This is a genomic window from Gryllotalpicola daejeonensis, assembly GCF_039538145.1.
Classification (GTDB): Bacteria; Actinomycetota; Actinomycetes; order Actinomycetales; family Microbacteriaceae; genus Gryllotalpicola; species Gryllotalpicola daejeonensis.
Genome location: NZ_BAABBV010000001.1, coordinates 168853 through 280831, shown reverse-complemented (window position 1 = coordinate 280831; position 111979 = coordinate 168853). Strand labels below are relative to the sequence as shown.

Annotated in this window: 113 protein-coding genes, 1 tRNA gene and 1 pseudogene (2 of these 115 running past the window's edge); 53 read left to right on the top strand and 62 right to left on the bottom strand. The window is 69.5% G+C overall.

Annotated features, from left to right (window positions below; all coding sequences use genetic code 11):
• Nucleotides 1-654, bottom strand: partial view of a Sir2 family NAD-dependent protein deacetylase gene (locus ABD736_RS01445; RefSeq protein WP_344789963.1) — the 5' portion only. 177 nt of this gene lie to the left of the window's left edge; only the first 654 of its 831 coding nucleotides appear in the window; its start codon is at nucleotides 652-654; its stop codon lies beyond the left edge, outside the window.
• 49 nt (nucleotides 655-703) lie between these two features.
• On the opposite strand from ABD736_RS01445, the gene ABD736_RS01440 reads away from it, so the two are divergent.
• Complete coding sequence (locus ABD736_RS01440; RefSeq protein ID WP_344789962.1) at nucleotides 704-1516, top strand: TrmH family RNA methyltransferase; 813 nt, start codon at nucleotides 704-706, stop codon at nucleotides 1514-1516.
• Between the two features lie 105 nt (nucleotides 1517-1621).
• Nucleotides 1622-2995: a D-alanyl-D-alanine carboxypeptidase family protein gene (locus ABD736_RS01435; RefSeq protein WP_344789961.1), complete on the top strand. Its 1374-nt coding sequence runs from the start codon at nucleotides 1622-1624 to the stop codon at nucleotides 2993-2995.
• Here ABD736_RS01435 and ABD736_RS01430 read toward each other — a convergent pair.
• The gene (locus tag ABD736_RS01430; protein WP_344789960.1) at nucleotides 2992-3819 is read right to left on the bottom strand and encodes an SGNH/GDSL hydrolase family protein; all 828 of its coding nucleotides are present in this window, start codon (nucleotides 3817-3819) and stop codon (nucleotides 2992-2994) included. The two genes, ABD736_RS01435 and ABD736_RS01430, sit on opposite strands and share 4 nt — an antisense overlap.
• Nucleotides 3820-3920: 101 nt before the next feature.
• Here ABD736_RS01430 and ABD736_RS01425 point away from each other — a divergent pair, with 101 nt between their 5' ends.
• The 4 genes from ABD736_RS01425 to ABD736_RS01410 are packed head-to-tail and all read left to right on the top strand — an operon-like array spanning nucleotide 3921 to nucleotide 7465.
• Entirely contained in the window at nucleotides 3921-5783 is a 1863-nt protein-coding gene (locus ABD736_RS01425; protein WP_344789959.1) for a DEAD/DEAH box helicase, read from the top strand.
• A 42-nt stretch (nucleotides 5784-5825) separates the two neighbouring features.
• The gene (locus tag ABD736_RS01420) at nucleotides 5826-6335 is read left to right on the top strand and encodes a hypothetical protein (RefSeq protein WP_344789958.1); all 510 of its coding nucleotides are present in this window, start codon (nucleotides 5826-5828) and stop codon (nucleotides 6333-6335) included.
• Between the two features lie 9 nt (nucleotides 6336-6344).
• Nucleotides 6345-6845, top strand: a complete 501-nt coding sequence (locus ABD736_RS01415) for a DUF6328 family protein (protein WP_344789957.1) — start codon at nucleotides 6345-6347, stop codon at nucleotides 6843-6845.
• Nucleotides 6845-7465: a nucleoside/nucleotide kinase family protein gene (locus ABD736_RS01410; protein WP_344789956.1), complete on the top strand. Its 621-nt coding sequence runs from the start codon at nucleotides 6845-6847 to the stop codon at nucleotides 7463-7465. Before ABD736_RS01415 ends, ABD736_RS01410 begins: the two co-directional genes overlap by 1 nt.
• Nucleotides 7466-7519: 54 nt before the next feature.
• Here the strand turns inward: ABD736_RS01410 and ABD736_RS01405 are convergent, their stop codons facing one another.
• Together ABD736_RS01405 and ABD736_RS01400 are read right to left on the bottom strand one after the other, a co-directional pair.
• Nucleotides 7520-8206: a hypothetical protein gene (locus ABD736_RS01405; RefSeq protein WP_344789955.1), complete on the bottom strand. Its 687-nt coding sequence runs from the start codon at nucleotides 8204-8206 to the stop codon at nucleotides 7520-7522.
• A gap of 49 nt (nucleotides 8207-8255) precedes the next feature.
• The gene (locus ABD736_RS01400) at nucleotides 8256-9158 is read right to left on the bottom strand and encodes a helix-turn-helix transcriptional regulator (protein WP_344789954.1); all 903 of its coding nucleotides are present in this window, start codon (nucleotides 9156-9158) and stop codon (nucleotides 8256-8258) included.
• A gap of 57 nt (nucleotides 9159-9215) precedes the next feature.
• On the opposite strand from ABD736_RS01400, the gene ABD736_RS01395 reads away from it, so the two are divergent.
• Nucleotides 9216-10661 (top strand): MFS transporter, encoded by a 1446-nt coding sequence (locus ABD736_RS01395; RefSeq protein WP_344789953.1) that lies wholly within the window; start codon nucleotides 9216-9218, stop codon nucleotides 10659-10661.
• 50 nt (nucleotides 10662-10711) lie between these two features.
• Here ABD736_RS01395 and ABD736_RS01390 read toward each other — a convergent pair whose 3' ends face one another.
• The 3 genes from ABD736_RS01390 to ABD736_RS01380 are packed head-to-tail and all read right to left on the bottom strand — an operon-like array spanning nucleotide 10712 to nucleotide 16551.
• Nucleotides 10712-14182, bottom strand: a complete 3471-nt coding sequence (locus tag ABD736_RS01390) for an error-prone DNA polymerase (RefSeq protein ID WP_344789952.1) — start codon at nucleotides 14180-14182, stop codon at nucleotides 10712-10714.
• Between the two features lie 9 nt (nucleotides 14183-14191).
• Nucleotides 14192-15823, bottom strand: coding sequence for a DNA polymerase Y family protein (locus ABD736_RS01385; RefSeq protein ID WP_344789951.1), 1632 nt, complete (start codon nucleotides 15821-15823; stop codon nucleotides 14192-14194).
• Nucleotides 15820-16551: a hypothetical protein gene (locus ABD736_RS01380; RefSeq protein WP_344789950.1), complete on the bottom strand. Its 732-nt coding sequence runs from the start codon at nucleotides 16549-16551 to the stop codon at nucleotides 15820-15822. The genes ABD736_RS01385 and ABD736_RS01380 overlap by 4 nt, the downstream gene beginning before the upstream one ends.
• 149 nt (nucleotides 16552-16700) lie before the next feature.
• Here ABD736_RS01380 and ABD736_RS01375 point away from each other — a divergent pair, with 149 nt between their 5' ends.
• The 4 genes from ABD736_RS01375 to treZ all read left to right on the top strand — a co-directional run bounded on the left by ABD736_RS01375 (nucleotide 16701) and on the right by treZ (nucleotide 23141).
• Entirely contained in the window at nucleotides 16701-18332 is a 1632-nt protein-coding gene (locus tag ABD736_RS01375) for a SulP family inorganic anion transporter (RefSeq protein WP_344789949.1), read from the top strand.
• An 80-nt stretch (nucleotides 18333-18412) separates the two neighbouring features.
• Nucleotides 18413-19246 carry an undecaprenyl-diphosphate phosphatase gene (locus tag ABD736_RS01370; protein WP_344789948.1) on the top strand — a complete coding sequence of 278 codons (834 nt, stop codon included), beginning with the start codon at nucleotides 18413-18415 and terminating at the stop codon, nucleotides 19244-19246.
• Nucleotides 19247-19296: 50 nt separating this feature from the next.
• Nucleotides 19297-21405 (top strand): malto-oligosyltrehalose synthase, encoded by a 2109-nt coding sequence (treY, locus tag ABD736_RS01365; RefSeq protein ID WP_344789947.1) that lies wholly within the window; start codon nucleotides 19297-19299, stop codon nucleotides 21403-21405.
• Nucleotides 21402-23141 carry a malto-oligosyltrehalose trehalohydrolase gene (gene treZ / locus ABD736_RS01360; protein ID WP_344789946.1) on the top strand — a complete coding sequence of 580 codons (1740 nt, stop codon included), beginning with the start codon at nucleotides 21402-21404 and terminating at the stop codon, nucleotides 23139-23141. Before treY ends, treZ begins: the two co-directional genes overlap by 4 nt.
• 108 nt (nucleotides 23142-23249) lie before the next feature.
• On the opposite strand, the gene ABD736_RS01355 is transcribed toward treZ, so the two are convergent.
• Nucleotides 23250-23633, bottom strand: a complete 384-nt coding sequence (locus ABD736_RS01355) for a hypothetical protein (RefSeq protein WP_344789945.1) — start codon at nucleotides 23631-23633, stop codon at nucleotides 23250-23252.
• 107 nt (nucleotides 23634-23740) lie between these two features.
• Nucleotides 23741-23825, bottom strand: a tRNA-Leu gene (locus ABD736_RS01350).
• A 167-nt stretch (nucleotides 23826-23992) separates the two neighbouring features.
• Here ABD736_RS01350 and ABD736_RS01345 point away from each other — a divergent pair.
• Nucleotides 23993-25303, top strand: a complete 1311-nt coding sequence (locus tag ABD736_RS01345) for a M20/M25/M40 family metallo-hydrolase (protein ID WP_344789944.1) — start codon at nucleotides 23993-23995, stop codon at nucleotides 25301-25303.
• Complete coding sequence (mshC, locus tag ABD736_RS01340; protein ID WP_344789943.1) at nucleotides 25303-26553, top strand: cysteine--1-D-myo-inosityl 2-amino-2-deoxy-alpha-D-glucopyranoside ligase; 1251 nt, start codon at nucleotides 25303-25305, stop codon at nucleotides 26551-26553. The genes ABD736_RS01345 and mshC overlap by 1 nt, the downstream gene beginning before the upstream one ends.
• A gap of 167 nt (nucleotides 26554-26720) precedes the next feature.
• Here mshC and ABD736_RS01335 read toward each other — a convergent pair whose 3' ends face one another.
• Nucleotides 26721-27695, bottom strand: coding sequence for a PAC2 family protein (locus tag ABD736_RS01335; RefSeq protein WP_344789942.1), 975 nt, complete (start codon nucleotides 27693-27695; stop codon nucleotides 26721-26723).
• A gap of 106 nt (nucleotides 27696-27801) precedes the next feature.
• Here ABD736_RS01335 and ABD736_RS01330 point away from each other — a divergent pair, with 106 nt between their 5' ends.
• The 9 genes from ABD736_RS01330 (at nucleotide 27802) to lnt (ending at nucleotide 37671) form a co-directional block, all read left to right on the top strand.
• On the top strand, nucleotides 27802-28482 hold the full coding sequence (locus ABD736_RS01330) for an HAD family hydrolase (RefSeq protein WP_344789941.1): 681 nt from the start codon (nucleotides 27802-27804) through the stop codon (nucleotides 28480-28482).
• The gene (locus tag ABD736_RS01325) at nucleotides 28479-29555 is read left to right on the top strand and encodes a tRNA (adenine-N1)-methyltransferase (protein ID WP_344789940.1); all 1077 of its coding nucleotides are present in this window, start codon (nucleotides 28479-28481) and stop codon (nucleotides 29553-29555) included. Before ABD736_RS01330 ends, ABD736_RS01325 begins: the two co-directional genes overlap by 4 nt.
• A 53-nt stretch (nucleotides 29556-29608) precedes the next feature.
• Nucleotides 29609-30484 carry a GreA/GreB family elongation factor gene (locus ABD736_RS01320; protein WP_344789939.1) on the top strand — a complete coding sequence of 292 codons (876 nt, stop codon included), beginning with the start codon at nucleotides 29609-29611 and terminating at the stop codon, nucleotides 30482-30484.
• Between the two features lie 29 nt (nucleotides 30485-30513).
• Nucleotides 30514-31506, top strand: coding sequence for a helix-turn-helix transcriptional regulator (locus tag ABD736_RS01315; protein WP_344789938.1), 993 nt, complete (start codon nucleotides 30514-30516; stop codon nucleotides 31504-31506).
• Nucleotides 31503-32498, top strand: a complete 996-nt coding sequence (locus tag ABD736_RS01310; protein ID WP_344789937.1) for a helix-turn-helix transcriptional regulator — start codon at nucleotides 31503-31505, stop codon at nucleotides 32496-32498. Before ABD736_RS01315 ends, ABD736_RS01310 begins: the two co-directional genes overlap by 4 nt.
• Nucleotides 32499-32554: 56 nt before the next feature.
• The gene (gene tatA / locus ABD736_RS01305; RefSeq protein ID WP_344789936.1) at nucleotides 32555-32782 is read left to right on the top strand and encodes a twin-arginine translocase TatA/TatE family subunit; all 228 of its coding nucleotides are present in this window, start codon (nucleotides 32555-32557) and stop codon (nucleotides 32780-32782) included.
• Between the two features lie 3 nt (nucleotides 32783-32785).
• On the top strand, nucleotides 32786-33583 hold the full coding sequence (tatC, locus tag ABD736_RS01300; protein WP_344789935.1) for a twin-arginine translocase subunit TatC: 798 nt from the start codon (nucleotides 32786-32788) through the stop codon (nucleotides 33581-33583).
• A 90-nt stretch (nucleotides 33584-33673) separates the two neighbouring features.
• Complete coding sequence (locus ABD736_RS01295) at nucleotides 33674-36106, top strand: DEAD/DEAH box helicase (protein WP_344789934.1); 2433 nt, start codon at nucleotides 33674-33676, stop codon at nucleotides 36104-36106.
• Nucleotides 36103-37671, top strand: coding sequence for an apolipoprotein N-acyltransferase (gene lnt / locus ABD736_RS01290; protein WP_344789933.1), 1569 nt, complete (start codon nucleotides 36103-36105; stop codon nucleotides 37669-37671). The genes ABD736_RS01295 and lnt overlap by 4 nt, the downstream gene beginning before the upstream one ends.
• Before the next feature lie 35 nt (nucleotides 37672-37706).
• On the opposite strand, the pseudogene ABD736_RS01285 reads toward lnt, so the two are convergent.
• Nucleotides 37707-38888 (bottom strand): annotated as a pseudogene (locus ABD736_RS01285) (MFS transporter); the annotation flags it as partial.
• A gap of 54 nt (nucleotides 38889-38942) precedes the next feature.
• Here ABD736_RS01285 and ABD736_RS01280 point away from each other — a divergent pair.
• From ABD736_RS01280 to ABD736_RS01255, 6 genes are all read left to right on the top strand, one after another.
• Complete coding sequence (locus ABD736_RS01280; RefSeq protein WP_344789932.1) at nucleotides 38943-39599, top strand: GntR family transcriptional regulator; 657 nt, start codon at nucleotides 38943-38945, stop codon at nucleotides 39597-39599.
• Between the two features lie 141 nt (nucleotides 39600-39740).
• Nucleotides 39741-40442 carry an isochorismatase family protein gene (locus ABD736_RS01275; protein ID WP_344789931.1) on the top strand — a complete coding sequence of 234 codons (702 nt, stop codon included), beginning with the start codon at nucleotides 39741-39743 and terminating at the stop codon, nucleotides 40440-40442.
• A gap of 251 nt (nucleotides 40443-40693) precedes the next feature.
• Nucleotides 40694-41437 carry an isochorismatase family protein gene (locus ABD736_RS01270; RefSeq protein ID WP_344789930.1) on the top strand — a complete coding sequence of 248 codons (744 nt, stop codon included), beginning with the start codon at nucleotides 40694-40696 and terminating at the stop codon, nucleotides 41435-41437.
• A gap of 9 nt (nucleotides 41438-41446) precedes the next feature.
• The gene (locus ABD736_RS01265) at nucleotides 41447-42286 is read left to right on the top strand and encodes an ABC transporter ATP-binding protein (protein ID WP_344789929.1); all 840 of its coding nucleotides are present in this window, start codon (nucleotides 41447-41449) and stop codon (nucleotides 42284-42286) included.
• A gap of 2 nt (nucleotides 42287-42288) precedes the next feature.
• Nucleotides 42289-43188: an ABC transporter permease gene (locus ABD736_RS01260; protein WP_344789928.1), complete on the top strand. Its 900-nt coding sequence runs from the start codon at nucleotides 42289-42291 to the stop codon at nucleotides 43186-43188.
• A gap of 30 nt (nucleotides 43189-43218) precedes the next feature.
• Nucleotides 43219-44289 (top strand): ABC transporter substrate-binding protein, encoded by a 1071-nt coding sequence (locus ABD736_RS01255; protein ID WP_344789927.1) that lies wholly within the window; start codon nucleotides 43219-43221, stop codon nucleotides 44287-44289.
• A gap of 72 nt (nucleotides 44290-44361) precedes the next feature.
• On the opposite strand, the gene ABD736_RS01250 is transcribed toward ABD736_RS01255, so the two are convergent.
• The 6 genes from ABD736_RS01250 to ABD736_RS01225 form a co-directional block, all read right to left on the bottom strand.
• Complete coding sequence (locus ABD736_RS01250; protein WP_344789926.1) at nucleotides 44362-45078, bottom strand: GntR family transcriptional regulator; 717 nt, start codon at nucleotides 45076-45078, stop codon at nucleotides 44362-44364.
• 43 nt (nucleotides 45079-45121) lie between these two features.
• Entirely contained in the window at nucleotides 45122-45844 is a 723-nt protein-coding gene (locus tag ABD736_RS01245; protein ID WP_344789925.1) for an isochorismatase family protein, read from the bottom strand.
• A 226-nt stretch (nucleotides 45845-46070) separates the two neighbouring features.
• Nucleotides 46071-46433: an RNA polymerase-binding protein RbpA gene (locus tag ABD736_RS01240; RefSeq protein WP_344789924.1), complete on the bottom strand. Its 363-nt coding sequence runs from the start codon at nucleotides 46431-46433 to the stop codon at nucleotides 46071-46073.
• A gap of 94 nt (nucleotides 46434-46527) precedes the next feature.
• Nucleotides 46528-47262: a glycerophosphodiester phosphodiesterase family protein gene (locus ABD736_RS01235; protein ID WP_344789923.1), complete on the bottom strand. Its 735-nt coding sequence runs from the start codon at nucleotides 47260-47262 to the stop codon at nucleotides 46528-46530.
• 55 nt (nucleotides 47263-47317) lie between these two features.
• Nucleotides 47318-48295 carry an SPFH domain-containing protein gene (locus tag ABD736_RS01230; protein ID WP_344789922.1) on the bottom strand — a complete coding sequence of 326 codons (978 nt, stop codon included), beginning with the start codon at nucleotides 48293-48295 and terminating at the stop codon, nucleotides 47318-47320.
• A gap of 38 nt (nucleotides 48296-48333) precedes the next feature.
• Nucleotides 48334-48798 carry an NfeD family protein gene (locus tag ABD736_RS01225; protein ID WP_344789921.1) on the bottom strand — a complete coding sequence of 155 codons (465 nt, stop codon included), beginning with the start codon at nucleotides 48796-48798 and terminating at the stop codon, nucleotides 48334-48336.
• 79 nt (nucleotides 48799-48877) lie between these two features.
• Here ABD736_RS01225 and ABD736_RS01220 point away from each other — a divergent pair, with 79 nt between their 5' ends.
• Genes ABD736_RS01220 through ABD736_RS01210 form a run of 3 tightly spaced genes read left to right on the top strand, consistent with a single transcriptional unit; the run spans nucleotide 48878 to nucleotide 52308 of the window.
• Nucleotides 48878-49642: an SDR family oxidoreductase gene (locus tag ABD736_RS01220; RefSeq protein WP_344789920.1), complete on the top strand. Its 765-nt coding sequence runs from the start codon at nucleotides 48878-48880 to the stop codon at nucleotides 49640-49642.
• Nucleotides 49643-49649: 7 nt separating this feature from the next.
• Nucleotides 49650-51647, top strand: coding sequence for a S9 family peptidase (locus ABD736_RS01215; RefSeq protein WP_344789919.1), 1998 nt, complete (start codon nucleotides 49650-49652; stop codon nucleotides 51645-51647).
• A gap of 58 nt (nucleotides 51648-51705) precedes the next feature.
• On the top strand, nucleotides 51706-52308 hold the full coding sequence (locus ABD736_RS01210) for a TetR/AcrR family transcriptional regulator (RefSeq protein ID WP_344789918.1): 603 nt from the start codon (nucleotides 51706-51708) through the stop codon (nucleotides 52306-52308).
• Nucleotides 52309-52310: 2 nt separating this feature from the next.
• Here ABD736_RS01210 and ABD736_RS01205 read toward each other — a convergent pair whose 3' ends face one another.
• Complete coding sequence (locus tag ABD736_RS01205) at nucleotides 52311-52979, bottom strand: VOC family protein (RefSeq protein ID WP_344789917.1); 669 nt, start codon at nucleotides 52977-52979, stop codon at nucleotides 52311-52313.
• Nucleotides 52980-53025: 46 nt separating this feature from the next.
• Between ABD736_RS01205 and ABD736_RS01200 the strand changes: the two genes are divergently transcribed.
• Nucleotides 53026-53895, top strand: coding sequence for an LLM class flavin-dependent oxidoreductase (locus ABD736_RS01200; protein WP_344789916.1), 870 nt, complete (start codon nucleotides 53026-53028; stop codon nucleotides 53893-53895).
• A gap of 3 nt (nucleotides 53896-53898) precedes the next feature.
• Here the strand turns inward: ABD736_RS01200 and ABD736_RS01195 are convergent, their stop codons facing one another.
• The 5 genes from ABD736_RS01195 to ABD736_RS01175 form a co-directional block, all read right to left on the bottom strand.
• Entirely contained in the window at nucleotides 53899-54522 is a 624-nt protein-coding gene (locus tag ABD736_RS01195) for a dihydrofolate reductase family protein (protein ID WP_344789915.1), read from the bottom strand.
• A gap of 13 nt (nucleotides 54523-54535) precedes the next feature.
• Nucleotides 54536-55210, bottom strand: a complete 675-nt coding sequence (locus ABD736_RS01190) for a TetR/AcrR family transcriptional regulator (protein ID WP_344789914.1) — start codon at nucleotides 55208-55210, stop codon at nucleotides 54536-54538.
• 34 nt (nucleotides 55211-55244) lie between these two features.
• The gene (locus ABD736_RS01185) at nucleotides 55245-56768 is read right to left on the bottom strand and encodes an MFS transporter (RefSeq protein ID WP_344789913.1); all 1524 of its coding nucleotides are present in this window, start codon (nucleotides 56766-56768) and stop codon (nucleotides 55245-55247) included.
• Nucleotides 56769-56902: 134 nt separating this feature from the next.
• Nucleotides 56903-57277: a VOC family protein gene (locus tag ABD736_RS01180; RefSeq protein ID WP_344789912.1), complete on the bottom strand. Its 375-nt coding sequence runs from the start codon at nucleotides 57275-57277 to the stop codon at nucleotides 56903-56905.
• A 38-nt stretch (nucleotides 57278-57315) separates the two neighbouring features.
• Nucleotides 57316-57906, bottom strand: coding sequence for a DJ-1/PfpI family protein (locus ABD736_RS01175; protein ID WP_344789911.1), 591 nt, complete (start codon nucleotides 57904-57906; stop codon nucleotides 57316-57318).
• A 73-nt stretch (nucleotides 57907-57979) separates the two neighbouring features.
• Here ABD736_RS01175 and ABD736_RS01170 point away from each other — a divergent pair, with 73 nt between their 5' ends.
• On the top strand, nucleotides 57980-58660 hold the full coding sequence (locus ABD736_RS01170; protein WP_344789910.1) for a nucleoside/nucleotide kinase family protein: 681 nt from the start codon (nucleotides 57980-57982) through the stop codon (nucleotides 58658-58660).
• 5 nt (nucleotides 58661-58665) lie between these two features.
• On the opposite strand, the gene ABD736_RS01165 is transcribed toward ABD736_RS01170, so the two are convergent.
• Nucleotides 58666-59127, bottom strand: coding sequence for a hypothetical protein (locus ABD736_RS01165; RefSeq protein ID WP_344789909.1), 462 nt, complete (start codon nucleotides 59125-59127; stop codon nucleotides 58666-58668).
• A gap of 451 nt (nucleotides 59128-59578) precedes the next feature.
• On the opposite strand from ABD736_RS01165, the gene ABD736_RS01160 reads away from it, so the two are divergent.
• Nucleotides 59579-60001: a Type 1 glutamine amidotransferase-like domain-containing protein gene (locus ABD736_RS01160; RefSeq protein WP_344792182.1), complete on the top strand. Its 423-nt coding sequence runs from the start codon at nucleotides 59579-59581 to the stop codon at nucleotides 59999-60001.
• A 61-nt stretch (nucleotides 60002-60062) separates the two neighbouring features.
• Here ABD736_RS01160 and ABD736_RS01155 read toward each other — a convergent pair whose 3' ends face one another.
• Nucleotides 60063-61154 (bottom strand): aldo/keto reductase, encoded by a 1092-nt coding sequence (locus ABD736_RS01155; protein ID WP_344789908.1) that lies wholly within the window; start codon nucleotides 61152-61154, stop codon nucleotides 60063-60065.
• Nucleotides 61155-61276: 122 nt separating this feature from the next.
• Here ABD736_RS01155 and ABD736_RS01150 point away from each other — a divergent pair, with 122 nt between their 5' ends.
• Together ABD736_RS01150 and ABD736_RS01145 are read left to right on the top strand one after the other, a co-directional pair.
• On the top strand, nucleotides 61277-61843 hold the full coding sequence (locus tag ABD736_RS01150) for a TetR/AcrR family transcriptional regulator (protein ID WP_344789907.1): 567 nt from the start codon (nucleotides 61277-61279) through the stop codon (nucleotides 61841-61843).
• A 31-nt stretch (nucleotides 61844-61874) separates the two neighbouring features.
• Nucleotides 61875-62792 (top strand): cation efflux transmembrane domain-containing protein, encoded by a 918-nt coding sequence (locus tag ABD736_RS01145; RefSeq protein WP_344789906.1) that lies wholly within the window; start codon nucleotides 61875-61877, stop codon nucleotides 62790-62792.
• A 13-nt stretch (nucleotides 62793-62805) separates the two neighbouring features.
• Here ABD736_RS01145 and ABD736_RS01140 read toward each other — a convergent pair whose 3' ends face one another.
• On the bottom strand, nucleotides 62806-63537 hold the full coding sequence (locus ABD736_RS01140) for an SDR family NAD(P)-dependent oxidoreductase (RefSeq protein WP_344789905.1): 732 nt from the start codon (nucleotides 63535-63537) through the stop codon (nucleotides 62806-62808).
• Nucleotides 63538-63690: 153 nt separating this feature from the next.
• Here ABD736_RS01140 and ABD736_RS01135 point away from each other — a divergent pair, with 153 nt between their 5' ends.
• Nucleotides 63691-64389, top strand: coding sequence for an SDR family oxidoreductase (locus ABD736_RS01135; RefSeq protein WP_344789904.1), 699 nt, complete (start codon nucleotides 63691-63693; stop codon nucleotides 64387-64389).
• Between the two features lie 56 nt (nucleotides 64390-64445).
• Nucleotides 64446-64964 (top strand): GNAT family N-acetyltransferase, encoded by a 519-nt coding sequence (locus ABD736_RS01130; RefSeq protein WP_344789903.1) that lies wholly within the window; start codon nucleotides 64446-64448, stop codon nucleotides 64962-64964.
• Nucleotides 64965-64978: 14 nt separating this feature from the next.
• On the opposite strand, the gene ABD736_RS01125 is transcribed toward ABD736_RS01130, so the two are convergent.
• Nucleotides 64979-66667: a cation:proton antiporter gene (locus ABD736_RS01125; protein ID WP_344789902.1), complete on the bottom strand. Its 1689-nt coding sequence runs from the start codon at nucleotides 66665-66667 to the stop codon at nucleotides 64979-64981.
• 26 nt (nucleotides 66668-66693) lie between these two features.
• Between ABD736_RS01125 and ABD736_RS01120 the strand changes: the two genes are divergently transcribed.
• Entirely contained in the window at nucleotides 66694-67476 is a 783-nt protein-coding gene (locus ABD736_RS01120; protein WP_344789901.1) for an alpha/beta fold hydrolase, read from the top strand.
• Between the two features lie 19 nt (nucleotides 67477-67495).
• Here the strand turns inward: ABD736_RS01120 and ABD736_RS01115 are convergent, their stop codons facing one another.
• The 4 genes from ABD736_RS01115 to ABD736_RS01100 all read right to left on the bottom strand — a co-directional run bounded on the left by ABD736_RS01115 (nucleotide 67496) and on the right by ABD736_RS01100 (nucleotide 70557).
• Entirely contained in the window at nucleotides 67496-68209 is a 714-nt protein-coding gene (locus ABD736_RS01115; protein WP_344789900.1) for a sulfite exporter TauE/SafE family protein, read from the bottom strand.
• Nucleotides 68210-68270: 61 nt separating this feature from the next.
• Nucleotides 68271-69281, bottom strand: coding sequence for a hypothetical protein (locus ABD736_RS01110; protein ID WP_344789899.1), 1011 nt, complete (start codon nucleotides 69279-69281; stop codon nucleotides 68271-68273).
• Nucleotides 69281-69883 (bottom strand): sigma-70 family RNA polymerase sigma factor, encoded by a 603-nt coding sequence (locus ABD736_RS01105; protein ID WP_344789898.1) that lies wholly within the window; start codon nucleotides 69881-69883, stop codon nucleotides 69281-69283. The genes ABD736_RS01110 and ABD736_RS01105 overlap by 1 nt, the downstream gene beginning before the upstream one ends.
• 89 nt (nucleotides 69884-69972) lie before the next feature.
• Nucleotides 69973-70557 (bottom strand): hypothetical protein, encoded by a 585-nt coding sequence (locus ABD736_RS01100; protein WP_344789897.1) that lies wholly within the window; start codon nucleotides 70555-70557, stop codon nucleotides 69973-69975.
• Nucleotides 70558-70684: 127 nt separating this feature from the next.
• Between ABD736_RS01100 and ABD736_RS01095 the strand changes: the two genes are divergently transcribed.
• On the top strand, nucleotides 70685-71380 hold the full coding sequence (locus tag ABD736_RS01095) for a sirohydrochlorin chelatase (RefSeq protein ID WP_344789896.1): 696 nt from the start codon (nucleotides 70685-70687) through the stop codon (nucleotides 71378-71380).
• Here ABD736_RS01095 and ABD736_RS01090 read toward each other — a convergent pair.
• Entirely contained in the window at nucleotides 71377-71793 is a 417-nt protein-coding gene (locus ABD736_RS01090) for an NUDIX hydrolase (RefSeq protein ID WP_344789895.1), read from the bottom strand. The two genes, ABD736_RS01095 and ABD736_RS01090, sit on opposite strands and share 4 nt — an antisense overlap.
• A gap of 68 nt (nucleotides 71794-71861) precedes the next feature.
• On the opposite strand from ABD736_RS01090, the gene ABD736_RS01085 reads away from it, so the two are divergent.
• Nucleotides 71862-72407, top strand: coding sequence for an MOSC domain-containing protein (locus tag ABD736_RS01085; RefSeq protein ID WP_344789894.1), 546 nt, complete (start codon nucleotides 71862-71864; stop codon nucleotides 72405-72407).
• Nucleotide 72408: 1 nt separating this feature from the next.
• Nucleotides 72409-72900 (top strand): 2'-5' RNA ligase family protein, encoded by a 492-nt coding sequence (locus tag ABD736_RS01080; RefSeq protein WP_344789893.1) that lies wholly within the window; start codon nucleotides 72409-72411, stop codon nucleotides 72898-72900.
• Between the two features lie 88 nt (nucleotides 72901-72988).
• On the opposite strand, the gene ABD736_RS01075 is transcribed toward ABD736_RS01080, so the two are convergent.
• Nucleotides 72989-73321: an ArsR/SmtB family transcription factor gene (locus ABD736_RS01075; RefSeq protein ID WP_344789892.1), complete on the bottom strand. Its 333-nt coding sequence runs from the start codon at nucleotides 73319-73321 to the stop codon at nucleotides 72989-72991.
• Nucleotides 73318-73788, bottom strand: a complete 471-nt coding sequence (locus tag ABD736_RS01070) for an SRPBCC domain-containing protein (RefSeq protein WP_344789891.1) — start codon at nucleotides 73786-73788, stop codon at nucleotides 73318-73320. Before ABD736_RS01070 ends, ABD736_RS01075 begins: the two co-directional genes overlap by 4 nt.
• A 142-nt stretch (nucleotides 73789-73930) precedes the next feature.
• On the opposite strand from ABD736_RS01070, the gene ABD736_RS01065 reads away from it, so the two are divergent.
• The gene (locus ABD736_RS01065; protein ID WP_344789890.1) at nucleotides 73931-75319 is read left to right on the top strand and encodes a histidine-type phosphatase; all 1389 of its coding nucleotides are present in this window, start codon (nucleotides 73931-73933) and stop codon (nucleotides 75317-75319) included.
• 120 nt (nucleotides 75320-75439) lie between these two features.
• On the opposite strand, the gene ABD736_RS01060 is transcribed toward ABD736_RS01065, so the two are convergent.
• From ABD736_RS01060 to trpD, 5 genes are all read right to left on the bottom strand, one after another.
• On the bottom strand, nucleotides 75440-75919 hold the full coding sequence (locus ABD736_RS01060; RefSeq protein ID WP_344789889.1) for a GNAT family N-acetyltransferase: 480 nt from the start codon (nucleotides 75917-75919) through the stop codon (nucleotides 75440-75442).
• Between the two features lie 103 nt (nucleotides 75920-76022).
• Complete coding sequence (locus tag ABD736_RS01055; RefSeq protein WP_344789888.1) at nucleotides 76023-77084, bottom strand: LLM class F420-dependent oxidoreductase; 1062 nt, start codon at nucleotides 77082-77084, stop codon at nucleotides 76023-76025.
• A 53-nt stretch (nucleotides 77085-77137) separates the two neighbouring features.
• A complete protein-coding gene (locus ABD736_RS01050) occupies nucleotides 77138-77971 on the bottom strand; it encodes a shikimate 5-dehydrogenase (protein WP_344789887.1) in 834 nt (277 codons plus the stop codon).
• Nucleotides 77971-78666, bottom strand: coding sequence for a dihydroxyacetone kinase phosphoryl donor subunit DhaM (gene dhaM / locus ABD736_RS01045; RefSeq protein ID WP_344789886.1), 696 nt, complete (start codon nucleotides 78664-78666; stop codon nucleotides 77971-77973). Before dhaM ends, ABD736_RS01050 begins: the two co-directional genes overlap by 1 nt.
• On the bottom strand, nucleotides 78663-79712 hold the full coding sequence (gene trpD, locus ABD736_RS01040) for an anthranilate phosphoribosyltransferase (RefSeq protein WP_344789885.1): 1050 nt from the start codon (nucleotides 79710-79712) through the stop codon (nucleotides 78663-78665). Before trpD ends, dhaM begins: the two co-directional genes overlap by 4 nt.
• Before the next feature lie 45 nt (nucleotides 79713-79757).
• On the opposite strand from trpD, the gene ctaE reads away from it, so the two are divergent.
• The 5 genes from ctaE to ABD736_RS01015 are packed head-to-tail and all read left to right on the top strand — an operon-like array spanning nucleotide 79758 to nucleotide 84900.
• Nucleotides 79758-80399, top strand: coding sequence for an aa3-type cytochrome oxidase subunit III (gene ctaE, locus ABD736_RS01035; protein WP_344789884.1), 642 nt, complete (start codon nucleotides 79758-79760; stop codon nucleotides 80397-80399).
• Nucleotides 80400-80423: 24 nt separating this feature from the next.
• Nucleotides 80424-81251: a cytochrome bc1 complex diheme cytochrome c subunit gene (gene qcrC / locus ABD736_RS01030; protein ID WP_344789883.1), complete on the top strand. Its 828-nt coding sequence runs from the start codon at nucleotides 80424-80426 to the stop codon at nucleotides 81249-81251.
• Nucleotides 81252-81292: 41 nt separating this feature from the next.
• Nucleotides 81293-82381 (top strand): cytochrome bc1 complex Rieske iron-sulfur subunit, encoded by a 1089-nt coding sequence (gene qcrA, locus ABD736_RS01025; protein WP_344789882.1) that lies wholly within the window; start codon nucleotides 81293-81295, stop codon nucleotides 82379-82381.
• Nucleotides 82378-84015 carry a cytochrome bc1 complex cytochrome b subunit gene (qcrB, locus tag ABD736_RS01020; RefSeq protein WP_344789881.1) on the top strand — a complete coding sequence of 546 codons (1638 nt, stop codon included), beginning with the start codon at nucleotides 82378-82380 and terminating at the stop codon, nucleotides 84013-84015. The genes qcrA and qcrB overlap by 4 nt, the downstream gene beginning before the upstream one ends.
• A gap of 27 nt (nucleotides 84016-84042) precedes the next feature.
• Nucleotides 84043-84900 (top strand): putative RNA methyltransferase, encoded by an 858-nt coding sequence (locus ABD736_RS01015; protein ID WP_344789880.1) that lies wholly within the window; start codon nucleotides 84043-84045, stop codon nucleotides 84898-84900.
• On the opposite strand, the gene ABD736_RS01010 is transcribed toward ABD736_RS01015, so the two are convergent.
• The 6 genes from ABD736_RS01010 to ABD736_RS00985 all read right to left on the bottom strand — a co-directional run bounded on the left by ABD736_RS01010 (nucleotide 84897) and on the right by ABD736_RS00985 (nucleotide 90491).
• Nucleotides 84897-85250 carry an SH3 domain-containing protein gene (locus tag ABD736_RS01010; RefSeq protein ID WP_344789879.1) on the bottom strand — a complete coding sequence of 118 codons (354 nt, stop codon included), beginning with the start codon at nucleotides 85248-85250 and terminating at the stop codon, nucleotides 84897-84899. The two genes, ABD736_RS01015 and ABD736_RS01010, sit on opposite strands and share 4 nt — an antisense overlap.
• A 188-nt stretch (nucleotides 85251-85438) precedes the next feature.
• Nucleotides 85439-85858: a cytochrome c oxidase subunit 4 gene (locus ABD736_RS01005; RefSeq protein ID WP_344789878.1), complete on the bottom strand. Its 420-nt coding sequence runs from the start codon at nucleotides 85856-85858 to the stop codon at nucleotides 85439-85441.
• Nucleotides 85848-87551: an aa3-type cytochrome oxidase subunit I gene (gene ctaD, locus ABD736_RS01000; protein ID WP_344789877.1), complete on the bottom strand. Its 1704-nt coding sequence runs from the start codon at nucleotides 87549-87551 to the stop codon at nucleotides 85848-85850. Before ctaD ends, ABD736_RS01005 begins: the two co-directional genes overlap by 11 nt.
• A 14-nt stretch (nucleotides 87552-87565) precedes the next feature.
• Complete coding sequence (gene ctaC / locus ABD736_RS00995; RefSeq protein WP_344789876.1) at nucleotides 87566-88474, bottom strand: aa3-type cytochrome oxidase subunit II; 909 nt, start codon at nucleotides 88472-88474, stop codon at nucleotides 87566-87568.
• Nucleotides 88475-88642: 168 nt separating this feature from the next.
• Nucleotides 88643-89011 carry a HesB/IscA family protein gene (locus ABD736_RS00990; RefSeq protein ID WP_344789875.1) on the bottom strand — a complete coding sequence of 123 codons (369 nt, stop codon included), beginning with the start codon at nucleotides 89009-89011 and terminating at the stop codon, nucleotides 88643-88645.
• A gap of 58 nt (nucleotides 89012-89069) precedes the next feature.
• Entirely contained in the window at nucleotides 89070-90491 is a 1422-nt protein-coding gene (locus ABD736_RS00985) for a dipeptidase (RefSeq protein ID WP_344789874.1), read from the bottom strand.
• Nucleotides 90492-90531: 40 nt separating this feature from the next.
• Here ABD736_RS00985 and ABD736_RS00980 point away from each other — a divergent pair, with 40 nt between their 5' ends.
• Genes ABD736_RS00980 through ABD736_RS00965 form a run of 4 tightly spaced genes read left to right on the top strand, consistent with a single transcriptional unit; the run spans nucleotide 90532 to nucleotide 93012 of the window.
• A complete protein-coding gene (locus ABD736_RS00980; RefSeq protein ID WP_344789873.1) occupies nucleotides 90532-91143 on the top strand; it encodes a DUF3043 domain-containing protein in 612 nt (203 codons plus the stop codon).
• Between the two features lie 16 nt (nucleotides 91144-91159).
• Nucleotides 91160-92119: an RNase H family protein gene (locus ABD736_RS00975; RefSeq protein WP_344789872.1), complete on the top strand. Its 960-nt coding sequence runs from the start codon at nucleotides 91160-91162 to the stop codon at nucleotides 92117-92119.
• A gap of 57 nt (nucleotides 92120-92176) precedes the next feature.
• Nucleotides 92177-92446, top strand: coding sequence for a hypothetical protein (locus tag ABD736_RS00970; RefSeq protein WP_344789871.1), 270 nt, complete (start codon nucleotides 92177-92179; stop codon nucleotides 92444-92446).
• On the top strand, nucleotides 92443-93012 hold the full coding sequence (locus ABD736_RS00965) for a hypothetical protein (RefSeq protein ID WP_344789870.1): 570 nt from the start codon (nucleotides 92443-92445) through the stop codon (nucleotides 93010-93012). Before ABD736_RS00970 ends, ABD736_RS00965 begins: the two co-directional genes overlap by 4 nt.
• Before the next feature lie 19 nt (nucleotides 93013-93031).
• Here ABD736_RS00965 and ABD736_RS00960 read toward each other — a convergent pair whose 3' ends face one another.
• The 4 genes from ABD736_RS00960 to dnaE form a co-directional block, all read right to left on the bottom strand.
• Nucleotides 93032-94081: a quinone-dependent dihydroorotate dehydrogenase gene (locus ABD736_RS00960; protein ID WP_344789869.1), complete on the bottom strand. Its 1050-nt coding sequence runs from the start codon at nucleotides 94079-94081 to the stop codon at nucleotides 93032-93034.
• A gap of 30 nt (nucleotides 94082-94111) precedes the next feature.
• Nucleotides 94112-94573, bottom strand: coding sequence for a transcriptional regulator NrdR (nrdR, locus tag ABD736_RS00955; protein WP_344789868.1), 462 nt, complete (start codon nucleotides 94571-94573; stop codon nucleotides 94112-94114).
• 10 nt (nucleotides 94574-94583) lie between these two features.
• Nucleotides 94584-95891 (bottom strand): histidinol dehydrogenase, encoded by a 1308-nt coding sequence (gene hisD, locus ABD736_RS00950; protein ID WP_344789867.1) that lies wholly within the window; start codon nucleotides 95889-95891, stop codon nucleotides 94584-94586.
• A gap of 131 nt (nucleotides 95892-96022) precedes the next feature.
• Nucleotides 96023-99556 carry a DNA polymerase III subunit alpha gene (gene dnaE, locus ABD736_RS00945; RefSeq protein WP_344789866.1) on the bottom strand — a complete coding sequence of 1178 codons (3534 nt, stop codon included), beginning with the start codon at nucleotides 99554-99556 and terminating at the stop codon, nucleotides 96023-96025.
• Between the two features lie 261 nt (nucleotides 99557-99817).
• Between dnaE and ABD736_RS00940 the strand changes: the two genes are divergently transcribed.
• Complete coding sequence (locus tag ABD736_RS00940) at nucleotides 99818-100651, top strand: phosphotransferase (RefSeq protein ID WP_344789865.1); 834 nt, start codon at nucleotides 99818-99820, stop codon at nucleotides 100649-100651.
• A 14-nt stretch (nucleotides 100652-100665) separates the two neighbouring features.
• Here ABD736_RS00940 and ABD736_RS00935 read toward each other — a convergent pair whose 3' ends face one another.
• The 13 genes from ABD736_RS00935 to murD form a co-directional block, all read right to left on the bottom strand.
• A complete protein-coding gene (locus ABD736_RS00935; protein WP_344789864.1) occupies nucleotides 100666-101583 on the bottom strand; it encodes an RluA family pseudouridine synthase in 918 nt (305 codons plus the stop codon).
• Nucleotides 101570-102202 carry a signal peptidase II gene (lspA, locus tag ABD736_RS00930; RefSeq protein WP_344789863.1) on the bottom strand — a complete coding sequence of 211 codons (633 nt, stop codon included), beginning with the start codon at nucleotides 102200-102202 and terminating at the stop codon, nucleotides 101570-101572. The genes ABD736_RS00935 and lspA overlap by 14 nt, the downstream gene beginning before the upstream one ends.
• The gene (locus ABD736_RS00925; RefSeq protein ID WP_344789862.1) at nucleotides 102192-102860 is read right to left on the bottom strand and encodes a DivIVA domain-containing protein; all 669 of its coding nucleotides are present in this window, start codon (nucleotides 102858-102860) and stop codon (nucleotides 102192-102194) included. Before ABD736_RS00925 ends, lspA begins: the two co-directional genes overlap by 11 nt.
• Before the next feature lie 104 nt (nucleotides 102861-102964).
• Nucleotides 102965-103270 carry a YggT family protein gene (locus ABD736_RS00920; RefSeq protein ID WP_344789861.1) on the bottom strand — a complete coding sequence of 102 codons (306 nt, stop codon included), beginning with the start codon at nucleotides 103268-103270 and terminating at the stop codon, nucleotides 102965-102967.
• A 42-nt stretch (nucleotides 103271-103312) separates the two neighbouring features.
• The gene (locus ABD736_RS00915) at nucleotides 103313-103822 is read right to left on the bottom strand and encodes a cell division protein SepF (protein WP_344789860.1); all 510 of its coding nucleotides are present in this window, start codon (nucleotides 103820-103822) and stop codon (nucleotides 103313-103315) included.
• Between the two features lie 58 nt (nucleotides 103823-103880).
• Nucleotides 103881-104570, bottom strand: a complete 690-nt coding sequence (locus ABD736_RS00910; RefSeq protein WP_344789859.1) for a YggS family pyridoxal phosphate-dependent enzyme — start codon at nucleotides 104568-104570, stop codon at nucleotides 103881-103883.
• Nucleotides 104571-104612: 42 nt separating this feature from the next.
• Nucleotides 104613-105782, bottom strand: coding sequence for a cell division protein FtsZ (ftsZ, locus tag ABD736_RS00905; protein WP_344789858.1), 1170 nt, complete (start codon nucleotides 105780-105782; stop codon nucleotides 104613-104615).
• A 149-nt stretch (nucleotides 105783-105931) separates the two neighbouring features.
• Nucleotides 105932-106936, bottom strand: a complete 1005-nt coding sequence (locus ABD736_RS00900) for a cell division protein FtsQ/DivIB (protein WP_344789857.1) — start codon at nucleotides 106934-106936, stop codon at nucleotides 105932-105934.
• A 4-nt stretch (nucleotides 106937-106940) separates the two neighbouring features.
• A complete protein-coding gene (gene murC, locus ABD736_RS00895) occupies nucleotides 106941-108338 on the bottom strand; it encodes a UDP-N-acetylmuramate--L-alanine ligase (protein WP_344789856.1) in 1398 nt (465 codons plus the stop codon).
• A gap of 36 nt (nucleotides 108339-108374) precedes the next feature.
• Nucleotides 108375-109484 (bottom strand): UDP-N-acetylglucosamine--N-acetylmuramyl-(pentapeptide) pyrophosphoryl-undecaprenol N-acetylglucosamine transferase, encoded by a 1110-nt coding sequence (locus ABD736_RS00890; protein WP_344789855.1) that lies wholly within the window; start codon nucleotides 109482-109484, stop codon nucleotides 108375-108377.
• Nucleotides 109481-110779: a putative lipid II flippase FtsW gene (ftsW, locus tag ABD736_RS00885; protein WP_344789854.1), complete on the bottom strand. Its 1299-nt coding sequence runs from the start codon at nucleotides 110777-110779 to the stop codon at nucleotides 109481-109483. Before ftsW ends, ABD736_RS00890 begins: the two co-directional genes overlap by 4 nt.
• Before the next feature lie 191 nt (nucleotides 110780-110970).
• Nucleotides 110971-111504, bottom strand: a complete 534-nt coding sequence (locus ABD736_RS00880) for a GNAT family N-acetyltransferase (RefSeq protein ID WP_344789853.1) — start codon at nucleotides 111502-111504, stop codon at nucleotides 110971-110973.
• A 210-nt stretch (nucleotides 111505-111714) separates the two neighbouring features.
• Nucleotides 111715-111979, bottom strand: the final stretch of a protein-coding gene (gene murD / locus ABD736_RS00875) for a UDP-N-acetylmuramoyl-L-alanine--D-glutamate ligase (protein ID WP_344789852.1). 1313 nt of this gene lie beyond the right edge of the window; 265 of the gene's 1578 nt are visible here — the last part of the coding sequence; the start codon falls outside the window, past its right edge; it ends in the stop codon at nucleotides 111715-111717.

Below are 111979 nucleotides of genomic sequence, written 5' to 3'. Positions count from 1 at the left end.
GACGAGCAGCGCGTCGGACGAGGCGATGAGCGCCTTCGCCTCGTCGAAGCGGTCGACGGGCACGAATTCGCCGAAGAAGACCACGTCGGGCTTGAGCGGACCGCCGCAGACCGTGCAGTCGGGCACCACGAAGTCGTCGACGTCGGCGACCTCTGCGTCGCCGTCAGGGTTGATGGTGACGGCCTCCGGCCTCGCGAGCCACGGGTTCGCCGCGTCGATGCGGGCCGCGATGTCGGGGCGGGCGAACACCTGGCCGCAGGCGAGGCACACGACGCGGTCCATCGCGCCGTGCAGCGGCACGACCCTGCGCGAGCCGGCGCGCACGTGCAGCCCGTCGACGTTCTGGGTGACGACGCCGGCGACGATGCCGCGGGCCTCGAGGTCGGCGAGCGCGCGGTGGCCGGCGTTCGGCTGCGCGGCGTTGAACAGGCCGTAGCCAAGGTGCGAGCCGGCCCAGTAGCGCTGGCGGGCGCGCGGCGAGGCGAGGAACTGCTCGATGGTCATCGGCGTGCGCTTCGGTGCGCCTGCGCCGCGGTAGTCCGGGATTCCCGAGTCGGTGCTGACCCCGGCACCCGTCAGCGCAGTGATCGTGCGGCCCGCGAGCGCGTCGACCGCGGCGTCGAGCAGGGCGTCGGTCGCCTGAGCCTCAAGCATGCGCACCTCCTCAGCCGTTCAAGAAAAGCGTACGGGCAAGATGTTTCATATGGATGTCCGCCGCATCGACGACCTCGATGACCCCGCCCTCGCCGACTACTCGAGACTCACCGATGTCGCACTGCGCCGCGTCACCGAGCCGGCGGGCGGCCTGTACCTCGCCGAGTCGACGAAGGTCATCGCGCGGGCGCTGGAGGCAGGGCACCGCCCGCGCTCTGTACTCGTGCAGGAGCAGTGGCTCGATGACGTCGCGCCGCTGCTTTCGGGATTCCCCGACGTGCCCGTCTTCGTGGGAGAGGCGCCGCTGCTCGAGCAGCTCACCGGCTACCACCTGCACCGAGGTGCGCTCGCGAGCATGCACCGGCCTGTCCTTCCGTCGGTGCCCGAGGTGGTCAAGGATGCCCGCCGCGTCGTCATCCTCGACGGGCTGGTCGATCACACCAATGTCGGCGCGATCTTCCGCTCGGTCGCCGGTCTCGGCGCCGACGCCGTGCTCGTCACGCCCACCTGCGCGGACCCGCTGTACCGCCGCAGCGTGCGCGTCTCGATGGGGACGGTGCTGCAGGTGCCGTGGACGCGCCTGCCGGAGTGGAAGGACGGCGCCGCAGAGCTCTTGCACGACAGCGGATTCCACATCGCCGCGCTCGCCCTCGCCGACGACGCCGTCACGCTCGACCGCTTCGCCGCCGACGCGCCCGAGCGCGTCGCGATCGTCATGGGTGCAGAGGGCGACGGTCTCGGGCGCCGCGCACTGGCCGCCGCAGACACCATCGTGACGATCCCGATGCTGCACGGGGTGGACTCGCTGAATGTAGCCTCAGCAAGCGCGGTAGCGCTGTGGGCGCTGCGCCCACAGCAATGAAAACTGCGTCGGCGAGCGCGGTGGCGCTGTGGGCGCTGCGCGTGTGACCCGTCACGCTCTGAGCCGTCGAGCGGATTCCCTGATGGCACGGCCTAATATCGCCTGGTGAACTCCGCGACCGACTTCGACGACGTGATCGAGGCCGACGACGCGCCCGAAGCGCAGACTGCGAAGCCGGCGCAATCCGAGACCCCGAGGAAACCCCGGGGACGCCGCGGCCTGTGGATCAGCGTGTCGGTCGTGGCCGCGGTGCTCGTGGGACTGATCGCCTACTCGGGTGTCGCGTTCACGCATCCGTTGCCCGCCACGGCGGCCGTCGTGCCCGCTGACGCCGTCAAGACGGTCGAGACCGCGCCCGTCGCGCCCGCGTGGCCGGCGCAGGGCGGCGCCGCGGTCGGCCTCGTCGGCCAGCCGGGGCTGCTCGGCAGCAGCGGAAGCGACTCCAGCGTGCCGATTGCGAGCATGACGAAGACGATCACCGCTCTCGTGCTGCTGCAGAAGTACCCGCTCACCAGCGGCGAGCAGGGGCCGACGATCACCTTCACGCAGAAGGACGTCGACCTGCTGAACCAGGTGTGGACGGAGGACGGCTCGTGGGCACCTGTCGCCGCGGGGGAGAAGCTGACCCTCACGCAGGCGATCACCGTCATGATGCTGAAGAGCGCGAACAACTACGCGCGCTCGCTCGCCCAATGGTCCTACGGCTCGCAGGGCGCCTTTGTGAAGGCGGCGAACTCGTGGCTCGCGAAGAACGGCTTCACCCACACGCACCTGACCGACCCATCGGGGTACGACCCGGGCAGCGTGAGCAACATGACCGACCTCGTGGGCATCGGCGAGCTCGCGATCTCGAACCCCGTGCTCGCGAAGATCGTGAACACGACGTCGGCCACCATGCCGAGCCCGGTCGGAAAGATCGCGAACACCGACCCGCTGATCGGCACGCACGGCATCGAGGGCGTCAAGACCGGCTACACGAAGCAGGCGGGGCACTGCCTGCTGTTCGCGGCAAAGGTCGACATCAACGGCACGAGCCGCACGCTGATCGGTGTGATGCTGGGCCAGCCGACTTACACCGCGCTGTGGACCGGCGTTCCCAAGCTGCTCGCGAGCTACGAGGCTGCGTTCCATGAGGTCGATCTCACGGATGCCGGGAAGACGGTCTACGGAACGTACACGACGCCGTGGGGGTCGACGGTGAATCTCGTCGCGGCCACGCAGCCGAGCGTCGAGATCTACTCGGCGAGCTCGGTCACGGTGAAGGTCTCGGCGAGCAAGCTGGCCGCTGCGGCCGCTCACGAGATCGCCGGCACGGTCACCTTCAGCTACGGCGACAAGAAGGTCGTCGCCGACCTGCGCACCGACGGCGAGCTCACGGAGCCCAGCATCGGCTGGCGCTTCACGCACCCCGCGGTGCTGTTCCAGTGGCGCCCCGTGCTCGACTGGGAGCGCGCGGTGCTCGGGAAGGTCGCGTTCTAGCCGCGCTCGTCGACGGCCGCGGCACCGGCTGCCGCCTCGGACTGCGCGAGCGGGGCGAGCGGCGCGAGCGACGGACGCTTCGGCGGCAGCCCGTCACCGCTCGAGACGTGCTTGATGCGGCGCACGACCCACGGCCATGCGTACTCCTTCGCCCACTGCAGGTCCTGCGCCCGGGCCTCGCGCCAGGTGCGCGGCGGCACGGGTGCCGGCTCGAGCACGGGCAGGTCGTTCGGCACGTCGAGGGTGCGCAGCACCATGCGGGCCACGGCCTGGTGGCCCAGCGGCGACATGTGCAGGCGGTCGATCGACCACATCCGCGGGTCCTGGATCTCCCTGAGGGACCACTGGTCGGCCACGAGGCAGCCGTACTTCGCGGCGACTGCACGAACGTCCTCGTTGTAGATCGCGACCTTGCCGCGGATCGCCTTGAAGGTGCCCGACCAGCCGACGTCGACGCCCGTGAACACGACGATCGTCGCCCCTGTTGTCGAGAGACGCGCGATGGCCTGCTCGAAGATGCCGGCGATCTCGTCGGGGTCGGTGCCGGGGCGGATCACATCGTTGCCGCCGGCCGAGATCGTGATGAGGTCGGGCTGCAGCGCAACCGCGGGCTCGACCTGGTCGGCGAGGATCTGGCGCACCAGCTTGCCGCGCACGGCGAGGTTCGCATAGGCGAAATCTGATGTCTGCGCCGACAGCACCTCGGCGACGCGGTCCGCCCAGCCGCGGAACCCGTCGGCGGCGTCGGGGTAGGGGTCGCCCAGGCCCTCGGTGAAGCTGTCGCCGAGCGCCACGTATCGGGTGAAAGTAGATAGTTCGGGCATATAAACCATTTTGCCACCGTGTGCGCGATCCGTGCGGCCACCGACGCGCCCGCGAGGACACGCCCGGGGGTGTCGGTGCCTCTTGTTAGCATCGCATCCGCATGTCTGATTCGGCCATCCTCCAGCTCCCCGACGATCGCTCAGGCGAACCCGAGAGCCACCGCGAATCCGCCTCGCACACCCCGGGAACCTTCGCCGCAGAGCACCTGTCGCCGGCGTTCCCCGCTCGCGCCCCGTGGGGAACCGCCACCCGCCTGCGCGCCTGGCAGCAGGAAGCACTCGACGAGTACTTCCGCACAGAGCCGCGCGACTTCCTCGCCTCAGCGACGCCGGGCGCAGGGAAGACGACCTTCGCTCTGCGGCTCGCGACCGAGCTGCTCGGGCGCCGCACCGTCGACCGTATCGTCGTCGTCGCGCCGACCGATCACCTGAAGCGCCAATGGGCAGAGGCGGCCGCGCGCGTCGGCATCCACCTCGACGCAGAGTTCAAGAACGCGCACAGGCGGGTCGCCCGCCACTATCGCGGCATTGCCGTCACCTACGCGCAGGTCGCCGCGAAGGCATCCGTGCACAAAGAGATCGTCGAAGACGCGCGGACGCTCGTGATCCTCGACGAGGTGCACCACGGCGGCGACGCGCTCTCGTGGGGTGACGCCGTGCGCGAGGCGTTCGAGCGCGCCACCCGGCGGCTGTCGCTGACGGGAACGCCGTTCCGCAGCGACACCGCGCCGATTCCGTTCGTCACCTATCTGCCCGACTCCAAAGGCATCCGCACCTCGCTCACCGACTACAACTACGGCTACGGGCGCGCGCTCGCAGACGGCGTCGTGCGCCCGGTGCTCTTCATGGTCTACGCCGGGCACATGCGCTGGCGCACCCGCGCCGGGGAAGAGATGGAGGCGCGCCTCGGCGAGGGCAACACGAAAGACGTGACGTCGCAGGCGTGGCGCACGGCGCTCGACCCGGAAGGCGACTGGATTCCCGCCGTGTTCTCAGCAGCCACGCGCCGCCTCGACGAGGTGCGGCAGCAGATTCCCGACGCGGGCGGGCTGGTCATCGCGACCGACAAGGAGCAGGCGCGGGCGTATGCCGCGATCCTCGACAAGATGACGGGTGAGAAGACCACCGTCGTGCTGTCGGACGAGAAAGAGGCTTCTGACCGCATCAGCGCCTTCGCGGCATCCGATTCGAAATGGATGGTCGCTGTGCGCATGGTGTCTGAGGGCGTCGACGTGCCACGGCTCGCGGTCGGCGTGTACGCCACCAACTCGTCGACGCCGTTGTTCTTCGCGCAGGCGATCGGCCGCTTCGTGCGCGCCAGGCGCCGCGGCGAGACCGCCTCGGTGTTCCTGCCCGACGTCGAGCCGCTGATGGCGCTCGCAGGGGCACTCGAGCTCGAGCGCGACCACGCCCTCGACCGCGACATGTCCGCGGAGGAAGGCGACCTCTACAACCCCGAAGACGCGATGATGCAGGCGGCCGAGAAGGACGACAAGGCGTCGGATGCCTTGGAGGGCGAATTCTCGTATCAGGCGCTCGGCTCGCACGCAGCCTTCGACCGCGTCGTCTTCAACGGCGAGGACTACGGCGGCTACGCAGAGCCCGAGACGGACGAGGAGCTGGACTTCATCGGCATCCCCGGCCTCTTGGAACCCGAGCAGGTGCACGAACTCTTGATGACCCGCCAGGCTCGGCAGTCGCGGCGCGCGGCGTCGCGGCCCGCACCGCCGCCCGACGCCGAGCCCTCGCCCGCGAAGCCGCTGCCCCTCTACCGCACGCTCAAAGAGCAGCGCTCGCTGCTGAACTCGCTGGTCGGGCTGTACGCCAAGTCGAAGGATCAGCCGCACGGGCTGGTCCACGCCGAACTGCGGCGCATCTGCGGCGGCCCACCGGTGGCGAAGGCGTCGATGACGCAGCTCGAGGCGCGCATCCAGCTGCTGCGGAAGCGGCTCGGGCACGCGTAGCCGCTACTCTTTCGTCAACCCGACGGAAGGAACCCGTACACGATGCCTGCCTATGAGCCCGATGCCTGGCACGAGTTCTTCATCGGCTCGGCCGGCGGCGTTGCCGCCCTCAGCGGCCTGATCTTCGTGGCGGTGAGCGTGAACCTGCGCGAGATCTTTGCCGCCGAGAAGGAGGAGGGCGGCCGGTTCCTCACGGGGCGTGCCATCGAAGCCCTCGTCGCGCTGCTGCTTGCGCTCGTGATCAGCATGGTCGGGCTCGCGCCCGAGATCGCGCCGTGGGTGCTCGGCACGTTCGTGCTGCTCGCCGCCGCCGCCAGTGCGATCTCGCCGCTGCGCATGATCGTCACGGCCCGCTCTGCCCGCTCCCGGCAGAAGGGTGGCGCATCGCGGCTGGTCATGGCGACGGCGTTCTTCGTCGTGCTGCTCGTCGCCGGCATCTCAATCATCGTGCAGGCGGGCGGCGGCCTGTATTGGCTGCCGGTCGCCTTCGTGATCGGCGTCATGGTCGCCGCGGTGAATGCGTGGGTGCTTTTGGTTGAGGTGCTTCGCTAGCCTCGCCTCATGAGCGAGGACGCCCGCCCCGACAGTCTGAACCGCCCCGGCGAATCGGACGCCCAGCGCTACGACCGCAACTGGCAGGACATCCTGCAGGAGCTTCGCGTCACCCAGACCGGCAACCAGATCCTGACGGGCTTCCTGCTCGCACTCGCGTTCCAGCAGCGCTTCACGCAGCTGCCGACCCTCGGTGTCGTGATCTACCTGATCCTGGTCGGGCTCGCCTGCACCTCGACGCTGCTCGCGCTCGCGCCGGTGTCGCTGCACCGCTGGCTGTTCCAGCACCACGCCAAGAGGGAGGCCGTGCTGATCGGCAACCGCATCCTGCGGGTGACGTTGATCTCGATCGCGCTGCTGATCGTCGGCGTGGCGCTGTTCCTGTTCTACTTCGTGATCTCGCTGACGGCCGGCATCATCGCGGCGGGCATTGCTGCGGTGCTCATCATCTGCCTCTGGGTGTGGCTGCCGCTTGACGTGCTGCGGCGTGAGGCCGGCGAGCAAGCCTGATGATGCGAGCGGTGGCGGATGCCGCGGCCGCGGTCGCCGCGCAGGTGCCGCTCGCGCCCGACCGGGTCGCGCTGATCGCGGTCGACGGCGTCGACGGCAGCGGGAAGACGACGTTCGCCGCGACGCTCAGGGGTGCGCTTCTTGCGCGGACCCAATTCGTACAAATCGTGCATCTCGATGACTTCCACAACCTGCGAGAGGTCCGCTACCGACTCGGTCGCGATTCACCCGAGGGATTCTTCCTCGACAGCTACGACTACGGCGCGTTCGTCGAGCGGGTGATCCGCCCGTTGCGCGACGGCACGCGCCGCATCCAGCCTGCCGCGACCGACCTCACGCGGAACGAGTACATCGATCCGGCGTCTGTTGACGTCCCCGTCGGCGGGGTGGTCGTCGTCGAGGGCATCTTCGCGCACCGTGACGAGCTGTACCGGCTGTGGGACTGGTCCGTCTTCCTCGACGTGCCGTTCGAGACCTCCGTCGCGCGCATGGCCGAGCGCGATGGGTCAGCCGACGACCCAGGCCACCCGTCGATCCGCCGCTATGTCGAGGGGCAGCGCATCTACCTCGAGCGGTGCGACCCGAAGTCGCGCGCGTCGCTGGTACTCGACTACTCCTGACTCGTTTTCCTCTCAGCGTGACAATGTCGCATGCGGAGGAAAACTGCGCGACAGTCAGAGTCGCCGCGTCGCAAAGGCGAGCTCGATGAAGCGCAGCTCGTCGCGGGGCAGCACCGCGGTGACGGACGAACCGTTGTCGAGCACCACACCGACGCCGTAGACGTCGGGGTCGGTATCGATGCGGGCGCCCTCGCGTTCGTAGCCGTTCACGAGCAGCGCGATCCCGTGCTCAACGTGGCGTTCGTCGACGGGGCTGTCGAGGTCGCCCGGCAGCTTGCCGCGTACCCGCGTCGCGCGAAAGCGATTCTCCAGGATGTGGTTCACATGCGAGACGAGCCGAGCCTCAACCGAGTCATACTCGTGCGGCTCCGCACCCCAGTGGGTCTTGACGCACTCCCACAGCGTCCGATAGCGCATCCGGCGAACCCGCTCGAACAGCCACTGCGGCCGCTCCCACGGCACCTCGAGTTCGAGGTCCGCCCGCTGCTCCTCGTCGAGCTCGGCGAAATTCGCCGGGTCGTCGAGGTTGGCGGGGTTCCGCCACAGGGTGTAGCTGATCGAGACCTCGCATGAGTCGAGCACACCGTTGTGTGTGCCGGCATTGATGCCGAACGCGTCCCAATCCTCGAGGTGGCGTTGCGGCACGAGGCCTAACACGGGCACGGGCATCCGTCTCACCCTCTTGATGAGATCGAGCGCCGGATCGGGCGCGTCAGCTTCGAGTCGCCCGCGGAAGTGCACGGGCTCAGTCTGAGCGGTTGACTTCAGCCGCGCCAGCCCTGCCGACCAATCAGGCCGCGAGGACCGGCAGCTGTGCTGCTACCGACGGCCTGGTCGTCACGACCGGCTCATCGGCGACGAGCTCGGCGAGGCGCGCCAGCCTCCGGGCGTCCGCTGCGGTGACGGGCTGCATGGAGATGAGCCGCACGGAGGGTGTGTTCTCGAGCCAGAGCCGGATGAAGTGCACCCGGACCGTGCCCACCCGGCGGCTGCGGAAGACCTGCTGAGGAGCCGTCGAGGTGACGACCTCGCGCTGCTGCCAAAGCTTGCGGAACCGCGGCGACTCGGTGCGCATCCGCTCGACGAGGGCGGTCCACGACGGGTCATCGAGGTGGCGGGGAAGCGCCGAGCGCAATCGCGCCACCATGCGCGCCGTGGCTTCCTCGTAGTCGGGGTAGGCGGCCGCCCAGACCGGGTCGAGGAAGGCGCGCACCATGCAGTTGCGATCGGCGACGGATCCTTTGTCGAGGTCGTCGATCAGGAACCGATACGAGGCGTTGCTCGCCAAGATGTCGAACTTATCGGTCTGGATGCACGCGGGGGTCGGCATCAGCCCTGCGAGCAGGGCGAGGTGCCCCTCGGTCACGACCCCTCCGCTCGGGTCTGGCTCGCCCGCTCCACGACCGACCGCGAGCAACCATAGGTGCTCGCGTTCATCGGAGTCCAGCCGCAGCGCGCGGGCGATCGCGTCGAGCACCCCGGGGGATGGAGAGATGTCGCGGCCTTGCTCTAGCCAGGTGTACCAGGTGACGCCGACTCCGGCGAGCATGGCGACTTCCTCGCGGCGCAGCCCAGGGGTGCGGCGTCTGCCGCCCGCAGGAAGGCCGACTTGATCGGGTGTGATGCGCTCGCGCCGGCTGCGCAGGAATGAGCCGAGCTCGTTGCGTGCGGCGGTCTTCTGCCCAGGTGCCATGACTACCAGGATAAGCACGCACTGGATACCTGGATAGCTCGGCATTCGGATGGAGTCATGAACGAAACCTCTGCGATCGCCGACGACAACGCCGAGCGCGCCTCCACGCTGTCCACGTCCGGAGCCATCGTGCTGCTGCTGGGCGGCATGCTGGGGAACTTCGTCTTCGGCGCCTCCACGATCGCGTTGCCCGAGATCGCGGCACGGCTGCACCTGGACGCCGGTACCGCGGGCCTGGTCGTCAGTCTCTTCGCGCTCGGCTTCGCGTCCTCACTGGTGTTCGGGGGCCGGCTGGGCGATCGCGTGGGACGTCGGATGCTGTTCCGGCTCGGTCTCGTCGCTCTCGCGGCGACGTCTCTCGCCGCCGCTGCCGCACCGGGAGGATTCGCGCTGCTCGTTGCCCGAGTGTTGCAGGGCGTCGCCGCGGGGCTGATGCTGCCGCAGGTGCTCTCGACCATCCAGCACGCTGCGACCGGAGTGGATCGCGCGCGATGGTTGGCGGGTTACGCCTTCGCGGTGGCGGCGGGGGCGACCGCCGGCCTGCTCGTGGCCGGCGCACTGGCATCCTTCTCACCCGAGGGGTGGCGTGCCCTGTTCGTCGTCATCGCTGCGATCAGCATCCTCGTGGTGGTGTGCACGCGCTCGGTGCCCGTCACCCGTTCGGCGCATACCGCGGGACTCGACCCGGTCGGCTCGGTGCTGTTCGCAATCGGAATCGCGACGATCCTGCTGCCGCTCTCACTCGGCCCGCAGCATGGCTGGCCGTGGTGGACAATCGCCCTGTTCGGCGTGTCCGCCGCAACGCTCATCGCCTTCGCGCTTTGGGAACGGCGCATCGATGAGAGCCGCGCCCTCGTGCCAGCCGCCGCCCTGCGCGAGCCCGTCCTGCTCGCCGGCCTCGCGATGACGACGATCTTCTTCAGCGGCTATGGTGCGTTCTTCTACCTGTTCTCGCTCAGCGCCGAGAACGGCATGGGCTTCTCGGCGCTCGGGGCCGCCGTCGCGCTCGTGCCGTTCGCTGTGGGATTCCTCATCGCTGCAACGCTCGCGCCACGCCTTGCCGCGGTGTGGCGGCCGGTGGCCAGGATGCGCTTCGGCGCGGCTGTGCAGGTGGCGATGCTGGTGCTCATCGCGATCATCCTCCTTGTGCAGTGGCCGACTCCGAACGAAGCGCTGCTGCAACCGGCGCTCTTCGTCTTCGGGGCAGCGCAGGCTGTCATGTTCACGCCGCTCATCTCGACGGTGATGAGCTCGGTCTCTCACCACATCGCCGGACTTGCGAGCGGGCTGTTCATGACAGCCCAGCAGCTGGCCACCGCGCTCAGCGTCGCGGTGCTCGGCGCGCTCTACACCGCCCTCGGATCGGGTGGCGTCGCGTTCGCGAGCTGCCTGTTTGTGGACGCGGCTCTCGGCGTGCTGTTCTTCGCGCTCGCCGGTCGAACTCAGTCAGGCTCGTCGACCGCGTCCACCGCGTCGACCGCCAGCGCGCTCGAGCCGCGGTAGCCCGATCTGCGGCCATGGGCGAGACGGGCCCACGGGATCGATGACCGTCACTACCCGAAGTCGCGGGACTTCGTCTTCGCCGCGAGCGGCAGCCGCTCGAGCTTGTCGGCGACGATGCTGATCACGCCCTCCGGGCTGCGCTCGAGGATGCCGCGTACGACCATCGCCGGGGCCTCGCGCGCGACCCGGCGATATTTCTGCCACACGCCGACCGAGACGATCACGTTCATGAGGCCGGTCTCGTCTTCGAGATTCAAGAAGGTGATGCCGGATGCCGTCGCCGGCCGCTGCCGATGCGTGACGACGCCCCCGACCTGCACTCGGCGGCCAGGCTCTGCCGTCATCAGGTCGACGGCCGAGAGCACGCCCCCGCCCCGGAGCACCTCGCGCACGTGCCGGATGGGGTGGTCGCCGGGTGCGACCCCCGTCGCCCAGAGGTCGTAGACGACCTGCTCCGCGGGGCTCAGCACCGGCAGCAGCGGGGGCTGCACGACGACCGCGGTACCCGGCAGATAGTCGCGGCGCTCGCGCGCGGCAGAGCCAGCCTGCCAGACCGCCTCTCGGCGGCTGAGGCCCAGCGACTCAAACGCCCCGGCGGCCGCGAGCGACTCGAGCTGCGTCGCATTCAGCCCCACCCGGCGGGCGAGATCGTGCAGATCGGCGAACGGCGCGAGTGATCGCTCGGCGACGATGCGCTCTGCGATGGCCTCGCCGATCGAGTTGACCTCGGCGAGGCCGAGCCTGACGGCGAAGTTCCCGTCGCGGCGGTGCGCCGCCGACTCGTCGGGGGCGCTGGGGTCGAAGGGCGTCGTCTCGTCGAGCACGTCGGGGTCGCCTGAGCCCGTCGCACGCCAGTGCAGGCACTCGTCCATTCCTGTGGGGGGCGCCGCGGCGCCGGCATCCGTCAGCGCCTCCAAATCGGCGTGCACGTTCGAGCGCATCAGATCGACGTTCAGCACGCGCACCCCGTGGCGAACCGCATCGCCCGTGAGCGACTGCGCGGAGTAGAAGCCCATCGGCTGGGCGCGCAGCAGGCCGGCGAGGAACGCCGCGGGGTAGTGCAGCTTGAGCCACGAGCTCGCATAGACGAGCAGTGCGAAGCTCAACGAGTGGCTCTCGGCGAAGCCGAAGCCCGCGAAGGCCTCGATCTTCTCGTAGATGCTCTCGGCGTCAGCGCCCGTGATGCCGTTGCTCGCCATGCCCTCGAAGAGCTTCGCGCGCAGCGTGTCGATCTTCTCGACGCCGCGCTTCGAACCCATCGCGCGCCGCAGCTGGTCGGCGTCGGCGGCCGAGCAGCCGCCGACGGCCATCGCCATCTGCATGATCTGCTCTTGGAAGAGCGGAATGCCGAGGGTGCGCCGCAGCACCGGCTCGAGCTTCGGGTGAAGATAGGTGACCGGCTCGACGCCCGTGCGGCGCCGGATGTAGGGGTGCACCGCCCCGCCCTGGATCGGCCCGGGCCGGATCAGCGCCACCTCGATCACGAGGTCGTAGAACCGCCGGGGCTTGAGCCGCGGCAGCGTGCCGAGCTGCGCGCGCGACTCGACCTGGAACACCCCGATGGCGTCGGCGCGGCAGAGCATGTCGTAGACGGCGGGCTCTTCCTTGGGCAGCGTCGCGAGATCCCACGCCTCGCCGACGCGGTCGCGCACGAGGTCGAACATGTACTGGATCGCCTCGAGCATGCCGAGCCCCAGCAGGTCGAACTTCACGAGCCCCATCCACTCGATGTCGTTCTTGTCCCATTGCAGCACCGTGCGCCCGTCCATGCGGGCGTGCTCGATCGGCACGACCTCGCCGATGGGCCGCTCGGTGAGCACCATGCCGCCCGAGTGGATGCCGAGGTGCCGCGGCGCGTGCATCAGCTGCATGGCGAGATCGATGACGGGCTGGGGGATGTCGTGGCCGGTGTCCGTCGAGATGTGAGCGCCCCAGCCCTCGACCTGCTTCGTCCACGCGTCCTGCTGGCCGGGGGAGTGCCCGAGCGCCTTCGCCATGTCGCGCACCGCCGCCTTGGGCCGGTAGCTGATGACGTTCGCGACCTGGGCGGCGTTGCGGCGGCCGTACTTCTCGAAGACGTGCTGGATGACCTCTTCCCGCCGCTTCGAGTCGAAGTCGACGTCGATGTCGGGCTCCTCTTCGCGCAGTGACGAGAGGAAGCGCTCGAACGGCAGGCGGTAGAAGATCGCGTCGACCGCCGTGATGCCGAGCACGTAGCAGACCGCGGAGTTCGCCGCCGAGCCGCGGCCCTGACAGAGGATTCCGCGCTGCTTCGCGAATTGCACGATGTCGTGCACGATCAGGAAGTAGCCGGGGAAGTCCTTGTCTTCGATGACCTTCAGCTCGTGGTCGAGCCGCTTCTTGATGTCTTCGAGCGGCGCCGGCCGGCTGCCCTCGGGGTAGCGCTCGGCGATGCCGGCCTCCACGAGCTTTCGCAGATGGCTCATCGGGGTCTCGCCGGGCGGCACGTTCTGCTGAGGCAGGCGCGGCTTCGCGGTGCGCAGTTCGAAGGCGAGATCGGATGCCACGTCGACGGTCGTCTCGACCGCCCCGGGGTACCTCGCGAACAGCCGGGCCATCTCGGCCCCGCTGCGCAGATGCGCCGCCCCCGCCGCCGGTAGCCAGCCGTCGAGCTCGTCGAGACTGCGGCGCGCCCGCACCGCGGCGATGGCGGTGGCGAGGGGCCGGTCGGCTGGCTTCGCGTAGTGCACGTTCCCGGTGGCGACCACGGGCAGCTTCCGCCGCTGCGCCAGCTCGTAGAGGGCGTCGTTGTGCACGCTCGCGAGCGGGTCGCCGTGGTCGAACAGTTCGACCAGCACGCTGTCTCGGCCGAAGAGCTCGATCAGGCGGTCGAGCTCGCGCCCTGCGGCATCCGTATTCAGTCCTGAGCCGTCGCCCGACGCGAGCGCCTGCCGGACCGCGCCCTTCCGGCACCCGGTCAGCACCAGCCATGCGCCCCGCGCGATGCCCGGCAGCGCGGCGAGGTCGTAGATCGGCCGCCCCTTCTCAGCGCCGCCCGCGAGCTGCGCGTCGGTGATGGCCGCGGCGAGGCGGTGGTAGCCCTCCTGCTTCCGCGCGAGCACGAGCAGGTGCGACCCCTCAGGGTCCGCGACGCCGTTCTGCGGCTCGGTGAGCCCGAGCGAGAGCTCGGCGCCGAACACCGTCGCGACCTGGCCCGTGTACGCCTCGGCCGCCTCTGCCATGCGCACCACGCCGTAGAGCCCGTCGTGGTCGGTGATCGCCAGCGCCGACAGGCGCAGCCGCGCCGCCTCTTCGAGTAGCGCCTCTGGATCGCTTGCACCGTCGAGGAAGCTGAAGTCGGAGTGCGCGTGCAGCTCGGCGTACGGCACGTACGGCCCGGTCTCGTAGTCGAGCCGGCGCGGAGTGACCGGCAGCCGCACCCTGGTCCAGGCGGGGGAGTCACCCCCGTCGGCATCCAGATCGGGCCCTGCCTTCCCGCGGCGGCCCGACAGCTTGCGCTCGAATTCCGACCACGGGATCGGCGGGTTGTTGAAGCCCATTACCGCCCCCTAGTCATAGCGCGCCTCTGCGAGCCACTGGCTGCCGTCGAACAGCAGCAGCCACGCGGTGCCGTCGGCGTCGATGACGCTGAAGCGGTGCACCCGGCGCGCGGTCGCCGCGTCCCACCAGCGCTCATCGACGGTCCACGGGCCGGCCCAGCCGCCGATCGGCCGGGCGAGCCGGAGCGCCTCGGCGTGCGATCCGACCGGCCGCGCCCCGGGGGCGGCGGCGAACAGGGCGGGCTCGCCCTCGACGAGCCCGCGGTCGGACACCGACACCGGCTCGCCGCCCTCGGTCAGCAGCGCGACGGCCACCCGCGGCAGGAAGACCGTCGCGGGCAGCGGGTCGGGCAGCGACCCCGGCCACGGCTGGCCGGCGCGCTCGGCCGTTCCGGCGGGGGAGCGGTCGCCCCACGGCACCATCACCTGCCGGTCGTCGAGCAGTCGGCCACCGCCGAGCGCGGGGGTCACGACGGCGTCGTGCCCGAGCATGCTCTGCACGCGCGAGAGCGCATGGTGCACGCGCTCGTCGGGGGCGTCGCCCCATAGGCCCTGTTCGTGGTGGTGCGCCGCATCGACGCTCTCCGGCGCGAACACGAGCTGCACCACAGGCGCCTCGAGCGCCCCGGTGCCCGGCCCGACCCCCTGCAGCTGCCAGCGCAGCCGGTCGACGAGGTCTGCCGCCGTGAACCAGCGCGGGTGCAGCCAGGTGCGCGAGTTCTCCGCGCCGTCTTCGGTCTGGATCGTCACCGTCACCGCGGTCGCCACCAGCTTCGCCTCGGTCAACCCCGCGATGACGTCGTCGGCGGTCTGCCGGGCGGCGAAGGCGAGCTGGTCGACGCGGTCGAGCCCCTCGTCGAAGATCAGTCGCCGCTCGAGCGCCCGCTGCGGCGCCCGCGGCACGACGACCTGCCCATCGCGGCCGGTCACGAGGGCGTGCACCCGCGCACCCGTCACGCCGAAGCGCTCGACGAGCTCGTCGGCCGCCATGCCCGCGAGCGCCCCGAGCGTCGGCAACCCGAGCCGGCGGCACAGCGCCGTGAACCCGTCGTCGCCCATGACCTGCACGGGCAGCCCGGCGAGGAAAGCGGGGGAGCCGCCCTCTGGCACGATGAGCACGGCCGGCCCAGAGCCATGAGCTGCCGACGGATGCCTGGCCGCCTGCTCTGCCGCGAAGGGGCCGTCTGCGACCCCCGCCTGCGCGTCGGGCACCCCGTGGTCGGCGAGCACGCCGAGCAGCACCTCGGCCGCCTCTGCCTCGCCGCCGTAGTAGCGCGCAGGGCCGCGCGACCGCAGCGCGCACATGCCGGGGCGGATCGGCTGCACGCCGGGCACCGTCTGCTCGATGGCCGCCAGCAGCGGCTCGAAGAACCGCGCATCGGCCTGCGGATCGTACGGAAGCACCATGAGCCCTGGGCAGCGCGCCTGCGCCTCGCGCACCCGCAGGCCGCGGCGCACCCCTGCCGCGCGCGCCTCTGCCGAGCAGGCGAAGACGAGCCCCTTCTCGATCAGCGCGATGCGGCTCTCGGCGATCGAGGGGTATTTGAGCAGCGCCGCCCTGATCGGCCAGTCGGGGCACCACAGCACGATCGAGCGCGTGAGCGACCCCTGGCCTGCGTCGCCCGACAGAGCAGAGCTCATGACACGCGCTCCCAATGCAGGGCGGGCACGGATGCCGCAGGCCGAGCCTCGCGACTGTAGTCACCCGGCAGCCGCAGCTGCGCGACCCGCGGCCGCCCGCCCCGCACCTCGGAGCGCACCGTCACGAGCCGCTCGCGCGGGTAGCCGTGCCCGCGCCCGATGCCGACCCAGCGACTCTCGGTCACGCTCAGCGTCGTCTCGGAGCCCGGCCACGCCGGCGCCCCCTCCGGCAGCAACGAGATCAGCACGGCGCCACGCTGCCTGAGCCGGGCGGCGAGCTTCGCGGCATCCGTATCGCTCACCCGGTCACCGGGGCGCACGACGACGATCGTGAGCGCATCGGCGAGGGCGGCCGTGACCGGCAGCCACGCGCGACCGGGCTCGCGCACGAGCACGAGGCGCCCGAGCTCGATGCCGAAGTGCGCGGCGGCCTCTGCGCCGAACTCGGGCACACCGACGACCCCGCACCATGCGCCGTCGGCGCTCGCGGCGGCCAGCAGCCCCATCATCAGCGTCATCGACCCCGCGACCGAATAGGCGGAGCCCGCCTGCAGCGCACCGCCGGGCAGCAGCGACAGGAAGGCAGGCAACGTGGGCAGCGCGCGGGTGTCGAGCTTGGTGCGCTCCATTCCCGAGATGCGCGCCTTGAGCTCGCGGATGCGCTCGAGATCGGCCTGCGCCTTCTCGAGGGCGCCACCACCCATCTCGACCGTGTTCCGCTGAGCCATCCCCACCCATCCATATTCGAATCAGCATTCGAATATGTCAAGGCGAGAAAATCGGATCACATCGAACCTGCCTCGAACACCCAGCAAGCCCACACGAGTCTCGCATGTGCCTCCGACACCGGCGCCGCCGCCCCAGCAGAATGGGCACCATGGCACTGCTCGCGGGCACGACCAGGCGCGGCTGGCGCGGTGAGGCGCTCATGGGCATCCCGCTCGCCGCCACCTCGGCACCGGTCGCGATGGCCTTCGCCCAGTTCGCCGGACTGCCGCCGGTCGCGGGTCTCTACGCCCTCATCGTTCCGGGCGTCGTCTTCGCCGTCTTCGCCACCACCGGGCGCCTCACCGCGGCGCCCGACGCCGTGGTGGTGGCCCTCATCGCGGCGACCCTCACGCCGCTCGCGCACCCCGCGACGGGCACCTACCTCGAGCTGGCCGCAGCACAGGCGCTGGCCGCAGGCGGCGCCTACGTGCTCACCACGATCTTCGGCCTCAGCCGCCTCACCCTGCTGCTGCCGCGCCCCGTGCTGCTCGGCGTCACCACCGCGGTCGTCCTCGATTTCCTGGTGCGCGAGATCGCGGCGATGTTCGGCATCAGGCTGGCCACGAGCGTGACGGCGGCCTCAGCCGACGGCTTCCTGCAGCACGCCGGTGCGCTCATCGCCCGGCTCGGCGCGGCGGATGTCTGGGCGATCGCCGTCGCCGCGGGGTCGCTGCTCATCCTGCTGATCGGCCGGCGCATCGCCCGGCGCCTGCCGTGGGAGCTCGCGGTCGCACTCGCCGCCTACGCGAGCTACCGCGTCTTCGATCTCGGCGCGCGCGGGGTGACGACCCTCGGAACGGTCGCGCGCGGCCGGCCGCCGCTCGGAGTGCCGGACCTCGACGCGGGGCAGTGGCTCGCCGTCACCCCCGGCGCCCTCATCATCGCCCTCGCCGCGCTCGCCCTGCATCAGGACGGCGACCCCGACTACGCGCGCGCCGGTGCACGTGACAGCTTCGCCTACGGGATCGCGAGTGCCGCGAGCGGGATCTCGGGCGGCTTCGCGCTCGGCCCGTCACCCGCCCGGCGCGCCCGCCTCGATGAGCTGCGGTCGAACGCGCAGCTGCCGACGCTGGTGGCCGCCGTGCTGGTGCTGCTGCTGGTCGTCTTCGGCGGCGACCTGCTCGGCGAGCTGCCCAGCCCCGTGCTCGCCGCGATCGCCGCCGTGGCCACCTGGCCGCTGCTGCGCCTGCGCGACGCGCGCGCCCTGTGGCGCGCCTCGAAGGGCGAGTTCCTGCTCGCGCTCATTACCTTCGCGGTGACACTCGCCGTCGGGCCGCTGTGGGGGCTCGCGGCGGCCGCAGCCATCGGGCTGCTGAAGCTGTTGCGCGGGGCATCCGTGCCGCCCATCGACGTCCTCGACGGCGACGGGCGCGCGATCGCCACGCTGCGCCCCGGTGCCCCGCCGCCGCGCCCCAGCGCCCCGGGAATCGTCATCGTGCGCCTCGCTGCGCCCGTCGATGCGGCGAGCGCCGCGACGCTCGCGCGCGGCATCCGTCTCGCCACCGCGGGCGACAGCCCCAGCATCCGCCACCTCGTCCTCGACGGCGAAGCGATCTCGGGAATCGATGCGACGGGCGCGGACGTGCTGCGCCGCGTGCTCGCAGACGTCGCCGCACGCGGCATCACCATCGACTACTGCCGGGCGCGCGCCGTGCTGCGTGTCGACCTCGAGCACCACGGCCTGCTCGGCGGCAGCCGCATCTTCCGCACCTGCCGCGAAGCGCTCGACGAGCTCGCCTGACGCCCCGCGGCCTGCGCGCCCGGTAGCCTGGGCCCGGCCGCCTGTGACCTTTCTCACAGGGCGCCCGAAAGGATTACCGCGTGAACCTGCTGCAAGCGATCATCCTCGGCGTCGTCGAGGGCATCACCGAGTTCCTGCCCGTCTCGAGCACCGGCCATCTCACGATCGCCGAGAAGCTGCTCGGTCTGCACGTCAACGACAAGGGGGTGACCGCGTTCACCGCGATCATCCAGGTCGGCGCCATCATCGCGGTCATCGTGTACTTCTGGCGCGATATCGTGCGCCTCATCGCCGCCTGGTTCCGCGGGCTCGCGAACCGCAATGCGCGCGGCGCCGACTACCGCCTGGCGTGGTTCGTGATCATCGGCACGATCCCGGTGGGCATCGTCGGCTTTCTCGGCCGCCACTTCATCTCGGGCCCGCTGCGCAACCTGTGGGTCGTCGTCGTCGCGCTCGTCGTGTGGAGCGCGGTCATGTGGTTCGCCGAGCGCGTGGCGCTCAAGCAGCGCAACGAGACCAAGATGAACCTGACGGATGCCGTCTTCATCGGCATCGTGCAGTGCTTCAGCCTCGTGCCGGGCGTCTCACGCTCGGGCGCCACGATCAGCGCCGGCCTGCTGCGCGGCCTCGACCGTGTCGCGGCGACCCGTATCTCGTTCTTCCTCTCGATCCCGGCGCTGGTCGCCGCGGGCGGCTTCGAGGCGCTCACCTCGGCGAGCGACATCTCGGCCTCGGTCGGTTGGGGTGCGACGATCGTCGGCACCATCGTCAGCCTCGTCATCGCGTACGTCTCGATCGCGTGGCTGCTGCGCCTCGTGCAGCGCCACCCGATCAGCGTCTTCATCTGGTACCGCGTCGCGCTCGCGATCGTCGTCGCCGCTCTGCTCGCCTTCGGGGTCATCAGCGCGACGTAGCCCTGTCAACGGTCTGCCGCTGAGATCGGCGCTTCCGTAACGTCGAGAAGGTGCCGGCCAACAGCTACCGACTGCAGCTCTCCTCAGAATTCACCCTGCGCGACGCCGCGGCCCAGGTGCCGTATCTTGCGCGACTGGGCGTCGACTGGCTCTATCTCTCGCCCCTGCTCGAAGCGGCCAGCGGGTCGTCTCACGGCTACGACGTGGTCGATCACGGACGGGTGGATGCCTCGCGAGGCGGCGCCGAGGGGCTGCGGCTCCTCGCTGAGACCGCGCACGCCGCCGGTCTGGGGGTGCTCGTCGACATCGTGCCCAACCACATGGGCGTCGCCGACCCCGAGGCCAACCTGTGGTGGCGCGACGTGCTCGAGCACGGGCAGGCCTCGCCGTTCGCTGCCTTCTTCGACGTCGACTGGGAGGCGGGCGACGGGCGTGTGAGGACCTGGCCCGACGAGGTGAATTACCGGCGCTTCTTCGCCGTCAACGACCTCGCCGCGCTGCGCGTCGAGGACCGGCGCGTCTTCGACGCCACCCACGGCGAGATCGTGCGCTGGGTCGAGGACGGGCTCGTCGACGGCCTGCGCGTCGACCACCCGGACGGGCTGCGCGACCCGGGCCAGTACCTCGAGCGTCTCGCCGACGCCGCCCACGGCGTACCGATCTGGGTCGAGAAGATCCTCGAGGGCGACGAGCAGCTGCCGCCGCAATGGCCGGCCCTGGGCACGACCGGCTACGACGCCCTGCGGCTGATCGACCGCGTGTTCATCGACGCCCGCGGCGAGGCAGAGCTGACCCGCGTCGCCGACGAATCGGCCGGCGCACCGCTCGACTGGCGCGCGATCGCCGCGGATCAGAAGCGCGAGGTCGCCCGCGGCATGCTGCACCCCGACGTGGCGCGCATCGCCCGCGAGCTCGGGGCGACGCCGGACGACGGCACCGAAGACGCGATCGTCGAACTCGCGGCGGCCCTGGGCGTCTACCGCACCTACCTGCCGTTCGGGGCCGAGCACCTCGAGCGCGCCGCGGCTGCGGCATCCGCTCACCGCTCTGATCTCGGCGACGCGATCGCGCGCGTCGCGCGCGCGCTCGGCGACCCTGCGAACCCGGGCGCCGCCCGATTCCAGCAGACGAGCGGCATGATCATGGCCAAGGGCGTCGAGGATTCCGCGTTCTACCGCTACCCGCGGCTCACCGGCCTCAACGAGGTCGGCGGCGACCCTTCCTGGTTCGCGGTCGGCGTCGACCAGTTCCATGAGCTGCAGGCGCAGCGGCTCGAGCGGCTGCCCGAGTCCATGACGACGCTGACGACCCACGACACGAAGCGCAGCGAGGACACCCGGGCGCGAATCGCGACGATCGCCGAGATCCCGGGGAAGTGGGCCGCGCTCGTGCGCAGCCTGCGCTCCCTCGTCGACACGGGCGACGCCCCGCTCGAAGAGCTCGTCTGGCAGGCGGTGCTCGGCGCGTGGCCGGCGACCCCCGAGCGTCTCGTCGACTACGCCCTGAAGGCGGCGCGCGAGGAGGGCGACGTGACGTCGTGGCTGCACCGCGACGAGGCCTTCGAAGCCCGGCTCGTCGAGCTGGTGCACGCAGCGTTCGACGACGAGCGCGTGCACCGGCTCATCGAGGACTTCTCGACGCGCATCACCCCGGCCGGCTGGAGCAACGGGCTCGGCATGAAACTGCTGCAGCTGCTCGGCCCCGGCATGCCCGACGTCTACCAGGGCACGGAGCGGTGGGACCGCTCGCTCGTCGACCCCGACAACCGGCGCCCGGTCGACTACGCGGCGAGCGCCGAGCTGCTCGCACGTCTCGACGGCGGCTGGCTGCCGCCGGTCGACGGGTCGGGAGCCGCGAAGCTGCTGCTGGTCTCGCGCGCGCTGCGCCTGCGGCGCGACCGCCCGGAGCTGCTGCGGGGGTACGAGCCGGTTCGGGCCGACGGCCCGAAGGCCGACCACCTCGTCGCCTTCGACCGCGAGGGAGTCGTCGCTCTCGCGACCCGCCTTCCCCTGACCCTCAAGGCGGACGGCGGGTGGAATGCCGACACCGTCGTCGCACTGCGCGGCCGCGACGAGCTGACCGGGCGCCGCTTCGACGGCCGCGTGCCGCTCGGCACGCTCTTCTCGCACTACCCGGTCGCGCTGGTGGTGACCGAGTGACCGATTTTCGCGTGTGGGCGCCCGATGCGGCATCCGTCGAGCTCGTCACCGAACCCGGCCACGTGACGCACGCGCTCGTGCGCGGCGACGAGGGCTGGTGGGGGCCGGATGCCGGTGCCCCAGCGCTTCGCAACGTCGAACGCTACGGCTATCTCGTCGACGGCGAGGGGCCGTTCCCCGACCCGCGCTCGCGCCGCCAGCCCGAGGGCGTCCATGGGCTCTCCGCGCCCTTCGACCCGGCGGCGTACGCATGGAGCGACGGCGACTGGCGCGGCCGCGAGGTGCTCGGGAACGTCATCTACGAGCTCCACCTCGGCACCTTCACACCGGAGGGCACACTGGACGCCGCGATCGGCCGCCTCGACCACCTGGTCTCGCTCGGGGTCGCCGCGGTCGAGCTGCTGCCCGTCAACGCCTTCAACGGCACGCACGGCTGGGGCTATGACGGCGTGCTGTGGTTCGCGGTGCATGAGCCCTACGGCGGGCCGCAGGTCTATCAGCGGTTCGTCGACGCGTGCCACGCGCGGGGCCTCGCCGTCATCCAGGACGTCGTCTACAACCACCTCGGGCCGAGCGGCAATTACTTGCCGAAGTTCGGTCCGTACCTGAGCGGGGCGACCGGCGTCTGGGGCGACGCCGTGAACCTCGACGGGCCGGGCTCCGACGAGGTGCGGCGATACATCGTCGACAACGCTCGGCACTGGCTCGTCGACCTGCACGTCGATGGGCTGCGGCTCGACGCGGTGCACGCGCTGCGCGACAGCCGCGCCGTGCATCTGCTGGAAGAGCTGGCCGCCGCAGTCGACGGCTGGCAGGCCGAGGCCGGCCGCCCGCTCACCCTGATCGCCGAGAGCGACCTCAACGATCCGCGGCTCATCCGCTCGCGCGCCCGGCACGGCTACGGCCTCGACGCACAGTGGGACGACGACGTGCACCACGCCGTCCACGCCAACGTCACCGGCGAGGCGACCGGCTACTACCGCGATTTCGCCACCCCCGAGGCCCTCGTCAAGGTGTTCGAGCGGGGGTGGTTCCACGACGGGACGTGGTCGAGCTTCCGCCGCCGGCATCACGGCCGCCCGCTCGATCCCGAGATCGGCTTTGAGCGGCTGGTGGCATTCGCGCAGGACCACGACCAGATCGGCAACCGCGCCGCGGGCGACCGGCTCGCGCAGCTCGTCTCGCCCGAGCTCGTCGCGGCCGCCGCCGCGCTCGTGCTGCTCGGGCCGTTCACCCCGATGCTCTTCATGGGCGAGGAGTGGGGTGCGACGACGCCCTGGCAGTTCTTCACCTCGCACCCCGAGCCCGAGCTCGGCCGCGCCGTCGCCGAGGGCCGCACCCGTGAGTTCGCCGAGCACGGCTGGGATCCTGCGACGGTGCCCGACCCGCAAGACCCGGCGACCTTCGAGCGCTCGCACCTCGACTGGAGCGAGGCCGAGCGCGAGCCGCATCGCATGCTGCTCGCGCTCTACCGCCGGCTGATCGAGTTGCGCCGCGAGATTCCGGCGGGCATGCGCGCGGTCGATGTCGCGTGGGATGCCGGCGCCGGCGCCTTCTCATTCACGAGAGGCGAGCTGCGCGTGACCGCCCTGCTGCGGCCCGGGCGCATCGAGGTGCCTGCAGAGCACGGTGTCGCGGCGTCCTTCGGCGACGTGGCTGCCCTCGGCGAGGCGGCGCAGGCTGAGGCATCCGTCACTCTCGCAGGCCCCGGCGTGGTCGTGACGCGCGTCGCCTGAGCAGGTCGTGCTCGCGGCATTCTCCGTCAGCAAGAGATTCGGGTGCACGGCCCGCGTCGCCCCGGATCTCTTGCCTACGGAGAGTCCCTCTGGGGCGATGCCCGGCGGCTATGCGACGGCGGGAACGAGCGGCTCGGGAAGCCGCCACACGGTCTCGGGCGCCAGCGCGACGATCGTGACCCGCACCATGCCGTGGCGGATCTCGGGCACGCGCTCGAAGCCCAGGCGAGTGCCGAGGGGAAGGGTCACGAGGCCGAAGCCGCGCAGATCGTCGATCGGGTCGAAGGTCAGCGGCCGGCTCACGGCGACGCGCAGGCCCGCAGTGGGGAATCCGTCACCGCCGACGCCGTCGAGCTCGTGGTCGAGCAGGGGAGCGGCACCGAGCAGCCGGGCGGCGGGCAGCACGAGCTCATAGCCGATCACGCCGTCGCCGACCCGGCGCACACAGCTGAAGACGGTGCGCTCGCGCGTCTGGTTCCCGGTCAATCCCACGACGCCACGGTAGGCGCGCGATGCAACAGCCGCCGAGCCCCAGTGCGGGGGCATCAGAGATCGCAGACAAAAAAGAACCCCTGGTCACCCAGGGGTTCTTTCGATTGTGCGCGAGGGGGGACTTGAACCCCCACGCCCTATACGGGCACTAGCACCTCAAGCTAGCGCGTCTGCCTATTCCGCCACCCGCGCGCACTTCCGGCGGCTCGAATCGCTTCAACCGCCGAAGAAAGACCTTAGCACGGTTTCGAGGGCGCCCCGTTCACGCGAGCGCCCTGCCGGGCACGACACGCGTCATGCCGCCGGTCACGCCGCGACACACGCCGATGCCCGCCGCAACCACCGGATAGCGTAGGTGCATGACCGACCTCGCCCGCCCCGACCTCGACGAGACCGCGATCATCGCGAGCGAGCTGATCCGCTTCGACACGACCAACTTCGGGGAGGGGAAGTCGAAGGGCGAGACCGAGGCGGCGGAATATGTCGCAGCCAAGCTCGAAGCCCTCGGCCTCACCCCGCAGCTGTTCGACTCGGCGCCGCGACGCACCAGCGTCGTCACCCGCGTGCCCGGCCGCAACAGCGACAAACCCGCGCTCGTCGTCCACGGCCACCTCGACGTCGTGCCGGCCGACCCCGCGCAGTGGACCGTCGACCCGTTCGCCGGCGAGATCAAGGACGGCATGCTCTGGGGCCGCGGCGCGGTCGACATGAAGAACATGGATGCCATGATCCTGACCGCCCTCGGCGACGTGCTCTCCGGCGGCGGCCAGCCCGAGCGCGACCTCGTCATCGCGTTCTTCGCCGATGAAGAGAACGGCGGCGGCTTCGGCTCGCACTTCCTCGCCCGCGAGCATCCCGAGCTCTTCGCCGGCGCGACCGAGGCGATCAGCGAGGTCGGCGGCTACTCGATCGACATCGAGGGCAAGCCCGCGTATCTGCTGCAGACCGGCGAGAAGGCCATGATCTGGGCGAAGCTCGTCGCCGAGGCGCCCGCCGGGCACGGCTCGCGGCTCGTCAAGCGCAACGCGGTCACCGAACTCGCCGAGGCCGTCGCGAAGATCGGGCGCCTCGAGTTCCCCGTGCAGCTCACCGAGACGACGCGCGAGCTCATCGCCGAGCTCGGGCGCATCCTCGGCACCGACCCCGAGCAGGTCGGCCCCGACGAGCTCGTGCTGCGCACCGGCTCGGCCGCCGGCTTCATTACGGCGACGCTGCGCAACACCGCCAACCCGACGATGCTCACGGCCGGCTACAAGTCGAACGTCATCCCCGAGCGGGCGGAGGCCCGCATCGACATCCGCCCCCTGCCCGGCCAGGAGGACGCGGTGCTCGCCCAGCTCGACGAGCTCATCGGCGAGAACGTGCGTATCGACCTCGTCGTGAAGGACACCGGCCTCGAGAACCCGACCACGGGCGAGCTCGTCTCGGCGATCGGCGCGACGCTCGAACGACACGACCCCGGCGTGCCGGTGCTGCCGTACCTGATGCCCGCGGGCACCGACAACAAGGCGCTGTCGACGCTCGGCATCCGCGGCTACGGCTTCGCGCCGCTCAAGCTGCCGGCCTCGCTCGACTTCCCGGCGATGTTCCACGGCATCGACGAGCGTGTGCCGCTCGAGGCTCTGACCTTCGGTCGCGCGGTCCTCGCCGACCTGCTCGCGAGCTACTGATGCAGGCGTGGCCGCGTCCGGCGCTTCCCGAGGTGCCCGGGCACAGCGTCGCGCCGCTCGTATACGACAGCGCGAGCGATGCGCTGGTCGCCGCCGAGCCGGCCGGCGACACCGCGACGCTGTACCTCTGCGGCATCACGCCCTACGACGCGACGCACCTGGGGCATGCGGCGACCTACCTCGCCTTCGACACCCTGCAGCGCGTGTGGCGCGACGCCGGCTACGCGGTGCGGTACGCGCAGAACGTCACCGATGTCGACGACCCGCTGCTCGAGCGCGCGTCCCGCGACGGCGTCGACTGGCGCGAGTTGGCGGCGAGCGAGGTCGAGGGATTCCGCGCCGACATGACCGCGCTGGGAATCATTCCCCCCGACGCCTACGTCGCCGTCACCGAGCGCATCGAGCCGACGGCCGTTGCGGTCGCCGAGCTGCTGGCGCAGGGTGTCGCCTATCGGGTGGCCGCGCCCGAGGCATCCGATGACAGCGACGGGCACGACATATATTTCGATGCGACGGCGGCGACGGATGTCTCGCCCTGGCATCTCGGGCAGGAGAGCCGCCTCGATCGCGACGCCATGCTCGCAATCTTCGCCGAGCGCGGGGGAGACCCCGACCGCGAGGGAAAGCGCGACCCGCTCGACCCCCTGCTGTGGCGCGCCGCGCGCGACGGCGAGCCCTCGTGGGAGTCGCCCGTCGGCACCGGCCGGCCGGGGTGGCACATCGAATGCTCGGTCATCGCCCTCGACGAGCTCGGTGAGACAGTGACCGTACTCGGCGGCGGCTCGGACCTGCTGTTCCCGCACCACGAGTTCAGTGCGGCCCACTCATCTGCGCTGACCGGCGAGCCCGCGGCGCAGTTGTATGCCCACGCCGGCATGGTCGCCTATCAGGGCGAGAAGATGTCGAAGTCGCTCGGGAACCTGGTCAAGGTGAGCGAGTTGCGCGCGGCTGGGGCCGATCCGCGCGGCATCCGGCTCGCCCTGCTCGCGCACCACTACCGCGACGACTGGGAGTGGACCGACGCCTCCCTGCCCGAGGCGCTCGAGCGCCTCACCCGCTGGCAGGCTGCGGCAACCGCCTCTGACCACCGGCCGCCGGCGCAGTTCGCCACGCTGGCCGAGCTGCGCGAGGCGCTGCACCGCGACCTCGACACCCCGGCAGCGCTCGCAGTGGTCGACGCGGTGGCGGCCGGCGGCCTCTCGCCCGAGCTGCGCTCAGGCATCCACCTGCTCCTCGGCATCGAGCTCTAGCGAACGCGCACCTGCCCTTCCCGCCGCACACTTGCACGAGAGCACCAATGCTGCAGAGCGAGCACCAATGGTGCTCTCGGCGGAAAAAATGGTGCTCTCGTTCAAGTGCCGCGGAGACGACATCGTGTGTCGCTCGCGGCGCCGGCCGCAACAGGAGGGCCGTCCCGTCAGTTGTTGGGGCGCCAGGGCTCCGAGGGGCCGCCGCCACCGGCGGTTCCGCCGTCGCGGCCGTCACGGCCGTCGGGGTGGCGGCGCAGGTAGCGCTCGAACTCCTGCGCAATCGCCTCGCCGCTCGCCTCGGGGGAGTCGACCGTGTCGCGCGCCTGCTCGAGCTGCTCGATGTACGCGGCCATGTCCTCGTCCTCGCTGGCGAGCTGATCGATGCCGCGCTCCCACTCGGCCGACTCCTCGACGAGCTCTCCGCGGGGGATCGTCACGTCGACGAGCTCCTCGAGCTTGTCGATGATCGCGAGCGTCGCCTTCGGGCTCGGCGCGTTGTGCACGTAGTGGGGCACGGATGCCCAGATGGAGATCGTCGGAATGCCGATGGCCTCTGCGGCCTGACCGAGCACGCCGAGAATCCCCGTCGGCCCTTCGTAGGTCGACCGCTCGAGCCCGAGCTCGCGCCGCACGGCCGCGTTGTCGCTCGAGGCGCCCACAGAGATCGGACGCGTGTGCGGCACGTCGGCGAGCAGCGCGCCGAGGAACACGATCGCGTCGATGTCTGCGGCGAGCGCGGCGTCGATCAGCTCGCCCGCGAACGCCTTCCAGGCGCGCGACGGCTCGGTGCCGAGCAGCAGGTAGATGTTGCCGGCGTTGTCGCCGGTGACGCCGAGCTCGGCGTCCTCAGCCAGCGGCCGCGGCCGACGGCCGGGCTCGGCGGGGCCGTAGAGCACGGCACCCGGCCACTGCAGAATCCGCTTGCCGTCATCGTCGAACTTGGTGATCGGGCGGGTGAACTGGAAGTCGTAGAAGACCTCTGGGTCGATCTCGTGCAGCGGCACCACATCGAGCACGTCTTTCAGCGACCGCACGGCGCCGGTCGCCGCCTCGCCCGCGTCGTTCCAGCCCTCGAAGGCCACGACCAGGATGCGGCCGCTCAGAATGCCCTTGCCACCAGTGCCGTCAGTGCCGTCAGTCAAACGCGACCTCGCCCTTCCGTAGCTCAGCGTTGCGTCCCACCAGGATAGGCCCGGGTGCACGCGCGCGCCCGGAAGCGCGTGGGGCCGCCCGATAGACTCGAGCCCTGTGACCCAGCTCCCCGCGGCCGTCCTGTTCGACATGGACGGCACCATCGTCGACACCGAGCCGTACTGGATGACGGCCGAGACCGAGCTGGTGCACAGCTGGGGCGGAACGTGGACCCACGACGACGGCCTGACCCTCGTCGGCAACGGCCTCGAGGTGTCGGCCGCAGTGCTGCAGTCCCGCGGTGTCGACCTCGACATCGCGACCATCATCGACAAGCTCACCGACCGCGTCACCGAGCAGCTCGCCGAGGTCGGCATTCCCTGGCGCCCTGGGGCGCAGCAGCTGCTGCGCGAGGTGCGCGAGGCCGGCATCAAGACGGCGCTCGTGACCATGTCGTTCCGCCGCATGGCCGAGCAGATCGCCAGCTACATCCCCTTCGACCCGTTCGACGTCATCGTCGCCGGCGACGAGGTCGAGAACCCCAAGCCGCACCCCGAGGCGTACCTCACCGCCGCGAGGCGCCTCGGCGTTCAGGCATCCCAGTCAGTCGCCATCGAGGACTCGCTCGGCGGCCTCGCCGCCGCGGTCGCAGCCGGCACGATCGCCATTGGCGTGCCGCACATGGTTCCGCTTCCGGAGACGGGCGACCACACCATCTGGCCGACGCTCGAGGGGCGCACGCTCGCCGACCTCCGCACGCTGGCCGCACAGAAAGCAACGCAGGCACCACACGCATGACCGAAGAGACCACCCCGACCAACACGCTCGCCTTCAGCGGGCCGTTCCGGGCGGGCGACCGCGTGCAGCTCACGGGGCCCAAGGGCCGCATGAACACCATCACGCTGAAGCCCGGCGAGAAGTTCCACACCGAGCGCGGGTACATCGCCCACGACGATGTCATCGGGCAGCCCGACGGCAGCGTGGTCGCGAACTCGACCGGCGCGCTGCACCTCGCGCTGCGCCCGCTGCTCAAGGACTTCGTGATGTCGATGCCGCGCGGCGCTGCCATCGTCTACCCGAAGGATGCCGCCGCGATCCTCGCGAAGGCCGACATCTTCCCCGGCGCGACGGTCGTCGAGGCGGGCGTCGGCTCCGGCGCGCTGTCGCTCTGGCTGCTGCGCTCGATCGGGCCGGAAGGCCGCCTCGCGAGCTTCGAACGCCGCCAGGAGTTCGCCGACATCGCCATGGGCAACGTGGCCGGGTTCCTGGGGTACCGGCCGACAAATTTCGACATCACGGTGGGCGATCTGGCGGATGCCCTGCCTGCGATCTTCCCGCACGGAGCCGTCGACCGCGTCGTGCTCGACATGCTCGCCCCGTGGGAGCCGCTCGAAGAGGTGGCGCAGGCGCTCAAGCCCGGGGGGGTGCTGCTCTGCTATGTGGCCACCGTCACGCAGCTCAGCCGGGTGGCAGAGGCGATCCGCGACACCGGCCACTTCACGCACCCCGATGCCGACGAGACGATGGTGCGCGGCTGGCACGTCGAGGGACTCGCCGTCCGCCCCGATCACCGCATGGTCGGGCACACCGGATTCCTCATCACCGCGCGCCGCCTCGCACCGGGGGCAGAGCTGCCCGAGCTCAAGCGACGCGCGAGCAAGAAGAGCTTCTCCGACGAGGACGTCGAGCTGTGGACGCCCGGGGCCCTCGGCGAGCGCGGCAAGAGCGCCAAGATCCTGCGCAAGAAGGCCCGAGAGGCGCAGCGCATCGCAGACGCTCGGCTCGAGGCAGAGGTGGCGGCCGACGCCGACGCGGACCGCGTCGAGGCTCCGGGCGGCACCGACGCAGCCGACCCCGAGAAAGCCCCATAAGCTGCTCCGCTAGAGTGTCGTCCGCCCCGCCGCCCACCGTCGAAAGAGCACCCGTGCGCCGTACGCTCCCCGCCCTGATCGCCCTCGCCGTCGTCGCCGGCGCCGCCCTCACCGGCTGCAGCACCGGCAACACGTTGGCCACGCCCGCCTCGTGCACCGTGAAGAGCGGCAGCGGCTCGGATTCGATCCGTGCGAGCGGCGACTTCGGCAAGGACCCAGAGGCCAAGGTCCCGTCGCCGCTCAACGTGACGAAGGCGCAGTCGAGCACCCTGATCAAGGGTGACGGCAAGGTCGTCGGCACGGGTGGCGTCGCGCGCCTCGTGCTCACCGCCTACGACGGTGCGACGGGCCAGGCGGCCGGGCAGCCGCAGGAGGCCTATTCGCCGGTGTCGAAGAACGCCCTCGGCAACGCCGACATCGCCGACGCCATCGCCTGCGCCACCGTCGGCTCGCGTATCGCCGTGGTGGTGCCGCCCCAGCAGGGCGCCACGGGCTCCCTCGTCGCGGTGGTCGACATCAAGCAGGCCCTTCCCGCCCGGGCCACCGGCCGCGCGGTTCCCGCTACGCCGGGCTTCCCGACCGTCGTGCTCGCGCCGAACGGCCAGCCCGGCATCGTGCTCGGCTCGCACAGCGAGCCGAAGACGGTGAAGACGGCGATCCTGCGCCAGGGCGACGGTGCCGTCGCGAAGAAGAGCGACACGCTCATCGTGCAGACCCAGACGGTCACCTGGGCCGACCCGCGCACCGCGACCGGCACCTGGGAAGACGGCGACGCCACGGGGCAGACGCTGAGCGACGGAACCGCGCTGTCGAAGGCACTGATCGGCAAGAAGGTCGGCTCGCAGGTCATCGTCCTCCAGCCCGCGGGCGACTCTGGGGCGGCATCCGCGACCGTCGTCGACATCCTCGGCCGCATCGCCGCGCAGTAGCCCGCGCACCGTTCCATAAACTGGGCTACGTGCCCCGTATCGTCCCGCCTGAAGAGCGGCAGTTCGCGCTGGTGCTCGCGCTGCTCGCGACCGAGCAGGGCCTCACCAAAGAGCAGATCCTCTCGACGGTGGACGGGTATCACCAGAAGTACACGCCGAACGGCGACAACGCGAACCTCGAGCGCCAGTTCGAGCGCGACAAGGACGCGCTGCGCGAACTCGGCGTGCCGCTCGAGACGGTCGACGCCCCCGGACAGCCCGGGAACAACCAGCTGCAGAGCTACCGCGTCTCGAAGGGCGACTACGAGCTGCCGGCCGACATCACCTTCACGCCGACCGAGCTCTCGCTGCTGCAGCTCGCGGGCACGGTCTGGCGCGAGGGGTCGCTGTCGGGCGACATGCGCCGCGCCATGATCAAGCTGCGGGCGGCAGGCGTCGAGCCCGACGGCCCGATGCTCGGCTATGCGCCGCGGCTCAAGCAGCTCGAGCCGGCGTTCGGGCCGCTCACTCAGGCGATCGAGCGCCGCGAGGCCGTGCGCTTCCCGTATCTGCGCCCCGGCCGCACGGTCGCCCGCACCCACACCATCAAGCCGCTCGCGCTGTTCCAGTTCCGCGGCCGCTGGCTCTTCATGGGGCTCGACTATGCGGATCACAAGCTGACGTTCCTGCTCTCGCGCATCGTCGGCGACGTGACCTTCACGCGCGAGCAGTTCGTGCCGCCGCCTGGCGACCACAGCGCAGAGGCGCTGCGCGAGCTCGAGCAGCTCTGGCAGCGCAACACGGCGACGGTCGCGGTCGAGCCGGGCAGCGACGCCGCCATCCGCCTCGGGCGCCGCTACGGCGCTACGCCGGCCGAGGGCCGACTGCTGATCGTGCACTACAGCGATCTGGCGCTGCTCGCCGACGAGCTCGCCGGCTACGGCCCCGAGGTGACCGTCATCGAGCCTGAGCACCTGAAGCTGGCCGTCGTCTCGCGCCTCGAGGCCACCGAGTGGGCGCACCGCGAAGGGGGCGCCGCATGAGCCCCCGCCCCGCCTTCGCCGCCGACCGCCTCGCTTTCCTGCTCTCGGTCGTGCCCTACCTGATCGACCACCCCGGCGTTCCCGTCGCCGAGGCCGCCGCCCACTTCGGCCTCACCGCCGACGAGATGCAGGCGCAGGTCGAACGCATCACCGGCATGGGTGTGCCTGGCGCCACCAAGACCTACGGCCCAGAGGACCTCTTCGACATCGACTGGGAGGCGCTCGACGACGAGGGCCGCATCTACATCACCAACCGCGTCGTCATCGAGGACGCCCCGCGCTTCTCGGCCCGCGAGGCCGCGGCCCTGATCGCCGGCCTGCAGTATCTGCAGGCGATTCCGGGAGCCGCCGATGAATCCGAGGCGCTCGCGGCGCTGATCGCGAAGCTGTCGCGCGGAGCCTCGGCGACGCCGCCCGCCGTCGCAATCGATCGCGGGGTCGCCGACGAGGCGCTCGAGGTCGTGCGAGGGGCACTCGCCGCAGGCATCCGTCTCGAATTCGACTATCTCAATGCGCGCGGCGAGCGCGAGCGCCGCCCCGTCGACCCGCTGCGCCTCGAGAGCCGCGACGACGTCTGGTACCTGCGCGGCTGGTGTCACTTGCGTAACGATGTGCGCATCTTCCGGGTGGACAGGATGGAGGGCGTGACGGCGACGGATGTCCCGGCCGAGCACACCCCTGATGAGATCGCCCTCTCCGAGACTCTGTTCGACCCGAGCGCCGATGACCTCGTCGTCGAGATCCGCCTCGCGACCAGCGCAATTCCGGGCTTCGCCGAGTATCTCTCAGACGATTCGAAGCTCGTTCCGGACGGCCCCGGCTTCGTGCGCACAAGCATCCGCGTGGCCCATTTCCACAGCCTGAAGCGGGTGGTCGGGACCATGGCCGGGCTGCTGACCGTCGTCGGTCCGCCCGAGGCGAGGCAGGCCGTCGCCGACTGGGCGGCCGCCGGGGCCGACCGCTATCGAAACACTGGCGCAGAACACAGTTAGACTGCACGGGATGCCGGCACCAGGCATCTCACAAACCCGCAAAACAAGGAACGACAATGGGCTTTCTCCGCGACCTAGGCGGATGGCATCTGCTGATCATCCTGGTGATCATCGTGCTGCTGTTCGGAGCAACGAGGCTCCCGGCCGTCTCGAAGAGCATCGGCCAGTCCGTCCGCATCTTCCGCCGTGAAGTGAAGACGATGAAGGACGAGCCGACCGCCGAGGACGAGGCCGCCGCCGAGCGCAAGACCGCGTCCAGCACGGCTGCTGACGACAAGAAGTAGTCCGTGAGCGCCACTGCCACGAAGGCTGGGCGCGCCTCGAAGGACCCCGACGGGCGGATGTCGCTCGGTCAGCACCTGATCGAGCTTCGCAACCGCGCGATGATCGCCGCCATCGGAGTGATCGTGGCGGCGATCATCGGCTGGTTCCTCGAGCCCTTCGTATGGAGCGCCCTGACCGCGGTGATCAACGACATCGCCAAGCATCAGAACGCGCACATCAACTTCCCGACGCTGACTGCAGCGTTCGATCTGCGCATGCAGCTCACGCTGTACATCGGCATCGTGATCTCGTCACCGCTGTGGCTGTACGAGATCTTCGCGTTCCTCACCCCGGGCCTCACCGGCAAAGAGAAGCGCTACATCTTCGGCTTCTTCTTCTCGGCCGTGCCGCTGTTCCTCGGCGGCTGCGTGTTCGGCTGGTACGTGACCCCGCACATCGTCACGCTGTTCGCGAGCTTCGCCCCGTCCGACAACCTGACGATCCTGAATGCGAGCGACTACTTCACCTTCGTGCTGAAGCTCGTGCTCGCGGTCGGTGTGGCGTTCGTGACGCCCGTGTTCATCGTGCTGCTGAACATGATCGGCATCATCTCGGCCGCCGCGATCATCAAGGCGTGGCGCTGGGCGATCCTCGGGTCGATCCTGTTCGCCGCTCTCGCGACGCCGTCCACCGACATCGTGTCGATGCTGATCCTCGCCGTGCCGCTGATCCTGCTCTACTTCGCCGCGGCCGGGTTCGCGTGGGTGCATGACAAGCGGAAGAGCCGCGACGCAGAGGCGCTCGACGCCGAGCTCGCCTGAGCCCCTTCCGCAGGTCGACTCGGCGAAGCCGAATGGGGACCGCGTCGGTTCACTCGGCAAAGCCGAAAGCACACCACGTAATCTGAGCAGGTGACCGACCAGCTCTCTCCTTCCGAGCGGTATGCGGCGTCGCGAAGCCGCTCGCGGTCGCCGCAGCTCGACGAGTTCCGCTCGTTGCTGCGCTTCGACCTCGACCCGTTCCAGCTCGACGCCTGCGCGAGCCTCGAGGCGGGTCGCAGCGTGCTGGTCGCCGCACCGACGGGGGCGGGCAAGACGGCCGTCGCCGAGTTCGCGATCCACCTCGCGATGTCGACGCCCGACCAGAAGGTCTTCTACACGGCGCCGATGAAGGCGCTGTCGAACCAGAAGTACAACGAGCTGGCCGAGCGCTACGGCAGCGAGGACGTCGGCCTGCTCACCGGCGACACGAACGTCAACTCGCACGCGCGCATCGTCGTCATGACGACCGAGGTGCTGCGCAACATGCTCTACGCCGACTCCGACCTGCTGCCGGGGCTCGCATTCGTGGTCATGGACGAGGTGCACTACCTCGCCGACCGCTTCCGCGGCGCCGTGTGGGAAGAGGTCATCATCCACCTCCCACAGCAGGTGAAGCTCGTGTCGCTGTCGGCGACGGTGAGCAATGCGGAGGAGTTCGGCGACTGGCTGCAGGCCGTGCGCGGCGACACCGACGTCATCGTCTCGGAAGAGCGCCCGGTGCCGCTCGAGCAGCACGTTCTCGTGCGCTCGAAGCTGGTGGACCTGTTCGAGGGCGCAGGCCGGGATTCGGCCGTCAAGGTGAACCCCGAGCTCGTGCAGCTCGCGCGCACGGGCGGGCGGCCGTCAGGCGGCCGGGTCGCCGCGGATCGCGGGCGCCGTCACGGCGCGCGGTTCAGCGGGCACGGATTCCGGCTCGACAGGTCAGAGCTCGTGAGTCTGCTCGACGGGCGGCGGCTCCTTCCGGCGATCTTCTTCGTGTTCAGCCGCAAGGGGTGCGACCAGGCCGTCCAGCAGGTGCTGCGCGCAGGCATCCGGCTCACCGAGCAGTGGGAGCGGGAAGAGATCAGGCAGCTCGTCGAAGAGCGCACGCGCACGCTGCTCGACGAGGACCTCGCGGTGCTCGGCTACTGGGAGTGGCTCGAGGGCCTGCAGCGGGGCGTCGCCGCGCATCACGCCGGCCTGCTGCCCGCGTTCAAAGAGGTCGTCGAGGAGCTCTTCCAGCGCAAGCTCGTCAAGGTCGTCTTCGCGACGGAGACGCTTGCGCTCGGCATCAACATGCCGGCCCGCACCGTCGTGCTCGAGAAGCTCGAGAAGTACAACGGCGAGGCGCGCGTGCCGATCACGCCGGGGGAGTACACGCAGCTCACCGGCCGGGCGGGGCGCCGCGGCATCGACGTCGAGGGTCACTCGGTGATCCAGTGGGTCGACGGGCTCGACCCGCAGGCCGTTGCCGCTCTGGCCTCCCGGCGCTCCTACCCGCTCAACTCGAGCTTCCGGCCCACCTACAACATGGCCGTGAACCTGATCGAGCAGTTCGGCCGTGAGCGCACGCGCGAGATCCTCGAGTCGTCGTTCGCCCAGTTCCAGGCCGACCGGGCCGTCGTCGATCTCGCGCGCACGGTGCGCAAGCGCGAGGAATCCTTGAAGGGCTACGCAGAGGCCATGACGTGCCACCTCGGCGACTTCGCCGAGTACGCCGCGATCCGCCGGCAGGTCACCGACCTCGAGAAGCAGAACAGCAAGATGCAGGGGCAGTCGGCCGCCGCGAAGACCCGCGTGCAGCGGCAGCTCGGCGAGCTGCGGCAGCAGCTGCGCCGCCACCCCTGCCACGGGTGCGCGGAGCGCGAGCAGCACGCGCGCTGGGCCGAGCGCTGGTGGCGCCTCAAGCGCGAGACCGACCAGCTCAACTCGCAGATCCGCAGCCGCACCGGCGCCGTCGCGCGCGTCTTCGACCGCGTCAGCGAGGTGCTCATCGCGATCGACTACCTGCGGGTCGGCGAAGACGGCCAGGTCACCCTGACGCAGCACGGCCGCCGCCTGCGGCGCATCTACGGCGAGCGCGACCTGCTCGTCGCCGAGTCGCTGAGGCACGGGCTGTGGAACGGGCTGGATGCCCCGAGCCTCGCCGCCATGGCGTGCGCGCTCGTCTTCGAGCCGCGCCGCGAAGAGGTCGACCTGCCCGAGCACCTGCTGCCGAAGGGGCGCTTCCGCCAGGCGCTCGATGCGACCCAGCGGCTGTGGGCAGAGCTCGACGACCTCGAGCGCGAGCACCGGCTAGCGGGCAGCGACCCGCTCGCGATCGGCCTCGCCCCGGCCATGCACGCGTGGGCGCGCGGGCAGAGCCTCGAGCGGGTGCTCGACCAGGCCGAGCTCGCCGCGGGCGACTTCGTGCGCTGGTGCAAGCAGACCATCGACCTGCTCGACCAGCTCTCGATCGTCGCCGATGGAGAGGTGGGCCGCACCGCCCGTCAGGCGCTCGACGCCGTGCGCCGCGGCATCGTCGCGTACTCGAGCGTGGGATGACCCGACACGCACCGCTGCCCCTCTGGGGCGCCCTGATCTGTGCCGCCGCCGGGGGAGTGCTCTTCGACGGAGCGTTCCCCGACCACTACTGGTGGCCGCTGGTGTTCCCCGGCGTCGCGCTGCTGCTGCGCGCGCAGCAGGGGAGACGCGCCTGGAGCGCCCTGCTCGTCGGCTTCGTCGGCGGGCTCGCGTTCTACATCTCCGACATCTACTGGACGGCGCTCTACCTCGGCCCGATCCCGTGGCTCGCGCTGTCGGTCACCGAGGCGGCGTTCTGGGCGCTCGCGGCGCTGCTGTTCACGCTCGCCTACCGCTGGGTGCCGCGGGCCCTGCCCGGACTTTTCGGCCGCGTCGTCGCGCTACCGCTCGTGATCGCCGGGCTGTGGACGCTGCGCGAGCTGCAGACGAACCACTGGCCGTTCACGGGGTTCGCGTGGGGCCGCGCCGCCTACACGCAGTCGGCGAGCCCGTTCACCCACGTGGTCGCCTGGGTCGGGGTCGCGGGACTCACCTTCCTGCTCGTGTGGATCGCCGCACTCGCACTGGCGTGCGTTCAAGAGGTCGGCCTCAGGCCGCTGACGCGCGCGTTCATTCCCGTCGTGGCGGCGCTGGCTGTGGCATCCGTGCCCGTCTGGCCCAGCAATGCGCACGGCGTGACGCGCGTGGCAGCCGTGCAGGGAAACGGGCCGGCCGGCTACTTCGACCCGAAGAACGTCTACGGCGCCGTCGAGAACGCCCAGATCACTGCGACGACGCCGCTGCTCGGCAAGGGCCCGTTCAGCATGATCGTGTGGCCAGAGGGCGCGGCCGACGCGAACCCGCTCGCCGACAAGGACAGCGCCTCGATGCTGAGCGCCCTGTCGACCGCGCTCGACGCCCCGCTCGTCGTCGGCGCGATCACCGAGGACGGAAAGAAGACCTTCAACTCATCGCTGCTGTGGGACGGCTTCGACGGAGCGACGGCGCAGTACGACAAGCAGCTGCCGGTGCCGTTCGGCGAGTACATCCCGTACCGTTCCGTGTTCCACGCCATCGCCCCGGCGCTCGTCGATCTGGTGCAGCGCGACTACACCCCGGGCACGCGGGCGAACGTCTTCGACATCCACGGCATCAAGGCCGGCATCTCGATCTGCTTCGACATCATCGACGACCGCCAGCTGCCGCAGATGATCAACGGGGGAGCGCAGCTGATCCTCGCGCAGACCAACAACGCCGACTTCGGGCGGACGGAAGAGAACGTGCAGCAGCTCGCGATCGCGCGCATGCGGGCTGTCGAGGCCGACCGCTCGGTCGTCAACATCTCGACCGTCGGCACGAGCCAGGTGATCGCGCCCGACGGCCACACGATCGCCTCGATCCCGGCGTACCGACCGGGTCAGCTGATCGCGGATGTCCCGTTGTCGACGGGCGTCACGCCCGCCATCCGCCTGGCGTCTGCGATCGAGGTCGGCGCGGCGACGCTCGGGGGAGCGGGGCTGATCGGATGCCTCGTGCTGGCGCTCGCCGCACGCAGGGCCGACTCCGGCGAGGACGACGACGTGGAGTCCTTTCCGCGGCTGGGCTGAGCAAGCGGCACGGTCTCGCGGGCGAGCACACCGAAGGCCGCCGCCGCGATCACGGTGACGGCCACCGAGACGCCGACGGCGATGCCCAGATTGACGTCGACGGCGTAGCCGACGATGACGGGGCCGACGATTCCGGCGACGTCGCCGCACGTGCGGTAGATGCCAATGGCCGGCCCGCGCTGCGGACCGCGGGCGATGTCGGCGACGTACGCGGCCGGCGTGCCGCCGCCGATGCTGGAGAAGATGCCGTAGAACGCGAGCACGACGAGGAACGCGACCGTTCCGAGGTGGAAGGCGTAGACGAAGGTGGCCGCCGCAACGCCCAGCAGGCTCGTGACGATCACGCGCTTGCGGCCGACCCGATCGGAGAGACCTGCCAGGAAGAGTGCGCACGCGACGTTCAAGATCGCGATGCCGCTGAGCGCGAGGCCCAGCTGCTTCACACTCAGGCCCACGACCTGATACGCGATCAGCGGGACGAGCGTCTGCTGGATGCCGAAGCGGCAGTAGAAAGTCGCAAAGCCCACCATGCAGATCGTGATGAAGCTGCGGCCGGCCATCGAGCCCGCCGTCTTCGCCGACGAACGTGCCGCGGAGTGATGAACCGCGGCGAGGCCCTGCCGTAGCGGCCGGCGCAGCAGCAGCCAGAGAACCAGGCAGGAGCAGTAGATTCCCGAGACGAAGAATGGCGCGGCGAGGCCCCACGCGCCGGCGACGAAGGCGCCGACGGCGGGCCCGACAGAGCCGCCGGCGAGCTGGAAGCCCTGCAGCACCGACATCGCCCGCGCTCTGGTCTGATCGTTCGTGGAGTCCGCGAGCAAGGACTGCCCGGTGGTGATCGCGACGCCGCCGGCCATGCCGCCCAGCACCCGCAGAGCGAGCAGCTCCCAGAACGTGGCGGCGAACCCGGAGACGGCGGAGGCGAGCACCACGACGATCGCTCCGCCGACGAACAGCCAGTACCGGTTCACCCGACGGCCGATGATCCCGGCCGGGATGTTGACGGCGACGCGGCCGAGGCCGAAGCCGGCCACGAGCATCCCGATCTGGCCGCTGCTGACGCCGAGCGAACCGGCGAAGGCGGGCAGGATCGGCGCGAGCAGTCCCCAGATCATCTGGACCGCTGCGATGACCGAGGTGATCGCCAGGATCTGCTCGCCACCGGGGCCCCGAAGAAGCGGAACGCGCGCGTCGGAACGGCTCTGTCGTGGCGTCATAGCCCCCAAGTGTATACATTTGTATGCGGGACGCGACCAGCGAAGATGGTGGTTATGAAAGACACTTCGAGCCAATCCGGTTCGGCCTATGCGCAGATCAGGGCAGCCATCCTGGACGGAGTGTTCCCGATGGGCTCTGTGCTGACCGAGAACCAGCTCGCCGAATACGTCGGCGCCAGCCGCACCCCCGTGCGCGAGGCGGTGCACAGGCTCGCGCTCGAGCAGGTTCTGCTCAGGGACGAGCGCGGAATCTCGGTGCCAGACCCGGGGCCCGAGGAGATCTTCGAGATCTACGAGACGCGCGGGATCCTGAGCGTCGCGAATGCCCGGCTCGCGGCCGAGCGCCGCACCGAGCTGGACTTGTCCGCGATGGAGCGGCATTCCGCCGATGTGAGCGCCGCGATGGACCGCTCCCACGAAGATCGCGCAGCGGCGCACCACCAGTTCTGCCGCGCCTCGTGGCGCGCCAGCCACAACCGCTCCCTCTACGAGGAGCTCGAGCGCTTCGGCACGACCGACGCACACTTCGGCGGCGTCTCGACACTGAGCCTCCCCGGCCAGTGGGAACGATTGATCACCTACTATCGCGACTACCTCGATGCCCTGGTCGTGCGCGACGCGGACCGCGCCGCGCAGGTGGCCGACGCGAACACGAAGGCTTTCCGGGACGCCCGCCTGCAGATGTGGCGCGAGCGCAATCGCGGCTCCTGACCCCATCTGGGCAAGTTTTCTGACCGACTCACACCTTTTACGCGCCCGTTACAAGGCTTTGTATACAGCCGTATACCCGCTCGCTACCGTGGAATGACGGCGCCCTCAACCGGCGCACACGAGTAGGAGCGGAGAAATCTGATGGCAGCCACCAAGCCCTGGGCCGATCTCATCCCGAGTGATGACCTCGCCAGCTTCAACCGCGGGTTCGACCCGGCCGAGCGCCCGATCACGGCCGGAAGCAAGCCCGCCATCGTCGTCGTCGACATGACCATCGCGTTCGTCGATTCGGCGTACCCCACCGGCCACAGCGAGACCGGCTGGCCCGCCGTCGACGCGAACGCGAAGCTTCTGGAAGCGGGACGCAAGCTCGGCCTGCCGATCTTCTTCACCAAGGCGTACGCCGACCCAGAGCACAAGCCCACTCCCGCGGAGCGCGGCAAGTGGAAGACCGGCGGTCGCAAGCCGGTCGCCTCAGAGCTTCCCCCCGGCGACGTCATCGCGCCGGCGATCGCGCCGCAGGAAGGCGAGATCGTCATCAACAAAGGCGGCAAACCGAGCGGCTTCTTCGGGACACCACTCGCCTCGTTCCTGATCGATGCGGGCGTCGACACCGTCATCGTGACGGGTATGACGACGAGCGGATGCGTCCGCGCGACCGTCCTCGACGCGTTCCAGTACAACTTCAACGTCGTGATCCCGTTCGAGTGCGCGGCCGACCGCAGCCAGATCTCGCACAAGGTGAGCCTCTTCGATCTGCACATGAAGTACGCGGACGTCATCAGCCTCGACGAGACGATCGACTACCTCGAGTCGACCGTCGTCGAGCTCACCGCAGCCTGAGCCCTCGCGGCACAGCCTCGAGCGATGCGGTCATGGCCGCGGGCGTAACGGGCCTCGGCCATGGCCGATCAATTTCCGGCGAAACCACAAAACTCTTTCACTGAAACAGCTGATCAGGCGCATAAATCGAATGTTCCCATGTGGCGAAACCCTGCGGCAACTGCAGTGATTCAGCGCCGAAATTCCGATCGTCAACCATATCGATACGGGCGGCGACCCAGAACCGCCCCCGCAGTGACAGGAGAACTGAAATGCGTATTTGGGACGAATTCCTCACTGACCTCGACCAGCAGGTCTTCGCAGCGAGCGGCTATGGCTCGTTCCTCGGCTTCGGCGAGCGCCCGGCGATTCTCATCGTCGACGTCAACTACGCCTTCACCGGCGACAAGGACGAGCCGCTGCTCGACTCGATCAAGAAGTGGCACAACAGCTGTGGGCCCCGCGGCTGGGCCGCGATCCCGTACATCCAGCAATTGCTCGAGGCCGGGCGCGCGAAGAACCTGCCGATCTTCTACTCGACCGGCTACCCGCCTCGCGCGGACAAGATCGGCCGCGGCCTGTGGCGCAACGCTCGTCGCACCGAGGTCGATCCGCCGGTCGGCATCGTCGGCACGGACATCGTGGCCGAGATCGCGCCGCAGGAGCGCGACGTGCTGATCCGCAAGACCAGCCCCAGCGTGTTCTTCGGCACCGCGCTCATGTCGTACCTGACTCAGCTCAAGGTCGACTCCCTGATCGTGTGCGGCACCACGACCTCGGGCTGCGTCCGCGCGACCGTGATCGACGCCTTCGCGAACAACCTGCGCGTGGCCGTTGCCGAGGAATGCACCTTCGACCGCGGCGAGGCATCGCACGCCATCAACCTCTTCGACATGAACGCCAAGTACGCAGACGTGATGTCGACGACGGAGATCACCGACTACATCGGCGGACTGCCGGCGGACCTGTACGAGGGCATCCTCGCGCCGGCCGTCGAGGCCACCGCCCTCGCTTAGGAGACTGACATGACCGCCGTTCTAGATACCGTGACGCGCTCGACCCCGGCCGGCTCCGCCGGCGCCACCGGAGTACTCGAGGTCCGCGGGATCTCGAAGAGCTTCCCCTCCCGCACCGACGGCAAGGCAGCGCCGACGTTCGTGCCTGCCCTGTTGCCGACCGACCTCGTCGCAAAGCCCGGTGAGTTCGTCACTATCGTCGGCCCCTCTGGCTGCGGCAAGAGCACCCTGTTCTCGATCGTCGCCGGGCTCGAGCACCCGACCGACGGCGGCGTCTTCATCGACGGCGTCGACCACACGGCGGAGGCGGGGCTGGTGGGCTACATGCTGCAGAAGGACATGCTCCTTCCGTGGCGAACCGTGTTGAACAACGTGATCCTCGGACTCGAGATCCAGGGGGTGCCGCGCGAGGCATCAGTCGCCGCCGCACGCCCGCTGCTGCAGCGCTACGGTCTGGGCCAGTACGAAGACGCGAAACCGGCGCACCTGTCCGGTGGCATGCGTCAGCGGGCGGCGCTGCTGCGCACCCTGCTGTTCAACCGGCAGATCATGCTGCTGGACGAGCCCTTCGGCGCCCTGGACGCGCAGACGCGCCTTCAGATGCAGCTCTGGCTGCTCGACGTGCAGGCCACGTTCAAGAAGACCATCGTCTTCGTCACCCACGACATCGATGAGGCCGTGTTCCTCTCCGACCGCATCTACGTGATGAAGGGGCGCCCCGGCGCCGTGGCGGAGGTCATCGATGTCGACCTTCCGCGCCCCCGTGCCGCGAGCGTGTCGGGGACGCCCCGCTTCGTCGAGCTCCGCGAGCACGTCCGCCAGCTTCTGATGAACAACGAGGAGGTCTGACCATGAGCGCACTGACCGCGCGAATCGCCCAGCTCGAGCCCGCCGAGGACACGCGCACCTCGACCGAGATCCTCCAGCAACTCGACTCTCTGATGCGGCCCGCCGCTGTGCGCGGGCGCCGACTCGCGACGCAGGGCACCTCGAAAGCGCGACCTGGGGTCGTTTGGGCGCTGCGCTGCGCCGTCGTCGTCGTCATCATCGGCGGGTGGCAGCTCGGAACCGCTCTCGGATTCGTCGACAAGTTCTTCTGGAGCTCCCCGGCGCTCATCTGGCAGAAGGCGGTGGAGCAGTTCACGACGGGCACCATCCTCTCGGACATCGGCTTCACCCTGAGCGCCGCCATTCTCGGCTTCATCTTGGGCACGATCATCGGCACGGCCCTCGGCTTGTCGTTCTGGTGGTCGAAGATCTACCTGAAGACCGCCGAGCCGTTCGTGATCATGTTCGAGGCCATCCCGAAGCTCGCACTTGCGCCGATCATCGTGCTCGTCCTGGGCCTCGGCCTGCAGTCGAAGGTCGTGCTGGCCACGGCGATGGTCATGGCAGTCCAGGCGCTCAACGCCTCGGCCGGGGTGCGCACCGTCGACAAGGACATCATCCGCATGATGTACAGCCTCGGCGCGAGCCGCGGAAAGGTCTTCCGCAGCGTCGTCGTCCCCTCCACGCTCCCGTGGATCATCTCGGGGCTGCGCGTCACCATCGGACTCGCCCTCGCCGGCGCGATCGTCGGTGAGTTCATCGGCTCCAACCACGGCGTTGGGCGGCTCATCGTCTACGCCGGGTCGACCTACGACATCGCCCTGATCTGGGTCGGCGTCTTCGTGCTCGCGGCGCTCTCCGTGCTTCTCTACGTCGGCGTCGGATTCATCGAGCGCCGCCTCAGCCACAGCATCACCGACTGACCCCTGGCCTCCGAAACGATTGGCAATCACATGAAACTCCGACCAACGCTGGCGATCGCCGCCGTCGCCTCCCTGACCGCAGTCCTGGCCCTGACCTCATGCTCCGCCGGGTCGTCGGGCTCGATCCACGACGCCGAGCCGGCGTCGGGCAAGACGCTGCTGGTAGCCGAGCCCGCGCACAACCTCGGCTACCTGCCGCTCTACGTCGCGATCGACGAGGGCATCTTCACGAAAAACGGCCTGAGCGTGAAGTACGACACCGAGAGCAGCGGCGGCGGCGCACACGTCAACGCGGTGCTGAGCGGCAAGGCATACGGATTCATCGGCGGCCCCGAGCACAACGGCTTCGTCCTCAGCCAGGACGGCGGCTCTGCGACCCAGATCAAGAGCATCGCGAACGTGGTCAACCGCGTGAACGTCTACATGGTGGCGCGCAAGGGCGTGAAGACGCCGTCGAGCATCACGGATCCGAAGAAGCTCGCCGACTTCCTGAAGGGCAAGAAGGTCATCGTCGGCGCCTACGGCGGCACCCCAAACTCGGTGCTGCGCTACGTGCTGGCGAAGGGAGGGCTGAAGACGACCGACCTCAAGATGCAGGAGGTCGCGGATGCCAACGCGCCGCTCGCCGCGCTGAAGACCGGCCAGGCCGACTTCGCGGTGATCGCCAACCCGCAGATGCAGCAGGGCATCGACGAGGGCATCTTCCAGAAGCCCTTCGTCAGCTTCCCCCAGATGTTCGGGCCTGATGCCTACTCGACCATCAACGTTCCGGTGAAAACGTATTCGACCGCCTTCGGCAAGAAGACGGCCGATGCTTTCGTCAAGTCGATGTCGGAGGCCCTGTCGAAGGTGCAATCCGACCACTCGCTGGCCATCAAGGTCGCCCAGAAGGAGTTCCCCAACCTGCCGCCCGACACGATCAAGAAGATCATCGAGACCTGCTACCAGGACAAGCTCTGGGCCGATGACGCCAGCGTCTCCAAGGAGGCCACCGACATGGAGCTCGACATCGTTCGCACCGCGGGCGTGCTCAAGGACAAGGACAAGCCGGCCACGTACAAGGATGTGGTCGACATGAAGTTCCTCGACGACACGAAGTAGGGCAGACACACCGAGGGGCGGCCCATCCGGGCCGCCCCTCGGTGTGTCTGCCCTCCCGGCACAACGTGCGGTCTAGTCGTATTCGGTGGTGTAGGTGAGGGTGAAGCGATCGGAGCGGCATTCCGCGTAGCCCAGCTCGAGACAGGCGCCATGCGCGTCCTCTATCGATCGCTCGATGTGCACGACCGGCACCCCGGGCTCGACCCGCAGCTGAATCGAGGTTCTGGCGTCGGCCGCGACCGCCCGCATCCGCCGAGTTGCACGCACGGGCGCTGTGGGCGCCAACGAGCGCACGAGCTTGAACATGTCGACCGCGTCGAACTCGTCGCCCTCGAGCAGGGGCGCCGCCCAGCGCAGCGGCAGATAGGTCGTCCACGTGCTGAAAGGGACGTCGTCGACGAAGGTCGTGCGCTCCCAACGCAGGAATCCACCCGCGCTCTCGCCGAAACGGGCATGCAGCAGCGGACTGCTCGCCACGACCGTCTTGCCGACCGTGTGTCGGCGCACCCGCTGCTCTCTGCCGCCCACGAGGTCCGACATGCCCATGTCCTTGGCGGTGCGGTTGACCGGGTCGACCGCGATCGTGGTGCCGATTCCGCGCTTGCGGGTGACGAGCCCCTCGTTCGCGAGCATCGCCAGCGCGAGCCGCACGGTGTTCCGCGAGACCTGGTATTCCTTGGCCAGCGACTCCTCCGTGCGGCTGAGCACCTCGACATCGCCATCGACGAACAGCTGCGACCAGATCATGTCGCGCACGTAATGCGCGTCGGCCGTCGCTGAACGGCCCACGCGTGGAGTGTCGGGTGATCGGGCCATGTTGCCCGCGCTCAGTTCACGCCGCTGCCGTGGCCCGGTTGTAGGAGTCGATCCAGGCGATCACGGCGTCGGTGGACAACACGTCGGCGTACTTCTGGTGCAGATCGAAGAGGTTGATCGCGCGGGAGGCCTCGTGGCGGTCGTAGACGCACTCCTCGGCGACGATGACCCGGTAGCGATAGCTCGCGGCGTCGACCGCCGAGGCCCGGACGCACCCGGACGCGGCTTCGCCGCCCACGATGAGGGTGTCCACGTCGAGGAAGTTGAGCAGGCTCTGCAGGGGAGTGCCGAAGAACGCACTCGGCGCGGTCTTCTGGAACACGACCTCGCCCTCGATCGGTGCGCACTTCTCGACGATGCGGTACTTGTCGCCCGCGCCCGCCTTCTCCGGCGTGATGACGCCGCGCGCGTCGCCGGCGTGGATCGACGGGTTCCAGCCCGGCATGTTGTTGCCGTGCATCCCGGTCACATGGATGACGGGGATGCCGGCCGCCCGAGCGTGCTCTAGCAGCGTCGCGATGCGGTCGGCGGCCTCGTGCGCTTCGGCGCCGATGGAACCGGGCTTCGTGCGCACGGCGTCGAGGATATCCACGCCGGGCTCCGAGAACACCCCCTCGTAGTTGTCGACCATCAGCACCGCGGGCCGCTCGCCGAAGCCAACGCGCTTGCCTTCGCCGACGATCGCCAAGTGCGCCTTGTCGCGCTCGCTGAGGAAGTCGTCCCACACTCGCTTGGTCATCGCCGTGCTCCGTTCCGTCGTCAGATCGTCAACGCTTTACGGGAAGTCGACCACCGGGCTGTGTCTGCGCCGTGTCACCGCGGTAACGCGAAGTTTCGCCGCCCCGATGTCCGGATTTCCGCGGCTGCCCTGGCCGTTCCGCCGCCGTCGATCGCCGAGCGCATACGTAGAGGGCCGGATCCTCTCGGACCCGGCCCTCGTCGGTCTGACGTCTGACGCGCCCGGCTCAGGCGTTCTGCTCCTGCCCGCGACGCGAGCGCAGGTAGTTGAGGCGCCCCTGCAGCAGCTCCTCGAGCTCTGCCTCGGTGCGCCGTTCGAGCAGCATGTCCCAGTGGCTGCGCGGGGCCTTGGCCTCTGCGCGGTCCACCTCGACGGGCTTGTCGTCGACCAGCAGGGTGGCCTCCTGGCCGCAGTAACGGCACTCCCAGGTCTCGGGGGCTTCCGCCTCGGCGGCGAACACCATGGTGGTCTCGCGGCCGCAGCTGGCGCACGCGTAGGTGTGCGTGGCGCGCGGCGAGAAGCTCACGCCCTCTTCGCTCTGCAGGCTCTGAGCACCGAGCCTCATTCCACGTAGGCTTCGATCTGCCATTCGGGGCTCCTTCACGCTCGATACGAATTCCGATACGAATTCATGAATTCGAAACGCCTCAGCGTTCCCGGAGCTTCCCAGTGAAGCGGCAGACTCAGGGGTTTGCCAGGTGGTTGACAACCCGCAGTGCGATGTCGGCGCGATCAGTCACGATGCCGTCGACGCCCATCGCGAGCAGACGCCGCATGTCGGCTTCGTCGTTGACCGTCCACACGTGCACCTCGACGCCGGCGCGCTGCACGGCACGGATGAAGCGGGGCGTCACGACCGTGAGCGGCCCCTGACGTTCGGGCACCTGCACGGCGTCGACGCCGTTGAGCGCCGCGCGCACGACGGAGCCGAGGCCGAGCCGCGCGCCGATCAGCGCCCAGATCACGCCGCGCTGGGACGCCGAGGTCGCCACGGGGTGTCCATTGCCGAGCGCGGCGAGCACCGCCTTGCGGGTGCTGTCGTCGAAGCTCGTCACGAGCACCCGGTCGGTGGCGCCCGCGTCGAGGATCGCCGCGGCCGCGGCATCCGCCGCCGCCCTGGTCTTCACATCGATGTTGAAGCGCGCGTCAGGAAAGGCGTCGAGCGCCTCGGCGAGCGTGCAGAACGAGGCGCCGTCGCCCAGCTCGATCTTCGCGAGCTCAGCACGCGTCAGCTGGTCGACGCGCGCCTCGCGACCCGCGAGCCGCGTGAGGTCGGGGTCGTGGCTGACGATCGCGACGCCGTCGGCGGAGGCGTGCACGTCGGTCTCCACATACGCAGCGCCCGCCGCCAGCGCGTTCGCGAAGGCGAGCAGTGTGTTCTCGGGCGCGGCGGTCGCGAGGCCGCGGTGCGCGAGCACCCGCGGGCGCGGCAGCGCGAAGTAGCCGCCATCTCGGCCGGGGGAGACCAGAGCGCTACTCCGCGGCGTGGGCGCCGGATGACGGCGTGGGCGCCGGCGCCGTCGCGGGGGCCGCGCCCGGCGCGTTGCTCGCGGTCGGCACGCTGCCGCCCGGTACCTTGCCGAACGCGCCGCTGAAGCCCTCGAGCGCCTTCGTGAGCTCTGAAGGGATCATCCAGACCTTGTTGGCCTGGCCGTTCGCGATCAGCGGCAGCGTCTGCAGGTACTGGTAGGCGAGCAGCAGGTCGTCGGGCTTGCCCGCGTGGATGGCTGAGAAGACCGTGTCGATCGCCTTCGCCTCGCCCTCCGCGCGCAGCACCGCGGCCTGCTTGTCGCCCTCCGCCTTGAGGATCGCGGCCTGCTTGAAGCCCTCGGCGTTCAGGATCTCGGCCTGCTTCGTGCCCTCTGCGTTCAGGATCGCGGCGCGGCGGTTGCGCTCTGCGCGCATCTGCTGCTCCATCGAGTCCTGGATCGAGGCGGGCGGGTCGATCGACTTGAGCTCGACGCGGCCGACGCGGATGCCCCACTTGCCGGTGGCCTCGTCGAGAACGATGCGCAGCTGCGAGTTGATGTTGTCGCGGCTCGTGAGCACCTCTTCGAGGTTCATGCCACCGACGACGTTGCGCAGGGTGGTGGTGGTCAGCTGCTCGACCGCGGCGAGGTAGTTCGCGATCTCATAGGTCGCCGCACGGGCATCCGTCACCTGGAAATAGATGACCGTGTCGATCGAGACGACCAGGTTGTCCTCGGTGATCACGGGCTGCGGCGCGAACGAGACGACCTGCTCGCGCAGGTCGATGAGCGGCCGCAGGTGGTCGATATAGGGCACGAGCAGGTTGAGGCCCGGGGTGAGCGTCTTGTGGTAGCGACCGAGCCGCTCGACCACGCCGGCGCGCGCCTGCGGCACGATGCGGATCGCGCGGAAGATCGTCACCAGCACGAAGATGATGACGATCACCACCACGATCGCGATGATCACTTCACCTGGTGTCATGACGACCTCTCTGTTGTCTCTGCGTGCACTCGCACGGCTCAGCCGAGCGGCGCGCCGCTCGCCTCGGGTTCGATGACGACGGATGCCCCGTCGACGGCCAGCACACGCACATGGGTTCCCGGGCCGAGCACGGGGGCGGTCTCGCTGCCGAGCCGAGCGCTCCACGTCTCGCCGTTCGCGAGCTTCACCTGACCGCCGCTCTGCGAGACCTGGATGAGCACCTGGCCCGTCGTGCCGACGATCGCGTCGATGTTGCTCTTCGCGGGGTCCGCGCCGCGCCGCAGGGCGTTGAGCAGCGGCGGCCGCAGCAGAAAGGTGCTGAGAATGGCGATGACGGCGGCGATCACGACCGCGAGCCACACCGGGGCGCCGAGCAGGTCGGCGATCAGGCCGCCGAGCGCGCCGAGAGCGAGCAGCATGAACTCGATCTCGGTCGTGAGCATCGCGATGGCCACGAGCACAATGATCAGAGCGGCCCAGACGACCCACTCGAACCCACCCATGAGCCTCACCCTACTGTCATTGGTAGGGTCGATGGGGGCTTTTGATCAGCCCGATTCTGACCCCCATTAGGAGTTCCTCGTGACCAACCCCCTCGCCCCCGGCTCGCTCGCAGGCAAGCGCGTTCTCGTCACCGGGTCCAGCCGCGGGATCGGCGCCGACACGGTCGGCTATTTCGCCGAGGCGGGCGCGAAGGTGGTCATCAACTACCGCAACAAGGCGGCCCGCGCCGAGAAGCTGCAGGCGCAGCTCGCCGAGAAGGGCGCGGAGTCGCTCGTCATCGCTGCGGACCTCACCGATCCGGCATCCGTCGCCGCCATGTTCGCGCAGGTGAAGGACGCCTGGGGCGGCCTCGACATCCTCGTGCTGAACGCGTCCGGCGGCATGGAGGCCGGGATGGGCGAGGACTACGCGCTGCGCCTCAACCGCGACGCGCAGGTCTCGGTGCTCGAGACCGCGCTGCCGCTCTTGGCGCAGGGCGGCCGGGTGGTCTTCGTCACGAGCCACCAGGCGCACTTCATCCGCACCACGCCGACCATGCCCGAGTACACGCCGGTGGCCGAATCGAAGCGCGCGGGCGAAGACGCGCTGCGCGAACGAATCCCTGAGCTCGACGCCCGTGGCATCGACTTCGTGGTCGTCTCGGGCGACATGATCGAGGGCACGATCACCGCCACCCTTCTGAACCGTCTCAACCCCGGGGCGATCGACGAGCGCCGCAAGTCGGCCGGGAAGCTCTACAACGTGTCCGAGTTCGCGGCCGAGGTCGCACTCGCGGCCGTCGAGCCCGTTCCCGCCGACCACACGCGCCTCGTCGGTGACACCTCGGACTTCGTCGAAGAGTAGGAGCACTATGAAGCCGCGCGATCTTCCGCTGATCAACACCGTCTCGAGCCCGTCGATCAGCCCGCGCGGCGGTGCCGCCGTGATCTCGGTCACGCGGCCCGATCTCGACGCTGACGCCTACGTCGGCCAGCTGTGGATCGTGCCCCTATCGGCGCACGGCGGCGCCCCATTCCGCCTGACCCGTGGTTTCCGCGACACCGCGCCGCAGTTCTCGCCGAACGGCGAGCTGATCGCGTTCCTGCGCGCAGAGCCCGGTGCCCCCGCGCAGCTCTACGTGGTCGACGCGGGCGGCGGCGAGCCGGTGCAGGTCACCGACCGGAAGCTCGGCGTCGGCCGGTTCGCCTGGTCGCCCGACAGCACGACGCTCGCCTTCTCGAGCCGCGAGCCCGAGCAGGGCCGCTACGGCACGGTCGAGGGCCTCGGCTCTGATGCCGAGCCGCCCCGCCGTTTCGACGTCTTCAACCGCACCTCCAACGGCCTCGGCTACTACCTCGACCGCCCGAACCTGCTGTTCGTCGTCCCCGTGCCCGACGTGCAGGCCGAGCCCGTCGTGCAGCCGGTCGCCTCGCCCGAGGGGCCGGCAGAGCCGCGCCCGACGGTCGCCGAGCCGCGCCGCGTCTCGCAGCACGAGGTCGACCACGGCGACTTCGCCTTCTCGCCCGACGGGCAGACGCTCGCCGCGGTCGCCGCCGTGCACGAGACGCGCGATGAGGACCTCCGCTCGAGCGTCGTGCTGCTGCCCGTCTCCGGCGAGGGGGATGCCGTCGACGCGACGTTCGAGCACGGCAGCTTCGGCGTCGACGCCGTCGAGTACGGCCCGGACGGCCGGCTGTTCTTCCTCGCCGGAGAGCTCGGCGAGGACGGCCTGGATTTCATCGGCCGCAACTCCTCGCTCTACGTCATCGAGCAGCCGGGGCAGGCGCCACGGCGCCTCACCGACCCCGCGCAGTACGACATCGGCGGCGGGGGCATGCAGCCGACGATCGTCACGCGACCCGACGGCTCGGTGCTCGTCATCAACGGCAGCCGCGGCACGCACCAGCTGCTGCATGTGGATTCCGCAGGCACGGTGAGCGCACTCACCGAGGGCGCGATCGAGGTGAGCGGGGCGGATGCCGCGGGCCAGACGATCGTCGTCAGCTACTCGGCCCCCGACAGCTACGGCGATGTCGCCGTGGTCGAGGCCGGCGGCCTGCGGCGTCGCACCGACTTCTCGGCGGCGCTGCGTGAGACCGGCGTCGTCACGCCCACCGAGCTCGAGACGCCCAGCAAAGACGGCTACCCCGTGCACGGCTGGGTCGCGGTGCCGGAGGGCGACGGCCCCCACCCCGTGCTGCTGATGATCCACGGCGGCCCGTTCGCCGAGTACGGCGTCCACCTGTTCGACGAGACGCAGGTGCTGGTCGACGCAGGCTACGCCGTCGTCTACTGCAACCCGCGGGGCAGCCGCACGTATGGGCAAGAGCACGGCCGAAGCATCCGGCAGTCCATGGGCACCGTCGATCTCGACGACGTGCTCGCGTTCCTCAATGCGGCGGTCGCGGCCGACTCCCGGCTCGACGGCGCACGCGTCGGCATCCTCGGCGGCTCTTATGGCGGCTATCTGACGGCCTGGACGATTGCGCACGACCAGCGCTTCGCCGCCGCCATCGTCGAGCGCGGGTTCCTCGACCCCGAGTACTTCGTCGGCACGAGCGACATCGGCTCGTTCTTCGGCCAGCAGTACGTCGGCGAGGACCCGGAGCGCATCGCGGCGCAGAGCCCGCAGGCCGTCGTCGACCGCGTCGCCACGCCGACGCTCGTGCTGCACTCCGAGCAGGATCTGCGCTGCCCGCTGGGACAGGCCGAGCGGTACTTCCATTCGCTGAAGCGCAACGGCGTCGAGGCCGAGCTGGTCGTCTTCCCCGGCGAGAACCACGAGCTGAGCCGCGCCGGCCGCCCGCGGCACCGCCTCCAGCGCTTCGAGATCATCCTCGACTGGTGGGCCAGGCACCTGCCGGTGTGACCCCGGCCGCGGCGCACCGGGGCTTTCGCCGCGCCGCACGCGGTGCCAGGGTGTGACCGTGAGTGACGCCCAGAGACACGACGCGATTCTGGATGCCGCGCGCGAGGTCTTCCGTGACGTCGGCTTCAACGGCGCCACGCTCGTGCGCATCGCCGTGACCGCCGGGGTGACCTACGCCGAGCTCGTCGACGAGTTCCCCGACAAGGACGCGCTGCTGCACGAGGTGCTGCGGCTGCGCGACGCCGAGGACGACGAGCGCATGGATCTCGACGCCATCACCGATGCGGATGCCGCGCTCGAGGCTGTCGTCGACATGGTGCGGCGCAACATCGAGAGCAAGGGCATGGTCGAGCTGTTCACGGTGCTGGCGGGGGAGTCCGTGAGCGAGAGCAACCCGGGCCATGCCTTCTTCGCACAGCGCTACGCCGAGCGGCGCGAGCGGATCGCCCGCACCTACCGGCGCGGCGCCGAGGCCGGAGTACTGCGCCCGGACTGGGACCCCGACCTGTCCGCCGTGGTGCTGCTGGCGCTGCTGGACGGGCTGCAGATCCAGTGGCTGCTGTCCGGCGGCGAGATCGACATGGTCAACATCATGCGGCGGCATCTGAACCGGCAGATCGTGCGACCGGAGGCGCCGGATGATTCCGACGTGAACGCCTAGCGCTACCAGCCGCTGAAGCCGTCGGGCCAGGGGGCGACGTCGACCTCGTTGCCTTCCGGGTCCGCAAGCGTCCACCAGTTCGGGCCGTTGTCGCGCACCACGCTGCCGCCGGCGGCAAGGGCGGCCTCGACGCGCTGCGGCGCGACGTCGGCCGGCACGTACAGGTCGACATGGATGCGGTTGCGCTGCGGCCGGGGTGCGTCCATCTGCTGGAACCACACGTTCGGGCCGAACGCGGCGGGGTCCGTGACGTCCTCGTCACCGACCAGCTCGTAGCCGAGCACCACAGCCCAGAACGGCCTCAGCTTCGCGATGTCGAGGGCATCGATCGCGATCTGCAGTGCCTGCACGCGGCTCGGGTCGGGCTCGATGCCCAGTGCATGCGCGGCGTCGGTGATCTGCGCAGCGAGGGCGGCGTCGCGCTCGCTCAGCATCCACCCCTGCTCCTTCACCTCGTGCGTCTGCAGGCGCACCTGCACGCCGGGGTACCGCAGGTCGACGTCGGGGTGGTGGTTCGCGGCATCCGCCAGCTCGCCGATCCGCGTGACGAGCTCGACGCCCTTCGCGAAGGAACCGGTCGGGAAGTACGTCGCGGCGCCCGTCGAGATGACGCGCCACCCGTCGACGCCGGGGAACTCGTGGAAGCGCTGCGAGGTGATCGACTCGACCATGCGCCACACCGTACGCGTTGTCGGTGGCGCCCTCTAGCCTCGTGGCATGACATCACTCGGTGTGATCTTCCAACCGTGGTCGGCCCCCGAGCGGCTGCGCGAAGCGGCGCTCGCCGCCGAACGCGCCGGCCTCGACGAGTTCTGGGTGTGGGAGGACTGCTTCAAAGAGAGCGGCATCGCCTCGATCGTGGCGGCGCTCTCGGTCACCGAGCGGCTGAGAGTGGGCGTCGGCATTCTGCCCATGCCGTTGCGCAACGTGGCGCTGCTCGCGATGGAGGCCGCGCTGATCGAGCGGCTCTTCCCCGGCAGGCCGCGCTTCGGCCTCGGCCACGGGGTGCTCGACTGGATGGGGCAGGCGGGCGCCCGCGTGGCCTCACCGCTCACCCTCATGCGCGAATACGTGCCGGCGCTGCGGCGGCTGCTCGCGGGCGAAGAGGTAACGGTCTCCGGCCGCTACGTGAACCTCGACCGCGTCAAGCTCGACTGGCCGCCCGCGGCGCCCGTTCGCATCCTCGGTGCCGCCGAGGGACCCAAGACGACCGCGCTCGTCGGCGAGGTCGCCGACGGCATCGTCCTGACCGGCGGCTGGAGCGCGGGCATGGTGCGTGACAGCGTGGCGCGCGCGACGCAGGCGAGATCGGATGCCGGAATCGACGGCCCCTTCGACGTCGCGGTGTTCCTGATGGCGGATTTCGGCGACGGCGCCGCCGAGCGCATGGAGACCGAGTTCGATGCCTGGCGGATGACGGGGGAGCGGCGCTATGCCGCGGCCGGTTCAGTCGAGCAGGTCGCGGCGACGGTGCGCGAGGTGTTCGAAGCGGGTGCGACCTCGGTGCTGCTGCAGTCGCGCACGAACCTCGACGATCTCGAGGGCTTCGCGGCGAACGCCGGCGAAGTCGCGCGGTTGCTGCGCTGAGGCTCAGCCTTCCTGCACGACCGCAGCCATGTCACCGGTCGTCACGTCGCGGTCGGTCAGCCGATAGCGCAGCTGGACCACCCCGTTCGGCGAGGTGGCCGCGGGCTCGACGAGCGCGAGCGAGGCGGGCACGGCACCGCTCTCGAACACCTTCTTGCCCGTGCCGAGGATGATCGGGTGCACCCAGAGGTTCAGGAAGTCGAAGAGCCGCTCGCGCAGCAGGGTCTGCACGAAGTCGAGGCTGCCGATCACGTGGGTGCTCGCGTGCCGCTCGCGCAGCTGTGCCACCTCTGCGGCGAGATCGGTGCCGAGCTGCGTCGTCCCGCTCCACTCCAGCGCCGGAGCGCCCCGGGAGGCGACGTACTTCGGGATCCGGTTGAACAGGGTGCCGATCTGATCCGACTGGTGCGGCCAGTACGCGGCGAAGATGTCGTAGGTCTTGCGACCGAGCAGCAGGGCGTCGAGTGTTTCCATGCCGGCCCCGACCCATTGGCCCACGACCTCATCGATCAGCGGAGCCTGCCAGCCGCCCCAGGGGAACCCGCCCTCGTCATCCTCCTCGGGGCCACCGGGAGCCTGCGCCACGAGGTCCACGGTGGTGAAGAGGTCGATGTGGATCTCACCCATGGCGGTGAGCGAATCAGTGTTTCTTCATCGCCGCAAGAGCGGCGTCGAGCTCGTCGACACTGAACGCCGCCTCGGGAAGCTTGCCGCACTGGGAGTTGCGCAGCCCGTCGAGCAGCAGCCACAGGTAGCGCTTCCAGACCGGGCGCCCGACCGCATCACTCGCGGCGAAGGTCGTGCCCATCATGAGGAGGATGGCGGCGATGTCGGTGGCGGAGGCGTCTGCCCTCAGGCATCCGTTCTTCTTCGCTCGCTCGACGAGAGCCGTGACGGGCTCGAACAGCGCCTCGCGCACCGTCTCGAACTTGCCGTCGACGTGCAGCGACTGGTCGCCCATGGTTCCGGCCATGATGAGGTCGTGCAGGCCGCGGTCTTCGGCCTGCTTCTCGATCGTCGACTCGACGAAGCCGACCAGCGCTTCCCACGGGTCCTCGACCTCGAGTGCCGCATTCGCCGACTCGACCAGCTGCTCGAAGTCGTCGGCGAAGATCGCGGCGGCGAGCTCCTGCTTGTTGGCGAAATGGCGATAGGCGGTGCCGACGCCGACGCCGGCATGGTGGGCGATCTCGTCGAGCGTCGCCTCGAGGCCGCGGGCCGCGAACACCTCACGGCCCGCGTCGAGTAGAAGACTGCGGTTGCGGGCCGCATCACGGCGAAGCGGCCGGGTAGGGGAATCCGCAGTGTGAGTCACACTGGTTCTCCTTCCCGGCCGCATCGGCGCATGCCTATGCGTGAATCATTGCAGGCTCGCCCGAGGAGTGGACGAATTCTTCCGGCACGCCGCGGCGCAGCACGAGCGCTGTGACCACTGCACCGCCCGCGAAGATCGCCGCCGCGAGCCAGAACGCCACGTGGTACCCCTCGATCGCGCCCTGCGCCTGCACGGCGAGCGCTGCCTGCTTGGTGACCGCCTTCGCGAGGTGGTCGGTCACGTACGCGGTGATCGTACTGGTCGCGATGGTGTTGAGCAGTGCGGTGCCGATCGAACCGCCGACCTGCTGCACCGTGTTGACGGTGGCCGAGCCGACGCCGGCGTCCTCAGGGTCGAGGCGCAGGGTCGAGATGCTCATCGCGATCGAGAACAGCGTGCCCATGCCGAGGCCGAGCAGGATGAGGCCGGGCAGCACGTCCTTGGCGTAGTCGCCGACGACGCCGATGTGGGTGAAGGTCGCGAGACCGATCGCGCCGAGCAGCATTCCGATGGGCACGAGGATCTTCGGGCTCACCCGGCGCTGCAGCCGCGGCATGATCACGGCCGCGGTGAGCACGATCGCGCCAGGCAGCGGCAGGAAGGCGACACCGGTCTTGACCGCGCTGTAGCCGAGGTTCGACTGCAGGTAGTAGGTCATGAACAGGAACACGCCGAACATACCGGTGGTCGCGAGGAACATGGCGAGCAGGCCGCCGCCGCGGTTGCGGTCGAGCACGATGCGCAGCGGAAGCAGGGCGTGCTTCGAGCGGGCTTCGATGATGACGAAGGCGATGAGCAGGATGCCTGCGGCGATCAGGAACCCGATCGTCTTGCCGTCGCCCCAGCCGTCGGTGTCGGCGAGTGAGAAACCGTAGACGAGGGCGAAGAGGCCGGCCGTGATGGTGACCGCGCCCGGCAGGTCGAGCTTCGGGCGATGGGCGCTGGCGCTGTGGCGCAGCAGCACGAAGGCGCCGATCAGAGCAGGAATCGCGAAGAAGATGTTCACGAACATGGTCGCGCGCCACGAGAAGTACTCGGTCAGCACGCCGCCGAGCAGCAGCCCGAGCGCGGCGCCGCCGCCGCCGATGGCGCCGAAGATGCCGAAGGCGCGGCCGCGCTCCTTGCCGTCGACGAACGTCGTGGTGAGGATCGCGAGCACGGCAGGGGCCAGGATCGCACCGAAGGCGCCCTGCACGACGCGCGCCGAGACCAGCATCGCGAAGTTGGTGGCGAGGCCGCCGAAGGCGGAGGCCAGCGCGAAGCCGGCGAGGCCGATGATCAGCGCCCATTTGCGGCCGAAGAGGTCGGCAAGACGGCCGGCGAAGAGCAGCAGGCTGCCGAAGGCGAGGGTGTAGCCGGTGATGATCCACTGGCGGTCGTTGTCGCTGAACGAGAGGGCCTTCTGCGCAGTCGGCAGAGCGATGTTCACGACGGTGGAGTCGAGGATGACCATGAGCTGGGCCAGTGCCAGCACGACGAGGATGATCCAGCGACGCGAGTGGTGATGCTCGGCGTGCGGATCGGCGCTCACAGTGGGCGCGACGGCGGTAGCAGACAAGAGGGCTCCCGAGGACTAGAGCTGGATTCGGAGAGAAGTACTCCGTTTACTCTAGGTCGAAAACGGAACCCATACCTCCGGATAACCTGGGCATCCGGTTTCGGGCAGATGAACTGGGGGAGTGCTGACGGTTCTCAGCTCGCGACCCGTGGCTTGAGCAGGCAGAACTCATTGCCCTCAGGATCCTGCAGGACGTGCCAGGATTCCTCGCCGGTCTGGCCCACATCCGCCGGCCGGGCGCCGATGCTCAGCAGTCGTTCCAGCTCTGCGTCCTGATCACGGTCGGTCGGGTTCAGGTCGATGTGCAGCCGCAGCCGCTCGGGTCGCGGATCGGTGCTCACGACGAAGAACAGCGTCGGCTGCAGGCCGCCGAAGCCTTCGGCGGGCCCGACTTCGGCGTAGCCCTCCCCGCTGTCGATCACGGTGAAGCCGAGAACCTCGGCCCAGAACTCCGCCAGTCGCTGCGGGTCCTCGCACTTGATCACGAGTTCAGAGAAACGAGATGCCATGCGGCGAACCTAGCGGGATCACGGGGGAGTGGCACGGGTCAGCCGCGGTCAGGCCACATCCACTCCATCTCATCCTCGACCGCGGCGCGGGCATCGTCGCCCGCGAGCTCGCCGACGATCGCCAGCGCAAGGTCGGTCCCGGCGGACACGCCGGCCGAGGTGCGGATGCGATCGGACGAGCGCACGAAGCGGCGGCCTCGCAGAATCGTGGTCGTGGGCGATGCGGCCTGAAGCTCGTCGAACGCACCGTGGTGCGTGGTCGCCTCGAGTCCGTCGAGCAGCCCCGCAGAGCCGGCGATGAGCGCACCCGTGCACACGGTGAGCAGCAGCGAGGCATCCCCGGCCCGCTCGCGAACCCAGGTGAGCACGCGCTCATCGCGTTGCAGCGCGCGCGACCCGCGGCCGCCGGGGATGACGAGGATGTCGGCGGCGGGCGCGTCCTGGAGCGTGAAGTCGGGGATGACCGCGAAGCCGCCGCGACCGACTGGGCGCGCCGTGACCCCGACGGATGCCACCGAGAACGCGCTCGGCGTCGTCAGCTCGCCCGCGACGTTGAACACCTCGTACGGGCCGGCGTAGTCGAGCACTTCCATGCCGTCGAAGGCGAGGATCTGGACGCGGTGGGTCATGCAGCAAAGGTACCGATAGCGTCATTCCACCGGTTCGCAAGGCAGGAACCGGCTCGCAAGGCAGGGGAGCGGCGTGGAACGAGCGGAGTTGCTGGATCAGGTCGCCACAGCGCTCGCCGCACGAGATCCGGGGCATCCGCTGCGAGTCGGTGTCGACGGCGTCTGCGGAGCCGGGAAGACGACCTTCGCGGCCGAGCTCGCCGCACGGCTCGCCAAAACCGAACGCCCGGTCATCCACCTCGACCCGGACGGCTTCCATAACGTGAGGAAGATTCGCTACCAGAGGGGGAGAGACTCGGCTCGCGGCTACTACGAGGACGCGTTCGACTTCGCCTCTCTGCGACGGCTGACGCTCGAGCCGCTCGGCCCTGGCGGCGACCTGCGGTACGCCGCGCATGTTCACGACCTGGCGACCGACGAAGTCGAGCCGAGATTCGCTGTTGCGCCCAGGAACGCGATCGTCGTCTTCGATGAGACGTTCCTGCAACGCGACGAACTGCGTGCCTGCTGGGACGAGGTGATCTTCCTCGACGTGCCAAGGCGACGTGCTGTCGAACGCGGCGTGCGGCGCGACTCGGAACGCCTGGGCGGCGACGACGCAGCGCGCGACGCCTACGAGCGGCGCTACATGGCGGCCTGCGACATCTACCTCACGGAGCAGAATCCGCGGGCTCGAGCGAGCATCGTGATCGACAACGACGACCCGCAGCACCCGCAACTACTCCTGGTCCGGACCGGAGATGCCGCGAACTGAGCGCGTCAGCCGCCGATCCCGAGCTCGGTTCCCGGCGGTGCGGTGGCGCAGACCGAGTCGGCGGCCTTCGTGAACGCGTCTGCGCGGATACCTGAACCGGAGCCGATCGGCGTGACAGTGAAAATCAGGGCTTCCAGCGACAACAGCGACGGCTCGTCCACGACGAATCCGCCGACGTTGGTCTCGTCGCCCACTCGCACGTTGCCAGTGGCGGCATAGACCTTCATGCCCGCGCTCGGGTGCGACTCCAGCCAGGCCATCGTGTCGTCGGCCGACATGTGGGGAAGCGTCCAGTACCCGACGGCATCCGCCATCGGCGCGCACCACATCTCAGTGCCGGCGCCGTCGGCGACGCCCGCGGGTTGGGTGCCGGACTTCGCTGCGCCGGGCGGGACGACAGCCCCGGCCAGCCAGCCGTCCGCTTTGTGCTGTGAAGCCGCGTCGACCTTTGCCCCCGGGTCGGCCACCGGAAACTGCGGCGCGGCATCTGCGCTGGCTGACGCACTCGGGCTCGATGTTCTTGCCGGAGGAGCAGCGTGCGCGCTTGCGTGCGTGCCCGTGCACGCCGTGAGCGACGATCCCGCCGCCAGCAGAAGTGCCGTCGCTGCGAGACCGGCGCGGTGTGCTCGTCGTTGCCACATAGAAGTGACCTCTGCTTTCTTCCAGCCCGAATCTAGACGAACGCATATCGGTCGGCAAACAGACACGACTTGCGAAACGTCGCAGGCTTGTTTCTCGCGTATCGGCGCGGCGGCGGCCGCTCACCGACTCGAGCCGCGACGGTGAGGCGTCAGGCACAGCCCGTCGGCGTGGACGCAGCCAACGCAGGGTTGACGGATCCTCTCGTCGAATGGCGACCGGCGGCCATCGTCACGAACCCGGATCGCCAGTTTCCGATAATGCCAGTTATGTCAAGTAATCGATTCGGAACCCCACGCATGGACGTCGACCGGCCTGGCTCGCCTGCTGTGCGAGCTGCTCGACGCGAAGGTCTATGTCGGCTGGAGCGCCGGCTCGATGATCTTCTCGCGCCGGCACAACGACGTGGTCGACACCTTCGAGGCCGCGCGCGACGAGATCAACATGCTGGGGCTCTCGGCAGTGGGCCCCGCCCTTCCGCTCCTCGACTGGGTGCTCATGCCACATCTCGGCGCGTCATTCTTCCCGTGGGCGACGGATGAGTGGGCCGCCGAATCCGCCGCTCGCCTCAAAGCGCCCGTCTGGTTCCTCGATGATGCGAGCGCGCTGCTCGTCACCGACGCGGCCGTCGAGCCCGAGGTCGTCTCCCAGGGCCACTGGCTGAGGTTCGACGAGACCGGGGCGCTCGTCTCATCGCGATAGGCCGCGCCGTGGCCGCGTACCGCGCTGCACTCCCCTGCCTGCGCCCGACGACCACGACACGCTATTTCGTCGGCGGCGTCATGGGCGCCGCCTGGCCTTCGACCGTTGGCGCGGGGCTCTGCGAGGCCGGGACGGCCGCACGCTCGGCCACCCGGCGCCGGCGCATGCCTGAGTCACCAACCTCCGGCCCGCGATAGACCATGTCCATCGCGCCGACACTCTCCCCCGGCGGCACGATCGCGTCGATGCGGTCGAGGATCTCGTCAGAGAGCGCGACGTCGACGCCGGCCAGCGTGTCCTCGAGCTGCTCCATCGTGCGGGGCCCGGCGATCGCCGAGGTCACGCCCGGGTGCGCGATGACGAATGCCATCGCAAGGTGCGTCAGCTTGATGCCCACCTCGTCCGACAGCGCGACGAGCTGCTCGACCGCGGCCAGACGACGCTCGTCGCGGAAGTGCCGCATCCCGGTGCGCGCCGACCGGAAGTTGTCGTTCTGCTGCCCCGCCCGATACCGGCCCGTCAGCGTGCCGCCGGCGAGCGGGCTGTACACCAGGGTTCCCATGCCGTAGCGCTGTGCGACCGGCAGGATCTCACGCTCGATCTCGCGATCGAGGATCGAATAGTTCGGCTGCTCAGTGCGGAAGCGCTCGAAGCCGCGGCGCTCGGCGACCCACTGCGCCTCGACGATCTCGGAGCCGCGCATCGACGACGAGCCGATCGCCCTCACCTTCCCCTGCCGCACGAGGTCCGTGAGCGCAGAGAGCGTCTCGTCGATGTCGGTCTCGGGGTCAGGGCGATGCAGCTGATACAGATCGATGTGGTCGGTCTGCAGGCGACGCAGCGAGCGCTCCACGGCCTGCACGATCCACCGGCGTGAGGCACCGCGGTGGTTGAGGTCGTCGTCGACGGCTCCCCAGAACTTCGTGGCGAGCACGACGGCGTCGCGGCGCCCCTTGAGCGCCTCCCCCACGACCTCCTCGGAGTCGCCGTAGCGGTCGGCGGTGTCGATGAAGTTGATTCCTGCGTCGAGCGCACGATGGATGATCCGGATGCCCTCTCTCCGGTCCGGGTTGCCGAGCGACCCGAGCATCATGGCTCCGAGCGCGTACGGGCTGACCTTGATTCCCGTGCGGCCGAGGGTGCGGTATTGCATGGCTACTCCCCTACTGGCATCCGTTCGAATGCCGTGAGACGATGGAAAACGGAACAACGTTCCGATACGTCCCAATATATGGGACAGTGTCCCGTTTATCAACGAACCTGGGAGAATTGCGGATGCCTCGCGCCGACGCACAGCGCAATGTCGACGCCCTCCTCGCCGCGGCGAAGGAGGAGTTCACCACGCACGGAGTCGATGTCGGCGTGCGCGCGATCGCGGCCAGGGCCGGTGTCGGCACCGCGACTCTCTACCGCCACTTCCCCCTTCGCTCCGACCTGATCGTCGCGGTGTTCCGACGTGAGATCGACGACATCACAGCCCTGGCCGACCAGCTTGCGCAGACGCAGGAGCCCGACGAGGCGATCAGGCAGTGGGTGCAGCGCTACACCGAGTTCGTGGCCACCAAGCACGGGCTCGGGGCGGCCCTGCACTCGGGCGACCCCGCATACAGCGGGCTGCGGGAGTACTTCGAGAGCAACGCAGCCCCCGCGCTGCAACGTCTGCTCGACGCGGCCGCAGACGCGCGTGTCATGCGCGGCGGCGTCGACGCGATCGAGCTGATCGGCGCCGTCGCCAACCTGTCGGTGCCGCTGCCCGGCAGTTCCGACACTGCACGCGCCGGGCGCATGGTCGAACTGCTGCTCGACGGACTGCGCTACGGCGCCCCTGCGGCCCGGTTGTAGTCCGTCTGCCGTTCGGCCACGCTTGACGGCGATGGGCCGTGAAGACACCGCGGCGGACATCCGCGCCGAACGCCGCGTCTTGACCGCCTCACTGCTCGGCGCCGGGGTGCTCGGCGCCGCCGCCGTCGTGTGGGGCCTCATCGCCGACGCGGGCGCGCTCGTCTTCGACGGCGTCTACACCCTTGCCGGCATCGCCCTCTCAGCCGCGTCGCTGTTAGCGTCCCGCGCGGCAGCTTCCGCGCCCTCGCGCCGGTTCCCATTCGGGAAACAGGCCGCGGTGCCGATCGCTGTACTGATCCAGGGCGCGGCGCTGGGGGGAACGCTGCTGTATGCCGCCGTCACGGCCGTTCAGACCATCGTCGCCGGCGGCTCTCGGGCGTCGCAGACCGTGCTGCTCGCGTACGGCCTGCTGTCCGCGGTCTATTCGGCGCTGCTGGTGCTCGCCCTGCGGCAGCTCGCGCGCAGGTCCGACCTCGCGCGCGCAGAGATCGTGGGCTGGCGCGCCGGCACGGTCCTCAGCCTGGTCGTGACGGTGGGCGGCGCCGCGGGCCTCGCGCTCGAGCGCACTGCGTTCCGGAGCCTGGGCGTCTTCATCGACCCGGCTCTCGTGCTGATCGCCGTCGCCATCGTGGCCGCCATGCCGGTGCAGCTCGTCCGCGCGGGCTTGCATGAGCTGCTCGAAGGCGCGCCGCCACCCGATGTGCTCGCCCGCATCGAACGGGTCGTGGACGAGGCGCGCACGGCGTTCGGTCTGCCCACTCCCCTGGTCCGCTCGACCAAGCTCGGCCGACGCCTGTATGTCGAGGTCGACTTCGTCGTCCCGCACGACCGCTGGAACGTGGACGCAGAAGACCACGTGCGCCGCGCGATCGTCGACAGGCTCCACGAGCTGCCTTTCGACGTCTGGGCGTCGGTGGAGCTCACCACCGACGACGACCTCGCTCTGTGAGTGGTCGTCCCGCTCAGCCGACCCGCTCGCCGTTGGCGAAGATCGCGCCGGATGGGGATCCGGCGGGAAGCGTCGCGGCGTCGACGATCCACCGCGCGGCCTCTGCGGGCGGGACATCCTCTTCATCGGTTCCGAGCTCGGGGTGCGTGTCGACCCGGCCGGGGTCGACGGCGTTGACGAGGACATCCGTGTCGCGGAAGGCGGCCGCGAGAATCTTCGTGACGACGTTCAGCGTGTGCTTCGCCACGGAGTACGCCGGCGCGCCGACGTCGCCCGGGTTCTGGTCCAGATATGTGATCTGCTGATACGCGCCGCTCGACAGGTTCACGACCCGCGCGGCGGGCGCCGCCTCGAGCAGCGGGCGCAGCGCGACCGTCAGCAGCCACGGGCCGATCACATCGACGTCGAACGCGGCCTGCACGTGCTCGATCGACACGTCGAGCGCGGAGCCGGTGTTCATGTCGGGAAAGACGCTCGCATTGTTGACCAGCACGTCGAGGTGCCCGTGCGCCGCGCGGATCCGCTCGGCGACGCGCCCGAACTCTGCCGGGTCGCCGAGGTCGAGGCGGTAGCCCTCCGCGCTCAGCCCCTCGGCTTCCAGAATCCGCACCTGCTCGACGGACTGCTCGTCGCTGCGCGAGGTGACGATGACGTGGAACCCGTGCTGCGCGAGCCCGCGTGCCGTCGCCATGCCGAGGCCGCCGGGGCGCCCCGCGCCGGTGACGAGTGCGATCTTCTGGCTCATGCGATTCCTCTTTCGTTCGGTGACACCTATGCTTCCCTATTCTTCGCGGTGCTCGGTTCCGCTCGGAGCTGTCTGGAGCCGAGCAGCGTGCAGAGGATCTGAGCAGCGCAACCGGAAGCGGCCGGGCGCTGGCACGAGAAGTAACCTCGACGGGTGAGCGACAACCAGGCATCCGATCAACTGCCCATCGCCCTCATCACGGGCGCGACCCGCGGCATCGGCCGCGCCATCGCCGAGGAGCTCGGGCGCACGCACCACATTCTCGTGGGCGGCCGCGACGTGCAGCGCGTCGCTGAGACAGTGATGGCGCTGCCGTCTGCGGAGGGCTACATCGCCGATCTCGCGAGCGGCAGCCTGCCGCCACTCCCCCGCCGGCTCGACGTGCTGGTGCACTCCGCCGGCGTGGAAGAGGGCAACCGCATCGCCGACACCGACCGTGCGACGTGGGAGCGCGTGTTCGCGACCAACGTGTTCGCCGTCGCGGAGCTCACCCGCCTGGCGCTGCCCGCCCTGCGCGCCTCGCGCGGCATCGTCGTCGCCGTCAACAGCGGCTCCGGGTTCAACAGTGGGCCGGGCGGTGGCGTGTATGCGGCGTCGAAGTTCGCGCTGCGCGCCTTCGCCGACGCACTGCGCGAAGAGGAGCGCCCGAACGGCGTGCGCGTCTCGAGCGTGCACCCCGGTCGCACCGACTCGGACATGCAGCGCGCACTCACCGCCAAACTCGGCGAGGAGTACGACACCGATTACTTCCTCGCCCCGGAGGATGTCGCGGCGGCCGTGCGCCTCGTCGTCGACCTGCCCGAGCGCGGCACGGTCGAGACGCTGTCGGTGCGGCCGACGCGCAAGCGCTGACTGGGCGCGTCGACCCGGCGCGCGAACGCGCATTCGCGCCCGGATACGCTCGCCTGGTGACGAACCCCGACAACGACTCTCCCGTTCAGCTCGGCGATGCGGTGCTGCGCCGCGCGCGGCCCGGCGACGAGACCGGCATCCTCGCGTGCATCCAGGCGCTCGCCGACTACGAGCGCGAGCCGGATGCTGTCACGAACACCCCTGAGGCACTCGCCGCGACGCTGTTCGGCGAGTCGCCGTCGGTCTTCGCCCACGTCGTCGAGAAGGGCGGCGACATCGTCGCCATCGCCATCTGGTTCCTCAACTACTCGACGTGGAACGGCACGAACGGCATCTACCTCGAGGACCTGTTCGTGAAGGAGTCCGAGCGCCGCAACGGCTTCGGCCGAGCGCTGCTGCAGCGGCTGGCGCAGATCGCCGTCGCCCGCGGCTACGGCCGTTTCGAGTGGTCGGTGCTCGACTGGAATGCGCCGTCGATCGCCTTCTACCGCTCGATCGGCGCCGTCGGCATGGAGGAATGGACCGTGCAGCGCGTCACCGGCGACGCACTGACGGCGCTCGCCGCGGGCCGCTAGCCGTCGTCGCAGCCTCAGTCCCCTTCGGGCGGCGTGCCCGCGAGTGTCCCGCGCAGCTCGATCGCGATCTCGGACGCGTCGAGGTTGAGCAGGGCGCTCTCGAGGATGTCTGCGTCGAACGTGCCGTTGTCGCGGGCATCCAGCAACGCCGCGCGCTGCGCCGAGATCACCGCGAGCCGGTGGCGCCGCGCTTCATCGAACCGCTCGGGCGTCGGCTCCCCCTCGAGCGCCGGCAGGTCGGGCACCGACTGCGCGCTCGAGCGCAGGATCTCGAAGATGTTCTTCCGCTCGGCAGCGGCCTGCTCAGCCACTGCCGCCTCGTCGACCTTCGGCGCAAGCAGCTTCAGCAGCCAGCCCACCGTGCCGCCCTGGATCAGCAGCGAGAGCGCCGCGACCGTGAACGCGATGAGCACGAGCACCGAGCGCTGCGGCGTGGACTCGGGCAGCGTCTGCGCCGCGGCGACGGTGACCGCACCGCGCATGCCCGCCCACACGACGATGCCGCCCTCGCGCCAGCCGAGCGGCTGACGGCGGAAGTAGTCGATGTCGGCGAGCATCTGCGTGACACGCCGCGCCACCATGTCGAGTCGGCGTGGCGACGCAGGGCGGCCGCGCTTGCTCGCCTCTTCGATCACCGCGAGACGGCCGGTTTCAGTACTGAACTTGTGCTGCATGCTGAGCAGTTGCTCCTGCGAGCGCCTGCCACGATGCGTGCGCCTGCCGAGCACCAGCAGCAGGGGCGCCACATAGGCCGCGCGCACGAGCAGCGTCACTCCGAGCGCTGCCGCCGCGAGCACGACGGCAAGCAGCACGCCGGCGTGATCTCTCTCGACACCCTCGACGATCTGCTTGATCTGGATGCCCATGGTGAGGAACACGACACCCTCGAGCACCAGCTCGACGGTGCGCCAGTTCTGCGAGTCGGAGAGCCGGATCTGAGGCGACAGATCGCGAGGGGCGCGGATGCCCGTCAGCAGGCCCGCGACGACGGCGGCGACAAGCCCCGAGGCACCGAGCAGCTCGGCCGGCACCGAGGCGAGGAAGGGCACCGTGAACGAGATCAGCGTGCTGACCGCCGGCTGCCTCACGTGCTTCCGCACGATGAGTCCCAGCCAGCCGACCACCCAGCCGATGACCGTCGCGACGGCCACCGCGAATGCGAAGCTGCCGACGGCGCCCCAGAACGAGAAGCTCGCCGCCACCGCGACGATCGCGGTGCGCAGCAGCACGAGGGCGGTCGCGTCGTTCAGCAGGCTCTCGCCGTCGAGTAGCGCGACGACCCGCTTCGAGACCGGCGTTCTCTTGATGATCGAGGTCGCGACGGCATCCGTCGGGCTCACGATCGCACCCAGCGCGACGCCCCAGGCGAACCCGACTCCGGGCACGACGAGGGCGAAGAACGCGCCGAGCACGAGCGCGCTGGCGACGACGAGCACGACCGACAGCCCGCTGATGGCGCCGAACTCTCGCCGGAAGTTCATGGCGGGCATCGACACCGCCGTCGAATACAGCAGGGGCGGCAGAACCCCCGCGAGGATCAGCTCCGGCTCGAGGTGCACGTGCGCGAAGGCGGGCAGGAAGCTCGCCGCGACGCCGACCGCGACCAGCACTAGCGGGGCGGCGATGCCGAGCCTCGGGCCGAACACGCTCGCACCGGCGATCGCCACGAACGCGGCGACCATCACGATGAGCAGTTCCGTCACGAGTTACAGGGTGGCATGATCCCGCCATGGCACTCGCGAACTCGGCCGACGGCACCTCGATCGCGTATGAGAGGGTCGGCGAGGGCAGGCCGATCGTCATCGTGAACGGCGCGTTCTCGACGGGAAGAGACGGCGGCGAACTCGCCGCCGAGCTGGCGCGGGCGGGATTCCTCGCCGTGACCTATGACAGGCGGGCGCGCGCCGGCAGCGGCGACACCCGCCCGTACTCCCCCGACCGCGAGGCCGACGACCTCGCTGCGGTGATCGACGCCGCGGGTGGAAGCGCGGCGGTGCTCGGGCATTCGTCGGGAGCGGTGCTGGCGCTGTTCGCGGCCTCGCTCGGGGTGCCCGCAGAGCACCTGTTCCTCTCCGAGCCGCCGTTCCATTTCGGCGAGGGCGAGCCCGCCGCCGATCTGCCCGACCGGCTGCAGGCTCTCGTCGACGAGGGGCGCCCCGGCGACGCCGTGACGACCTTCCAACTCGAGGGTGTCGGCCTGCCGGCATCCGTCGTCGAGCAGATCAAAGCCAGCCCGATGTTCGACGCGCTCGTCCCGCTCGCGCAGTCGACCGTGTACGACGCGTGGCTCACCCGCGACGTCTCGACGCCGACCGCCGCGATGACCGCCGTCGACGCACCGACCACCGTGATCTCGGGTGTCGAGACGATCCCGTTCCTGCGTGCCTCGGCCGAGCGCCTCGCCGGGCTGCTGCCCCACGCCGAGTTCGTCGAGGTGCCTGAGTCGGTCGGCCACCGCCTCGACCCGGCGGCGACGACGCGGGTGGTCGCGGAACGCATCGGCCAGAGCTGACCGGCCGGGGCCCCGACGATCAGCCGAGGTGGAAGAGCGCCGTCGTCGCCCCCAGCGCGATGAACACGAAGCCGCCGATGATGAGCGCCCAGGTCACGAGCGGCCGCAGATCGCGCGCCATCACGCGGGAGTACGCCAGCCTCATCCGCACCGACAGTCGAGGCATCCGCCGCCACACATAGCCCGCCGCCAGATAGGGCGCGACGACGAAGAACAGGAACCACGCGTAGCCCGCGAGCTGCAGCGTGAGGTGCTCGGTCGCGCCCGCGATGACGCGGCCGGTGACGTACATCGTGACGGGCGGCACGAACCCGATCGCCGTGTTGGCGAATCCGACGCCGATCATGGCCTGCGGGTGATCGTCACGGGTGTGCACGCGCGGCGTCGCGGGCACTCGGGGCGGTCGACGCGCGTACCAGCCCCACACCAGTCCCCCGATGATGAGCAGCGCGCCGGCGACGAAGTCGACCACCGACTGCACGAGCAGCCGCGCGACCTGCCCCTGCAACTGGTGCGCAATGGTCGTCGGGTCGAAGGTCCGGAAGGCGAGCAGCAGCACGGTCGCGCTCAGGGCCATGCCGAGGGTCAGGAAGATGATGGAGCGGCGCGGGCTGCCGCCGCGGGCGAGCAGGTGCAGCGTCACCCCGTAGAGCGGCGGGCTGAAGCCGAAGGTCAGCCCGAGCAGAACCAGGCTGACCAGCGCGCCGAGAATCCGCGCCAGTTCACCGCCCACCCCTCGATCGTACGTTCCGGCGCGCACCGGGGCGTCCGCGCCGGGCGGGGCGCGGCCGGCGTCAGTGGCTGCTGCGCGGCGTCTCGTACCCGTACGTGCGTTTGCCCTGCTGCGCGGATGAGGTCGCGTGCGGTGACGCATGCGAGGAGGGCGAGGGATTCTTGCTGCCAGACGCCTGCCCGTGGGAGGACGACCTCGGCGACGGCGACGACGCGCTGCCGGGCGAGCCGCTTCCGCGTGACGGTGCCGGCGATGAGGTCGGCCCGCTCGTCTCCCGCGGTGGCGTCGGAGTAGCGGACCCCGAGGGCTGTGGCGACGCGGATTTCGTGGGCGTCGGCTCGGAGTACCCCATCGGCTGCGGGTACGAGGACGAGTACGGCGACGTGTACGGGGAGGTCTGTGCGTACGGGTAGCCGACGGGGTCGCCGCCCCAGCCGGAGCCTGTGCCGTAGCCACCGGACCACGAGCCCGACGAGTCGCCCCACGTCGACGGCCGATCCCCGGAAGGCATCGGCGCACCGTAGGTGAAAGCGTCGGCGCCGGAGTGCCGATCGGCGCCGGCTACGCCCGGTTCGGCCTGCGCGCCCTGCCACCAGCTGCTGCTCTGCGGGTCCTGCCACGAGGCGTCGCCCGGCTGCAGGTAGCGATACGGCAGGCCGTCGCCTGAGGCATCCGCGGCGCTCTGCGGCCAGATCTCGGTCGGGGTGACGACCACCTGCTCGGCCGCGGCTGGCGGCGCCGCCTGGCCGACTTCCACCGCGAAGCGCTGCATGGGCTCAGGCAGGCGATCGGTGGCCGCCGCGCTCAGGCCGCCGCCCGCCGCGACGACGATCGACACACCGAGCGAAATGCCCCACAGCCCCCCGCGCCGACGGCCGCGCCGCCCGCTGCCGCCCGGGGACTCGTTGGGTGCGTTGTTCGGGCTGAGCGCGTCGACCGTGCGAACGATGTCAGCGAGGAGAGCCGCTGCGGGGTCATCCGTCACGCCATGCTCGTCGCGCCCCTCGGCGACCGCAGAGAGCAGCGCGTCGTCAGCTTCGATCTGCGAGAGATCGTCGTCGTTCTGAGCCATCACTCCCCCTTCGCCGAGTCGTCGGTCGCATTGTCGGTCGCGTCGTCACTTTCCGAGATTTCGGCACGCAGGGTCGACAGGGCCCGGTGCTGGATCACGCGCACGTTCGCCGCGCTCGTCCCGAGCGCCTCGCCGACCTCTTCGGCGCTCAGCTCACCGACCACGCGCAGCAGCAGGACGTCGCGGTGGCGGTCTGGCAGCGACTCGAGCCTCGCGAGCAGGCCGCGCAGCTCGTCCTCGCGCTCGGCGCGCTCGAGCGGGCCCGGTGAAACCGAGGTCGCTTCGGGGATGTCCGCGACGGGCACCTCCGGACGCCGCCCGCGCGCACGCTGGGACATCAGCACCTTGTTCGACGCGATGCCGAAGACGAAAGAGGTGAACCGCCCCGCGTCGCCGTCGAACCGCGGCAGGGCGTCGGCGAGCGCCACGCATGTCTCCTGCGTCACGTCTTCTGCTTCCTCTCTGGTTCCGATGCGCGCCATTGCGTATCGGAAGATGCGGCCGCGCACCTGGCGGATGACATCGCTCACCGCGGCTGGATCACCGGCTTGCGCTCGGCCCACCAGCCCCGACAGCTCGTCTCCCCCGTCTGCCCGTCGCATCGTTGGCTATTGTCCCCCGAAAGGGGGGCCAAAGATCAAGTGCAGTTCCGGCCGGCGCGACCTGCAGCACCGGCCGGAACATGTGAGCGTCAGTGGTGGCGGCCGCTGTGGCCACCGCCACCTCGCGAATCGCGGAACCCGGAGCGATGCTCAGTGGGCGACGGCGCGCGGTGCTGGGGCGCCTGGCGCACTGAAGGCCGCGGCGCGGGGGCCGCTGCTTTCACAGGGGCCGGGTCGGGGCACGGCGATTTCACGGGCACCGAGACCGAGCGCCTGGGCGACACCGCGGGCGAAGGCGCCGGGGATGCCGGCGTCGCCGGCACCGACGCGGCTGTCGCCGCGAACGCGGGCGGTAGCACCCCAGACTCGAGCACGGTGACGGTGTTGAGGGCACCCAGCCCGCGGGTCGGCGCGGTGCTGGGTGCCGGGTCTGAGGGGTGCGCCTTCGCGGGCGCCTTCTTCGGCGCGGCGCTCGGCGCCGCCGTCGGCGTCACCGTCGGAACGGGGGTCGGCGAGTCGAGCGCCGCGTCGATGGGCGCTGCGGGCGCCTCGGCCGCCGTAGAGACCAGCGCTCTCGGCGTGTTCGCGTTTGCGGCGAGAGCTGCAGCGACACCACCGCCTGCGACGACAACGACGCCTGCTGAGAGAGCTATGTACTTACCGGGTCGGTGCATGGTCGGATGCCCTTCTTCGGTTTCCCCCTACGGCGGCCAAAGCGACCGTCATGAGGGTGCATTGCCGCACCCCCCGAATGCGTTACACGGAGCGCACCAGAAAAATCGAGCCAATAGTCTTCGAGGGATGCCTGTCACCGTCCTCGCCGCCTCGCACGGCACCTCCTCCCCGGCGGGGCAGGCGGCAGTACGCCGTCTGGTCGAGCTCGTGGGCGACGCGCTTCCCGTCCAGGTGGTGCGCTGCCACGTCGATGTCGAGCAGCCGTCGGTGCCCGCCGCGCTGGCCGCGGTGCCCGCCGAGAACCGGGCGGTGATCGTTCCGCTGCTGCTGTCGGCCGGCTACCACGTCTACGTCGACCTCGCCGAGGCCGCCGACGCGTCGCCCGTGCCGACGCAGGTCACCGGTGCGCTCGGCCCCGACCGGCGGCTGGTCGAGGTGCTGGCCCGGCGGCTGAGTGAAGCGGGCTACGACGGTGAGGCATCCGTCGTTCTCGCCGCCGCCGGCTCGTCAGACGCGCGGGCCGTCGACGACTGCCTGCGCACCGGCGAGCTGCTCGCGGCGCGCCTGAGCGCGCCCGTCGAAGTCGGATTCCTGTCGGCGGCGGCCCCGACCGTCGCCGAGGCGGTCGCCGCGGCGCGGGCGGCGCGGCCGCAGGCATCCGTCATCGTTGCGCCCTACCTGCTCGCGCCGGGCTATTTCCTCGATCTCGTGGGCGGCGCCGGCGCCGACGTCGTCGCCGAGCCGCTCATCACTCCCGAGTCGACGCCGCGGGAACTCGTCGACGTCGTCGTCGACCTGGCCCGGGCAGCCGGTCTGGGTTAGGCGGCGCCCGCTGTCGCCGCCAGCGCCGGAAGCACGTTGAACTGCAGCATCGGCGCGAGATCGTTCGGCAGCTCGCCGCGGGGGTCGAGCCAGCGCAGCTCGGCGATCTCGGCGGCTGGGCCCGTGATCTTGACGGGCGGATGCGTGAACACCGTGCTCTCGAGCCGGTGGTCCGGCTCGTTCGCCGCTGCGGAGTGGAACACGCCGAGCAGTTCGAGCTGCGCCGGGTCGAGAGCGACACCGAGCTCCTCGCGGGCTTCGCGCAGCGCCGTCTCTGCCGCGGACTCGCCGGCCTCCGGCTTGCCGCCCGGCAGCATGAAGCGCGAGGTGCCGCGCTTTCGCACGGTCAGCACACGGCCGGCCGCGTCGCACAGTACGACGGCGCTCACCCTGATCAGCTTCTCTCCGCTCACCGGTTCAGCCTAGGACGGTGCCGGAGCGCGACGTGCCCACGCAGGCGCTCGCGCTCTAGATTCGAGTCATGAGCGAAAGCGCACGGGTCGTCGCGGTGCATGTCAGCCCGCAGCATTCCTTCTCGAAGCCCGACGTGACCGAGATCGAACTTCACGAAGGCCGCGGAGTCGTCGGCGACGCGCACTACGGCGTCACCGTGAAGCACCGCTCGCGGGTGCGCCGGGACCCCTCGCAGCCGAATCTGCGGCAGGTGCATCTGATGCACGCCGAGCTGTTCGACGAGCTCGCCGCCGCGGGACACCACGTCGAACCCGGCCAGCTCGGCGAGAACGTGACGACGCGCGGCGTCCCGCTGCTCGAGCTGCCGGTCGGCACTCGGCTCACGATCGGCGACGCGGTGGTCACCGTGACCGGACTGCGCAACCCGTGCCAGCAGATCAACGACTTCCAGGATGGACTGATGAAGCGGCTCGTCTTCACCGACGACGACGGCGAGGTCGTCCGCCTGGCCGGCGTCATGGGAATCGTGTCGCGGTCAGGCAGCGTGCGGCCGGGCGACGCCATCGACGTCGAGCTGCCCGCCGAGCCGCACTTCCCGCTCAGCCCGGTGTGAGATGCGCTTCTTCGTCGTGGTGCTGCCGCTCGTACCTCTGCAGGTCGGCGCCGGCTTCCGACGCGACAACTGGCCCGCGCACGTCACGCTGGTTCCACCATTTGAGACGGATGCCCCCGCAGGCGCCGTCTTGGATGCGATCCGCTCGGCCGCAGCGGGCCACGCGGCGCTCGTCGCCCGCGGCGAGGGCAGGGCGAAGTTCGGGCGCCGCCGCGACGTTCCTGTCACGACGATCGAGCTGACGCCCGAGTTCGAGGCGCTGCACGTCGACGTGCTCGCCGCTGTCGACCGGTTCCTCGCACGCGGAGTGAAGCTGACGCACGTCGGGCCCCGCAGCTACCGGCCGCACGTGACGGTGCAGACCGGCGGGGCGCTGGAGCCGGGGGCATCCGTCACCCTCACCCAACTCGCCGTCGTCGACATGCGCCCGCACGGCGACGCGCGCCATCGCGCGGTCGTCGCGACGGTGCCGCTCGCCGACCCTTCGCGTTGAGTCGATACGCAGAGATGGGTCGCTCTCACGGACGATCTCGTGCTCAAGCTCTGCGTAGCGGCCCGCTTCCGCGCAGCGAAACACCGGCTCAGCGCACCTGAGCCTCGGCCGCGCGCTTCAGGGCCTCGAGCTGCCCCTGCCACGACTTCGCCAACGACTCGAGCCACCGCGCGGTGCCGATCAGCGCCTCAGGCTGCGCCGCGAACACGTGCTCGCGCCCTCGCCGCGTGCGCACGACCAGCCCAGCGCCTTCGAGCGCGGCCAGGTGCTTGACGAGCGCCTGCCTGGTCAAGGGCATCCGCTCGGCGAGCCGCGATGCGCTCGCCGGGCCGGCCGTCAGCTGCTGCATGATCGCGCGCTTCGACGGCTCGACGAGTGCGGCCATCACGGCCAGCTCGCGCGTCTGCGCAGCGGCGGTCATGTGGTCGCCATCGTGCGCAGCAGCGCGAGCTCTTCGGCCCAGCCCGCGGTGTTGTCTGCGTAGTTGTCGATGATCTTCTCCGGCGGAATCGCGAGCGCCGCGAACCCGCTCTCGACGACCTCGACGATGACCTGGCCGGATGCCTCGCGCAGCGTGAATTCGACGAGGGTGGAGCCCGTCGGGTTCCGCGCGTCCAGGTCGCCCGCGGCGTGCGGTGCCCAGCGGAATGCCGCGTAGTCGGGCTCGCGCAGCTCGACGACGATGAGCCGCCAGACGCCGGCCCCATGACCGTGCACTTCGGCGACCACCGCGCCGTCGGCCTCGGTCGTCGTGGTGACCTGGTGCTCTTGGATCTCGCCGTCGTTGATCCACCACCCGGGCTCGCTCACGAGTCGCCAGACGACGTCGATCGGCGCCGCGATCTCGATGCTCTGCCTGATGGCATCCGCCAACTGCTGCTCAGTCATGTCGTCGACCTTTCGATCAGTAAGTGCAACTGCAGAGTTGCATTAATCGGATGCCTGCGCAAGACCCGCCCCGCGTTCACCTTCACGTCACCCGTTCACGGGACACTGCGGATCTCCCCGACCCCGCAAGGAAGCGAGAACCGTGAAGAAGAACCGGCTCTATCTGCCGCTCACTCTGACTGCCGCCACCGCGCTCGTCGTCGCGCTCGGCGCGCCGGCTGACGCATCGTCACTGCGCCACGCGCCGAGCCCCCATGCCGCCGCCACGCGAGAGGCGCTGACCACCAAGGCACCATACGAGCCACTCGGCAACCCGCGCTCGTACCAGAAGGCCCCGGCCGGCTTCACCCCCGTGTTCACGGAGAACGTCTCGCGCCACGGTGAGCGCACGCTCTCCGACAGCGACGACGGCGACGCGCTGCTCGCACTCTGGCAGTCGGCGCAGGCGCAGGGCGCCCTCACCCGCACCGGAAAGTCACTTGGACCCGACATCATGACGCTGCTGGCCGCCAACGCCAAGGTCGGCTACGGACTGCTCACTCAGAGCGGCGTCGACGACCTCGAAGGCACGGCGCGCCGCATGGAGCAGCGCCTTCCCGGCCTGTTCGCCGCGGCGGCATCCTCGAACACGCAGAAGATCGACGTCGTGGCCGCGAGCCAGCAGCGCACCGTCGACAGCGCGAACGACTTCGTGAAGGGACTCGAGTCGATCAATCCGAAGCTCGCCGCCGTCACGGGCGCGACGCGCACCGACGACGACCTGCTCTACTTCCACAAGTCCAAGACCGACCCTGACAGCCTGGCGTACCAGGCGTACCTCAAGACCGCGCCGGTGGCCGACGCTGAGGCGGCGGTGCGCGATCAGCCGAAGACGCACCGGCTCGCGCGCGAGGTGCTGCTGCGCAGCTTCACGCCGGCGTTCGTCGACCAGATCGCCGCGGGCGACTTCGCGAGTTTCGGCGACGAGATCGACGCGGCCGACGCCGTGTACTCGCTGTGGCAGGTCACGGCGGACCTGCCCGATGAGGGCCACTGGAACTTCGGGAAGTACATCTCGACCGACGAGGCATCGTGGTTCGGCTACCTCGACGACGTGACGTCGTTCTATGAGAACGGGCCCGCATTCTCGGGCTCCGACGTCACCTACAAGATGGCCGACGTGCTGCTCGACGACATGTTCGCCTCCCTCGACGCGAAGGCGAACGGCACCAGCCGGCTGGCGGCCGAGCTGCGCTTCACCCATGCTGAAGAGATCTTCCCGCTCGCGTCGCTGCTGGGCCTTCCCGGCAGCACGAAGCAGCTGCCCGTCGGCACCGAGTTCACCTATGGCGACAGTGCGTTCCGCGGTGCTCAGGTCGCCCCGATGGGCGCCAATATCCAGTGGGATCTCTTCAAGAAGGGCAACACCTACCTCGTGCGAATGCTCTACAACGAGAAGCAGACCGCGTTCAAGGCAGGCTGCACGCCCATCGCCAAGGGCAGCTACTTCTACTCGCTGAGCGAGCTCGAGAGCTGCTACGCGGTGAAGTAGCCACCCGCTTCAATGTTGTCGGTCCCTCCTAGCGTGAACTCGAGAAGTCGCCCAGGTAGGAGGGGCCAGCCGTGGACTGAAAGATCGAGCTCTGCGCGCGAGCACGGCGGGGCGTCCGGTTCAGAGATCGAGGACGTAGCTCTGGAAGGGGCGCCGCAGCAGCGAATGCTCGAACGCAGGGCCAACGGGCCGCCACCCGGCGCTCTCGTAGAGCCGGACCGCCGCGAGGTTCTCCGTCAGGACATGCAGGACCGCCTGCCGGTATCCGGCTTCGGAGAGCACTCCGTCGATCTCGTACAGCAGGCGCCGGCCAAGGCCATTCGCCTGAGCCCGCGGATCGACCGCGAGCAGCCCCAGCACCGCCGCCTCAGGCGGATCGATGGAAGCGCCGGAACCGGGCGCCGTTGCTAACGCGAATCCCTGCAGTTCGCCGGGCGCCCCGGCCACCACCCAGGCCACGCGGCGATCGAACTTCGCGCGAGCCCGCTCCGCGACTCCAGCGACCGCCGTGCCGTCTCGCGCCGCGCATGCTCGCGTCCAGAGGTCGACGCACGCCCGGACCTCATCGTTGCGGCCGGCTCGCAGAGGGGCTTCGGTCATGGCCCCAGTTTCGCCGCCGCCCAAGACGCACGGAAGGGAGGACGATTTCGCGCAATCATCCTCCCCAGCGTGTGTGTTGGGAGATTCCATGCGAAAGCCGCGCTCAGCCCTCGTCGAGGATCGCGCGCAGCGTGCCGATCGCCTCGACGCGCTCGTCGTGGGTGCGGTCGGCCGGCTGCACGAGCAGCGTGGTCGCGCCGGCACTGATCAGCGCCTCGACCCGCTCCGCGATCTCGTCGCGCGAGCCGATGAGCGAGATCGCGCGCGCCAGCTCCTCGGGCACCGCGAACGCCGCGTCGTCCTTCTCGCCCGCGAGGAACAGCCGCTGGATCTCGGCCGCCTCGCTCTCGTAGCCGTAGCGCACCGCCAGGTCGAAGTAGAAATTGCGCCCGCGGGCGCCCATGCCGCCGACATACAGCGCGATCTGCTTCCGCACCTCCATCAGGGCGTACTCGGTGAACTCCCCCGTGTACAGCGGCACCGGAACGAGCACGTCGAGCGGCCCGAGTTCGGGCGCGCGCTTCGCCTTCCCTGCGGCGAGAGCTTCGCCCCAGACATCCCCCGCCCGCTCCGGGTGAAAGAAGATCGGCGTCCAACCGTCCGCGATCTCGGCCGCCTGCGCGACCGACTTCGGCGACAGCGCCGCGATGTGCACCGGCACGGCCGGCCGCACCGGGTGGTTGATGATGCGCAGCGCCTTTCCGGCCCCGACGGCACCGGGCGCAGACACCGGCAGCGGCAGCTCGTAATAGCGCCCGGAGTGGGCGAGCGGCTCGCGCCGCCAGACCTGCCGGCAGATCTCGATGATCTCGCGCGTGCGGCCGAGCGGCGCGTCGAACGGCACGCCGTGGAAGCCCTCGATCACCTGCGCGCCGCTCGACCCGAGCCCGAGCTCGAAGCGGCCGCCGGAGAGCGCGTCGAGGCCCGCCGCGGTCATCGCAAGCAGCGCAGGCGTGCGCGTGTAGATTGGAATGATGTCGGTCGCGAGCGTCGCCGTCTTCGTGATCGCCGCGAGATACCCGAGCTGGCTGATCGCGTCGAACGAGTACGTCTCGCTCACGCTGAACAGCTCCGCGCCCGCAGCCTCGTAGTCCGGCACCTCGGCCGCCGTCTGCAGGAAGTCCTGCGCGTACCCGAGCACCACGCCCAGTCTGGCTCGCCCCATTGCGATCCCCTCTCGTTGAACCCTCGTTGATTCCGAAGCCGGCGCGCCCGCGACTACGGCCGCGACGCGAACTCCTCTGCCCGCTCGACCTGCTCGCGGGTCGGCGCGACGCCGGTGTACAGCTCGAACTGCCCCGCAGCCTGCAGCGCGATCACCTCGCCGCCGGTCACGACGTGCTTCCCGGCGGCACGTGCCGCGCGGATGAGCGGCGTCTCGACCGGCATCGCGACGACATCGAACACGACGGATGCCTGAGCCACCTGCTCCTGCGAGAACGCCAGCGCATCGGCATCCGGCCCGCCCGCCATACCGATCGGCGTGACGTTCACGATGATCGGCGCGCCGAGTCCGTCGGCTGACTCGGCCCAGTCCCAGCCGAGTTCGGCGGCGAGACCCTGCCCGGAAAGCGGGTTGCGCGCAGCGATCGTGCCGGCGAAGCCCGCATCGCGGAACGCTGCGGCGACCGCGCGCGCCATGCCGCCGCTGCCGCGCAGCAGCACCCGCTCATCGCGCGACAGCCCGTGCGCGGCGATCAGCTGCTCGATCGCGAGGTAGTCGGTGTTGTACGCGGTCAGCACCGGCCTGCCGTCGACCACGTCGTTCACGATCGTGTTCACCGACTGGATCGCCGCCGCCGAGGGCGTCAGCTCGTCGACGAGCGGGATCACGGCCTCTTTCCACGGCATCGACACCGAGCACCCCCTGATGCCCAGCGCACGCACGCCCGCGATGGCCCCCTCGATGTCGGTCGTCGTCATCGCCTTGTAGACGAAGTCGAGACCGAGCTCGTCGTAGAGCCAGTTGTGGAACCGCGTGCCGTGGTTGCTCGGCCGCGCGGCGAGCGAGATGCACAGCTGCGTGTCGCGGCTCAGCTCAGGGCGGCTCATCACGCACCCTTCTCGAAGCCGGTCGTGACGAGCGCCACGAGCGCGTCGACCGCGGCGTGCCCCTGGGGCTCTTCCGTCGCGATCTCGATCGTCGACCCCGTGGTGAGCCCGAGCGACAGGATCGCGAGCAGACTGCGCGCGTCGCGCCCATTCACCGTCACGCGCGCGGGGAAGGTCGCGGCGAGCTTCACGAACTCTGCGGCGGGGCGGGCGTGCAGGCCGTCCGCGTTGGTGAGCGTCACGGTGCGCGCATAGCGTGCGGATGCCTGCTCGGCGGCCGCCTGCCGCGGGCTGTTCCCCGCCCCCTCGGCCGCCGTGCGCACCGCAGCGAGGCCCGCACCGGTCTGCGCCGCCACCGCCGCGGCGACCGCGCCCTCGATCAGGGGCGCGTCGGCAAGTATGACCCGCGCGCGGTCGGCCTCGGGCAGCTGCTCGATCGCGGTCTCGGCGGTCATGATCGCCGAGCCGAGGTCGGCGAGGACGAGGACTCCGGGGCCGGCATCGGCCGCCTTCAGCGCCGCGACGACGCTGTCATAGTCGGTGCCGAGGCCGCCGCCGGCCGCTCCCCCGACGGGGATCACCCGCACCTCGCCGGCGACCTGTGCCGCCATCTCTGCCGCGCCGCGGGCCGCGAGCGCGCTGTGCGGCACGAGGACGAGGCCGACGCGGGCACCGCCTGCGAGGTCTCCCGTCATCGGGCGGCCGCCACCCACTCCTCGAGCTTGGCCGCCGCCGCGCCCGAGTCGACGGTCTCTGCGGCGAGCTCGAGGTTCTCACGGAAGCGGTGCAGGATCGGGCGGTCGCCCTGCGCCGAGTCGACGGCCAGCTGGTAGGCGGCGAGCCCGGCGGCCGCGTTCAGCAGCACGATGTCGCGCACCGCGCCGCGCTCGCCGTCGAGGAAGCGGCGGATCACGTCGGCGTTGTGCTGCGGGTCGCCGCCGGTGATGTCGGCGATGGACGCCCGCGGCAGCCCCAGATCGCGCGGCTCGATGTCGTGCTCGGTCACGAGGCCGTTGCTGATCTCCCAGATGTGGCTGTGGCCCGTCGTCGAGAGCTCGTCGAGTCCGTCGTCGCCGCGGAACACGAGGGCCGTCGCACCGCGGGTCTGGAAGACGCCCGTGATGAGCGGCACGCGGTCGAGGCTGGACACGCCGACGGCGGATGCCTCGGGCCGAGCCGGGTTGCACAGGGGCCCCAGGAAGTTGAACACCGTCGGCACACCGAGGTCACCGCGGGTCTTGGCCGCGTTGCCGAAGCCGGGGTGGAAGAGCGACGCCCACGCGAACGTGATGCCGGCCTTGTTGAACGTCTCCGCCACCGCCTCGGGCGAGCGGGAGAGGTCGATTCCCAGCGCCGCGAGCACGTCGGAGGCGCCGGAGGCGGACGACACCGCCCGATTCCCGTGCTTGATGACCGGGATGCCTGCAGCGGCACACACGATCGCCGCCATCGTCGAGATGTTCACGGTGCGGAAGCGATCCCCGCCCGTGCCGACGATGTCGAGTGCCATGGGGTCGAGCGCGAGGGGCTGCGCGTGCTCGAGGATCGCGTCGCGGAATCCGACGATCTCATCGACCGTCTCGCCCTTGACCCGCAGGGCGACGAGGAAGCCGGCGATCTGGGCATCCGTTGCAGCACCCAACATGATCTGGTCCATGGCCCACGTGGCCTCGGTGATGCTCAGATCCTCCCCCTCGAGCAGCGCGCCGATGATCGCAGGCCACGTGAGGGAATCCGCCATGCCGAGAATCCTAACGGGCGGCGACCCCTTCGGGATTCGGACATAATGGGGTTTGTGACGAGCACCTCCATTACCCCACAGGCGGCTCCTGTCGTCTCTCGACCGAACGTCGTCGCCGTCGGCACGATCGTGTGGCTGGGCAGCGAGGTGATGTTCTTCGCGGGACTTTTCGCGATCTACTTCACCCTGCGCTCCACCGGTCCGGACCTGTGGGCGATCTCCACCCCGCACCTCAACATCCCGTGGGCAACGGGCAACACGATCATCCTCGTGCTGAGCTCGTTCACCTGCCAGGCGGGGGTCTTCGCGGCCGAGCGTCTGCAGGCGCGCAAGACGGGCGGCTTCTTCAATGTCGCCAAGTGGGGCATGGTCGAGTGGTTCACGCTGACCTACGCGATGGGCGCGGTCTTCGTCTGCGGCCAGATCGTCGAGTACGCGAACCTCGTGCACGAGGGCGTTGCGATCAACTCGAGCGCCTACGGCAGCGCCTTCTACCTGACGACCGGCTTCCACGCGATGCACGTGACCGGCGGTCTCATCGCCTTCCTCTTCACCATCGGCCGCGCGTTCGCCGTCAAGCAGTTCGGCCACAAGGAGGCGACCACCGCGATCGTCGTGTCGTACTACTGGCACTTCGTCGACGTGGTGTGGATCGGCCTGTTCCTTGTCATCTACGTCCTCAAGTAAGCACCTCGGAGAGATCCCCCTCACATGGCAAAGCTGAACCAGCCGACGACGAGCGGACGCAAGTCCGCCCAGCGCAAGACCGGCCGCCGTCACCCCCTCGCCACCCTCGCGCTGATCGCCATCGGCCTCGGTCTCACCGGCGGTGTCTACGCCGTCGCGACCTCCACCTCGTCCGCCTCCGCCGACACCGCCACCGCCTCGCAGCAGCAGGTCGACGACGGCAAGAAGCTCTTCGAGGCGAACTGCGCCACCTGCCACGGCATGAGCGCCGTCGGCACCACGGTGGGCCCGAGCCTCATCGGCGTCGGAGCAGCCGCCGTCGACTTCCAGGTCGGCACCGGCCGCATGCCGATGGCCTCGAGCGGCCCGCAGGCGCAAGAGAAGACCCCGCAGTTCACGCAGGAGCAGACGGACCAGCTCGCGGCCTACATCGCCTCGCTCGCCCCCGGCCCCGCTGTGCCGGCCGAGAAGTACACGAACGGCAAGGGCGACGCCGCCGCCGGCGCCGAGCTCTTCCGCGTCAACTGCGCCATGTGCCACAACGTCGCCGGTGCGGGCGGTGCCCTCACCGAGGGCAAGTACGCACCGCCGCTGAAGGGCGTCAGCCCCGTGCACATCTACGAGGCGATGCTGACCGGCCCCCAGAACATGCCCGTCTTCAACGACCGCAACATCACGCCGTCGCAGAAGGCCGACATCATCACCTACCTGACGTACCTCGAGAAGAACCCCTCGCCCGGTGGCCTCGCCCTGGGTGACCTCGGCCCCGTCGCCGAGGGTCTGTTCCTCTGGATCTTCGGTCTCGGATCGGTCGTTGGCCTCGCCGTGTGGATCACGGCCAAGTCCAACTGACGACCGAACGACGACACAACAGCAGCGCAAGAAGGAGAGCAATGGCACAGGACGATAGCGGGAGCGTCGAGCTCACCGAGACGTCGTCGACGGCCGTCGAACACGCCGTAGAGGCAGAGCGCCTGGGCGACCCCGGCACCGCGATCATCCTCGAGGATGCTCCGGTCAACCCCGGGTTCCCGACCCACCGGCCGCGTCTGACCGACACGCACCCCGAGCAGAGCCGTCGCGCCGAGCGCACGATCTTCACGCTGTTCTACCTGTCGATCGCCGGCAGCGTCTGGGCCATCGCGGCGTACCTCGCCTTCCCGATCGAGTCGGGCGACATGGGCGACATCCGCCTGTCGACGCTCTTCATCGGACTCGGCATGGTGCTCGCCCTGCTCGGCATCGGTATCGGCGCCGTGCACTGGGGCAAGCAGCTCATGGTCGACCACGAGGGCATCGACATCCGCCACCCCGTGCGCGGTACCGATGACACCCGCGAGCGCGCCATCGAGATCTTCGAAGAGGCCAACGAGGAATCCGGCTTCGGCCGCCGCACCCTGATCCGCAACTCGCTGATCGGCGCGCTGATCGCCTTCCCGCTTCCCGCTGTCGTGCTGTTCCGCGGCCTCGCGCCCCAGAACCAGGACCCGGTCAAGGACCTGAAGCACACGATGTGGGCCAAGGGCGTCCGCCTCACGAAGGACCCGACCGGCATCCCGATCAAGGCGTCCGACGTCACCATCGGCTCGGTCTTCCACGTGATCCCCGAGGGTCTGAACGACAAAGAGGACATGCTGAACCAGAAGGCCATGGCGGCCGTTCTGCTCATGCGCCTCAAGCCGGAAGAGCTGCACGTCTCGCCCGAGCGCAAGGACTGGAACTACCACGGCATCGTGGCCTACTCCAAGATCTGCACCCACGTCGGCTGCCCCGTCGCCCTGTATGAGCAGCAGACCCACCACCTGCTGTGCCCGTGCCACCAGTCGCAGTTCGACATCACGCACGAGGCGCGCGTCATCTTCGGCCCGGCCGGCCGCCCGCTGCCGCAGCTGCCCATCACCGTGGACGACGAGGGCTACCTCGTCGCGCGCAGCGACTTCCACGAACCCGTCGGCCCGAGCTTCTGGGAGCGCAACTCATGAGTACCGAAACCCCTCGCATCAAGCGCGACGGCTTCTTCGGCGCCACCGCCAACTACCTCGACGAGCGCACCAGCATCTCGGCCGTCGTCAAGGAGTTCGGCCGCAAGATCTTCCCCGACCACTGGTCGTTCCTGCTCGGTGAGGTCGCGCTCTACAGCTTCATCGTCATCCTGATCACGGGCGTCTTCCTGACGTTCTTCTTCCAGGCGTCGATGGCCGAGGTCGTCTACAACGGCCCGTGGGTTCCCCTCAAGGGCATCACGATGTCGAGCGCGCTCGACTCGACGCTGCACCTCAGCTTCGAGGTGCGCGGCGGTCTGCTGATGCGCCAGGTGCACCACTGGGCGGCGCTGCTGTTCGTGGCATCCATCGGCCTTCACATGCTGCGCATCTTCTTCACCGGCGCGTTCCGCAAGCCGCGCGAGATCAACTGGGTCATCGGCTTCACGCTCTTCGTGCTCGCCATGGCCGAGGGCTTCACCGGCTACTCGCTGCCTGACGACCTGCTCTCCGGAAACGGTCTGCGCATCATCTCGGGCATGATCGAGGGCATCCCGCTCGTCGGCACCTGGATCAACTTCCTGCTATTCGGCGGCATGTACCCCGGCACCGCGATCGTCGGCCGTCTCTACACGCTGCACATCCTGCTGCTGCCGGCCCTGGTCGTCGCGTTCATCGCGATCCACCTCGTGTTCGTCGTCGTGCACAAGCACACGCAGTTCGCGGGCCCCGGCCGCACGCAGAACAACGTGGTCGGCTACCCGATCCTCCCCGTCTACGCGGCGAAGGCCGGCGGCTTCTTCTTCATCGTGTTCGGCGTGATCGTGCTGATCGCCTCGCTGTTCACGATCAACCCGGTGTGGGAGTACGGCCCCTACGACCCGTCCCCGATCTCCGCCGGTACCCAGCCCGACTGGTACATCGGCTGGGCGGACGGCATGCTGCGCCTGATCCCGCCGCACCTCGAGACCTACTGGTTCAACCGCACCTGGTCGTGGTTCATCATCATCCCGATCGCGATCCTGGGGCTGTTCATCGTGATCGTCGCGATCTACCCCTTCATCGAGGCGTGGGTCACGGGCGACAAGCGCGAGCACCACATCCTCGACCGTCCGCGCAACGCGGCCACCCGCACCGCGATCGGCGCCGCCGGCGTGACGTTCTACGCCGCCATGTGGGCCGCCGCCTCCGGTGACCTCATCGCGACGCACTTCAAGCTGACGATCGAAGGCGTGACGCACACGATCCAGATCATGCTGATCCTGGGCCCGATCCTCGCCTACTTCGTCACGAAGCGCGTCTGCCTCGCGCTGCAGAAGAAGGACCGCTCGCTCGCGCTGCACGGCTACGAGTCCGGCCGCATCGTGCGCCTGCCCGGTGGCGAGTTCATCGAGGTTCACCAGCCGGTCGACGAGTACCAGCGCTGGCACCTGGTCAGCCACGAGAGCTACGCGCCGCTCGTCGTGCGCCCCGACTCCCGCGGTCGCATCACGCAGTCCATGCGCTTCCGCGCAGCGATGTCACGCTGGTTCTTCCAGGACCGCCTGACCCCGCTCACGCAGGCCGAGATCGAGGCGGCCGCCCACCACGGGCACGGCGCCGACGTCCCCGAGCTCGAGGGCGCCTCGCACTAGCGCTCACGCGCCGCGTTCGGGCATCGCATGTCTGTGCAGACTCTTGCTGCATGGCTGCGGTGCCCGAACTGCTTTAAGGACTTGGAGGCGATGCCGGATGCCGCGCCTCCGGTGCTGGGCTGCGAATCGGGCCACCGCTTCGACGTCAACAAGCGCGGCTACGTCAGCCTGCTGCCGTCGCGCACGCGGGTCGTCGGCGACAGCGCCGAGATGCTCGACGAGCGGGCCGCGCTGCTCGCCTCAGGCGCCTACGACCCGATCCGGGAGGCTCTGATCGCCGCTGTGCGCCCCGCTGAGCCGCGAACCGTGCTCGACTCCGGCACGGGCACCGGCTGGTATCTGCACGGCCTCCTTGACGCGCTCGAGGCCGCCGGCGCCCCGGCGCGGGGCCTCGCCAGCGACCTCTCCCCCGCCGCCGTCCAGCGTGCCGTGCGCGAGCGAGCCGACGTCGAGGGTCTCGTCGCCGACGTGCACGCGCCGCTTCCCATTCGAGATGCAATGGCGGATGCCTGCACCGTCGTCTTCGCGCCCAGGAATCCCCCGGAGTTCGCCAGGGTCCTCAGGCCGGGCGTCGTGCTCGTGATCGTCGTGCCGAGAGCCGACCATCTCGCCGAGCTGCGAGCGGTCAGCGGCATGCTGGACGTGCCTGAGGGCAAGGCCGGCTCGGTCGAGGCATCCCTCGCACCCTGGTTCTCAGCCGCCTCTGCGCAGCACGTGACGTACGCGCTCGAGCTCACCGCAGACCGCGCCCGGCAACTGCAAGGCATGGGCCCCTCGGCTCACCACCTGGGTCGCTCCCCCGCCGACGTGAGCTCCGCGATCGGCCGTGCCCTTCCCGAGGCCGCGACGGTCTCGGTCGACGTCCTCGCCTTCACGCGTCGCTAGGCATCGCCGGCGCTGATCGCTCCTAGCGCCCGATTCGGCACCCAGCCCTCCGTGCCGTCAGTTGCCCGGCACCATGACCAGCCGCTCTCGGCATCATCGCTCACGACGTCCACAACGGTTCCCGCCGCCACGGTGAGCTCGGTGGTGTCGTAGGCGGTGACGACGGTGGCCCGATCGCCGTCGATGGAGAGATGGCGCGCCGGAACCCAGCCGGTCCCCGCGTCGGCCGTGACGAACACGAAGGCCGGCCACTCGGTGTCACGCGTGCCGACACCGACGGCCTGGCCTGGATTCACCACGAGGGGCGCCCGCGTAGGCGCCTCGTGGCTCTGGATGACCACGCGCCGCACACGGACCATTGTGACACCGCGAGCGGCGAGTGCGCGGGCGGCATAACGCACGATTCGGCACATGCTTCCATGCCACTTGTGTGCCAAATCGCGCGAATTGTGCCGAATCGTTCGTGGCGCCACGGCTCACACACGAAAGCGCCCCTTCCGCCGAAGCGGAAGGGGCGCTCTTGTGAAGCCGCGAGTGACTAGCGGGCGAAGTTGCCGCGGTAGTACTCGAAGACCCAGCCGGCCAGCGCGACCAGCAGCAGCGGGACGCCGATGAACGAGACCCAGAAGCCGACGGCGAGGCCGAGGGCCATGACCGCGATGGCGCCGCCGAGGAAGAAGGGCCACCAACTCCAGGGGCTGAAGTGACCGATCTCGGGGTCGGCGTCGTCGATGTTGGCGTCGAGGCGGTCTTCGGGCAGCGGGCCGCCGAAGCCCTTGGCCGTGCGGCCGAGGAAGAACGCCAGGAAGACGCCCAGGATCGCAGACAGCGTCAGCGCGACGAGCCCGACCCACTCGAGGTGGCCGTCGTAGTAGATCCACGACCAGACCGCGTAGGTGCCGGCCATGATCGCGAAGAAGACCGCGAGGATCCAGAAGATGACCGAATTAGACCGCACTGGGGTTGCTCACCTTCTCGCCGACAGTGGCGTTGCCTGCAGGGTCGATGATTCCCGACACCTCGGGGTGGTTGAGGTCGAACGCCGGCGACTCGGAACGGATGCGCGGGATCGACGTGAAGTTGTGCCGCGGGGGCGGGCAGCTGGTCGCCCACTCGAGCGAGCGGCCGTAGCCCCACGGGTCGTTCACCGTCACGCGCGGCGCGTTGCGGGCCGTGACGTACACGTTCAGCAGGAACGGGATCATCGAGACCGCGATCGTCATGGCACCGATCGTCGACAGCTGGTTCATCCAGGTGTAGCCGTCAGCCGCCGAGTACGTGTAGTAGCGGCGCGGGAAGCCGACGACGCCGAGCCAGTGCTGGATCAGGAACGTCGTGTGGAAGCCGATGAACAGCAGCCAGAAGTGCCACACGCCGAGCTTCTCGTTCAGCATCTTGCCGGTCCACTTGGGCCACCAGAAGTAGAAGCCCGAGAACATCGCGAACACGACCGTTCCGAACACCACGTAGTGGAAGTGCGCCACGACGAAGTACGAGTCAGAGACGTGGAAGTCGAGCGGCGGCGACGCGAGGATGACACCGGTCAGACCACCGAAGGTGAACGTGACCAGGAAGCCGATCGCGAACAGCATCGGCGACTCGAAGGTCAGCGAACCCCGCCACATCGTGCCGACCCAGTTGAAGATCTTCACACCGGTCGGGACCGCGATGAGCATCGTCATCAGCGAGAAGAACGGCAGCAGCACCGCGCCGGTGACGTACATGTGGTGGGCCCACACCGACACCGACAGCGCCGCGATCGAGATCGTCGCGTAGATCAGGGTCTTGTAGCCGAAGATCGGCTTCCGGCTGAACACCGGGAACACCTCGGAGACGATGCCGAAGAACGGCAGCGCGATGATGTAGACCTCGGGGTGCCCGAAGAACCAGAAGAGGTGCTGCCAGAGCAGCGCTCCGCCGTTCTGCGGGTCGAAGATGTGCGCGCCGAAGACGCGGTCGGCGCCTGCACCGAAGATCGCCGCGGCAAGCACCGGGAAGGCGAGCAGCACGAGGATCGAGGTGACCAGCGTGTTCCAGGTGAAGATCGGCAGACGGAACATGGTCATACCGGGGGCGCGCAGCGTGATGATCGTCGTGATGAAGTTCACCGCGCCGAGGATCGTGCCGAAGCCCGAGATGCCGAGGCCGAAGAACCAGAGGTTTCCGCCGTCACCGGGCGAGAACGTCGAGTTCGCGAGCGGCTGGTAGGCGAACCATCCGAAGCTGGCCGCACCCTGCGGGGTGAGGAAGCCCAGGACCGCGATCGCGGAGCCGAAGTTGTACAGCCAGTACGCGAGCGCGTTGAGGCGCGGGAACGCGACGTCAGGGGCGCCGATCTGCAGCGGCATCAGCGCGTTGGCGAAGCCGGCGAACAGCGGCGTCGCGAACATCAGCAGCATGATCGTGCCGTGCATCGTGAACAGCTGGTTGTACTGCTCACGGGTGGGCACGACGTCGAGGCCGGGCGCGAAGAGCTGGGCGCGGATGATCAGCGCCATCACGCCGCCGATGCAGAAGTACACGAACGACGTGATCAGGTACATGTACGCGATCGTCTTGTGATCGGTCGACGTGATCCAGTTGACGAGGATGTTGCCCTTACGGTCGAACTTGTTCTTCGTGTAGGGCAGCGCGGCAGTTGATGAAGTCATGGTCCTAATTCGCCTCAGTCCGTGCCATTGCTGGTGAAGTCAGAGTCCGACCCGTTACCGGGGAGATTCTGATTGCGGTTCTGCTCATCGCCGAGCGAGCCGACGTTGCCTTCGGCCTTCAGCTTGTCGATGTGAGCCTGGTAGTCGGCCTGCGAGACGACCTTCACGCGGAAGAGCATCGCCGAGTGGTACTCACCGCACAGCTCGGCACAGTCGCCCTTGTACGTGCCGATGCGAGTCGGCGTGACGTACATGTGGTTGATGTGGCCGGGGATGACGTCCTTCTTGTAGAGGAACGCCGGCACCCAGAACGAGTGGATGACGTCACGCGACTTGAGCGTGATGTCGATCTTCTCGTTCACGGGCAGGTACAGGGTCGGCAGCTCGGACTCGACCACGTTGCCGTGGGTCGGGCCCTGCGCGGCGTTGGAAGCCGGCTGAGCCTGGATGCCCGGGTCGAAGACGTTGTCGCTCGTGTAGTCCCAGTCCCACGCCCACTGCTTGCCGTAGACGGTGATCTTGACGTCAGGGTTCGCGTACGGCTTCTCGATCGCGGCCTGGTCCTTCGCGGTGAAGGCGAAGAAGCCGATGATCAGGATGAACGGGACGATCGTGTAGAAGATCTCGATCGGCATGTTGTAGCGCAGCTGCACAGGAAGGCCGGTCTGGCCCTTGCGGCGGCGATAGACGATCGTGACCCAGATGATCAGGCCCCACACGATGATGCCGACGATCAGCAGAACGATCCAGCTGGTCACCCAGAGGCCCGCGACCCGGCTCGTCATCGTGGTGACGTTCTTCTCGCCCTCCACGAAGCCGGGAAGGTAGCCGTGCAGCTGATCCTGGGAACAGCCGGCGAGTACCAGAGCTAGCGACGCTGCGATCGGGATCGCGGCCCATCGGAGACGACGAGTGTGACGCACCGGTGACCTTTCGTGTGGAACGTTGGGGGACCTTCGCTTAGCCTAGCGCGATCCCGAACTCTCGCTGATGTGATAGGGCGGCCGTGGCGTGCCGCCCACATCCCGAGAAACGGGCTCAGGCCGCCCGAAAAGGCGGCCTGAGCATGGTTTTTATGTTGCGACGAACAACTAGTGGAAAGAGTCGCCGCAGGCGCAGGAACCCTGCGCGTTGGGGTTGTCGATCGTGAAGCCCTGCTTCTGGATCGTGTCCTCGAAGTCGATGGTCGCGCCGTCGAGGTAGGGCTGGCTCATCTTGTCGACGATGACCTCGACGCCGTCGCCGAACTCCACCACGCCGTCGCCGTCGAGCATGCGCTCGTCGAAGTACAGCTGGTAGATGAGGCCGGAGCAGCCGCCCGGCTGCACGGCGAGGCGCAGACGCAGGTCGTCACGGCCTTCCTGCACCAGCAGGCTCTTCACCTTCTCGGCTGCGGCGTCGCTCAGGAGCACGCCGTGCGCCTTCTCTTCGACCTGTGGGGCCACTGCGGTGTCGGTCATACCGAACTCCTTCCGGATAAGTCTGTGGTCAGTGTAAGCAGGCTTGCGCCAAGAACGCTTACTTCGATCCGGCGTTGAGCCGGGCAAGCAGCAGCGCCTCCGTCAGGATCGCCCGCTTGAACACGCCGAGGTGCAGCGACTCGTTCGGGCTATGCGCGCGCGTGTCAGGGTCTTCGACCCCCGTCACGAGGATCTGCGCGTCGGGGAACACGCGCACCAGGTCGGCGATGAACGGGATGGAGCCGCCGATCCCCGCCTCGACGGGAGCCTTGCCCCAGGCATCCATCATCGCCTGCTTCGCCGCCCGGGCGGCCCAGCCGCGCGTGTCGACGAGGAACGGGTCGCCCGTCTCGACGTCGCTGAACTCGAGCTTCGCACCGAACGGCGCGTTGGCCTTGAGGTGCCTGACCAGCGCGTCGCGAGCGTCGGCGGATGCCTGACCGGGCGCGACCCGCATGCTGATGCGCACCGTCGCCTGCGGCACGAGCGTGTTGGACGCGTTCGCGATCGACGGCGCGTCGATGCCGGTCACGGTGATCGAGGGCTGGAACCACAGCCTGCTGAGGACGCTGCCGGTGCCGATCGGGCTGACTCCGTCGATGAGAGCCGCGGATGCCTTCAGCTCGTCCTCGTCGAAGGCGGGGGTCTGTGCGTCGTGACTCGTGAGGCCGGCGACCGCGACCGAGCCGTTCTCGTCCCACAGGGTCGACAGCAGCTTGATCGTCGCGAGCATCGCGTCGGGCGCCGCGCCGCCCCACATGCCCGAGTGCGACGCGTGCTTGAGCGTCGAGACCGTCAGGTTGAAGGCGCACGCGCCGCGCAGCGCGACGGTGAGGTTCGGGGTCTCGATGTCCCAGTTGTCGCTGTCGGCGACGACGATGACGTCGGCGGCGAGGGCGTCGCGGTTGTCTTCGAGGAAGTTCACGAACGAGTGGGAGCCGTGCTCCTCCTCCCCCTCGATGAAGACCGCGAGGCCGACCTCGAGCTCCTCCCCCGCGGCCGCGGCCGTCTCAGCCAGCGCTCGGATCGCGGCGACGTGCGAGACGACTCCCGCCTTGTCGTCTGCGGCGCCGCGGCCGTAGAGCCGGTCGCCGACGACGGTCGGCTCGAAGGGCTTGGTCTGCCAGTTCGCCTCGTCGCCGGGCGGCTGCACGTCGTGGTGGGCGTAGAGCAGGATCGTGGGCTTGCCGTTCCGCGCGGCGCGGGTTGCAAGCACCGCCGGGTGGCCGAGCTCGCCCTCGGGGAATCCCGCCTTCTGCGCCCGCTTGATCTCGACAGTGTCGAAGACCCCGGTGCCGCGCAGCAGCTCGGCGACCGCATCGGCGCTCTGCGCGACGAACGTCGGGTCGAAGGCCGGCCAGGAGACGGAGGGGATACGCACAAGGCCTCCGAGATCCGCGACGGCGGCGGGAAAGCCCCCCGCGACTGCCTCGGCGATGGTCTGATCCGGTGAGGTGGCTGAAGGGGCGGCATCCGTCATGCGGCTAAGCTTAATCAGATAGGAAATCGCGAGGATCGCCGTGTTCAACCGCTCGAAAACTGAAGCTCCGTCCGCCCCCGCAAGCGACGCCAACGAGGCCGCGCGCCAGCAGGCGGAAGAGATCGCCAGCGGCAAGGGCCGTGCAACCCCCAGCCGCAAGGAGCGCGAGGCAGCGAACCGCCGCCCGCTCGTCCCCGCCGATCGCAAGGCGGCCCGCGTCGCCGACCGCGACCGCCTGCGCACCGAGCGCGAGCGGCAGCAGGCGGGCCTCGCCGCCGGCGACGAGCGCTACCTCCCCGCCCGCGACAAGGGCCCGCAGAAGAAGTTCGCTCGTGACTTCGTCGATGCTCGCTGGAGCGTCGGCGAGTTCCTCGTGCCGATCGTCGTCGTGCTGCTGCTCGTCACGTTCCTGCCCTTCCCGAGCGACATCAAGAACCAGGTCTCGTCATACGTGCTGATCGTGGTGTGGGGCTTCTTCCTGCTCACGGTCATCGACTGCCTCGTGATGGGCGCCATGATGGCCCGTCGTCTGCGCGCGAAGTTCGGTGCGGCTGAGCGCGGAGTGAAGTGGTACGCGTCCATGCGCGCGATCCAGCTGCGCCCGCTGCGCATGCCGAAGCCGCAGGTCAAGCGCGGCCAGCTGCCCTCGTGACCCGGCTCGCCTGACTGTGACGATCATCGCCGCAGCCGACGGCTCTGCCCTCGGCAACCCCGGCCCAGCGGGCTGGGCCTGGTATGTCGATGATGCCCGCTGGGCCGCCGGCGGCTGGCCGCACGGCACCAACAACATGGGCGAGCTGATGGCCGTCGTCGACCTGCTCGAGCAGACCGAGGCCGCCGGGCTCGCCGGCGAGCCGCTCAAGGTGCTGTGCGACAGCCAGTACGTCATCAACACCGTCACCAAGTGGATCCCCGGCTGGAAGCGCAAAGGGTGGCGCAAGGCCGACGGCAAGCCGGTTATGAACGTCGAGCTGGTGAAGCGGCTGGACGAGCTCGTCACCGGACGGCAGGTCGTGTTCGAGTGGGTCAAGGGCCACGCCGGGCACGAGCTCAACGAGGCCGCCGACCTGCGGGCGCGGGCGGTCGCGACCGCCTATCAGCGCGGCAGCGCGCAGATCCCGACGGGGCCCGGGTGGGCAGGGTCTGCGATTTCCGACGCGGATGCCTCGGCCGCGGCATCCCCAGCCTCTGCACTCACTCCCCCAGCGCCCGAGCCCGCGGCAGCCGAGCCTGCTGCGCCCGAGCCTGCGCTGTTCGACGTCGAGCCGCTTGCGAGCGACGCCGCGACCGACGAGGACACCGTCGTGCGCCTCGAGCGGTCGCTGCTCACGGCTGAAGTGCGCGCCGATGCGTCCCGGCTCGCCGAGCTGCTGCACCCCGAGTTCGAAGAGATCGGGGCCTCGGGGCGGCTCTGGGACCGCGACACCACGATCCAGGCGCTCACGTCAGCGCCGGCGCAGGCGGCCGAACTGACGACGGTGCTCGGCGTCTCCCGGGTGGCATCCGACGCCCTGCTGCTGGTCTTCGAGACGTCGGGCCCGCGCGGGCTCGCCCGGCGCTCGTCGCTCTGGGTGCGTACGCCGTCGGGGTGGCGGCTGCGCTTCCATCAGGGAACGCCCGCGGCCTGACCCGAAGGCCGTCAAGATTCTCTTGACGCGCGCTGATCGTCAACCTACGGTTGACGCATGACCTCATCTCGTCTTACGACCGCGGGCGTCGGCACGACGCTGAGCCTGCTCACGGTGCTGCTCTGTGTCGTCGGTGCGCTCGGCGAGCAGCTCGGCTTCTCATACTTCGTGCGCGGTCTGCTGATGGGCGCCCTGATCGTCGCGGTGCTCGCCGTCGCCACGCTTCTCGGTGTCCTGGTGCGCCGTGACGCCGCCGAACGCGATCGCACCCGCCTCGAAAGCATCGACCCACTGGGCGATCTGCCTCGCGAGGACACCGACCGATGAGCGGCTCGCGTGTCAGCGAGGCGGACGCCGCCGCGATTCGCGACGCGGTCGCGGCTGCCGTGATGGAGCTGCCCGACGGCCTTCGCGATCGCCTCGAGAGCGACCCCGACGGCGCGCTCGAGCTCGTGGACGCCGCGCGCGTGGCGGCAGAAGAAGCCGCGCGGCTGCTCAGGCAGTCGATCGACAGCGCCCGCGCGGCCGGCCACAGCTGGGCCGCCGTCGGCGAGCTGCTCGGCGTCAGCAAACAGGCGGCGCAGCAGCGCTTCGGCTCAGGCGCGGCCCCCGTGTCGACGGGCGAGCGCCGCGTGCTGTCCCCCGTCACCGCATTCGACGAGATGGCGGCACTCGCCGCCGCTGGGCTGCACGGATGGCATTCGGTCGACTACGGCACCCTGCACCACGTGCTCGAGAAGTCGGACGTGCAGTGGGAGCACCGGAAGGTGATCTGGGGCACCGCGACGCGAGCCTCACTCGAGGCCGAGGGGTGGCAGTTGATTCGCCAGAACACCTTCCCCTGGGGCTACTGGGCTCGTCCCACCGGCGTGCCGGCTCAGCCAGAGGGCTGAGCACCGAAGCTGCCCGCCGCTACAGCGCGCGCTGCTTGTGCAGCAGGCGGTCGAGGCCGCGGTTGATCGAGCGCACCCAGAGCGGACCCGAGTAGATGAACTCGCTGTAGCCCTGCACGAGCGTCGCACCGGCGGCAAGACGCTCAGCGACGTCGGCCGCGGTGCGCACTCCCCCGACCGAGATGACGCACAGCGATGCGGGAACGTGCTCTCGAATCAGCTTCAGCACCTCGAGCGAGCGCGGCGCGAGCGGGGCGCCCGAGAGGCCACCCGCTCCGAGCGCGGCGACGGCGGAGGCATCCGTCTTAAGTCCCAGCCCCTCGCGCGCGATGGTCGTGTTCGTCGCGATAATGCCGTCGAGCCCGAGCTCGACCGCCATCTCGGCGATGCGCACGACCTCATCGTCGCTGAGATCCGGGGCGATCTTGACCAGGACGGGAGTGCCGGCCGAGTGCCGCCGCACCGTCTCGAGCAACGGGGCGAGCTTGTCGATCTCTTGCAGGCCGCGCAGGCCAGGCGTGTTGGGCGACGACACGTTGACGGCCAGATAGTCGGCGACGGGTGCGAGAACGGATGCCGACTCGCGATAGTCGTGCAGCGCGTCGTCCACCTCGACGACCCGGCTCTTGCCGATGTTGACGCCGAGCACCGGCCGCGGGCGCAGGCGCTCGAGGTGGCGCAGGCGCGTGGCAGCCTCGGCCGCGCCGTGGTTGTTGAACCCCATGCGGTTGATGAGCGCACGATCGGCGATGAGGCGAAAGAGGCGCGGCTTGGGGTTCCCGGGCTGCGCAATGGCGGTGAGGGTGCCGACCTCAACGTGGCCGAAGCCGAGACCGCCGAGGCCCATGACGATCTTGCCGTCCTTGTCGAAGCCGGCCGCGAGTCCGAACGGCGTCTCGAAGGTGCGGCCGAGGGTGTGCACCGTGATGTCGGTGCGCGGGCGGGTGAAGTCATGCACCAGCCGCGAGAGGCCGAGGGCCTGGATCACCTGGATGAAGACATAAGCGAGATGGTGGGCCCGTTCCGGGTCCATGCGCTTGAAGACGAGGTTGAAGATGATCCGGTACATGCCGTGATCAGAATACTGGGAGCCCGCGGCTCAGTCGGCGGTCCGCGCGTGATCGCGACGCAGCTGGGCGATCGCCGATTCGAAGTCGTCGAGTGAGTCGAAGGCCTGGTAGACGCTCGCGAAGCGCAGGAAGGCGACCTCGTCGAGCTCGCGCAGCTCGGGCAGCACGGCGACCCCGATCTCGTTCGCGTCGATCTGCGAGGCGCCCGTCGCACGGATCGTCTCTTCCACCTTCTGCGCGAGGATCGCGAGATCGGTGTCGGTCACGGGGCGCCCCTGGCACGCCTTGCGCACGCCCGCGATGACCTTCTCGCGGCTGAAGGGCTCGACGACGCCAGAGCGCTTGATGACGTTGAGGCTCGCGGTCTCGATCGTCGAGAAGCGCCGGCCGCATTCCGGGCACTGCCTGCGGCGCCGGATCGAGAGCCCGTCGTCACTCGTGCGTGAGTCGATCACGCGGGAGTCGGGGTGGCGGCAGAACGGGCAGAACATGGCTTAGACCCTAGCCGTCGAAACGCACAGCAACCGCCTCGCCGTGCGCGGGCAGGGCTTCGGCCCCGGCGAAGTCGATGATGCGATCACGAACGGATGCCAGCGCCGGGCGGTCGTACTCAATGATCTGCTGCGGGCGCAGGAACGAGTAGGCGCCGAGGGCGGAGGAGAACCGCGCGGCACCGCCGGTCGGCAGCACGTGGTTGGAGCCGGCCATGTAGTCACCGAGACTCACCGGCGAGTAATTGCCGAGGAAGATCGCGCCGGCGTCGGTGATGTTCGCGAGCGTCGCGCGCGGGTCTGCCGTGTGCAGCTCGAGGTGCTCCGGCCCGTAGGCGTTGCTGATCGCGGCCGCTGCCGCTTCGCCGTCGACGAGCATGATGGCCGACTGCGGACCGGCAAGGGCCGTGGCAGCCCGCTGCGAGTTCGCGGTGGCGGCCACCAGCTTCTCGAGGGCTTCGGCCGTGGCATCCGCCAGCTCAGGCGAATCGGTGACCAACACGCTCGCCGCCGCTTCGTCGTGCTCGGCCTGGCTGAGCAGGTCGGCGGCGACCAGCGTCGGGCTCGCCGTCTCGTCGGCGATGATCAGGATCTCGGTGGTGCCGGCCTCTGCGTCGATGCCGACGACGCCCCGCACGAGGCGTTTGGCCGCCGCGACGTAGATGTTGCCCGGGCCCGTGATGATCTGCACGGGCTCGAGGCCCGCGTCCGGAACGCCGTAGGCCAGCGCCCCGATCGCGCCGGCGCCACCCATGGCCCACACCTCGTCGACGCCGAGCAGCCCGGCCGCCGCGAGGATCGTGGGGTGCGGCAGGCCGCCGAACTCCTTCTGCGCGGGGCTCGCGAGCGGCAGCGAACGCACGCCGGCGACCTGTGCGGGCACGGCGCTCATGATGACGCTGGAGGCCAGCGGGGCCTTGCCGCCCGGGACGTACAGGCCGGCTCGATCGACCGGCTGCCAGCGCTGCGACACCGTCGCGCCGTCGGCGAGCGTAGTGGTCTGTGGCGCGGGAACCTGGGCGGCGCTGCCCTTGCGCACGCGCGCGATCGCCTCGTCGAGCGCGGCGCGCACCTTGGGGTCGAGCCCGTCGACGGCCGCCGCGATCGCGTCGGCAGGCACGCGCAGGGACTGCGGGCGGATGCCGTCGAAGCGCTCGGACTGATCGAGCAGCGCGTCGGAGCCGCGCTCGCGCACGGCCGCGATGAGCTCCCCCGCGGCCTGCGACGCGACCTCGATGTTGACGACGGGGCGGGGCACCAGGGTGCGGAGGTCGGCCGTTGCCAGGTCGATTCCGCGCAGGTCGATCGTGCGCATCATGATGCCGCCAAGCCTACCGGCGCGCGGGCGGCAGGCTTCCGCCCAAGACGCACGCTAGGGAGGGTCTTCTGCCGGAAGAGCCCTCCCGTGCCTCGGCTTTGGGAGCTGTCCGCGGAGGAGGACGCGCCTGCTCACACGAGGCAGGCCGGCCCGAGCAGCCCCTTCAACTCACCGAACAGGTCGGGCGAGACCGAGACCTTGTAGGGCAACTCGAAGACGCGCGCCACTGCCCCACGAGTGAGCCGTAGCCGCACCTCGTTCTCACCGGCGTGGTGAATCAGCATGTTGCCCAGCTCTGTCACGACGTCGACGGTCGCCCGCTGCTCGGGCATCGTGATGACGAGCGGGCCGGCGACGCCGCCCGATTGCTCGAACTGGAGCGTCACGAGGTTGTACGCGTGCAGATTCATGCCGTCGTCGCGCATCGAGACGCGGCCGCGCACCGAGACGATCGAGTCGGCGACAAGCGCCGGTGCAAACTCCTGGTACGCCTTGCCCATGAACATGACCTGGATCTCGCCGCCGAAGTCCTCGACGGTGATGATGCCGTACTGGTTGCCCGACTGCTTCGCGACGCGATGCTGCACGCCGGTCACCAGGCCCGCGATGGTCACCTGGTCGCCGTCCTGCGTGGCATCCGACGTGGTGAGGTCGGTGATCGAGGTCGACGCCTGCTTCGCCAGATCGAGCTCGAGGCCCGCGAGCGGGTGGTCGGAGACGTACAGCCCGAGCATCTCGCGTTCGAAGGCGAGCTTGTCGCGCTTGCTCCACTCCGGCCGCTCCGGCACGACCGAGATCGGGCCGGTGCCGCTGTCTGCCGCGGCGTCCGCCATCAGCAGGTCGAAATCGAAGCCCGCCTGGCCCGTCGCCTCGACGCGCTTCTCGTTCACGACGGATTCGACCGCGCCCTCGTGGATCTCGAGCAGGGCACGGCGGGATGCCCCGAACGAGTCGAACGCTCCCGCCTTGATCAGCGACTCGACCGTCCGCTTGTTCGCGACGTGCAGCGGAACCTTCTTGAGGAAGTCGTGGAACGACTCGAACCGGCCCTTCTCGGTGCGTGCCGCGACGATGCCGTCGACGACGTTCATGCCGACGTTGCGCACGGCGCCGAGGCCGAAGCGGATGTCGGCGCCGACTGCCGCGAAGAATCCGATCGACTCGTTCACGTCGGGCGGCAGCACCTTGATGCCCATGCGGCGGCACTCATTGAGATAGAGCGCCATCTTGTCTTTCGAGTCCCCGACGCTCGTGAGCAGGGCGGCCATGTACTCGGCCGGGTAGTGCGCCTTGAGATAGGCCGTCCAGTAGGAGACGACGCCGTATGCCGCCGAGTGCGCCTTGTTGAAGGCGTAGTCGGAGAACGGCAGCAGGATCTCCCACAGCTTGTCCATCGCGGCCTTCGAGTAGCCGCGCTCCTTCATGCCGGCGTAGAAGCCCTCTTGCTGCTTGTCCAGCTCGGACTTCTTCTTCTTGCCCATGGCGCGGCGCAGGATGTCGGCTTGGCCGAGCGAGAAGCCTGCGACCCGCTGCGCGATGGCCATGACCTGCTCCTGATAGATGATCAGGCCGTAGGTCGTGTCGAGGATGTCCTTCAGCGGCTCTTCCAGCTCGGGGTGGATCGGCGTGACCTCTTGCAGGCCGTTCTTGCGTAGCGCGTAGTTGATGTGCGAGTTCGCGCCCATGGGGCCCGGGCGGTACAGGGCGATGAGCGCCGAGATGTCTTCGAAGTTGTCGGGCTTCATCTGCCGCAGCAGCGCGCGCATCGGCCCGCCGTCGAGCTGGAAGACGCCGAGTGTGTCGCCGCGCGTGAGCAGGTCGTATGCGGCGCGGTCGTCGAGCGCGAGCCCCTCGAGGTCGAGATCTGTGCCGGTATTCGCCTTGATGTTGTCCAGCGCGTCGCTGATGATCGTCAGGTTCCTGAGGCCCAGGAAGTCCATCTTGATCAGGCCGAGGGATTCCGCGGCCGGGTAGTCGAACTGGGTGACGATCTGCCCGTCCTGCTCGCGCTTCATGATCGGGATGATGTCGATGATGGGGTCGCTCGACATGATCACACCCGCGGCGTGCACACCCCACTGGCGCTTGAGGCCCTCGAGTCCGAGCGCGGTGTCGAAGACCGTCTTCGCCTCTGGGTCGTTCTCGACGACGGCGCGGATCTCGCTCGCCTCTTTGTAGCGCGGGCTGTTCTTGTCGAAGATCTGGTACAGCGGGATGTCTTTGCCCATCACCGCCGGAGGCATCGCCTTCGTGAGCTTCTCACCCATCGAGAACGGGAAGCCGAGCACCCGCCCGGCATCCTTGAGGGCTTGCTTCGCCTTGATCGTGCCATACGTGACGATCTGCGCTACGCGCTCCGCGCCGTACTTCTCGGTGACGTACTTCACCGCCTCGAGGCGGCGGCGGTCGTCAAAGTCGACGTCGAAGTCGGGCATCGAGACGCGGTCGGGGTTGAGGAAGCGCTCGAAGATGAGGCCGTGCTCGAGCGGGTCGAGGTCGGTGATACGCATCGCGTATGCGGCCATGGAACCGGCGCCAGAACCGCGGCCGGGCCCCACCCGGATGCCGTTGTTCTTCGACCAGTTGATGAAGTCGGCGACCACGAGGAAGTAGCCGGGGAAGCCCATCTGCGTGATGATGCCGATCTCGTAGTCCGCCTGCTTGCGCACCTTGTCCGGGATGCCGCCCGGGTAGCGCTTCTCGAGGCCGGCGTTGACCTCTTTCACGAACCAGCTGTCTTCGGTCTCGCCCTCAGGAACGGGGAACTTCGGCATGTACTTGCCGGTGGACATCTCGAACTCGACGTTGCAGCGCTCGGCGATCGCGAGGGTGTTGTCGCATGCCTCGGGGTGGTCGCGGAACAGCTGCCGCATCTGCTCAGGCGACTTCAGATAGAACTCGTCGGCGTCGAACTTGAAGCGGTTGGGGTCGTTGAGCGTCGAACCGGACTGCACGCACAGCAGCGCGGCGTGACTGGTGTGGTCTTCGGCGTGCGTGTAGTGCAAGTCGTTGGTGGCGACGAGCGGCAACCCGAGGTCTTTCGCGAGCTTGATCAGATCGCCCATGACGCGCCGCTCGATGCCGAGGCCGTGGTCCATGATCTCGGCATAGAAGTTCTCTTTGCCGAAGATGTCGCGGAACTCGGCAGCGGCCGCGACCGCCTCTTTGTACTGGCCCAGCCGCAACCGGGTTTGCACCTCGCCCGACGGGCAGCCGGTCGTCGCGATGATGCCCTTCGCATAGGTGTTCAGCAGCTCGCGGTCCATGCGGGGCTTGAAGTAGTAGCCCTCGATGGAGGCCAGCGACGAGAGCCGGAAGAGGTTGTGCATGCCCTCTGTCGTCTCGGCGAACATCGTCATGTGCGTGTAGGCGCCAGAGCCCGACACATCGTCGCCGCCGCCGTCGCCCCAGCGCACACGGGTCTTGTCGGTGCGGTGGGTACCGGGCGTCAGGTACGCCTCGACGCCGATGATCGGCTTGATGCCCTTGCCCGTCGCCTGCTTCCAGAAGTCGAAGGCGCCGAACATGTTGCCGTGGTCGGTGACCGCCACCGCGGGCATCTTCTGCTCGACCGCGGCGTCGAGCAGCTCGCCGACACGGGCGGCGCCGTCGAGCATCGAGTACTCGCTGTGCACGTGCAGATGAACGAACGAGTCGGAAGCCATGTCATCGATTCTGCAATACGCCGCCGACATCGCAGGGCGTCACACGCGCCCACGCTGCGACACGCGTCAAGCGCTGGTTGAGGGTTCACGCGAGAAGTGCCGCGATGTCGTCGCCAGTGCCACGTGACGACGCTCCGGCACTTCTCGACGGGGCGGAATGCGCGGCGGGTTCCGCGGCGGTGCACCGTAGGCTTCGGCCGCGGCCATCACTTGTCAATCGAGCGTTCGCGCTCGTCCTGTCTGTTTCTGGATGCTCGGGCGATGACGACCTTGGAGCTCGCGGGCGGCACGCTGGTGACCTTGGGTCACCGCACCGCGGGTGGCTCGAAGAACGAGACGCGGTACGGGGTCATGGCCGACGGTCGCGAGGTCGTCGTCAAGACCCAGCGGAACCACGGGAGGCTGCGTGAGGAGGCGGCGGCGTTGACATTCCTCGGAGCGCGAGGGGTTCGAGCGCCCAAGGTCATCGCCGCGGCGACCGGCCCCGACAGCTCAGAAGTGCTCGTGCTCAGCCGTGAGGCCGGCGAGCGCCCCGTGACGCCGGACGGATGGCGGCGCTTCGGGCGGGACCTCGCGACGCTCGCATCCGTCGACACAGCGGGGTGGCCGCTCGCCACGGTTTCCGCTGCCGAGTTCGCCGGCGATCATGACCGGCGGCTGTCGGTCGTCGCGCACTTGCTGGACGGCGAACTCCGCCGCGAGATCTCCGCCGCCATCGAACGCGTCGCCGACGTCCACGATCTCGTCATCACTCATGGAGACCCGGGAAGCGGCAACTACCTCGACGACGGCGAGCAGGGCACGCTGATCGACTGGGAGACAGCGAGCCTCAGCCCGTTCGGCTTGGACATCGGGCGCGCGGTGTTCATCGGGCTGCTCGACCTCGGCCGCACCGGCATCCGCCGTGCGCTCGTCGCTGCCCTGATCGACGGCTATCGCGCGAATCTCACAGTCGAGCTTGACGACCACGTGCTCCGCGCCTGGACCATCATCGCCGGACTCCAGTTCATTCACGGGCGGCACGTCCGGCCCTTGCGCCCCGACCGCACCCCGCAGGTCGCAGCCGAGGTGCTCGCGGCCTACCTCGCCGGCTAGGACCGCTCGAGCCGCTACTCGCTCAGCACGTCGAGCGCGTGCTGCAGGTCGGCCGGGTAGTCGGTGGTGAACTGCACCCACTCCCCCGTGCCCGGGTGCTCGAAGCCGAGCTGCACGGCGTGCAGCCACTGCCGCGTGAGCCCCAACCGCGCCGACAGGGTCGGGTCTGCACCATAGAGCGTGTCGCCCGCGCACGGGTGCCTCTGCGCCGCCATGTGCACGCGGATCTGGTGCGTGCGCCCCGTCTCGAGGTGGATCTCGAGCAGGCTCGCCGACGGGAACGCCTCGATGGTCTCGTAGTGGGTGACGGACGGCTTGCCGCCCGAGATCACGGCGAATTTCCAATCAGACTTGGGATGCCTGCCGATCGGCGCGTCGATCGTGCCGGCAAGCGGGTCCGGGTGCCCCTGAACGACGGCGTGATAGATCTTCTCGACCGTGCGGTCGTGAAACGCGCGCTTGAGCATCGTGTAGGCGTACTCGCTTTTGGCGACCACCATCAGACCAGAGGTGCCCGCGTCGAGGCGGTGCACGACACCCTGGCGCTCGGCGGCGCCCGAGGTCGAGATGCGGTACCCCGCCGCCGCCAACGCGCCGACGACCGTCGGCCCCTCCCACCCGACGGACGGGTGTGCCGCGACGCCGAACGGCTTGTCGACGACGACCAGGTCATCGTCGTCGTGGACGATCTTGAGCTCGGGCACCGGAATCGCCTCGACGACCGGGCCGCGCCGCTCCTCCCACGAGACCTCGAGCCACGAGCCGGCCGTCAGCCGATCGCTCTTGCCGACAGGCTTCCCGTCGAGCAGCACTCCCCCGGCCTCGGCGACGTCGGCCGCGAACGAGCGCGAGAATCCCAGCAGCCGCGCGACGCCGGCGTCGACCCGGCTGCCCTCGAGGCCGTCGGGGACGTGGTAGCTACGCGTCTCCATCGTGGCGCTCTTCTGACACGGGCCGTGCGGGTGAAGCATCCGTCGCCGCGGTGTCGGCGACCTCAGCGGAGCCTGACTCTGCGTGGCCCTCGGGCACCGCTTCGGCGGCTCCCGCACGCCGCCCGTCGAGCCCGACACCCACCAGCGTCAGGATCAGGAACAGCGCCATCGCGGCGACGATCGCCGAGTCCGCCAGGTTGAAGATGGCCGGCAGCAGCGGGATCTTGATGAAGTCGATCACCTCGCCCTGGCCGAACCCGGGCGGGCGGAACAGGCGGTCGTACAGGTTGCCGAGCAGGCCGCCGAGCAGCAGGCCGAACACGATCGCCCACCACACGGAGCGGATGCGTCGCGCGTACCAGACGACGAACACGAAGACGCCGATCGCGATGATCGTGAAGATCCACGTCGAGCCGGTGCCGATGGAGAAAGCCGCGCCGGGGTTCCGCGTGAACAGGAAGACGAGCAGGCTCCCGAGAACGGGGGCCTGCTCGCCTTCTGTGAGGTGCGCGAGAACCAGTGCCTTGGCCACCTGGTCGACGATGAGAACGAAGACGGCTACGGCGGCGAGGACGACGATCGCGCGAACGCTGACCTTCGCGGCGGCGCTACGCTCCAAAGCCCTGGTAGCTCGGGGCGGAGCCGGTGTTCTGAGCCACCTGAGCGCCGGTGTTCTGCGGAGCGCTGCTGCCCGAGGCGTCGAGGTCGCGCAGCTGGCCCTCGATGTAGCTCTTCAGCTTCGCCCGGTAGTCGCGCTCGAAGTTGCGCAGCTCGTCGATCTTGGTCTCGAGCGCAGCACGCTGCTTGTCGAGGATCGCGATCTGCTCCTTCTGCTTCGACTCGGCCTCGGCGACGAGACGCGCAGCAGTCGCGTGGCCGTCGGCGATGAGCTCGTCGCGCTTGGCCTTGCCCTCGGCGACGTGCTCTTCGTGCAGGCGGCGAGCCAGCTGCAGCAGGTTGTTGGTGCTCTGCGTCTCGTCGACGGGCGACGGCGCGGCGACCGGAACGGCGGCGACCGGCGCGGGCTCGGGCGCAGGAGCGACGGCAGGGGTCGGAGCGGCGGCCGGCGCGGCGTTCGAACCGCTGCGCTGCAGCTCGGCTACGCGCGAGTCAGCGGCGACCAGACGCTGCTTCAGCTCGTCGTTCTCCTGGTTGAGGCGACGCAGCTCGACGACGACCTCGTCAAGGAAGTCATCGACCTCGTCCTGGTCGTAGCCCTCGCGGAACTTCGTCGGCTGGAACCGCTTGTTGACTACGTCTTCCGGAGTAAGCGCCATGGCTTTCCACCCTTAGCTTTCGAATCGGGAACGTCAGGGACGTGTTTGACCAAACCTAGCAAATCAGACTGGCCGTCAGCATCCGTTCATCGCGCTCACGGCGCTCAGAACTGGTGCGGGAACAGTCCGACGATGTACATGAGGATCACGACGCAGAGCATCGTCAGTGGCCAGCCGAAATCCAGTGCGACCGCCCCGAAGGACACGGGCGGCAGCAGCCTGCGGAACAGGCGGATCGGCGGGTCTGTCACGGTGTAGACGGCTTCGGCGGCCACGAGCCCGGCGCCGCGCGGGCGCCAGCTGCGGCGCAGCGCACGCACGAGGTCAAGCACGAAGCGCGCCCACATGGTGAGGAAGTAGATCAGCAGCAGGTAGTAGACGATGCTGGCGATGATCGCGACGGCAAGCACCCTAGAAGTATCGCGGAGGCTTCTGGAGCGAACCTGGCCGGACTAGGCCTGGTTGAAGAACGACGAGTCGCCTTCGCCCGCCGCCTTCTGCTCGCCGAGAACCGACACGTGCTGCGGCGACAGCAGGAAGACCTTGTTGGTCACGCGCTCGATCTTGCCCAGCAGGCCCTGTGACAGACCGCTCGCGAAGTCGATGAGGCGGCGTGCGTCGCTGTCGTTCATCTGCGACAGGTTGATGATCACCGGGATGCCGTCACGGAAGGCTTCGGCGATCGCCTGCGCGTCGCGGTACTGGCGCGGGTGCACCGTGAGGATCTCGTTCATCTCAGGAACCGCCTGTGCTCGAACCGGGGTGTTCTTGCGAATCGGCACGACCGGGGCGCGCTCGACGCGCGGCTGCGGCGCGGGAGCGGCGGCGGCAGCCGTCTGCTGGGGGGCGTGGGGCTGGGCCCGCGGTGCAGCGACGCTCTCACGGGGCTGCTCTTCCTCGTACTCGAACTCTTCGTCCGCGAGACCGAGGTAGACCATGGTCTTCTTCAGCGGGTTGGCCATTTCGTCCTCCGTTGCAAGTGCGCCGTGTGCCGCAGCTTTAACTGCTGACTGCGCCAGATTAACGCGGGGCCGGGCGGGAACCCGTGATTGCGGTGCCGATGCGAAGGTGTGTCGCGCCCTCGAGGATCGCCTCGCGGAAATCGCCGGACATGCCCGCAGAGATCGCGGTCGCGTCCGGCGCGAGCGAGCGCAGGCGATCGGATGCCTGCCGCACGCGTGCGAACGCGGCACGCGGCTCCTCCCCCAGCGGTGCGACCGCCATGACGCCCCGCACCCTGATGCCCGGGGCCGCGAGGGCGTGCTCCGCGAGCGCCTCGAGCCCGGCCGGGGCCACCCCGCCGCGCCCCGGATCGTCGGTGAGGTTCAGCTGCAGGAACACGTCAACGGTCTCGCCGTCGGGGTCACTCTCGCGGCGCGCGAGGGCGTCGACGAGCGCCGGCCGATCGACCGAGTGCACGATGTGCGAGTAGCGCCGCACCTGCCTGGCTTTGTTCGACTGCAGCTGGCCGATGAAGTGCCAGGTGAGGTCGTCGAGGTCGGCGAGGTCGGATGCCTTCGCCGCGGCCTCCTGATGGCGGTTCTCGCCCACGTCCCGCACGCCGAGCGCGTGCAGCTCGCGCACGAGCTCGGCCGGGTGGAACTTCGTGACGACGATGGTCGTCAGCTCGTCCTCACTCCGGCCGGCCGCCCGTGCGGCATCCACGATGTCTGCTCGCACAGCGGCGAGCCGCTCTGCAAGATCAGGCAATGCTCTACTTCAGGGATCCCGGCCGGACAGGCCGAACTCTGCTCACTTCAAAAAATCAGGAATGTCGATGCCGTCGGCGTCATCGAAGTCGCGGTCTGCGGGCAGCGTCGGCGTCTCGGGGGCCGAGGTCGGCTCCCACGCGGCGACAGGAAGGTCCTCAGGCGCGAGCGCTGCGGTGTCCTCGCTCGCAGCCGCCTTCGGCGCGGGGTCGACGGTGAGCGCGGGCTCTGCGCGGTGGGCGCCGGGGTCCGACTTCGCGTTGGGCTCGCCGCCGTCGAAGCCCGCGGCGATGACCGTGACGCGCACCTCGTCACCGAGCGTGTCGTCGATGACGGTTCCGAAGATGATGTTGGCCTCGGGGTGCACGACCTCTTGCACGAGGCGGGCCGCGTCGTTGATCTCGAAGATGCCGAGGTTGCTGCCACCCTGGATCGACAGCAGCACGCCACGGGCGCCCTCGATGGATGCCTCGAGCAGCGGGCTCGCGACGGCGAGCTCGGCCGCCTTGATCGCCCGGTCGGCGCCGCGCGCCGAGCCGATGCCCATGAGCGCGGAGCCCGCGCCCTGCATGACCGACTTCACGTCGGCGAAGTCGAGGTTGATCAGACCAGGGGTCGTGATCAGGTCGGTGATGCCCTGCACACCGGCGAGCAGCACCTGGTCGGCCGTGGTGAAGGCCTCCATCATCGAGATGCCGCGGTCGCTGATCTCGAGCAGGCGGTCGTTCGGAACGACGATGAGGGTGTCGACCTCTTCCTTGAGGCGCGCGACGCCGGCGGCGGCCGAGTCGGCGCGGCGCTTGCCCTCGAAGCTGAACGGCTTCGTGACGACACCGATGGTCAGAGCGCCGATCGACTTCGCGATCCGCGCGACGACCGGAGCACCACCCGTGCCGGTGCCGCCGCCCTCACCGGCGGTGACGAAGACCATGTCGGCGCCGGCGAGCGCCTCTTCGATCTCCTCTGCGTGGTCTTCGGCAGCGCGGCGCCCCACCTCTGGGTCGGCGCCGGCGCCGAGGCCGCGGGTGATCTCGCGGCCCACGTCGAGCTTGACGTCGGCGTCGCTCATCAGCAGCGCCTGCGCGTCGGTGTTGATGGCGATGAACTCGACCCCGCGCAGGCCGAGCTCGATCATGCGGTTGACGGCGTTGACGCCGCCGCCGCCGATGCCGACCACCTTGATGACGGCGAGGTAGTTCTGGTTAGTGCTCACGCTCTGGCCTCCGCTGTGAACCTTCAACCTCAGGTAGAGGGTAAAAGTTATGCTCGGTATGCATTTCCTTCACTGAGAGTAGGGGGAAGCATCCGAACGCCCGCCGTGTATCTGCGCGTGTCGCCCCATTCGTCCCAAAACCGGTGCGCTCAGCGCGTGATCGGGGCGCGCGGGCTCGACACGTCGTAGACGGAAGCGTGCGGCGCACCCTTCAGCAGAGCCTGAAGGTCTGCCGCCTTGAGCTCCATCTGCCCCGTTCCGCCCCACACGACGTGCTTGCCGCCCCGTAGCACGAGGGTCACGTTGTTCGCGCTCGTCGCACTCGCGCCGGTCACGGTCGAGCGAACCGCTGTGGGCAGCGACGCGATGACGGATGCCGCTGCGGCGAAGCCCGGCGAATCCTCGGGCCGCTGGCCACTCGGCACCGTGATGGTCGGCAGCCCGGCGGGCGCCGTCGACGATGCCGACAGGGCGACGCCTGCCTGGTCGACGACCTCATAGGTCGAACCCTGCTTCACGACCCCGAGCGGCGTGCGCTCGGTGATGCGCACCACGAGCGTCGACGGCGGTTCGAGCTGCGTGCTGTACGACTCGATGAGGCGGAAGTCGTCGAGCGCGTGGCGCACATCGCTCGACTTGACGAGTGGGAGCGGCGTGCCGAGCTCGCCGGAGAGCGCGCGCTGCACGTCGGCGGCCTTCACGCTGTGCGTGCCCACCACCTCGATGTGACGCAGCGCCATCATCGGCGAATACGCGCTGATCACAGCGCCGCACAGCACGACGAAGACGAACGCGGCGATCCCGAGCTGCAGCTGCCGCCGGCGGCGCGTGCGGGCGGTGAAGCGCCGCGCCTCGCTGCGTTCGACACGGCGGCGCGCTGCGATCGCGCGGCGCATCTCGCGCCAGGTCGAGAAGGCCGAGGCGGGCTTCGCGTCGCCGGCACGCCCGGCACCGGCATCCGCTCGCGCCTGCTCGTCGCGCTTCGACGAGTCGCCCCGCGTCGACTCGGCAGGCGTCGGCGACTGCGCGAGGGCGTCCCGGCGCTCACGCAGGTCGATCGGGCGAGCAGGCTCGTCGCGTGCCCCGGACTCGCGCGTGACGGGGGCGCTGGGCTGAGGTGGTGTCCGCTGCGCCGGACCGCTGGGCCGCCTCACCGCGTCAGGCCTTCGTCTGCTCGAGTGCCTCGAGAAGCTGGGGCACGATCAGGTTGACGTTCCCGCAGCCGAGCGTGATGACGAAGTCGCCGTCGCGGGCGAACTGCGCCGTGAAGTCCGCCGCCTGCTGCCAGTCGGCGATGAACTCGACCTTCGACGGGTCATGGAAGCGCTCGGAGACGAGGGCGCCGGTGACGCCGGGCACGGGATCCTCGCGTGCGCCGAACACGTCGAGCACGACCGTCTCGTCGGCGTACTGCTCGAGCACGTCGGCGAATTCCTGCGCCAGGCGCTGCGTGCGGCTGTAGGTGTGCGGCTGGTGCACGGCGATGAGGCGCCCGTCGCCGACGACCGAGCGGGCCGCCTCGAGCACCGCCTTCACCTCGGCCGGGTGGTGGGCGTAGTCGTCGTAGACGCTCACTCCCCCGACTGTGCCGTGCAGCTCGAAGCGGCGGTGCGTGCCGCCGAACGACTCGAGCGACTCGATGGCGGTCTCGGGCTCGACGCCCAATGCAGTCAGCACGGCGAACGCTCCCGCGGCGTTGAGCGCGTTGTGCCGCCCGGGCACGCGCAGGCGGCCGTCATAGCTCGCCCCCTGCCACTCGAGGGTGAACGCGACGGGGCCGTCTGCGGTGATCGAGGTGACCCGCACATCTGCGCCCTCGGATTCGCCGAACGTCACGACGTTCCGATGCGAGATGCGCGGGGCGACCGCACGGGCGCCCGCGTCGTCGGCGGAGATCACGACGAGCTCGCGCGCGCGGTCGGCGAACGTCACGAACGCGTCCTCGACGGCGGCGTAGGAGCCGTAGTGGTCCAGGTGGTCGTCGTCGATGTTGAGGATGAGCGCGACGGCGGTGTCGTAGAGCAGGAACGAGCCGTCGGACTCGTCGGCCTCGATCACGAACAGTCCGGAGCCGCCGTGCCGCGCGCTCGTCTCGAGGCCCTCGATCACCGCCCCGTTCACGAAGCTCGGGTCGGCGCCTGCCGCAAGCAGCGCGGTCGAGATCATCCCCGTGGTCGTCGACTTGCCGTGCGCACCGGCGACCGCCACGAGGCGGCTGCCGCGCGCGAGCCACGCGAGCGCCTGCGAGCGGTGCAGCACGGGCATTCCGTGCGCCAGTGCGTACTGGTACTCGGGGTTGTCCTGCCAGAGCGCACCCGTGACCACGAGCGTGTCGGCGTCGCCGACGTTGGCGGCGTCATGGCCGACGTGGATGCCCGCGCCGAGCTCGGTGAGCGTGCGGGTGTACTCGCTCTCCGCACGGTCGGAGCCGGTCACGGGAATGCCGGCGGCGAGGAACAGCCGCGCGATGCCGTTCATGCCAGAACCGCCGATGCCCACGAAGTGCGCCTTCCCGATGGTCTCGGGCAGCGGCAACGACAGGTCGGGCTTGATCACGGGTTCCAGTATCTCCTTGCGGTGTTCGTGAGGCGTTCAGGCAGCGCCGTCAGCGGCGGCGTCGATCAGCGCGACCAGCCGCTCGGCGCCGTCACGGACGCCGACGGATGCCGCGGCCGCGGCCATCTCAGCGAGTCGCCCCTCGTCCTTCAGCAGCGGCAGCAGCTGCGCCTCGACCCAGTCCGGCGTGAACTCGCGGTCCTCGACGAGGATTCCGCCGCCCGAGCTCACCACGTCGGCGGCGTTGAAGCGCTGCTCGCCGTTGCCGACCGGGTACGGCACGTAGACGGCAGGCATCCCCAGCGCGGTCAGCTCGCTGACGGTCGCGGCGCCTGCGCGGCTGACCACGACGTCGCACGCCGACAGCGCCTGGTCCATGTCGTCGACGTAGTCGATCAGGTGGTAGCCCGGCAGCCCCGGATCGTCGAATTCGTGCGCTCCGCCTTGGATGTGCAGCACCTGGTAGCCGGCGTCGAGCACGCGCTGCGCAGAGTCGAGCATCGTGCGGTTGATGCGCCGGGCGCCGAGCGAGCCGCCCGTGACGAGGAGCGCGGGGCGGTCGTCGAGCCCGAAGCGCTGGCGGGCCCCGAAGCGGGCGGCCGCGCGGTCGAGCCGCTCGATCTCAGGACGCAGCGGCATTCCGACGAACCGCGCGTGCGGCAGCGGCGTGCCGCGGAACGCGACGCCGACCGATTCGGTGAGGCGCGAGCCGAGTCGGCTCGCGAGGCCGGGCTTCGCGTTCGCCTCGTGCAGCACGAGCGGCGTCTTCGTGCGGCGCGCCGCGAGGTACGCCGGTGCGGCCGCGTAGCCGCCGAACCCGACGACCACGTCGATGCCGCGGTCGGCGATGAGCTTCTCGATCTGGCGGACGGCCGCCCACCAGCGGCCCGGAAAACGCAGAGCGGCGCCGTTCGGGCGCCTGGGGAACGGCAGCTTCGGAATCGTCACGAGCTCGTAGCCGCGCTGCGGAACGAGGCGCGCCTCGAGGCCCTCAGCTGTGCCGAGCACCACGATCTCGGCTGCGCCGGCGCCGGCATCCGTCGCGCCCATCGCATCGGCGGCATGCAGCTCACGCAACTTGTCTGCGGTGGCCAGCAACGGGTTCACGTGGCCGGCGGTTCCGCCGCCGGCGAGCAGATAGGTCACCGGTTAACGGTAGCCCGGGCCACCGGGGCACTCGGTCGGGTGAGCCTGGCCGCCCTGCGCTCCTCGCGCGCGAACGACAGTACGATGCCGAGCGCCGCCAGGGTCGAGATCAGCGCCGTGCCGCCCGACGAGATCAGCGGCAGAGGGACGCCGAGCACGGGGAAGAGCCCCACAACCACGGCGATGTTGACGATGGCCTGGCCGATGATCCAGACCATGACGCCGCCGGTGACGGTGCGCGCGAACACGGTCTTCGCCGAGCGGATGATGCGCAGCAGCACGAACGCGAGCGCGACGAACAGCAGAAGCACGAGCACCGCGCCGATCAGCCCGAGCTCCTCCGCCGTGATCGAGAAGATGAAGTCGGTCGATGAGGCCGGCAGCCAGTTCCACTTCGACTGCGAGTTGCCGAGTCCGACCCCGAAGATGCCGCCGTTCGCCATGCCCCACTGGCCCTGCAGCACCTGGTAGCCGTCGCCGTTCGGGTCGGCCTTCTCCGGGTGCAGGAACGCCATGATGCGGTGCGTGCGGTTCGCCGACGAGAACGCCAGCACGAACGCGGCGGCACCGGCGAACGACCCGGTGAGCAGCAGCTGCCAGAGCGGGATTCCCGCGAAGAACAGCGCGCCGATCAGCATGAGGCCGACGATCATCGTCGTGCCGAGGTCGTCGCCCTTCATGATCAGGAACAGCGGAATGAGCGCGATTAGCAGCGCGGGCAGCAGCGCCTGGCCGAACTGGCGCAGCCGCAGCTCTTTGCGGGTCAGGAACATGCCGATCCACAGCACGAGCGCGATCTTGATCAGCTCTGACGGCTGGAACAGGATCGGGCCGAGCTTCAGCCAGTTGGTGTTGTTGTTGATGCCGTAGCCGAGGGGGGTGAAGACGACCAGCGCCTGCAGCACGCAGGTGCCGATCACCCCGAGCCAGGCCCACTTGCGCCAGAACCACGACGGGATGCGTGAGACCACGAGCATCATCGGCACGCCGATGATCGCGTACAGCCCCTGGTTCATGAACTTCGCGAAGAAGCTCGAGCCGTCGGCGTGCGAGGCGACGTACGACGACGAGAGCACCATCAGCAGGCCGAAGGCGACCATGAAGAGCGTCAGGCCGAGCAGCAGGAAGTAGTTGGCGGATTCCGCCTCGAAGACGCGCCCGAGCGAGATGCGCGCGGTGTGCATCGCCGCCCGCGCGCGCTGCCCGCCGTCGAGGGTGCCGTGGTCTGCGCGGCCGGCTGCGCGAGCGCCGACACCGAAGCGCGGCGCCCTGCTCTGGTCGGCCTGCGAAGTCACGTGGCCATCCTCACAAACGGATGCCGCGCGCCCCGGCTCGGCACGCCGAGGGCGCTACTGCGAGTCGCCTGAGAGCGCCGCGCCCATCGAGTACGCAGTACTCGCGACTCTGCCGAAACGAGTACGCAGAAGTCGCGACCAAGCGGCCGTCGAAACCGCGGCTACCCCGTACTCGATGCTCGGTCGGCAGTTCAGCTGGCGACTGTCATACCGGAAATCATTGGAACCGGATCAGTCGCCAGGCGGGCGTGCGTCTCAACATCGAATCGCTCTGTTCCGTAGCGAAGCTTCTGGCGCTCCAACCCCTCTGCAACGAATCCGGCCGCCGTCGCCACCCGGCACGACGAGGGATTGTTGACACGATGACCGAGCTCCAGCCGATACAGGCCGTCGGAGAACGCCCAGCCGGCGACTGCTGCGAGCGCCCGCGAAGCGTACCCATGGCCGCGCGCACCGGCCCCGAGCCAGTAGTGCGCCCACGCGGTGTCGTGCCTGCGCTCGATGTGCGCAAGTCCCACATTTCCGACAGCAAGATCGTCAACCACAATCGCCCAGTTCTTGAACGCATCGCCAAACCGCAGAGTCGATTGGATGTACTCGACGGCCTGCGCCTCATTTGCGACCTCGGCGTCGCCGAACTGTGAGTCAAGGTCGGAGTTCGAATGCTGTGCCGTCAGCAGCGCCGGGGCATCTTCGGCACGCCATGGTCGCAGATGAACGTTCACGCTCTCATTCTGTCGACAGTGTGGGCGCTACGAGGTCGGGGGCAGCGCCGCAAAGACACTTTCTCTCAGACACTCATTTGGCTGACGTACCAAATGGGTGTCTGATGGAGAGTCACCCGGAAATCACCGTGCCGCCGCAAGTGCCTGGTGCGAACGGTCGCCGATTTCGGTGAAATCCCGCCGAGTGAGGCCGCTGAACCTGGCGACGACTTAGGGCTGCTCGCCTGAGAGGTGCTTTCTGACCGCCTCGGCGAACCGCTTGCCGCGGTCTGCGTAGTCGGTGAACTGATCCATCGATGCGGCAGAAGGAGCGAGCAGCACGGTGTCGCCGTCGCGCGCGAGGGATGCCGCAAACCGCACGGCCGCGTCCATGACGGCGGCTCCCTTGCCGGCGCCGATCCCCTCGACCTCGAACAGCGGCAGTTCAGGGGCGTGCTTCTGGAACGCCGCCCGCAGCTCGTCGCGGTTCGCGCCG

Coding starts and splice junctions, on each gene's coding strand:
- ABD736_RS01440 (WP_344789962.1), top strand. CDS start 704: ATGGATGTCCGCCGCATCGACGACCTCGATGACCCCGCCCTCGCCGAC.
- ABD736_RS01430 (WP_344789960.1), bottom strand. CDS start 3,819: ATGCCCGAACTATCTACTTTCACCCGATACGTGGCGCTCGGCGACAGC.
- ABD736_RS01425 (WP_344789959.1), top strand. CDS start 3,921: ATGTCTGATTCGGCCATCCTCCAGCTCCCCGACGATCGCTCAGGCGAA.
- ABD736_RS01420 (WP_344789958.1), top strand. CDS start 5,826: ATGCCTGCCTATGAGCCCGATGCCTGGCACGAGTTCTTCATCGGCTCG.
- ABD736_RS01415 (WP_344789957.1), top strand. CDS start 6,345: ATGAGCGAGGACGCCCGCCCCGACAGTCTGAACCGCCCCGGCGAATCG.
- ABD736_RS01410 (WP_344789956.1), top strand. CDS start 6,845: ATGATGCGAGCGGTGGCGGATGCCGCGGCCGCGGTCGCCGCGCAGGTG.
- ABD736_RS01400 (WP_344789954.1), bottom strand. CDS start 9,158: ATGGCACCTGGGCAGAAGACCGCCGCACGCAACGAGCTCGGCTCATTC.
- ABD736_RS01395 (WP_344789953.1), top strand. CDS start 9,216: ATGAACGAAACCTCTGCGATCGCCGACGACAACGCCGAGCGCGCCTCC.
- ABD736_RS01390 (WP_344789952.1), bottom strand. CDS start 14,182: ATGGGCTTCAACAACCCGCCGATCCCGTGGTCGGAATTCGAGCGCAAG.
- ABD736_RS01385 (WP_344789951.1), bottom strand. CDS start 15,823: ATGAGCTCTGCTCTGTCGGGCGACGCAGGCCAGGGGTCGCTCACGCGC.
- ABD736_RS01380 (WP_344789950.1), bottom strand. CDS start 16,551: ATGGCTCAGCGGAACACGGTCGAGATGGGTGGTGGCGCCCTCGAGAAG.
- ABD736_RS01375 (WP_344789949.1), top strand. CDS start 16,701: ATGGCACTGCTCGCGGGCACGACCAGGCGCGGCTGGCGCGGTGAGGCG.
- ABD736_RS01345 (WP_344789944.1), top strand. CDS start 23,993: ATGACCGACCTCGCCCGCCCCGACCTCGACGAGACCGCGATCATCGCG.
- mshC (WP_344789943.1), top strand. CDS start 25,303: ATGCAGGCGTGGCCGCGTCCGGCGCTTCCCGAGGTGCCCGGGCACAGC.
- ABD736_RS01325 (WP_344789940.1), top strand. CDS start 28,479: ATGACCGAAGAGACCACCCCGACCAACACGCTCGCCTTCAGCGGGCCG.
- ABD736_RS01310 (WP_344789937.1), top strand. CDS start 31,503: ATGAGCCCCCGCCCCGCCTTCGCCGCCGACCGCCTCGCTTTCCTGCTC.
- tatA (WP_344789936.1), top strand. CDS start 32,555: ATGGGCTTTCTCCGCGACCTAGGCGGATGGCATCTGCTGATCATCCTG.
- lnt (WP_344789933.1), top strand. CDS start 36,103: ATGACCCGACACGCACCGCTGCCCCTCTGGGGCGCCCTGATCTGTGCC.
- ABD736_RS01280 (WP_344789932.1), top strand. CDS start 38,943: ATGAAAGACACTTCGAGCCAATCCGGTTCGGCCTATGCGCAGATCAGG.
- ABD736_RS01275 (WP_344789931.1), top strand. CDS start 39,741: ATGGCAGCCACCAAGCCCTGGGCCGATCTCATCCCGAGTGATGACCTC.
- ABD736_RS01270 (WP_344789930.1), top strand. CDS start 40,694: ATGCGTATTTGGGACGAATTCCTCACTGACCTCGACCAGCAGGTCTTC.
- ABD736_RS01265 (WP_344789929.1), top strand. CDS start 41,447: ATGACCGCCGTTCTAGATACCGTGACGCGCTCGACCCCGGCCGGCTCC.
- ABD736_RS01260 (WP_344789928.1), top strand. CDS start 42,289: ATGAGCGCACTGACCGCGCGAATCGCCCAGCTCGAGCCCGCCGAGGAC.
- ABD736_RS01255 (WP_344789927.1), top strand. CDS start 43,219: ATGAAACTCCGACCAACGCTGGCGATCGCCGCCGTCGCCTCCCTGACC.
- ABD736_RS01245 (WP_344789925.1), bottom strand. CDS start 45,844: ATGACCAAGCGAGTGTGGGACGACTTCCTCAGCGAGCGCGACAAGGCG.
- ABD736_RS01240 (WP_344789924.1), bottom strand. CDS start 46,433: ATGGCAGATCGAAGCCTACGTGGAATGAGGCTCGGTGCTCAGAGCCTG.
- ABD736_RS01230 (WP_344789922.1), bottom strand. CDS start 48,295: ATGACACCAGGTGAAGTGATCATCGCGATCGTGGTGGTGATCGTCATC.
- ABD736_RS01225 (WP_344789921.1), bottom strand. CDS start 48,798: ATGGGTGGGTTCGAGTGGGTCGTCTGGGCCGCTCTGATCATTGTGCTC.
- ABD736_RS01215 (WP_344789919.1), top strand. CDS start 49,650: ATGAAGCCGCGCGATCTTCCGCTGATCAACACCGTCTCGAGCCCGTCG.
- ABD736_RS01205 (WP_344789917.1), bottom strand. CDS start 52,979: ATGGTCGAGTCGATCACCTCGCAGCGCTTCCACGAGTTCCCCGGCGTC.
- ABD736_RS01200 (WP_344789916.1), top strand. CDS start 53,026: ATGACATCACTCGGTGTGATCTTCCAACCGTGGTCGGCCCCCGAGCGG.
- ABD736_RS01195 (WP_344789915.1), bottom strand. CDS start 54,522: ATGGGTGAGATCCACATCGACCTCTTCACCACCGTGGACCTCGTGGCG.
- ABD736_RS01180 (WP_344789912.1), bottom strand. CDS start 57,277: ATGGCATCTCGTTTCTCTGAACTCGTGATCAAGTGCGAGGACCCGCAG.
- ABD736_RS01175 (WP_344789911.1), bottom strand. CDS start 57,906: ATGACCCACCGCGTCCAGATCCTCGCCTTCGACGGCATGGAAGTGCTC.
- ABD736_RS01155 (WP_344789908.1), bottom strand. CDS start 61,154: ATGCAATACCGCACCCTCGGCCGCACGGGAATCAAGGTCAGCCCGTAC.
- ABD736_RS01150 (WP_344789907.1), top strand. CDS start 61,277: ATGCCTCGCGCCGACGCACAGCGCAATGTCGACGCCCTCCTCGCCGCG.
- ABD736_RS01145 (WP_344789906.1), top strand. CDS start 61,875: ATGGGCCGTGAAGACACCGCGGCGGACATCCGCGCCGAACGCCGCGTC.
- ABD736_RS01140 (WP_344789905.1), bottom strand. CDS start 63,537: ATGAGCCAGAAGATCGCACTCGTCACCGGCGCGGGGCGCCCCGGCGGC.
- ABD736_RS01120 (WP_344789901.1), top strand. CDS start 66,694: ATGGCACTCGCGAACTCGGCCGACGGCACCTCGATCGCGTATGAGAGG.
- ABD736_RS01110 (WP_344789899.1), bottom strand. CDS start 69,281: ATGGCTCAGAACGACGACGATCTCTCGCAGATCGAAGCTGACGACGCG.
- ABD736_RS01105 (WP_344789898.1), bottom strand. CDS start 69,883: ATGCGACGGGCAGACGGGGGAGACGAGCTGTCGGGGCTGGTGGGCCGA.
- ABD736_RS01100 (WP_344789897.1), bottom strand. CDS start 70,557: ATGCACCGACCCGGTAAGTACATAGCTCTCTCAGCAGGCGTCGTTGTC.
- ABD736_RS01095 (WP_344789896.1), top strand. CDS start 70,685: ATGCCTGTCACCGTCCTCGCCGCCTCGCACGGCACCTCCTCCCCGGCG.
- ABD736_RS01085 (WP_344789894.1), top strand. CDS start 71,862: ATGAGCGAAAGCGCACGGGTCGTCGCGGTGCATGTCAGCCCGCAGCAT.
- ABD736_RS01080 (WP_344789893.1), top strand. CDS start 72,409: ATGCGCTTCTTCGTCGTGGTGCTGCCGCTCGTACCTCTGCAGGTCGGC.
- ABD736_RS01075 (WP_344789892.1), bottom strand. CDS start 73,321: ATGACCGCCGCTGCGCAGACGCGCGAGCTGGCCGTGATGGCCGCACTC.
- ABD736_RS01070 (WP_344789891.1), bottom strand. CDS start 73,788: ATGACTGAGCAGCAGTTGGCGGATGCCATCAGGCAGAGCATCGAGATC.
- ABD736_RS01060 (WP_344789889.1), bottom strand. CDS start 75,919: ATGACCGAAGCCCCTCTGCGAGCCGGCCGCAACGATGAGGTCCGGGCG.
- ABD736_RS01055 (WP_344789888.1), bottom strand. CDS start 77,084: ATGGGGCGAGCCAGACTGGGCGTGGTGCTCGGGTACGCGCAGGACTTC.
- ABD736_RS01050 (WP_344789887.1), bottom strand. CDS start 77,971: ATGAGCCGCCCTGAGCTGAGCCGCGACACGCAGCTGTGCATCTCGCTC.
- dhaM (WP_344789886.1), bottom strand. CDS start 78,666: ATGACGGGAGACCTCGCAGGCGGTGCCCGCGTCGGCCTCGTCCTCGTG.
- trpD (WP_344789885.1), bottom strand. CDS start 79,712: ATGGCGGATTCCCTCACGTGGCCTGCGATCATCGGCGCGCTGCTCGAG.
- ctaE (WP_344789884.1), top strand. CDS start 79,758: ATGGGGTTTGTGACGAGCACCTCCATTACCCCACAGGCGGCTCCTGTC.
- qcrC (WP_344789883.1), top strand. CDS start 80,424: ATGGCAAAGCTGAACCAGCCGACGACGAGCGGACGCAAGTCCGCCCAG.
- qcrA (WP_344789882.1), top strand. CDS start 81,293: ATGGCACAGGACGATAGCGGGAGCGTCGAGCTCACCGAGACGTCGTCG.
- qcrB (WP_344789881.1), top strand. CDS start 82,378: ATGAGTACCGAAACCCCTCGCATCAAGCGCGACGGCTTCTTCGGCGCC.
- ABD736_RS01015 (WP_344789880.1), top strand. CDS start 84,043: ATGTCTGTGCAGACTCTTGCTGCATGGCTGCGGTGCCCGAACTGCTTT.
- ctaD (WP_344789877.1), bottom strand. CDS start 87,551: ATGACTTCATCAACTGCCGCGCTGCCCTACACGAAGAACAAGTTCGAC.
- ABD736_RS00990 (WP_344789875.1), bottom strand. CDS start 89,011: ATGACCGACACCGCAGTGGCCCCACAGGTCGAAGAGAAGGCGCACGGC.
- ABD736_RS00985 (WP_344789874.1), bottom strand. CDS start 90,491: ATGACGGATGCCGCCCCTTCAGCCACCTCACCGGATCAGACCATCGCC.
- ABD736_RS00970 (WP_344789871.1), top strand. CDS start 92,177: ATGACCTCATCTCGTCTTACGACCGCGGGCGTCGGCACGACGCTGAGC.
- ABD736_RS00965 (WP_344789870.1), top strand. CDS start 92,443: ATGAGCGGCTCGCGTGTCAGCGAGGCGGACGCCGCCGCGATTCGCGAC.
- ABD736_RS00960 (WP_344789869.1), bottom strand. CDS start 94,081: ATGTACCGGATCATCTTCAACCTCGTCTTCAAGCGCATGGACCCGGAA.
- nrdR (WP_344789868.1), bottom strand. CDS start 94,573: ATGTTCTGCCCGTTCTGCCGCCACCCCGACTCCCGCGTGATCGACTCA.
- hisD (WP_344789867.1), bottom strand. CDS start 95,891: ATGATGCGCACGATCGACCTGCGCGGAATCGACCTGGCAACGGCCGAC.
- dnaE (WP_344789866.1), bottom strand. CDS start 99,556: ATGGCTTCCGACTCGTTCGTTCATCTGCACGTGCACAGCGAGTACTCG.
- ABD736_RS00940 (WP_344789865.1), top strand. CDS start 99,818: ATGACGACCTTGGAGCTCGCGGGCGGCACGCTGGTGACCTTGGGTCAC.
- ABD736_RS00935 (WP_344789864.1), bottom strand. CDS start 101,583: ATGGAGACGCGTAGCTACCACGTCCCCGACGGCCTCGAGGGCAGCCGG.
- ABD736_RS00925 (WP_344789862.1), bottom strand. CDS start 102,860: ATGGCGCTTACTCCGGAAGACGTAGTCAACAAGCGGTTCCAGCCGACG.
- ABD736_RS00915 (WP_344789860.1), bottom strand. CDS start 103,822: ATGGCCAACCCGCTGAAGAAGACCATGGTCTACCTCGGTCTCGCGGAC.